We start from the raw sequence: 115,343 nt of genomic DNA, 5'->3' as shown, positions 1-115,343 counted from the left end.
GGCGCAGCAGCACCGGCTTCTGGAATACCATCGCCTGGGTCGAACGCGTGGCTTCGCCAGAGGCCACCTCACCCCAGCTGATCCATCCGCGTGTCGGCGCGATCAGCCCGTGCACCAACCGCAGCAAGAGACTTTTTCCGGCCCCGTTGGGGCCCATGATGACGGTTACCGAATGCGGATCGAGGGTAAGTTTTTCGACATTGACGAGGGTTTTTCCTGCAGCCTCAAGCACCAGCCGTTCGATCCTGAGCGCGCCCGGCAAAATCCTGTCGCGGGGCGTCCTTGGCCCCGCTTCGCCGGGTTTTGGCGGGATCACGGAAGCAGCATCAGGCATAGGCCTGCCTCTCCGCGACCGCCCGCAGGGCGCTCGCAGCCAGATTGACCGATATCGCGATACTCATCAGGATGATGCCGAGCGCCAGCGCCATTCCGAGATCGCCCTTGGAGGTTTCCAGTGCAATGGCCGTGGTCATGACCCGGGTCAGATGGTCGATATTGCCGCCAACAATGATCACCGCTCCAACTTCGGCCACCGCGCGACCAAAACCGGCCAACGCGACAGTGAGCAACCCGTAACGCCCGTCGACGATAAGCGCCAACACGGCGCTCCAGCGCGAGATTCCGAGCGAGCGAAACTGCTCTTCATACTCTGCCTGCAGCGCCTCAAGGACCTGCCGCGACAGCGCCGCGACAATCGGCGCGATCAGCAAGGTCTGGGCAATGATCATTGCTGTCGGGGTGTAAAGCAGGCCGAGCCAACCCATCGGCCCGGCACGCGACAGGGTCAGATAGACCAGCAGTCCGATCACCACCGGGGGAAACCCCATCATCGAATTGACCAAGGCAATGACAATCCCGCGGCCGAAAAACCGTCGCACCACCAGAAGCGCACCAAAAGGAAAACCGATAAGGCACGAAAGCAGCAGCGCTGTCAGGCTGACGCGCATCGAAAGGCCGACGATTTCGAACAGATCCGCATCACCCGACGCGATCAGTCCAAAAGCCAGCCCGAATGCCCCCGCGAAATCCTGCATGCCTAGCCCCGACCTCCCGCCAACATTCGTTCTTCGCTCAGGCGGGTCCACATCCCCTGTGCAATGTTCTGGTAGATTCGCGCCTGCTCGCCATCGGGATCCGCAACGACGATCGGTTTGCCGCCGTCCGATGTTTCCCGGATTGCCATGACCAACGGCACTTCGCCCAGGAACAGAACGCCGATGCGCTCGGCTTCGCTGCGTGCTCCACCATGGCCGAAGACGGCCTGTTGGCCACCGCAATCGGGGCAGAGGAAATAGCTCATGTTCTCGACTATGCCCAAAATCGGCACATCGACCTTGCGGAACATCTTCAATCCCTTGCGGGCATCGATCAACGCCAGATCCTGCGGCGTGGAGACGATGACAGCACCGGCCAGCGGCACATTCTGGGACAGGGTCAATTGCGCGTCACCGGTTCCCGGCGGCATGTCGACGATCAGGACATCGAGTTCGCCCCATGCCACTTGGCGCAGCATCTGCGTCAGGGCCTGCATCACCATCGGCCCGCGCCAGGCGGTGGCGGTTTCCTCGTCGACAATCGATCCCATCGACATCACCTTGAGGCCGTAGGCTTCATGCGGGATCAGCATGCGGTCGTCGCCGCTCTGGGTTCGGCCCGACAGGCCAAGCAGGCGCGGCATCGATGGGCCGTATATATCCGCATCGAGTATGCCGACCCGCAGCCCGCTGGCCTGAAGAGCGAGCGCGATGTTGACCGATGTCGTGGATTTGCCGACGCCGCCCTTGCCGGAGGCAACCGCGATGATGGCGTCGATTCCGGGCACGGGCGCCTTGGCTCCGGGCACCGGCGCTGCGGGTGCCGTGCGCTTTTGCATGGGTGGCGGAAGAGCATCAGCCTGGGAGGCTGTCGGAGCCGATCGTACCGGCTGTGGCGCTGGGTCGGCGACCGCCTGATCGGTTGTTAGTGTCACCTGCGCCCTGGCAACGCCGGGCGTCGCCAAGGCTGCCCTCTCCGCCGCGGCACGCAACGGTTCCAGTTGACCGACAAGCTGAGGCGGCACGCTGATTGAAAAACTGATCTGATCGCCTTGGGCCACGATCTCGGAAACCAGACCGAGATCCACGATATTGCCGGTCAATTCGGGCCCCTTGACGCGTTTCAGCTGATCCAGAATCTGGGCGATGGCGATTGTCACAGCGAACTCCATGATCGATAGTGCACCCAGGTTGTCGCAGTTCTCGTCATGGTTCCGGTGAATGCGCGCCGGCCCCATTCGAGCGACGAGGAGACCCCTTTATGGACAACAACAAACCCCGCAAGGCACGCGCTAACGAAAGCTCCGAAACGGAAAAATTTGTCCGGCTGGCCGACCGGTTCATCCGGGTAGCCAACACCGCCAATTCCAAGCTTCTCGCCACCGACATCCATATGGCATTCCTGTATGGCGCCGCGCGCTACAATGCCTTCGTTGCCAAGAATGTGTTGGACGTTCCCAATCACGAGGCCTTCGTCACCGAAATGACCGCCGCCTATACAGAGATGTTGCGCAATCATCTGGCCGATCCCTCCGTCTGACACGCGCTTCACCCGTTCAGCCGTTGCCGGATTGAAATCCGCTTTTGTTGCGGCGGCTCCGGATCCGACGTGCCATCGACATCTGGCTCGTGGCCGGCGACATCAACCTCCTCCTGCAGTTCGAGCCCCGGATCGCCGGTCTGCTCTTCGGCGGTCAGTTCCGCCGCGTCTTCCGGGGGGTCCATCCCATCGTCGGGCAGCTCTGCAGCGTCGCCTGCCGATTCTGCAGTTTCGTCCGGCGTGTCTTCCAAGGGTTCTTCGTCGAGTGGCTCATCGATCGTCAGCCGACCGGTTGTCTGCTGCAAGAGCTGCTCGCTTTGGGTCAAAAACCCGCGCGCGACGTCCCAAGTCGATTTGTAGACCATGTGAAGCGGGTTATTGAAGTCCTCATCGTAATCGTTCAACCCGTCGAGATTGGCCAGCACCGGGTTTGAATTGAAGAATTTCTGCAGTGCCTTCTTGCGCAACGGATCTGGCACGCCGCGCTTGAGGAAGATTGAAAAATCAAACCCATATTCGACCTGATCCAGATCGACGGCTTCGGCAGCACTCCGATTGACCTCGGCCTCCTCGATCTCGGCTGCCAGCCTGGCTTGTTCAGCCTCGAGTTCCGCGACATCAACGGCCTCAATCCCGGCCTCTTGCTCACTCTCGACAACTGCCTGAGACGCTTGTTTTCGTCTCGACCAGCGGGACAAAAATCCGTCTTTGTTTTCGTCGTCAACCATCGAGATCCCCATTATCGGACCGCTTCCGGGACAGAAAGATCGGTTGCTTGCCGAATTTCTGTTCCTCGAGATCGAGCTTGTCGCGCCGACGTTTTATAAACGGCGTTTCGACATGGTAGGCATCCAGAAACTCGAGAATGGATTCGGCAATCTCGGGCGGCATAGGCAAGCGTTCGATAATGTCTTCGCTGCCTACTTCGTAATCTTGCGCTGCGTGCGGTGATGCCGTGACGCTCTGGACGTACCAGTCAAGCGGATGCTTGTTTTCGCTGTCGCGCCGCAACACCACGTAGAGCGCCGGCGTGCCACTGTTGAAGTTCTCGACATAAGCCTCCGTATCGGCGGCATAACAGGTTAAATCGACCCGGCCCATATAGTAACGCGTCATCCGGTCATCGCTAACCAGGACGTCGCCAGCACTGAGCTCCGCCGGCGCCAGCATCACGCCGACAGGTATCCAGTAATCCTTGGCCCACCGCGAAATTGACTGCCGTTTTTCTGCAATCACTCCGAGCATAATGGTCAGTTCCCGCGACACTCCAGCCGAACCCTCCACGGTGGTGAGGCAATCATGGTTGCCTCTTGTCGTTGAAAGTATAAGGTGTTTGCAGACGACAACAAGGGCAGTCCGATGGTTTTAGATACAACCCGACTTTTTGTATGCGACTGCGAGAAGACGATGTCGCTGGATCCCGAAAAACTGGCGAACGGGCATGCGATAGTCTCCGCACATCATCACCTTTGCCGCAGCGAAATGCATGTGATTGAAGCTGCCCTGGCGACGGAAGGCTCGATCTGTATTGCCTGCACCCAGGAACGCCCGCTGTTTGAAGAGATTGCCGCCGAAGCCGGGCACGAGGCCGTTTCATTCGTCAATATTCGCGAAATGGCCGGTTGGACCGCCGACAAGACATCGACGGCGCCGAAAATGGCGGCGCTGCTGGCCGCAGCGAAACTACCGGTCACGCCGGCCCGCTTGAGAACCTTTGAAAGTGACGGGCTTTGCCTCGTAATCGGCAGCGGTCAGGCAGCGTTCGATACCGCACAACGGCTCAACCGGACATTGTCGGTGACGCTGCTGTTGACCCAGACCGATGATCTGGTCTTGCCGTCAGAATTCCAGTTTCCGATCTTTGCCGGTCGTGTGGCTTCGGCCACCGGCTCGCTGGGCGCTTTCGAACTGGTTGTCGACGGCTATGCGGCGATGCTGCCATCTTCGCGCGCACGGCCGGAATTCACGATGCCCCGCGACGGCGCAAAAACCAGTTGCAGTGTTGTCTTCGACATGTCCGGCGGCACCGCGCTGTTCACACGCTCGCATGGCCGTGATGGGTATTTCCGCGCTGACCCCGGCAACCCGGTGGCGGTATTGGAAGCGGTACTTGAGGCAGCCGATTACGCAGGCAGTTTCGAAAAACCGCTCTATGTCACCTATGACGCGTCGATCTGCGCCCATGAGCGCTCGAGAAAGACTGGTTGCACAAAGTGCATCGACCAGTGCCCGGCCGGCGCGATCACCGGACAGGGCGATGTGATTGTCGTCGACCCCGGTATTTGCGGCGGCTGTGGCAATTGCGCTGCCCACTGCCCGACCGGGGCTGTCGCCTATGCCTATCCGCCGCGGGCGGACCAGATCTCCCGACTTCAAACGCTTGCCCGCACATTCCTGGCCGCAGGCGGTCAGGCGCCGGTTCTGTTGCTGCATGACGCCAGCCACGGCACCCCGTTGATCGGGGCGATGGCACGCTTTGGCCGCGGCCTGCCGGCACGCGTCATCCCGATGGAAATGTATGCAACGAGCGGTGTCGGCCACGACCTGATGAGCGCGGCGCTGGCCGCTGGTTTTCGCCAGATTGTCGTGCTGGGTGACCCTAGAAAAGCTGATGAATTCGGTGCGGTTGCAGAGGAAACCAGGTTGACGGACGCCCTGCTCAATGGCTTCGGCCACGCGACTGGCCGGGTCCTGACCTTGCTCGAATCCGATCCTGACCAGGTGGAAGCAGCACTTTATGCGCTGCCCGATCTGCCGGAAATCTCGCGTGCAGCCCCGGTTCCCCTGGGCGGGAAACGGGAAGTGGCCCGCGCCGCGCTGCTGGTTCTGGCGGATAACGGTAAACCTGCATCGCCTCTCGTCGCGCTGCCGGAAAGTGCGCCCTATGGAACGGTGCTGGTTGATACGACCGCGTGCACATTGTGCATGGCTTGCGTGTCGTGCTGCCCTGCCGATGCGCTGCGGGACACACCCGACACGCCGCAATTGCGGTTCGTGGAATCGGCCTGCGTGCAATGCGGGATTTGCGAGGCAACATGCCCTGAATCAGCGATCTCCCTGCAGCGCCGCTTCAACCTCGCTCCCGGTGTCATGCAACCGGTGACATTGCATGAGGAAGAACCCGCTTGCTGCACCTCTTGCGGAAAGGCCTTTGCTGCCGGTGGAATGCTGCGCGCAGTGGAGCAACGCCTCCAGGGCAACTGGATGTTCAGCACCGACGAGCGCCGAGCCTTGATCCACATGTGCGAGAGTTGCCGGCTTGAAGAATTGTCGCGCGATGGTGCCGATCCATTCGCCATTGCCCATCAGCGCCGCACCCGCACCACAGACGATTATCTGGAGGCTGACCGCCAAGGTTTGACGGTCGATGACTTCCTCTCCAGGGAGTAGAAATTCGCGGCAGCCGCAGCGGCGAAGGGCTTTGGCAATACCGCATCTTCCCGCTTGCGGGAATGACAGGACAGGCGCACATTCATCGTTGGTCAAGCCGTGCGGAGGATGTCATGCGCTTATTTCCTGCAGCCTTAATTCTTGGATCAATGCTGGCAACGCCTGCCCTGGCTGATTCGACCAGCGGCGTCGTAGTTGCCTTCGACCGGGTCGATCACGTTCTCATTCTCGATGACAAGACGGTGTGGGATATGACACCCGCCGGTGATCTGGTTCCGGAAGGGTTGAGGGCTGGCGATCATGTCACCATCGAATATGATTCCGCGGGTGACAACGGCGTTGGCAAGATCACGGCAATCTCTATCGACGCCAAATAGTTCGTCGCCGGCTACTGATGAGCAGGCTTCAGAGGCAGGTTGATCAGCAGGTTTTGCGGTTTCATCCGGATGCGGTCATGCGCATCGATGGCCAGCCCGAGAAAGGCCGGCTTGCGGCGCATCTTGTCCAGCACCCGATCATAATCGAGAAACTCCATCCGGAACAGCGCGGCAATGCTCCCCTGGCCCTCCTCGGGCAAATATTCACCTTTATAAAGCGCGTTCAGGATGCGGTTGGCTTCGGCATCCAGCCCGACATGCCAGGACCAGCGTTCGTTCTTGAACGATTGCAACGGCTGCACACGAACACGCAAGTCAAGGAAGTGTTTGGTCCAGCGCTCGATCAACCGGGCAAAGGCATCCTGTCCCGGTTCGGAGAAACGGAAATCCAGAGCCAGATCGAAATGATCGGCGCGCGCCCAATACTCATCCGCATTATCGGTGTCGAGTATGTCGAGGGCAACTTCAGTGCGGCTGGGGTCCGACAGGGCAAGAAGAGCTGTCTGCTGGGCGCGCGTTTCGACCACTTCGGTATCGGCCAACATCATTCGCTCGTTTGACGTAGTTGCGGTCTGCTCGCGGAAAAACAACTCGGCAGCGCGTGCGACTTTCGCGTCGCGTTCGCCCATCAATATGTTGCCCATGATCAGGTGCGCCATCTGGCTTATGAACACGGGCGGGATCTGCGGTGCACCGGGCGCGAACAAGGAAGCATAGGCCGCTTCGATCGATCCCCTGGCGACCAGGTGATTGCGAAACCGCAACACCAACGCATAATTGGCTGCAGCATCTGGATCGGCAATCGCGGCAAGTTCGTCAGCGCCAATCGCCGCAAACGGGTCCTGCATCAACCGCTCGAACAGAGCGTGCTCGACAGCACAGCTTTCCTCGACAGGATGAATTTCCGGACGAGTGTAATAGGCACGCAGAAAATCACCGCTGACGGCAAGCCATCCATTGTCCAGCCTGTGCGTCAAATGTTGGCCGGCGGATTTCCAGATCACACCCTGCGCCCTGTCTTTTACCTGCATCACCCAGCCATCCCCAATCCCTGAGCCAGCGACAAGCCGCTAACACCGTCGGCACCATCGAGCAGCAAGCCGCCATCTTCATCTATGCCGACCATCCGGCCTTCGTGTGCCACTGTGCCAATTTGCACCGTGAGCATGTCCGCCGGTTGCATGCGGCCCAGAAAATGCGTGTGGACGGGCGCAAAACCGTCGTGCTCCCAGGTATCGACCCATGACAGGAAATGGCGCGCTACCGCCTCGATGACCTGCGTCCGGTCGAGATCACCGCACCCTTCCTCGAACAGTGCGGTTGTATTGCGAACAAGTCCCGGCGCGTCAAAGATCTCGGCCGGCACACTCATCGTCACAGAGAACCCGAGCACGATAAATTCAGGAATGTCTGCAAGCCCGGCTGCTTCAGGACCGCGCAAGAAAACCTCGCCGACTTCGCCGCCATTAACCAGCAATGTGGTTGGCCAATGGTACATCAAGGCCAGATTTGGCGGCCCGATCGCACCCAGCGCATCGCCAATGGCAACCATCATCAGCGGCGCCATCGGCAAGGCTTTGGCGAGGCAACATTCGGGTTCCAGTATGATCGCGGCACGCGCATGCGTTTCTGCCAGCGACCAGCAGAGATCACCGGCACTGAAGCGGCCAAGCCTTGCCCCTTCAAATGCAACCTGTAACGGGTCTTCATGAGTGGGCACCGCATGCCCGGTCAACAGCGGCGGGAATTCCGGTGTGGGCAGCATGCTGACGATCAGGGCAACTCGACTTCGCCGGTGACAACATGCTTCAGGTCGGTACCTTCGGCTGTCAACACGACCTTGAGTTTCAACGAACCGGCACCGACAGCCCCGGAGCGCACCAGTTCTTCGATCTGCTGCTGTGAAGTTACGCCGACTTGCTTGAGGAATTTCCGCATCGACAGGTTAAAGGCTTCGTCACTCATCGTATCACTCTCATTTTCCGTGCCTGCTTCAATTCAAGCGCACATTCCCAGTCGAATAAATCGCGGCCGACGGCGTGTCCCACAGCGGCTTGAGCCCGTACCGGGCACCGATCACGACCAGCAACAATACCGCGATGCTGAGAAGAAATGCTTTCATATCCGGTTCCTTCCCATCATCACTCGGCCGGTGCGGCAGCCGCCACCTCGGCCTTGCCGGTCTTGTCGGTATTCTCCGACATGACCTCATCAACCCATATCGAATGGTGTTCTTTGGCCCAGTTCAAGTCAACTTCGCCCGAGCCCATTGCGTCAAAGGCGCCCTCCATACCGATGGTACCGATATAGATATGGGCAAAGATCAGGCAGATCATCACCACCGCGATGATGCCATGCCAGGCGCTGTTGAGCTGCTGCTCCTGAATGGCGCTGTAAGGCGCCTCAGGCAGACCCAGAATATGGGCCACATCGATACCGACATAACTGAAAAGCGCAAACGTATCGGAAAACAGACTGTGTTCGAACGGAAACAGCAACGCCCAGCCCGAGACCGACAATGACAGACCGAGCAACATCACCCCCCAGAAGATGACCTTCTGGCCGGCGTTGAATTTTTTCGCCGGGGGTGGCTCGATTTGCTCAAAAGCCCACCTCCCTTTGCCAGCCAGTTGAGATCGGTGCGATCGGGAATGTTGTGCACGACCCAAAGCACGAAGGCGATGGCCAACCCAAGCATGAAGGCGAAGGCGGTGTAATTGTGAGCGGCTTTGAGATAGCCCGACATCGGACCAAAAATATCCTTGCCAACGAGCGGCAGGATCAGCGAGCGTCCGAAGGTAACGTTGAGGCCGCTGATCCCCAAAATGATGAATGATAGCGCCATCAGCCAGTGGCTCATCCGCTCCAGGGTGGAAAAGCGCTTGATCCTGATGCCGGACATACCATGTTCGACCTTGATGCGACCACGTATCGCCAAAAACAGCGCCAGCAGGATCAGCGTTCCAAGCATCGCATAGCCGAGGTAATCGTGGGTCGGACCCTGGCGATACAGCCGCCAGTCCTCACCTTGAGACTGAATCATCTGGCCACCGGACGGATTCGGAGTCGACGACCCGCCGATCTCACCTAGCCGGATGTCATGCCAGATTTCCGCATCTGATTGATTTGCCTGCACGTTGCCCTGCATGCCAGGGCCGGGCGGCGCAATGGCCGTCGTTGCATTTTCCGGCGGGCGGACTGTGCTCTGGGCGTGGGCCTGGAGCGGTAGCCACAGACCGACAAGGGCGACAACGGCAAACACGACTGCAACCGTCATTGGCTGCATGGACGCGAATCGGGTCTTCAGACTATTCATCGGTGAACTCCCGGTATCCGGATACTGTCTAACGGAAATTGGCAGGCGGACCTGTGCCCGCCTGCCAATCCGTCTGGGATCAACACATGTCGGTCAACCGCCACTCTTCTGATCGTAGGCCGTACCCCAGCCCCAGGCGCCTGCGCCGAAGCCACGGGCGACGATGCGCTCGCGATAAATGGACGACACCGTATCACCGTCGCCGGCCAGCAGCGCCTTGGTCGAGCACATCTCGGCGCAAAGCGGCAGCTTGCCTTCGGCAATGCGGTTGCGTCCATATTTCTGGAACTCGGCAGCGGAGTTGTCGAGCTCTGGACCGCCGGCACAGAACGTACACTTGTCCATCTTGCCGCGTGATCCGAAGTTGGAGGCTTGCGGATATTGCGGCGCACCGAACGGGCACGCATAGAAGCAATACCCACAGCCGATGCACAGATCCTTGTCGTGCAAGACGATGCCATCTGCCGTCTGGTAGAAGCAATCGACAGGGCAGACCGCCATGCACGGCGCATCCGAACAGTGCATGCAGGCCACCGAAATCGACCGTTCCCCGGGCTTGCCGTCATTGATGGTGACGACCCGACGCCGGTTGACGCCCCAGGGAACTTCGTTCTCGTTCTTGCAAGCCGTGACACAGGCATTGCATTCAATACAGCGCTCGGCGTCGCAGAGGAATTTCATTCTAGCCATAGTGTGTCCTCCCTATGCCCGCTCGACGCGGCAAAGTGTGGTTTTTGTTTCCTGCATCTGTGTGACCATGTCGTAGCCATAGGTCTGGGCAGTGTTGGAGGCCTCCCCAAGCACGATCGGATCGGCGCCTTCAGGATATTTGTCCCTCAGATCGACGCCCTGGAACTGGCCGCCAAAATGGAAGGGACAGAAGACGACGCCCCGACCCACCCGTTCGGTGACCATGGCCATGATCTTGATCTTGGCCCCCGACGGGCTATGTAGCCAGACCGTCTCACGATCCCTGATGCCCAGATTGTTGGCATCAAAAGTATTGATCTCGACAAACATGTCCTGCTGCAACTCGGCCAGCCACGGATTGGAGCGGGTTTCGTCGCCGCCGCCTTCGTATTCAACCAGGCGACCCGATGTCATGATCATCGGATAGTCCTTGGCAAAATCGACATCCTGGATCGATTTGAAGGCCGTTGGCAGGCGCCAGAAGGTCTTGTCCTCGATGGTCGGATAGTCGGCCACAATCTCGCGGTCGGGCGCATAAAGCGGTTCACGATGCAGCGGCACCGGATCGGGGAAGGTCCAGACCACGGCGCGCGCCTTGGCGTTGCCGTAGGGGGCGCAGCCGTGCTTGATCGCGACGCGCTGGATACCTCCGGAAAGATCGATTTTCCAGTTCACGCCTTCGATCTTCTGGTCATAGTCGGAGGGAATGTCACCCTGATCGGATGTCTCCCCGACCTCCTCCTCCGAAGGCCGCTTATCAAGGATGCCTGCGACATACTCGATCATGCGTCGTTCATAGGGGGTCAGATCCTTGTCCCATCCAAGACCCTTGAGCATGGCCATCGTGAATTCGGGATAGCCGTCCTCGATCTCGGAGCCAACCGGCCAGCTGTTTTCCGCCAGCAGATTGTCGCCGTTGCGTTCAACGCCGAAGCGAGCACGGAAACCCATCCCGCCCTTGGCCACCGGTGTCGACACATCGTACAGCACTGCCGAGCCGGGATGCTTCAGCTCGGGCGTGCCCCAGCAAGGCCATGGCATGCCGTAGAATTCGCCATCATGCGGTCCGCCAACACCACGCAAGCTGGTCTTGTCGAACGTGTACTGATGTTGCATGTGCGACTTCATGCGCTCGGGCGATTGCCCGGTCATGCCGATGGTCCACATGCCACGGTTCCACTCGCGGGTGATATCCTCGACCAGCGGTTCCTCACCATTGACCTCAATGTTGCGGAACATCCTGTCCTCGAAGCCAAATTTCTTGGCGAACTTGTACATGATGGTGTGGTCGGGCAGTGATTCAAACAACGGGTCAATCACTGTCTCGCGCCACTGGATCGAGCGGTTGGATGCCGTCACCGAGCCGGAGGTCTCGAACTGCGTCGATGCCGGCAACAGGTAGACGCCATCCTGACGGTCCTGAAGCACCGCGGTCATCGTCGGATAGGGATCGACGACTACCAGAAGTTCCAGCATCCCCATCGCCTTCTGCATCTCCGGCAGACGGGTTTGCGAGTTCGGCGCATGGCCCCAAAACACCATGACCTTGGTGTTGTCGGGTTGCTCAATGTTTTCCTTGGCTTCCAGAACACCATCAATCCAGCGCGACACCGGAATGCCGGTCTCGTACATCATTAACTTGTTCTTGCCGTCCTTGCCTTTCATCGTGGCAAAACGTCCCTTGAGCCAGTCAAGGTCTTCGTCCCAGACGCGCGCCCAATGGGCGTAGGCGCCCGCTGTCAGTCCGTAATATCCCGGCAACGTGTCGGCCAGCACACCCAAATCGGTGGCGCCCTGCACGTTGTCATGGCCGCGGAAAATGTTGGCGCCGCCGCCAGACTTTCCAACATTGCCCAGCGCCAACTGCAAGATCGAATAGGCGCGGGTATTGGAAGACCCGTTCGAGTGCTGCGTGCCACCCATGCACCAGATCAACGTGCCTGGCTTGTTGTTGGCCAGCGTGCGGGCGACCCGCTCCATTTGCGATCCGGGCACTCCGGTCACACGCTCAACCTCGGCCGGGTTCCACTTCTTGACCTCGTCACGGATCTGATCCATGCCCCAGACGCGGGTCCGGATATATTCCTTGTCTTCCCAACCGTTTTCGAAAATGTGGTAGAGAATCCCCCAGATCAGCGCCACATCGGTGCCCGGACGGAACCGCACAAATTCATCGGCATGGGCTGCCGTGCGCGTAAAGCGCGGATCGCAAACGATCAGCGGCGCGTTGTTTTCTTCCTTGCACTTGAGAAGGTGCAACAACGACACGGGGTGCGCTTCCGCCGGATTGGATCCGATCAGGATCATCGACTGCGACTTGTGGATGTCGTTGTAGGAATTGGTCATCGCGCCATAGCCCCAGGTGTTGGCAACACCAGACACCGTGGTCGAATGGCAAATGCGCGCCTGGTGGTCGATGTTATTCGTCCCCCAGTAGGCCGCAAACTTGCGGATCAGATAGGCCTGCTCATTGGAATGCTTGGCCGAGCCGAGCCAATAGACCGAATCCGGTCCGGAGGTCTCGCGCACCTCGAGCATCTTGTCGCCGATCTCGTTGATGGCCTCGTCCCAGGAGACGCGTTGCCATTTGCCACCGACCAGCTTCATCGGATATTTCAGGCGGCGATCGCCGTGGGCATGCTCGCGGACGGCCGCTCCCTTGGCACAATGGGCGCCCAGGTTGAACGGAGAATCATAGCCGGGCGCTTGACGCGTCCAGACACCGTTTTCGATCTCGGCAATCACCGTGCAACCCACGGCGCAATGCGTGCAGACCGATTTCTTGGTTTCGACTTTCCGGGTGCCTGCGGCTGTCTGAGCTTCGGCTCGCTTCACCATTCCGCCCGAAAGCGAGGTAATGGCTGCCGCCCCACCAATGGTGAGGCCCGAGCGCTTGAGGAATGTACGGCGGTCAATTGCCGTAGCCCCGAGCTCTGCTATCGTCGAGGACATCCGGGGGCCTCTCGCAACCCCATTTGTCTTCTTCCTGAGCATGCTAACTCTCCTTGTGTTTGTCCCGTCTAATACGGTGACCAGAGCCGATCCTTAGAACCGAGTGCTGGCATAGTAGGCCTTGACGTGATCGGTCTCCTTGTACCCGGCGGCAGTCTGCGGTCCGGCGATTTCGACTGCCTCAGCTGCCGTGCCTGTGACCAGAGCCGCTCCGCTGGCAATCGTGCCAAGCCCAGCGAACTTCAGAAACCCGCGACGGTCTGTCGCGGCATCTTCTACCTTTGCTTTCATGATGGTCTCCACTCCTCGACACCTGGAACCAACTGCAGCAGTCTGGCCGGGTGTCTCATCCGGACTGCAATACGCGCTGAAAAAAACTCCCGCAAAAATGCGGCTTACATTTCGAAAGCTTCCTGCTCGATCGCCATGAACAGGCGTCCGATACGGCCGACAGGCTTGTAAAAACCGGCCGAGGCACAGCTCTCGAGATCCTTGAAAAAATGAGGCGTCCAACTGGCAATATGGGCGTCAAAAAAGGCCCGTTGCGCTGATCCCGGTTGAACGGCGCCGAAGCTGCCATCGATCAATCCGGCCATCATCTCCATCAGCGCGGCAACATGGTCTTCAGGGTCTTTGACGTCATCGCTGCGGGCAATACCCAGTGGCCGCATGTCGTTACGCAGGCGCGCCAGCGGCTTTTCGTGCAAAAATCCGGTGAGGTAATAGGAACCAAACGGGGTCAGGACACCCCTGCCCAGGCCGATGAAAAGCACATTGTATTCATCGCGGCTGGCAGCCAGATCTGTCACGGCGGCGGAATGGGCGAGATCGGAGATGGCGCGACCGAGTTCGGAATCGTCAGCGGTCATCTGGGAGAGAATAGCGAGAAGGGGAGCGTCGGGCGGCTCGCGCAACAACCGCGCCAGAAGCCGGTAGACATGGACCCGCGATTGATCGGCTTCATCAATTGCGCTCATCGAAAAAGATTGCTGATTCAACACGTACCTTCTCCCGAAACGGAGGAGATCATGTTTCAGACTGTAAATCAATCCAAATACAGCCTCAGAGCGAGTCTGGTTGTCGCACCACCCTCTCAATCAGGAATTGCATTACACCTTCACACCCCAAAAATGCTTGGTACCCGATACCTGAAAGGGCTGACAGCATGATAACGCCCGTTCGTGAGACACCTCATGTGTCCATCAAATGGTCTCGATGAGGCCATTCACGGGCCTGACAACAGGGAAGTTGATCGACAGTTCAATATTAGGGCATTTGTCTATTTTGCTTAATTTTTCATCTTTTTTGCCAATCATCAACCGCGGCCAGACGTGCTCGCGCGGATCGGTGCCCCAGCCAATCCAAGCGGATTCGGTGAACAATTACATAAGCCTATACTGCGTGATGGCAGCCTGAAAGGAATCTGGCACACACATTGCGTTGCTTTCGTCGGTGCAACTGCAACTGACGGAGACTTTCATGACGAAATTTACTCGCCGGGCCATGCTGCTCGCTTCGGCCGCAACTTTGGCAACTGCAATCAGCCTGCCCGCCGCATTCGCGGCCGATGAGACGATCAAGGTCGGCATCCTGCATTCGCTGTCTGGCACGATGGCGATTTCAGAATCGACCCTCAAGGACGCCATGCTGATGCTGATCGAGGAGCAGAACGCCAAGGGCGGTCTGCTCGGCAAGCAACTGGAAGCCGTCGTCGTCGACCCGGCCTCCGACTGGCCGCTGTTTGCGGAAAAAGCCCGCGAGCTGATCTCGGCCGACAAGGTATCGGCCGTGTTCGGTTGCTGGACCTCGGTGTCGCGCAAATCGGTGCTGCCGGTATTCAAGGAACTCAACAACGTCCTGTTCTACCCGGTTCAGTATGAGGGCGAGGAGAGCGAGCGCAACGTGTTCTACACCGGCGCCGCACCGAACCAGCAGGCCATTCCCGCCGTCGATTACCTGATGGAAGAAGAAGAGGTCGAGCGCTGGGTGCTGGCGGGAACCGACTATGTGTATCCGCGCACGACCAACAAGATCCTCGAAGCCTACCTCAAATCCAAGGGCGTGGCTGAAGAGGACATCATGATCAACTACACGCCGTTCGGCCATTCCGACTGGCAGACGATCGCCTCCGACATCAAGAGCTTCGGCTCGGCCGGCAAGAAGACCGCCGTTGTTTCCACCGTCAATGGCGACGCCAATGTGCCGTTCTACAAGGAACTCGGCAATCAGGGCGTAAAGGCCTCCGACATTCCGGTCGTCGCATTCTCGGTCGGCGAGGAAGAACTGGCCGGCTTCGATACCGCACCGCTGGTCGGCCACCTGGCCGCCTGGAACTATTTCCAGTCGGTCGATACGCCGGAAAATGCGGCGTTCATCGAAAAGTGGAAAGCCTTCACCAGCGCAGAGCGCGTTACCAATGACCCGATGGAAGCCCATTACATCGGCTTCAACATGTGGATCAAGGCGGTCGAGAAGGCCGGCTCCACCGATCCTGATGCGGTCATTGACGCCATCGTCGGCGTCGAGGTTCCCAACCTGACCGGCGGCATGTCGAAGATGCTGGCCAACCACCACATCACCAAGCCGGTGCTGATCGGTGAAATCCAGGCCGACGGCCAGTTCGAGGTGGTCTCGCGGACCGACGATCTGGTGCCGGGCGACGCATGGTCCGACTACCTGCCGGAATCGGCCGTGCTGAAGGCCGACTGGGTCGACCTGAAATGCGGAAACTACAACACCGAAACCGAGACCTGCGTCGGCACGGTCAGCAACTAAGAACGACTGCGGCCGCCTGCCCCCCGCGGGCGGCCGTACCCCTTGGACGCGGCAACGGACATCACCGGTCCAACCCTGTCGCCACCCCATTCCCGGAAAATCATCACACCATGCTGCGCACCCTTTTTCTGATCACCACCATGTTGCTGACGCTTGTGACCAAGGCCGGCGCGCAAGCCCCCTCGCTTGAGCACATCATCGCCGATTTTGCCAGGGCCAAGAAATTCAGCCAGGTCGAAGCCGTCATCGAGCGCCTTGCAGCGACCGGCGATCCGCGCGCCGCTCTGGCATTGCGCAGCCTTTCAGATGGCACCTTGATGGCGCGCGCCACCGATGGCCGGGTACTGGTGGTCGAGGGCGAGGCGCCGAACCTTGTGCTGCGCGATGCCGTAAGCGGCGAAGCGCTCACGGACGGCCCCGTGGAGGCGTCCGGTTTGAAGAAAATCAAGATCAAGAATTCGCTCCGGCGCAAGATTGCCGCGGCACTTTCGGGGCTGACACTAAAGGCCAAATCCGCCGACGTTCGTCTGACTGCCGCCCGGACGATCTTCGAGCAATCGGATGCCTCCGCGCTTGAAGCGCTCGATGAAGCGCTGCAAACCGAAACCGATGCCAATGTGCGCTCAGCCTTCATTGAAGCACGCGCCTCGGCATTGCTCGCCACCGATGCGCCGCTTGCTGAAAAATCCCAAGCCATCGACATCATTGCAGCCCGGGGTGACCGCGCGGCACTGGCGCTGCTGTCGGCCTATGCCAATGCTGCCGATGGCGAATTGAAGACAAAACTCGATGCCGGCATTGCCAAGGTCGAGGAAAGCCTCGCCGCCTGGTCGGCAGCGCAAAACATCTGGTACGGGATTTCGCTCGGATCGGTGCTGCTCCTGGCCGCCATCGGTCTTGCCATCACCTTCGGCGTCATGGGGGTGATCAACATGGCCCATGGCGAGATGGTGATGCTGGGCGCTTACACCACCTTCGCGGTGCAGGAAGTGTTCCGCACCACCGCGCCGGGGCTGTTTGACTATTCGCTGCTGGTTGCCGTTCCGCTGGCCTTTCTTGTCAGCGGCACCATCGGCGTGATCATGGAACGCGGGCTGATCCGGTTTCTCTACGGCCGGCCGCTGGAGACATTGCTCGCCACCTGGGGCGTGTCGCTGATCCTGCAGCAGAGCGTGCGCACCCTGTTCGGGCCCACCAACCGCGAAGTCGGCAATCCCTCGTGGATGTCCGGTGCCTTCGAGATCGGCCAGATGTCGATCACCTGGAACCGGTTGTGGATCGTGGTGTTCGCGGCGGTGGTGTTTGCTGCGCTCTATCTGATCATCAACCGCTCGGCACTGGGGCTGGAAATGCGGGCCGTGACCCAGAACCGGCGAATGGCTGGCGCGATGGGGATCAAGACTTCGTGGGTCGACGCCATGACCTTCGGGCTCGGCTCCGGCATTGCCGGTATTGCTGGCGTGGCGCTGTCGCAGATCGATAACGTCTCGCCCAACCTGGGCCAGAGCTACATCATCGATTCCTTCCTGGTCGTGGTCTTTGGCGGCGTCGGCAATCTTTGGGGGACCCTGGTCGGCGCCATGACGCTCGGCATCGCCAACAAGTTTCTCGAACCCTATACCGGCGCCGTGCTCGGCAAGATCCTGGTTCTCGTCCTCATCATCCTGTTCATCCAGAAACGACCGCGCGGATTGTTCGCGCTCAAGGGAAGGGCGGTGGAGACATGAGCACGCAGATACACCCCGCCCTGATCGGCCGCGGTACATGGATCGCGGTGACCCTGATCGCCCTTGCCGCCGTACTGATCGTGCTTGCCAACCTTGCGACCGCGCCGGGCTCGCCGCTGCACGTGCCAAATCATATCGTCGCGCTCCTGGGCAAATTCCTGTGTTACGCGATGCTTGCGGTCTCGCTCAATCTGGTCTGGGGCTATTGCGGCATCCTCTCGCTCGGTCATGGCGCGTTTTTCGCACTCGGCGGCTACGCCATGGGCATGTATCTGATGCGCCAGATCGGCACCCGTGGCGTCTATGGTCACCCGGTGCTGCCCGATTTCATGGTGTTTCTGGACTACCAGCAACTGCCCTGGTTCTGGACCGGCTTCGACCAGTTCTGGTTTGCCGCGCTGATGGTGATGGCTGTGCCCGGCCTGCTCGCCTTCATCTTCGGCTGGTTTGCCTTCCGGTCACGGGTTTCCGGGGTCTATCTGTCTATCATCACCCAGGCCATGACCTATGCGCTGCTGCTGGCGTTTTTCCGCAACGACATGGGGTTTGGTGGCAATAACGGGCTGACCGACTTCAAGGACATTCTGGGCTTCGACATCCAGGCGCGCGAGACCCGTGCTGCTTTGTTTGGCCTCAGCGCGCTGTTCCTGTGCCTGTTCCTGATGCTGGTGGCAGCGATCTCGGCATCGCGTTTTGGCAAGGTGCTGGTGGCGATCCGTGATGCGGAAAGCCGGACCAGGTTTTTGGGGTTTCGGCCGGAAAACATCAAGCTGTTCGTCTGGACGCTGTCGGCGATGATGGCCGGCATCGCCGGTGCGCTTTACGTGCCGCAGGTCGGCATCATCAACCCGGGCGAGTTCGCTCCGGCCAACTCGATCGAGATCGTCATCTGGACCGCGGTCGGCGGGCGCGGCACCATCGTCGGCCCGGCCATCGGCGCGTTCCTGGTCAATGGCGGCAAGAGCTGGTTCACCGGCTTGCTGCCGGAATACTGGTTGTTCGTGCTCGGCGCGCTGTTCGTGCTGACCACCTTGTTCCTGCCCAAGGGGCTGGTCGGTACGCTGTCTCAATGGGCGCGGCAGCGGCAGCAAAGCAGACCAAGCCAGGGCGCTGCCCCCTTGCCCGCCCCCCAACCCCAAGCAGCGGAGTAGGCCATGAGCGCGCGGCTGACGTCCTCGATGCTTTATCTCGACAATGTCTCGGTCAGTTTTGACGGATTCCGGGCGATCAACGAATTGTCGCTGGCCGTCGGCCCCGGCGAAATGCGGGCGATCATCGGTCCCAATGGCGCAGGCAAGACCACCATGATGGACATCATCACCGGCAAGACCCGTCCCGATGAAGGCACCGTCTTTTTCGACGGCAAGATCGATCTGACCAAGCATGATGAATCGTCGATCGCCACCATGGGCATCGGCCGCAAATTCCAGAAACCGACGGTGTTCGAGAACCACTCGGTGGAAACCAACCTGCTTTTGGCCATGTCCGGCGGGCTCAGGATCAAGGGTCTGCTGTTTGGCTCCCGGAAGACTGACGAAAGCGATCGCATCGACAACATTCTCGTGACCATCCGGCTGGAAGCCCGCCGGCACGATCTGGCCGAAAACCTGTCGCACGGACAGAAGCAATGGCTGGAAATAGGCATGCTGCTGGCCCAGGATCCCAAACTGCTGCTGGTCGACGAGCCGGTTGCCGGCATGACCGATGCGGAAACAGCCGAAACCGCGCGGCTGTTGCGGGAAATCGCCCAAACCCACACGGTGATCGTCGTCGAGCACGACATGGATTTCATTCGCGACCTCGGCGTCAAGGTTACCTGCCTGCACGAGGGCTCGGTGCTGGCCGAAGGCTCGCTCGATCACGTCAGCGCCGACCAGCGCGTCGTCGATGTCTATCTGGGGAGGTGAACGACAGATGTTGCAGATCGAAAATGCCGGACTTCATTATGGCGCCGCCGAAGCGCTGAGGGGTGTCAGCCTGGAGATTGCCAGCGACAGGATCACCTGCATTCTGGGACGCAACGGGGTCGGCAAGACCAGCCTGCTGAGATCGCTGATCGGGCACCATCCGCTGAGCTTCGGTGACATAAGGTTTGATGGCGAGACCTTCACCGCCAGGAAAGTCTACGACCGCGCCCGCGCCGGGATCGGCTTCGTGCCGCAGGGCCGCGAGATCTTTCCACTCTTGACGGTCAAGGAGAACCTGCAGACCGGGTTTTCAGCGCTGCCGCGCGGCAAGAGAACCATACCCGACGAGGTTTTCGAGCTGTTTCCGGTGCTCAAGGAAATGCTCGGGCGGCGTGGTGGTGACCTTTCCGGCGGCCAGCAGCAGCAACTGGCCATCGGCCGGGCGCTGGTGATCCGTCCCAAGCTTTTGGTGCTTGACGAACCCACCGAGGGCATTCAGCCCTCGGTGATCAAGGATATCGGCCGGGCGCTCACGGTGCTGCGCAACAAGGGCATCGCCATTTTGCTGGTCGAGCAATATCTCGATTTCTGCCGCGAGATCGGCGATCACATCTACATCATGGATCGCGGCAAGGTGGTCCATTCAGGGGCCCCCGAGACCCTTGATGACCCGGAAATCCGCAAGCATCTGACCGTATGAGCGCTCTTGGCGCATCAGCCGCCGGTGCTGTTGCGAACCTGCTGCCTTACCTGCGCAATCAGCGCCCGCGCTCTGGTTTCACTCGTCGCCTCGCTGTAGATCCGCATTTCCGGTGCGTTGCCGGAGGGGCGCAGGTGGACGATATCTCCGTTTTGGAGCGTGATCCTGAGACCATCGGTACGGTCGATATCCGCGACCGGTCCGAGTGCTGCGAAAAACGCCGCACAGGCTTGTTCATCGCCTGATAGTCGAGCCACCAGCGCCTGGCTAACATCGGTGGGAAAATTCTCGATCCTGTCGCTGATGGCAACCGGCAGTTCGAACTGAGCCACGTGGGCCGAGACGCTCTGGCCGGCAGCGCGCGCGGCGGCCAGAGCGCAAAGCAATGGCAGGACGCTGTCGCGGGTCGGCAGCGGTGCCAGATCGGCTGCGCCCGTGCGGATGCGGTTGCCGGTGAGCACGCCGCCATTGGCTTCAAAGCCGATCACCCGGGCCTTGCCGCCGCGCTGAGCTTCAGCCATTGCGGCGATGACATAGGGCGAGCCCACTTTTGTGCGGTGAACCTCGGCCCGGCAGCGCTGCTCGATGCCGGAATTGGAGGTGACCGGCGTGATAACGGCGTCGGCATCGAGATAACGGGCAACAATCAGCCCCAGCGCGTCGCCACGCAGCACCGTTCCGGTCTCGTCGACCAGCAAGGGCCGGTCGCCATCGCCATCGGCAGACACCAGCGCATCGAGCCTTTCGGACTTGACCCAGCTCGCTGCCAGCCTGTGGGTTTCTTCCGACACCGCCTCGGTATCGACCGGGATGAAGGTCTCGGACCGGCCAAGCCTGACCACCGTGGCGCCGGCCTGTTCGAGCACCGTCGCAAGGACCTCGCGAGCGGCAGAACTTTGTTCATAGACCCCGACGCGCAGCCCCTCGAAGGCCCCCTCTGGTATAAAACCGCGATAGCGCGCGATAAAGCCGTGGGTGGCGGCTCCGGAATCCGTATCGAGCGCGCCGGCCGCCGGCAATGGCCCGGCCAGCTCGGACGCAAGCCGCGAGATCGCCGCCTCGTCATCCTTGTCGATCTCGCCATCGGGCCGGTAGAACTTGACGCCATTGCGATCATCGGGAATGTGTGAGCCGGTGACCATCAGCGCCGCAGCGCCCTGGCTCATGGCGTGAAGCGCCAGCGCGGGCGTCGGGGTGACGCCGCAATCAACCGGGTGGAGATCTTCGGCAAGCAGGGCCGCGGCGCATTGCGCGGCAATTTCGGGACTCGAGGCGCGCATGTCCTGACCGAGGAATATCGGGGCGCCCGAAGCCGCCATCCCGGTCTGCCGCAAGTGCCGTGCAAAGGCCCGCGCATGGGCTGCGGCGGTTCCGTCGGTGAGGTCGCCGACAAGGCCGCGCAGACCGCTGGTGCCAAATTTCGCCGCCATTTGCTACTCCCTGGATGTCGCGTTGATGCTGGCCGTCTTGCGGACGATTCAGCCCAGCATTTCTTCGTGCCGGAGATACTCAACCAGCGCACAGAACACATGATAGAAGGTGCTGGTCGGCATATCCTTGGATATCACCCGCCCGTTGGGGTCGATCTGATCGTACCAGCCACCGGCCACAGGTGTGATCAGGTAGCGGTTGAAGATCACATCGAGCATCCGGATGAACAGCGTCTCGTCGCCGGGCAAGCCTTCGGCGCGGCTTAAAAGCCCGGCCTTCAGCGCCTCGGTCTGGCACCACAGCCGCGCGGTGCCTACCATCGCGGAACCGTCCGGCGCCATCGAATCGCACACCGCGTCAGTCCCTCGGGCATGGCCGAAGGCGTGGCTGGTGGCATAAAGCTTGCGGCAATATTCCTTGAGTTGCGGCTGATCGGCAAACCGCGCCTGACGCAGCAGCAGCCACACCCATTCGTAATGATGTCCCGGCTCGATGCGGGCCGGCTTGTCAGTACGCACCGACCAGTCGCGCTCGAAATGCTCGGTGACGCTCCAGCTCTCGGCATTGAAGAACACCGAGGTGAACAGGTCGACCGCCGTCTGGGCGCGATCGAGAAACGCGCGTTCGCCGGTGACTTCATACCACGCCTGCATCGCCTCGAGATAATGCATGTGCGGGTTGGCGCGGCGGTAATCCAGTCGCAGGCTCGATTCATAAAACCCGCCATGGGCATGGTCGATCAGGTGATCGTCCATATAGGCGATGGTGCGTTCGGCCCAAACCCGCGCTTCGGGCCATTTCGTCGCCTTCCACAACCAGGCCAGCGCCAGCAGCACGAAACACTGGTCATAGGTGTCGCGCTGCGGATCCTTGACCGTGCCGTCGGCGTTCCAGAGATGGATCCAGCCGCCATCGGCATGCCAGCCGGTCTCCACCAGCGTGTCAAAACAATGGCGCAGCACCTCGTGCGCGCCGCCATCCCAGCCGAGCAATTCGGCATTGGCGAAACAATAGATCTGTCGTGCCAGCACCCGAAACCGCTTGTAATCCAGATCGGCGGGGGTGCCGTCATGGTTGAGCGCTTCATGTACGCCCCCATGCACCCGGTCGACGCCGACACCGGCCCATAGCGGCAGGGCTGTGTCGAACAGCCATTTGCGGATTACCCGCGGCGAGGGTACCGGCCGGCCGGAATGGGCCACAGCCAGCGGCGGCCATTCGCCAGATTGCTTGACCTGGGTGGCGATGTCCTTGACCAGATGCGCCTTGTCGCGATGGACGATCAGCAGCGCGTCGGGCTGGGAGACGACGATGATGTTGTCGAGCCCCGCCACCGCCAGCAGCCGGTCTTCAGAGCGCAGGTAGCTGTCGTGAACATCGATCGCCAGCACATCGCCGAAACGGGCATTGCCGGCCTCGTCGAGCGGCGAGCCATCGTGCAATTGGTTCCATGATCCGAGATCGTTCCAGTCAAACGACGCGGCAACGACGCTGATGCGGCTGGCGTTTTCCATCACCGCATAATCGATCGAGATTTTTGGGCTGGCGGCAAAGGCGTCGCTGTCGAGCCGGTAGCATTTGCCGGCAATTTCGGCGCGTTCGACGGCCTGTCGGGCCTGGGACCAGACCTCGGGCTGCTGGCGGCCGAGTTCGGCGCCCATTTCGCCGGCGCGGAACATGAAGATGCCGGCATTCCAGAAGAACCGTCCGGAGCGCAGAAAGGTCTCTGCCGTTTCCAGATCCGGCTTTTCGCGAAACCGCGAGACATCAAAGACCGGGCCATCGCCGTCGCCGCGCTCGATATAGCCATATTGTGTTTCGGGTCGAGTAGGCGCGATGCCGATGGTCATGATGCCGCCGCGCGCGGCCAACGCCTCGGCGCCGGTGCGGACGACATCGAAAAACGCCGCCACATCGGAAATCTGGTGATCGGAGGGCAGCACCAGCACCATCCGCTCCGGGTCGGTTTCAGCCAGATCGGCAATCGCGGCAGCAATCGCCGGTGCGGTGTCGCGGATCAGCGGCTCGAGCACATAACGCTCGACCTCGACGCTGCTGGTTTCACCCTGTTCGACCAGCAGCGATTCAAAGCCGACGCCGCCGACAACCCGGGTCGGCAGGTAGCGCAGACCCTCGCCCTTGTGGTCGACACGCTCGAGCGTATTGGTCAGCAGGGTCTTGTCGTTGACGAGACGATGGAACTGTTTGGGCTTAGAATCGCGCGACATCGGCCAAAGCCGGGATCCGGCGCCGCCGCACAGAATGACGGGCGTAATGGTGTGGTTTGAGCCCATGGAATGCTCCGCTTGGCGCGGCCTTTCGGCGGTTGACCTCTAGCGCCGCGCATCCATCCGGATGCGCCAAAGACGCTGAAACAGCTTGAACAGCGCATGTAAATCATCGTTCACATGGAATCAGATGAGCGCGACATGCACTGGTTTGCGTCAGTTGACGCGAAAAATATGAAAATTCCTCTCATGCCCGAGCGGAACCAATGAAATATTTCATGCCTCCCCGCTGACCGCAGCACTGAAGGCGACGAGAGCAAGCTGCGGTATCAGCGCTGTTGCTGGGCGCTTTCAGTCTTGATCGGGCGCGCCATCAATGTGGTGCGTGCCTCGGCCGCCGACATCTTCCCCGACAAAACCAGACCTGCGGTCTGCATGACCGGGCAGGCAATGCCGTGATCTTCGGCGATCCGGTTGGCAATCGAGACGGTGTACACCCCCTCGGCAAGCTTCAGGCCGGAGACATCGCGGCCGCTGCCGACGGCGATGCCATAGGCAAAATTGCGCGACAGTTCCGACGAGCAGGTGAGCACCAGATCGCCCAGTCCCGAGAGCCCCATCAGCGTGTCCGCACGCGCGCCCATGGCCACGCCAAGCCGTACCAGTTCGGCATAGCCGCGTGTGATCAGCGCTGCTTCTGCGCTGGCACCCATGCCGCCGCCGCGGCAGATGCCGACGGCGATCGCCATCACGTTCTTGAGCGATCCGCCGATTTGCACACCGGTAACATCGTCGGAGGCGTAGATCCGCACCGCGCCCCCTGACAGCGACCGCGCCAATTGCTGCGCGGATTCAAGATCGGGCATGGCAAGGGTTACCGCCGTGGGCAGGCCACGCACTACATCGGCAGCAAAACTCGGACCAGAGAGAACGCCAACCGGGTGATGCGGCAGTTGCGCGGCAATCAATTCGCTCTGCATCTGGCCGGTGCGATTGTCGATGCCCTTGGCGCAGGCAATCAGCACCGCTTTGTCGGGAACCAGTGCCGAAATTCGGGCGGCCAGATCCCCGGTAGACTGGGCGGGGGCAACCACAAGCACGATTTCGGCGTCGGCCAGCACCGCGCCCAGGTCCGTACTGGCCTTGAGGGCCGCAGGCAGGCGCGCCTCGCCGAGATAGGCGCGGTTGGTGTGGTGGCTGGATATTTCCTGGCAGATTGCGCTGTTGCGGCCCCAAAGGCGAACCGGGTGACCCTGGCCGACAAATGCGGCGGCCAGCGCAGTTCCCCAGGCACCGGTGCCGAGAATGGAGATGCGGGGCATGATTGGCAGACCTTTGGTTCGCTCCTGCGCCCACGCCAGTTCCGGCATCGGGCCTTTGTCACCCTTCAGATACTGAGCGGCGGTGAGGGTTGCAAGCCTGATGGCGAGCGTCCACACCTTGGCTCAGAGCCGGGCGGCCGTGGACATGCTTCTGGTTGCCGGCTGATCGCGGTCCAGCACCATCGCGGTGCGGCGCCACAGGTCAGACATCAGGGCCGGATCACGCATGGCTTCCAGTTCCCGCCAGTTCGGAAACGAGGCGGCAAACATTTCCGGCCCCATACGCTGATCCTTGTAGGGATTGAGCGCCCCGCCCGCTTTCAACACGATCGCATCAAGCGCATTGAGCATTTTCAGCGTGCGTTCGCCGCTGTTGGCGAAATCAAGTGTCAGCGTAAATCCCGGCCGTGGAAACGAGAGCAGCCCCGGGGATGGAACATCGCCAAAGCGCTTGAGCACCGTCAGGAACGAAGCAGCACCATGAGCCTGGGCACATTCGATCAGCGCGATGGTGGTCTCACGACCGGTCTCAAAGGGATAGACGCTCTGATGCTGGAACAGACCGCGCGGCCCGTAAAGCTGGTTCCAACCGGTAATCGCGTCAAGCGGATGGAAATAGGAAGCCCAGGGGACAATTACTGTCTCCGGTGTTTTCGGGGCGCGGGCGTAATAGAGCGCGTTGAAGGCTTTCAGCGTCAGCCGGTTGAGCAGATTGACCGGCGGCGAAAACGGCACCGCCAGCCGCGGCGCGGAGGGTGCACGAGCCGGACCACCGTGCTCGGCGTGATCGCCGGCCATCAGCGCGCCGCGTCCCAGACTGCCGCCGCGCGCCAGTTGGTCAATCCAGGCGACAGAATATTCATGACGCGCATCAATCTCGTCGATCGCGTCGAAATAGCCGTCAATCGAGGTAAACCGAAACGCGGTCTGCCGGACATTGGCCGAGGGCACCGGCATCAGCCGGATTGTGGCGGCCTCGATGACGCCGGTCAGCCCCATGCCGCCGATGGTCGCGGCAAACAAGGACTGGTTGTCGGAAGTCGAGCAGAGCGTGCGGCTACCGTCGCTTGAAAGCAGGGTGAAGGACAGCACCGAGCGGCCGAATGTGCCGCGGCGGTGATGGTTCTTGCCATGCACATCATTGGCGATGGCGCCGCCGAGCGTCACCTGCGCGGTTCCCGGCGTGACTTCCAGAAAATAGCCCTGCGGCATGACCAGCGCCAGAATATCCGACAACAGCACGCCGGCATCCGCCGTCAGTACACCGGTCTCGGGATCGAACGCGCGAATGGCCGCGCCCGGACGCATGGCGATCAACCGGCCCCGATCATTGTGGCAACTGTCGCCATAGGAGCGGCCATTGCCGAACGGCAACAGACCATCAGCCGCACTGTCGGCAAGGTCCTCGAGCCTGGCCGTACCGCGTTGCCGCCGCGTGACCCGGCCCCAACTGTTGTGCTGCGCGCTCATTTCGATCCCATCGCGCGATCAGACTTGCACGGTGGCGAGGATGACCAGCGCCGCGCCCGATAACGTCGCCAGCTGGCTGCGCCAATCGCGCATGATGAACACCACCGGATCTTCGTGCATTTGCGAGCGGCGAGCGAGGATCCAGATCCTGAGCAGCATGTAGAGGATCAGCGGGCACAAAGGCCACAGCAGCCAGGGTTGCGCATACATCGAGGCCACTTCCTTGCTGTCAACATAGAGCGCCAGAACCATCGCCGCCGAAAACGCCGAGGCGACCCCTGCCTGGGCAATCATGTCCTTGTCGCCGCCAACATAGGAACGCCCCATCAGTTGGGTAGCATCGTCATCGGCAAGTTCGTCGAGTTCGACAAAACGCTTGACCAGCGCCAGGCTCAGGAAAAAGAAAATCGAGAACGCCAGCAGCCAGAATGACAATTCGGTTCCGGTTGCTGCGGCGCCGGCGATGATCCGCACGGTGTAAAGCGCCGCCAAGGTGAAAACATCGACCAGCAGTTTGCGCTTGAGCACGAAAGTGTAGGTGGTGGTGATTGCCGCATAGACGGCGAGGACCGCCCAGAACAGCGGCGGCAGCAGACTTGCGAGCCCGACCGAAGCCAAAAGCAGGAGCACCGCGCAAACGCTGATCACCGGCAGCGAGACGGCGCCGCTTGCCAGCGGCCGCAGGCGCTTGCGCGGATGCTGCCGGTCATTGGTAAGATCGGAAATGTCGTTGACGATATAGACCGCCGAGGCGAGGAAACTGAAGGAGAAGAAGGCGGCGACAGCTGCCAGGATCAGGCCGGTATCGGCCAATTCATGATTGAGCACCACCGGCACCGCGATCAACACGTTCTTGAGCCATTGATGGACGCGGATCGACTTGAGGATCGCCAATGGCGAGACTTTTGCCAGCGGCAGCAGTTCGGACTCGTGCCGGGCAGCCCAGCGTTTGGCTGCCGCATCCGGAGCGACGATGATCGCGCGCCGGGCGGCGTCGAACACGGCCAGGTCATCACGGCTGTTGCCGACATAATCAAAACCGCCATCACCGCACAGCGCCAGCAAACGGTCACGCTTGCGAAGCGCGGTCAGGTTTTCCTGATCGGTGGAATGCAGCACGCGGTCAAACAGACCCAAATGATCGGCGATCGCGGTGGCGGTGGACTGGGCCGCCCCGGTTACCAGCCAGACTGGTTGGCCGGACTTGCGAGCCAAATTGATCCGCTCGATGACTTCGGTACGGTAGGGCCAGTCGCTGCCCTGATGCCCGAGGCGCGCAGCCACCTGGCGCTTGAGCACAGCCTTGCCGGCAATCGCCCAGGCGATGGCGGAGAAAATCAGCCACGGACGCCTGAGCAACACGGAAATCAACCCTTCCCAGAGCGTATCCGTGGCGATCAGTGTTCCATCAAGATCTATGCACAGCGGCACTTGGCGGTTGTCGCTCATAGCATCCATGGTTGTATCCCTGCCTTTCCCGAAACCGAGCTTTGGCAGAGAAACTGTTCAGATCAGGTAAAAGGAGGTCGAATTGCACGCAGTTGAAGCGCGCCGGCTCGGGATTTTGAATCGCTTGGTTATCAAAAACTTGCCGATTGCTGCCCGCAAAGCGAGCACTGCAGCTTTAATTGGGGCTCGGGACGATCTCTGAAAGACGCGTTTGCGGTGCGGCCATCGGCCTACTGGTTTAATGTAGGTCACGTTCAAATGGATTAATTTGAGCGAAAACGCAGATTCATCATTTCATGCGTCTGCGACGTCCTTTGCACATCCATTTGGATGCGCGGTGCTGCGGGCCATCGCTGGTTCCCGGCGCCGCCGACCCACATGCCGTGGCCCATCCGGGTCAGCGGCACCGCCGTCATTACCGGATGGGTTACACTTGAGCATGTCGCGCACAAATGGGTAGATTCAGGCGGTAATCTCTATGCGCCAGATTCCAGCCTTCAAAGCGTGTTGAATGGCAGCCCGGTAATGCACCGGGCGCCGTTGTCAATCCACGCTGCCACTGGTGCCAACGCCGGCTCCGGTACCAACCGAACCGCCGTCGCCTTCACCGGTGCTGGATTCAGCACTCGAGTCCGAGTCAGCAGATTCGCTCATGCTGTCACCCGATCCCTCGCCGCTGCCGGATGCGGTTGAATCACCAACCGAGCCTGCAGAACTCATGCCGTATCCCGCGCCGAAGCCGGATGCAGCGTTAGGCGCGGTCGTTGCGCCCACATGGACTTTGCCATCAACAGACACCGAGCGGTTGACGCTGATGGAACGTCCACCGGCCGAAACACTGCCGCTCAGCGACACCGAACCGGACAGGCTGACGCTGCTGCCGGGAATACCGGATGATGATCCACCGGAACCACCGCCACTGCCGCCACCGCCGCCACTGCTGCCGCCGCCGCCTCCACCGCTGCCGCCACCACTGCTGGCACCACCGCCAGAATTGGAGGTCCCATGGGACTCCCCGCCCGGCAGCCATATGCAATCAGTGCGCAGGCTCTGACCTAAGCGTCCGCAGGTAGGCCCCGCCTGGGCAGCTGAGACGACCAGGATTTCAGGAACAACCAGGCTGACCGACATCGCGAACGCCGCAAGGGATACTGCCATGGCATTCTTACCCATCATCTTTGCGTATCGTGGGTATTTGTTGCTCATGTCGAACTCCTTCCCAAGGCCAAGCTCGAAAGATCAGCCCCTACAAGATTGTATCGTATCCGGTCGCCTCGAGAGGCAACCGGAAGTTCGATAGGCGCACCTTGTTTAGTAGGTAGCGGCCGCTCCGCCGCCGATACCGCCTCCAGCGGAAGCAGCTGCACCGCCGGGACCTGCGGCAGCCGAAGCTGTGCCGCCACCCGAACCACCGGCAACCGACGTGCCTGCACCACCGGTATTGGCAGCGCCTGCCACACCCGTGGACGTGCCTGAGGCTACGCCTGCGGCGTTACCGGCGGAAATGCTGCCAGCGCCGGAAAGACCGCCGGCCACAGCACCCGACCGGGCCGTCCCTGCAGCGCTACCCCAGCCGAGGCCGACCGAACCACCGGCAGCCGCGGCAACGGCGTTACCGGCGGTACCGGCCTGCGAGTTGTTGTTGGACGTCGCTGTTGCAGCCGACGACGGTACGCCAACTGTTGACGCGGCGCCTGCACCGGTGGCCAGGTTTGACGTGTCAGCGACGGCAACACCGGCACCAGCAGCAACGAATGCGAGACCGCCGCCAACACCACCACCGAGCGATACGGTTTGTGCGCTGGCCATCCCTGCTCCCAGAAGCAAGGCACTGATTGTGATTGCAGTTGTTCTTATTTTCATTTCACTCTCCCTGATTACCCCGAACTCATGTTCGGGAACTTAGTGTCAACACTTCCTTCTTCTTTCAGGACACAGCTATCCACCAAGGTAACAGATAGATTACCATGCACTGGAAGTCTTAAATCAGATATATTCTATTTTATCTTGAGCGTTCTACGGAATTTGAAAGTTGTATTTTTCACATTCCCGGAACTTACCTGGTACGTAACCAGCGTCGTTCCCTTGGCGTTCTTGTCCGCCTTGAACACAACCTTGTATCCCCTGACCTTCCGCCCGGCACATTTCTGGCTCAGGCTTGCAGGTACAGCAAATTTTGATTTAACAAGGTATACTTTGCCCTTTTTGGGCTTGTGTGCCGCCACCCTGACGCGGACAGTTCGGCATTTTGCATCCCAGGCGAAGACGTTTTGGAGTCCGGCTCTATTGCCAGCCTTCATGGTGATCGTCGGATGCCTGACAGATTTGGTCGCTGCGCTTGCTTGGACGACAGCGACTGACAGTAGAACGCCAATCGTGACCGCTATTACTCTGAACATACCCAACTCCTTACGCTTAACACGTTATTAATGTTATGCTAATTTAGCGCGATGTCAAGCAAAGGTTAGCGAGTGGTTAACGGCGGTAGATTCCTTGTCTCAGAAACTATAGGCAAACTTGGAAGTGATCTCGAATTCTTGGATTCCGTGTTGCCGGATGGCCAGCAGTGAATCAATCTGCAGACGGGCTGAAATATTGGTGAAGTTAATATCAAGACCAGCCCCAATCACGCCGCCTACTTCGGCAGAGTTTTTGGAGAATACCGCACTGGCGCCGTCGTTCATGAACACGGCGCCGGCAGTGTCAGATCCCGAAACCGAGAGTGCAGCCGAGTAGGAAAAGCCAACCGAGCCGAAGTCGGTTTCCCGGGGATCGAGATGCACGCTGATGCCGGCATCCACCTCGTAGGCCAGGCTGTTGCGCAGATCGAACAGCAGCGGATTGGTGATCCCGGATTCCTGCATCTGGTAGCCGCCGCTATAACCGAGCGCCGAGCGGATGAAGGGCCTGTACTCGAAAGTGTCTGCCTGCATCGGCCGTGAGATCATCAGCGAGGCGAATGTGAGCCACTCGGTATAGTCGCCGACCGCATGCTCAACCCCGCCAACAACCCGGTTGTTGAGAACACGCCTGGTGCTGTCACCGGCCATGACGCCGATGCCTCCGAGAAAATCGATGGCCAGGCCGCTTTCCGTGCTGGTGGAATACCGGCCGCCGCCAAACAGGGTCTGGTTCTGCGATTGCGAACCCGCGCCGGCTTCCTTGTTCAAGGCAACGAGCCCCGCAAAAAACGTCAACCCGCCGTCCGCACATGCTTCGGGGTCAACCCCGGCCAACAGCCCGCTGCCACGCGATGTGGTTTCCGCCCGGTCACCCGCGTCGCCGGTCCGGCTGTAGCGGGCGCTGGCCTGCGCCGAGATTTCTACCCCACAATGGTCGGCCGGCGCGGCGACGCCGAGGGCTGAGGATTGCCGCGCCGCCATTCTTGCGGCGAACAGGCCGGACTGGGCCGCAACATTGGTCAAATGAGCGGGGTCGGTGATCACAACATGACGCGGATCGGGTCGGGGCAATTGCACACCGCTTCGCGCTTCCACCGTTTCCGGAGCTGTTTCGAACCAGAAATCCAGATTCGTGCCCGGCAGCGCCACGAACCGATCGTTGCCGCCACCCAGTTCAATCGTCCCCTCGATGATACCGGTAGGAGAAACCGCAAGCTCATCGTCGTAGGCGCCACCCAATTCGATGCCAACGCCGCCAGGTCCGGCGTTGGCACGAACCGGGCCACGGTTTTCGATGACGACCGGACCGCTGGCGGCCACATCGCGGACGATGCCACGCAGACCTGTCACAAGCCCGGAATTGAAGATTTGGCCAGAAGCCAGATTTACCGCGTCCGATGAAGCTGACCTGATGGCGCCAGTGTTTGCCAGAACGAGCGTTCCCGCCGAGGCGATACCGGTCCCGCCGGTCGTTATCTGGCCGTTGTTGACAACCCTGTTGCGGCTTGCCGGGTTGCTGAAGACCAGCCCGGACGCATCCGCAGCATTGGTCGTAACGCTCCCGCCGGTGCTGATGTCGACTGTGGCCTGATCGGCGAGGAACAGACCCGCATGCGAGAGCGCGCCGGTCGTCGCCAACCGTCCGTCGGGGCCGACTGTCAGGCCGGCGCTTCCCCCAAGCAAGCTTGCGCCGACCGAGTTATCACCGAAAGTCTCGATAGCGCTGCCGGGACCGGTAATGCCCAGCGCAACGCCTTGCACGCTGTCCGGATCGGTGGCGATTGCCATCAGCGCCACACCCACCGAGTTGTCGCCATAGGTGCGGATTGCCGATCCGGCGCCGCTCAAATCAGCGGTGGATACCGCCGCTGCAGCGCCGAGCGCGCTGCCGATATGTCCTGCCGAGCCCAAACCGCGGGTTTCGATGCTGGCGCCATCACCCGACAGCGAGAGTGTGGTGGTGGCGTTGCGCGCATCAGCGGTGACCATCGATCCGGAAGCGTTGGTAGAAAACGTGCGGACCCGGCTGCTGGCGCCCGAGAGATCCAGTGCTGCGGTGGCGCTGTCCTGGCCATGTGCCAGGGCCACCACGGCTGTTGCGTCCTGGCCTGCAGTCTCAATTCCGCTGGCCGCACCGGTTACACTGATCGCGGCTCTGGCGGCAGCACCCGAGGAAGAAACCAGAACCCCGGTCGAACGATCTCCAGCGGTGCTGATCGATGCCCGGGCACCGGACAGGTCAATCTCGGCAGCGCCCTCACCTTGGCTCCGGGCTATCACGCTGGCACCGAGCGCATCGGCGCCGCCGGTGGCAACGGACGTATCAGCACCTGCAAGCGCCAATCCCGCGCGAGCGGCGGTGATGCCATCGGCTGTGACGACGACGCCGCCCGATCCGGCGCCACCCGTGGTAACACGGCTCGCATTTCCGGTCAGATCGACATCAGTGGCAGCATCACCGAGCTGGCTTGAGGCAAAATTGACGATGCCCCAGCTGTTGGCGCCGCCGGTAATGACGGCGGCACCGGCTCCGGCCAGCGTCATTCGTTGGCGCACAGTATTGCGGCCCACCAGCCCGGCGACCATGCCTGGCGACGAGATCCCCGCCGTTTGCAGCACAGCGTTGTGGGTACCGATCAGGATCGAGGTCAGCGCATCGGCGTTGGAAGATCCAAGGCTCAGCAACGCGCCGGCGTTGCTTGCATTGGTCGTGACCGACAGGGACGAGCCCGAAAAATCAACTGTCGTGTCGATACCCTCTGCGGTCGACAGCGCGAAGGCGCCGATCGCGGCGCGACCATCAAACAGGCTTGTGGCCGAAACCGGAGCAGTGCCGGGCGAAATTCGAAGCATCACCGGACCGGTGTCGGACACATCGGCCTGGATGGCGGAAAGATTGGCATCGGCAGCAAAAACCGAGGCACCGGCTGGTGGTCCAAAGACGTGAACCCCGGTTGCGGTGCCGGGCGCCTCAACAAAACCGTTGCTGGTGGGAAGCGCATTGGCCGGAACCGTGACCGTCAGCTGGTCGGAAACCGATGTGGAAAGATCGACTGCGGGCACACCGTCAACCAGAAACTTGATTTGGCTGTTGCCGTCATATTGCGCTGCCGAAAGGCTCGGCGCCGAGCCAGTGGCGCTTGCCGAAGCGGTGCCGCCATTGACCGCGTTGGCCGCCGTTGGCCTGTTTGACAGGAAGCCGGCAATGCCATGTGCATCGGTGAGCGAAAACGCAGCGCCCCACTGACCATTGCCACTGGTCGCAGCCGCGCCTGACGAAATCGAGTAGGCCGCGCCAGCGATCAGGTTGGTGGTGTCGATAACCAGATTGTCGCTGGTAGCCAACATGTCCGGGGCTGCAGGGGCACTATCGAGGTTTACCGTTGCACGCGACGTCGTTTGATATGTCAGAACGCCGCCATCGACCGGAACCACGGCGACCGAGCGGGTCACGGCAGTATTGCTCAGAGAAATTTCGCCGGATACTGCAGGTGATGCAGAAACGGCGACTGCAATAAAACACAGCTTCGCATTAACGATACGTTTGAGTACCACGGCAAGTAAACTCCCATATTGTACTCAAAAACGCATACACAGCGCCGGATTTGATCCCAACCGGCTCATTACTGGCGCGCGCTGAAAGGGCCAAAATCGCCCAACTGCCGACACAGGCACGCTTTTTGCTTTTAGGTGATTCGACCACATCAGATCAACTGCCGCATCGGCTTATCCCAAGGCAACGGCATTACCGGCAGGTTGATAATTAGCGAAGCTTACGCGAAACTGACCACACGGCCCTTTCGGGCACGCGCGGCAGTGGCCTGCAGGCCGGGTCATGCAGTCGGAAACCGGCGCAAACACCCTGAAAAAATGGTGCTGAGCAAATGCAACGGGCCGCTTTGATGCAATCGAAAAATCAGACGTCCTGGCAGGAGCGGAATACTGCCCGTCGGCGGCAACCATTCCACCCGTTCACCTGCATGCCGCACAATCGCGAGACGACCGGCAACGACACTTGCGGACAGGCCTGAGGGTGCGGTGATATCGCGGCTTCAATTTCGTCATAGGCGATGTCACTGTCATCACAAGATTACAGAAAACATTGCCCTCGGTTACCCGCGCCTGTGTAGCCGCTCCGGCGCCTCGTCTCTTGCCTCGGCCTCAATGCCCTGCTCGAAAGCGGCCAATGCCACCGGCTTGCCATAGAGATAGCCCTGAAACTCGACGCAGCCGAAACGAGCCAACAGAGCATGCTGCTCCATCGTTTCCACCCCTTCGGCCAGAACGGTGTGTCCAAGATCGCGGCTCATGAGGACAACATTCTTGACGAGCGAGGCGCTGGCTGGGCTGTTGACCGCATCCTGCACGAAGCTACGGTCGATCTTTATCTGCTGAATAGGCAACCGACGCAGATAAGACAGAGAGGAATAACCGGTTCCGAAATCATCGAGCGCGATGGTGATGCCAAGTTTGCGCAGCGCATCAAGCTTGGCGACCACCAACTCGATGTCAGCCACCAATACGCTTTCGGTCAATTCGAGGATCAGCCGGTGCGGATCCGCGCGGGTTTTGACCAGCGTGTCGTGCACGAATGTCTCGAAGTCCTTGTGCATAAGCTGGCTGGCGCTGACATTGATGGACAGGCTCAAATGCCGATAACAGGGCTTCTTGCCCCATTCGGCCAATGTACGGCAGCCGCTTTCGAGCACCCAGCCGCCGATGGCCACCATCAGGCCAAGCTCTTCCGCCTGCGGAATGAAGTCGGCAGGAGAGACCGCCCCGCGTTTCGGGCTGTTCCAGCGCAGAAGCGCTTCGGCGCCGATTGTGTTTTGCGACAGATCGACCTGCGGCTGATAGGCGAGCTGGAACTCATCGTTCCACAAGGCGGTCATCAGATCGCGGCTGAACTTGTCCTTGCGGTTGAACTCGGCCTGCATTGCATGGATGCAAGCTGCGAGAATGGTGGTGGCCATGATGGTATTGACCCAGGTGCCGGCGCTTCGCAGCACGTCAGGCATCGTCACGACGAAGGAGGATTCCAGCGGCGCACTCGCAAGCACGATGAACGCCAGCAGACACAGGCCGATCAGCACTAATTGTGTACGCGACTTTTCCCGCTGATAATTGAGATAGCCCAGAGCCGCCACAACCAGCAGGAAAAGATGACTGACCCGTGGCGCTTCCGCCGTCGGCACATCAAGAAGCAACCCCATGATGATGACGATCATCATCAGGGCGGCCTGGGCTGCCAGAAGTCCGAAAGTGAAATGGCCGCGCCGGATCAACAGATAAATCGCGAGTCCGCTGGCGACGATGGCGAAATCCAACGCCACCACTCCCCACCAGCCGATGGCGGCAAAAACCACCGCCCAGCCCAGACCGATGGCGGTAATTACCAGCGATCCGTATTTGTAGGCCACGACCATTCGCGTCGAATATTCGTTTGCCAGCGCCGGGTGGAGCTCCAGCTTTAATTTTCCCACAAATATTCCCAGCTTTGGATGATGTGATCTACATTTTCACCGCAATTATGTAATGCGGACACTGCAAAAGTATTAACCGATGCATTCAGACACACACTGCACACTCATTTTTTGACTGCTGCTTGTGGCGGCAAAGCATGCATTTCGTTGGCCCTCCGGCATCAGAGCTTCACCGCTGGCAAACTGAAGATTTTTCGGCATCCGGGAACAGCTGTGCGAAATTCGCCCGTCCGGGTTCGCTCCATCGTTCATTTTCTGAAGGAACGACGCCCTGAATGATTGCGGTCAGGCGCCGCTTCCATGCTTCCCGTGAGTCACACGGAAAACATCCAGGGCGCTGATGTCGCCTGGGTCTCAACGAGATCGCGGATTTGGAAAGAAAATGGTGGAGCTCGACGGAGCTACTTCGAACTCACTTTTACATGTTTTGGAAGACTGGTCTACGATTTTAGAAGGAGAAAAGATTGATCAGCACCCGTTGTTTCGGGGGCCACGACCATGAGCGGCTCCAGAAAATCAAAGGCAACGGGTGGGTCTTCAAAGACGACGCCATTTGCGTTGCGCCTCACCGATGGCGAGCGGCAGGAGTTGTCCCGCCGCGCTGGCGAGATGGCTCTGGGCAGCTATATCCGCGCGGTTCTGTTCGCGGAAAGTGAGGGAGGAAAGCGCCATCGTGGAAGCCGCGCGCCGGTGAAGGATCATGTTGCGTTGGCGGAAGTACTGGCTTGCCTCGGTCAATCTCGGATTGGCGAGAGTCTGAAAAAGCTCTCCGAAGCCGCCGAGACGGGACTGCTCAGCTTTGATCCTGATGCACCTGTGGAAATCAGACGCGCGACGCAGGACATTCTTGCCATGCGCCTTTTGCTGATGCGGGCGCTGGGGTTTCAGGTGAGCGATGAGGAATTCGTCGAATCCGTCTCCCAGAGCTTTACCCGCGCCTCACGGAATGAGGATTGATCTATGATCCTCAAAGGCTCCCAACGCGGCGCGGCTTCAAACCTATCCGCCCATCTGATGAATGACCGTGACAATGATCACGTGACGGTGCTGGAAGTGCGCGGCTTTGTTGCCCGTGATCTGCACGGCGCGTTTGCTGAAGCGCACGCGATCTCCAAAGGAACCAAGTGCGAGCAGTTCCTGTTCTCGCTGTCCCTCAGCCCACCCAAGGACCACACCGGATCGGAGCAGGATTTTGTCGATGCGATAAACCGTGCCGAAGAAAAGCTGAAGTTGAGCGGCCAGCCGCGCGCCATTGTCCTGCACGAGAAAGAAGGGCGACGACACGCCCATGTGGTGTGGTCTCGGATTGACGCCAAAACAATGAAGGCGATCAATCTTCCCCATTACAAACTCAAGCTCAATGATCTGGCGCGCCAGATCTATCTTGATCATGGCTGGAGCCTGCCAGATGGTTTGCGCCGTGATGGTGGCAAATCCCCTCTGAACTTCACACTTGCCGAATGGCAACAAGCCAAGCGCGTCAATCTCGATCCCCGCGAAATCAAACAGAGTTTTATCGATGCTTGGAATCTCTCGGACAGCGCCAAGGGGCTCCAGAACGCGCTGGAAGAGCGCGGCTATTTCCTGTGTCGTGGTGATCGGCGCGGCTTTGTCGCCGTGGATACAAAGGGCGAAGTGTTCTCAGTGGCGCGAATGTTGGGCATCAAGACTAAAGAGGTGAACGCAAGACTCGGTGATCCACAGGACTTGTACAGCGTTGATCAGACCCGCGACATCATCCAATCCAAACTCAGTGATACGCTGCATTGCTATATCGATGAGGTAGATCGCAAACACGAAAAAGACTTTGAACCGCTGAAAACCAAGCGCTCCGCGATGGTCGCAAACCATCGCATAGAGCGAGCCCAGCTCAAGCGTGGGCAAGCGCAAAGATGGCAAGCCGAAACGGAGGAGCGATCAGCCCGCATTGACGGCGGCATTAAAGGTGTATGGCAAAAACTCTCTGGGTCGGCAGCGAAGATCAAATCCCAGAATGAATTGGAGGCATGGGACGCCCTCAAGCGCGACCAAAGCCAACGCGATGGGCTAGTCAAGGTGCAGATGAAAGAGCGGCAATCTCTGCAAAGGCAAATCGACACGCTGCGTCGCAAGCATGCCCAGGATCGGCGCATCCTTGCTCGCGACATTGCGCAGTCAATGCGAACAGCGGATCAAATGGAGCGGATGCGGGACGTGGAGCGGAGCAAAACGCGGACGCGAGAGACTGGATTGAGGCTTTAGGGTCTGCGTTGGATTTACGGCGCTGTTAAGCTTTGTAACTGAGCGTTAGAAACCGCGATCGGATGATATTCTGTTTTCTGAATATAGCCATTCCATAAACCATTTGGGGAAGTTTCTGGAAATTGCCCTATACCAAATCGCAGATAATCATCCGCAAATCCGGCACCAAATACGCCGCCAGTATTAATATCTCCATTGACTGAAAATGAACGAGGCATGCCCTCTTTATAGTTACCCGCGACCTTATTTAAAACATTGAGAGAAATTCCTGTGTTCCCAGTGTCAAAAGCTGGGCTGCCACTCTCCCGTCCCATAAAATAAAGGCTCGCACCACTCGTTTGACGGATGGACATTGAATTAAATGAACCGTCACCCAAACCCAACAAGATCTGACTTCCTCCTCCGTTTGCCACAGAAATACCTTCAGCCAAAACCGTTCCCTCAACAGTATTAAACCAAGCCCCCAGATCAACAAGAACACCATCTGCATCACGCGTGACGGGCGCACCTGCAGTAGGAATATAAGACGAGGCGAAGGAGGCTTCTTCCAGTTGAGCACCCCAGATGTAAAGACCGGATGTTTCATCACCAGCCCCTGTTCCAGTTCCATTAGGCCACACTAACGGAACCGTTGTAGTATTGTTTGCCAGCCCCGTTGATGTTACACGATACCATCCATTTCCATGATTTTGTATGGTTGCTGTTCCTGAGGTGATTGTACCGTTTGATAGATCCACTGTTACGTAGTTATTGGTGGGAAGCATGTTTGTAAAAAACACCATAGCTGTTGTCATCTCGGCCGCCTTTAACCAAACCGAATAAACATAAGTTCTTCCATTCGTTACTGACACTGGGTTGTTCGCCCTGTTAACAGAGTGTTGCGCACCTGATGCCGAGCTCCAAACAACTTTGTCTGCTGTGGTTGTTCCGTCAGGGGCTACTGCAGAATTTGCAAATATAAGCGTATTACTTTTTAACCATACCCCATCGTCAAACTCCTCACTTCTTGCAAGTAAATTCGTTCTGCTCCCCTCAACAAGCAATCCTTTATCAGTGATGCGTGGTTCGTTGGCAGCGAAGGCGACAAGGTTACCCGATGAATCTTCAGCATAGGTTGTTGCGGGATTGGCACGAGTAAAGGACGCGCCGGGGATGGCGGCGAAGGAGCCGTAGGACGTGCCGTTCAACGCATAGGCCCCATTCACAAAATCAAGCGCAAGCGCGACGGCGTTTTTCGTGACCGTATCGGTGACCGCCGCCCCGATATTGCTGTTGGTATCAGTGAGCGTCAGGGAAACGGTGAGTGTGCCATCACCCAATCCAACAAGATCAATGCCTGTGATGTCCTGCGTTGCCGTTGTAATCGTGCCCGTGCCTGTCACATTTGTTCCGCCGCCAGATGAGCTGATGGTGTAATTATAGGTCGCGCCTACCTCTGCTCCTGTGATTTGGAACGCCGCCGCTGATACATTCGCCGCCGTCACGGGGTCCGTGGTGAACGCCACCACATATCCTATTGGTGCCGCTATATCGCTGCCGCCCGCCATGTTGAGAACTTTATCGGCGATAGTGATCACGGCATTTTTGCCGTTGCCTGTAATCGTGCCGCCATTCAGATCAAGGCTTTGCACCGTTAACAGATTGGTGCCTGCATCGCCTCCTTGCAGAACGTAAGTAAAGCTGAGCTCATCTGTGCCCGTTCCTACATTATAGGTCGCCTGACGCGTATTGCCGTTGATGTTCAATACCAGCTGCGGCGTGCCGCCACCCGTGCCAACGGTCACAGGGCTGTTAAATTTAAGCGCAAGACCGATGGTCTGCCCCGTCGTGGTCGTGGTGGTAGTCATGCGCGGCGCTTCGCTGGCGTACGGCGCGACCTTGCCCCCTGTGAGTGGGGCCGCTACGCGATCGATTTGTGCGCTGATGTTATCGGTGTGCGTAATATAGGTCGCATTGTTGGTCGCCAATGACGCGCCCACAACGCCAGACACCGCCGCCGCCGCCTCACCAGGGTTCAGTGTTGTACTGCCTGCATTCGTGCCCGCAATCACAGCGCCGCCATCACGGACGCGTAAAGTTGAAGTCGTGCCGTTAGTTGAAAGGTCAACATCTGTTCCGAGCAAAGTCACTGTTGATCCTGGTGCCGCCAGATTGACGGTCCCTGCGCCAGACACATATTGCAGCGTGCCAGAGAGAAGCGTGATGAGGGTTGATTCAACCCGCACGGTCGATCCCGCCCCAATCGTCAACACCGCGCCATCGCGAAAGACCAGACGCGCAACAGACCCGCCCGCAGCGGAGACTTGCACCGTAAACGGACGCGGCAGTTGCTGCCCTGTCTGCAGGGATTGAACGGCGCCACTGGCCAGCGTTGCCGTGTTTGCGCCGATGGTTTGTTGTACGGTCACATAAGCGGATTCTTTGGTGCGCTGCGTTACGCGCACGGCGTTTTCGCGGCGGACCTTGTCATAGACGCGCTCGCTCACATCGGTGAGTTGAACGCGGCGATTCCACATCGTCTCAATCGGTTCATTAAACTTATAAACCAACCGGAACTGCGTGTGGAACTGCGGCGATGCGTCTTGCTCGTTTCGAACCCCTGCGTCCCAGACGAACGCATTCACGGGCTGCCATTGCACGCCCACATCATAGCCGTAGGTTTTTTTATCTTCCATTTTCTGGTTCGATGACCATTGGAACCCCGTTACATTCGCCTGCCATGACGGCAGCGAGGGGACGCGTCCTTGGAGTTGTAGATCCCAGCCCCATGACGCGCGCTCTTCGGTGTAATCGTCGATGCCCTTCCATGAGGAGAGAGGGATATAGCGATTGACCGATGCGCCGAGTTCTGATGTTTGCACATCCGCGCCGATACTCATGCGGTTGTGGTTTCTCTCGAAGGTATGATCCCAAAAAGCATTGAGACCATAGACCGTCGAACGATCATCAGAGAGATGGCGATAAGCCAAGCCTGCGTTCAGCGTGTCGCCTTCGGCATAGCCCTCCCGTCCTTCAGTGTGATTGAGCGAGAGCTGGGTAAAAATATGGTCTTGTCCTGTCGGGTCCTGCCACAATGGCTGGACGGTCAGGACTTCCCATCCCGAGGCACCGCGACTCATCAGATCGCCGCTAATCTCTAAACGACCCGTAAAGGGCAGGCCTGAGCTTTTGAGCAATCCGACCCCTTCATTAAAGGCGAGACCAAGAGCCATGTCTTTAAGCCGGAGTGGGTCAATGCCCGATGTGATGTCGCCGCTGCCCATCCCCGTCAATGCCGCGCATGTTGAGGAGAGTGATCCTGCAAGCGCGGATTGCCCTTGGGCCAAAGCCAGTGATTCTATGCGGGTGCCTGCATAGCCAGAGAGGAGAGAGCTGTTTTTAAAACGATCATTCATGATCCCTTGCAGGGCAAGCGTGCTTTGTTGCTCTAAAAAGCCACAGGCTTGGCGCAGCGATTCCTCATCGGCATTGCCGCTATTGGCCGCGTTGCCGACGGCTTGGAGGGCGTCAAAGGTTCTCTGCAGGGTTTGGGTATTCTGATCGGTGGCGGCAGTGTCAAACGAAGGTTCGTTCTGCATGGGATATGGCTCAGAATGAGCCAATGCGCCAAGGGTCACAGACGACAGGACTAAGAATGCAAAAATCGCACGAAAGAGATTTCGTGCGTACCAATTTTTGCAATATAAAATTCCTTTTAACATCTCAATTTAACATCAAAAAACCATACAAATGTGTGAATCGCCAATAATCATAGATCAATACACGATATATTTGTTTGCAAATCAATGTTTTGTTGTTTTTTACTAACAAATAAGGGGGATTATTTCTATGAAATTGGCTTCTTTGCAGTCAGACCTGCTTGAGGACTACTCGCCATTATCGACCATGCCTCGCAGTCCATAGCGCGCATAGTGGCGGATTCCGATCATTCTTGATGTCCCAGATTCCACGCCCTGAGTTATAGAAAGCGTTTCTATAACTCACGACCAGTTTTGGTTTTTCAGGCGATTACCCGAATTACCCTTTTGGCTGCCGGAGTGTTGGCGGTGGATGGTGTGTAGTTGGGACGGGTCTACAACCCCGTTTCGAGAGGAATCATCCATGAAACGCTCTTACCACTTGGCGCTACTCAGCGTCGCAGCCTTCGGGCTTATTTCCTTTGGCATTGATCATGATGCCATAGCGCAGACTGCCCGTGATTTTTGGGGCAATCCGGTGCGCCGCAGTTATAATGCTCCCAATCTCGCGCCTGTTCGCTTCTTTTTGATCGCCTTGTCGGGCGGCGTGGGATTTGGCATTGGCTGGTTCATGTCGCCGCAAGCCGCGCCGTTTCGCCAGTTTATTACTTTCTCCGTCATGGCGCTTCTGGTGCTGACAGCCGTTCTTGATAACGGATGGCTCGGCTGGGGTCTCACTCCCTTTCTCTGCCTTGCCGCCTTTATGATCGGTCTTGGCTATTGGGCGCGCTCTGCGATGCAGCGCTTCATGACCCCGCCCAAAACCTTCGGGGATAGTAAATGGGCCTCGGACGCCGAAATCGATGAAGCAGGTCTGTTCGATCCCGAAGGTGTCCGCATCGGTTATCGTGACCACCTGGGGACCAGCACTGCTCTTCACTACGGCGGAACGATGCACGGGTTTCTGTGCGCTCCCAGCCGCACGCACAAGGGCACAAGCGTGATTATCCCCACTCTGCTGACCTATCCTGGATCAATCGTCGTCATCGATCCGAAGGGCGAGAATGCGATGATCACGGCGGAGCATCGCCGTGCCATGGGTCACGAGATTCATATCGTCGATCCTGACGGGATCACGGGCATGGAGACTTCTTGCTACAATCCGCTCGACGAGATGGATGCAGGCGATGTGTCTTTGGTCGATGACTGCATGGTTCTGGCTGAAGCCAAGATTGTATCGTCCGAGAGAGAGCCGTTCTTTACCGATTCCGCCAAAGGGCTCACGCAAGGACTGATCGGCGAGATCGCCACCAATCCCGATGAGCGCGGCGAACGGGATTTGGGACGGTTTCGTGACCTTATCATGATGGATGGCGAGAATACGAATACGCTGTTCAAGCGCATGTCCAAAAGCACGCGTCCGTTTGTCGCCAATATCGGTCGGCAGTACTTGCAAATGGATGAGAAGACACGCTCGAACGTGCTGGCAACGGTGCAATCCCAGACGCAGTTTCTGGAGAGCCCTGGCATTCGTGAAAGTCTGTCACGGTCGGATTTCTCGTTCGCGGATCTGAAGACCAAACGCATGACGATCTATGTGGTCTTGCCGCCTGAGAAGCTCAATAGCCATGGGCGGTTTCCGCGACTGCTGATCGAGCAGGCTTTGAACCTCAATGCCCGCAATATTGAGGAGCAGCCGAAAGAACCGGTGCTGTTCATCCTTGACGAGATGCCGGCGCTCGGGCGGCTGCCAATGGTCGAAAAAGGCTTCGGTCTGCTGGCAGGCTATGGTCTTCGTATTCACGTCGTGTGCCAGAATCTGAGCCAGCTCAAAAGCATCTATGGGGACGGCTGGGAGAGCTTCGTCGCCAATGCCGGTGTGATCCAGTATTTCGGGTCGCGTGACAAGTTCACGGCGGACTACTTCTCAAGCCTGTGCGGGGTGCAAACCGTGTGGTCTCTTTCCAACGCGATCGGCAGGTCGGTGAGCAAGAGTTTCGGTGCAAGTGGGTCGGATTCTTCATCAACCTCCAGCACGGACACCACGAGCGCAGTGCAACGCCAGCTCGCGTACCCCGATCAGCTGATGCGCATGGATCAGACAAAGCAGCTTGTTTTTGTCGGCAATATGAACCCGATCATCGCGGACAAGAAGCCGTGGTTTGAAGACCCTGACCTCAAGCACCTCGGCGTCAATTTGCATGCCAAGGACCCAGCGCAGCGCGCGGATGACGGCTCCGGCGAAGCCTGACCGATGACACTTGCGGCGGGGCGCAGCCCCGCCGCTCCTCACCCCATCATTCGATATTCGAACCCATGGAGATGATCATGTCTGATCACCCGAATGACGCCGTGACTGTTCTGGTCACACTCGACCTACCCGCGCTGTGCCGCGCTGCACGCCTTGGTGGCCTGCCGATTGCCCTAGATGAGCAGCCGCTCGACGACCCGAACGGTCCATTGGAGCTGCTACGCCTGTTTGCCAGGCGCGGCATTCTTGCCGCCATTGATGACAGTTTTGACCGGCACTACCCGCCGCATTATCCCGAGGATGTCTCGGGTGAATTCTGGCAGACAAGCGGCTCCGCCACAGGCGGCTTTGCACATATTTGGCGCGGGAGGGCGAAATGGTAAAGCGCCCTACAGGTCCGTTTCATGATGCCAGCCACCATACGCCCGCCAGGGAAAGCCAGATCAAAGACCCGCTTGAACTGAACCCTGAACGGGATAAGGACAATGTGGACCGTACGCCCAAACCACCCACCCATATCCCAGACGGCAGCGCAGCCAATCTCGCACCGCGCGGCGCACTTGGCACAAAGCGAGGTTTGGCTGCACCCATTGTGCCGACCAAACCAATGAGCCTTGGGGTGAAGAAAGATGACTTCGACAAGGATTTATCCGTTGACGGAAAAATCCTGTCTATGGACGGATATCGCTTTGCGGCCAAGGTGAATGATCTGCCGTCACAACGAGGGATCGGCGGCGGCAAGATTGCGAAACTTGAGATCATGGACGGTGATCGGATTGCCGCCCGATATGATCGTGGGTGGGACATCGCACCGCAAACGGCCCGAGATCGCGAGGCTTTGGAGAAAGTCCACACCGTGCTTGATCCTCCAGAGCGGGAGTTCAAGCCGATTGCCCCACGAACGCCCGATAAAGATCACGGGCGCGATCGCTAGGAATATGTTCGGATAGCAGAGCGAGTCATCGGTCTGCTATCCTTGCTTATGGATCAGTATGAATTTGAAAAATATCTTGCAAGTCAGCCCCAGACACCGAGTGCGCAGCCCGTAGGACGGTTTGTCAAAAATGCCTTTGATATGGATGAGCGCGTTGTTCTTCCCGCGATCTATTGGCGCTATGTCGATTGGGTGATTGAGACCCATGACGAGAACATGGAAGCGTGGATCAAGCGATGCGACGAATATCGCGAGGACAAAACCCTTTCCGAAAACCTGATGGATTGGCTTTACTGGGATATGTGTGACCGCGTGAAGAGGGATGATCCATTTCCTGATTTCATGCACAACCCGCTCGACGAGAACGAGGTTTAAAGCCCGAAAAGATCAGCCTGAACGCTGAGCAGCGCATCAATGGTGATCAGGTGCGCGAAATCATTGACCAGATGATTATGCTTGAGGCTGATATTGGTATGAATATCAGCGCAGCATGTTGGGCGCTCTGGCAGCGGGTTCGCGGTGCGATAACGGTGCAGGTCAAGCGCGCGGCGGCGATAGCCACTGATATCGCGTTTCAACTCATCCACAGCGCGGGCGCGCAAACTCCGCAAAGTCTGTGATCGCTGCGGCTCTGGTTTTCTGTCTGCAGCTGCAATCTCTTCGCCCAGATAGCCCTTGTAGCCGCTGCGCCTGACCTTCTCTTTGATCTGTTTGGGCGTGAGCACCGCGCCATCCAAAAGATAATACCAAGGATGTCCGGCGCCATAGCCGCAATGCGTGGTTTGAGAATGCTGCTGCATGACCATCACCCGCACCGATAGACGCAGGTTTCGCCTGCAATGGTGATTTCGGTGTAATCCATGCCCAGATCGCGGGCGATGGCATCGTAATCGATATAGTTAGCGATGCTGGCGGGGATGTCACCGAATAGCCCTTCATCGACAAACTGGTAAGCCAGATCGGAAAGCGTCATCTCGGTATAAAGATCAACGTCCAGATCGTCGGGGTCGTCTGTCTCAAAGTTAAAGCTGTAGCCGCATTCACCGACGGCGACGATCACATCCTTTTTCTGCCAGTCCTCCCATGTCTCCAGCCGATCCATAAATGGGATGATTGTCGCCTGATTGGCGGAAAGCGCATCAAAAAGCTGCTCGTCCAGACCATCGCCATCAATGAACTGAATTTCGAATTCCTCGACCACCTGCCCGTGGGCATTGCGGCAGGTATCCCGCTTGGCGGTGTAGTCCTCCGCACTTTCGAAAAAGAACCCGCACGCCATGATGTCGTAGGGCTGAGCATAGAACCGCGTTCCATGCGTGAATGTTTCTGTCTTGGCTTGTGTTTCCATCTGTTTGTCCTCCTTGGGAATAGGTTGCGCCATGCAACCTTGCCCTTCGGCGAGAACGGAGATGGGAGGGGAAAAGGACAATCAATGCCGAGTGGTGCGGGCGCAGCGTAGTGAGCCACGGTCGGTGTTTATTGTCCTTTTGGGGAGAGAAGAGGCGGCGCCTCTCGGCTTCCCCATCATAGGAAATAACCAGCGAAATCTGCAGCGTAGAACAAGACGGTAAATTTCATCGTATGGTGCCAGTAGTCCAACTTAACATCCACTGATGCTGCTAAGTAATCCCCCTCAATGCGACACCAGTTTCCAAATTTTCATGCGGGAGATCGTCATCCGAACTGCCATCGGGGCATTATGTTCTGTCAGTTCGTAATTTTTACCTAATAGGAACGCGTTCTTATCTCAGGCTATACAAAGCCAACCTGGTGAGTTACGCTCTTTGGTTGCCGAACATAAAGTCAATCCCGATAGTCACGAATTGCTTTTTGATCCAGCTCCTGAACAGGGACCAGACGATAATGGCGCTCTTCAACGACTTTAATTTCTTCATTCTGCAAAGTGAGCTCAAACAGGGCTATGATGTTATCTGTCATAAATTGAGCAGCAATGGCGCGGCAGCGCATTCCCTGAAATTTTTCTTCAACAAAACGGATGTCTTGAGTCGTTTGAACAATGCCGATCTGATCTTTGCCGCCTTTGGCCTGGACGGGAATCACATAGTGACAACCGCGCCTGTCTATACCAACGTAAAGCTCATCGATTTCTATTTGACCGATTCCAGTGACAGTAGTACGCAAATGATTTTGGAGGCTATAGGTGGTTAGGCCCAAGAAAGTGTCGATCAATCGATTGTAGCGAACGATCGCCAGAAGCGCCTGCTCGTCGTCGAGCGCATATGCTCTTATAATCTCCGGCGTCGCATCAGGAATATCCGTTACTACAAGCGACGAATTTGGTCCCACGCGGGTCGCGGTTACCAATTTGAACCGGTATTTTGCCCGACCAGCGCCCTCGATGATCCATTCGCGCCCCTCGGGTTGAGTATCAGTGATGCCGCTAGGCAGTGCAGCCCGATAGCGAAATGAATATACAACATCTCCGAGATTTTTCGGCAGTTCTATGTTTAGTTCTGTAGCAGTGTCTTCGATGTCGGTTCGAGCAAATTCTATTTCTGTCGAGCCACTGCGATACCTATCAAGAAATATCTTCTCGATGAGCGCCTGATAGCGGTTAAGGGTCTGCTTAGCCATATGCCTCCTGACCGAGACGTTCCCGCTCGATATCAATTTGTTTTCGTTTTTTCGCACCGCTTTTCCGGTCACGACGGCTGGACGGAACTGAAACGCCGAAATGCGCGGATGCTCTCGATAAGTCCATTGAAAGAAGCGTTTCGTCACCTAATGCTAAAGGCTGTTCTGGTCGAATGGGTTTGAACCCGAGGCTTTTCAAAACCTCCGCAGCCACAGCTCTCGCCATTGGTGGCGGCACCGCATTACCTATTTGACGTGCGCCGTGCCATTTGGTGACGTTGAAACGAAACCAGTCGGGAAACCCATGCAGGCGGGCCATTTCGCGTACTGTCACGCATCGATCATAGCGATAGTGGATCGGGCGGGGACTTGTGAACGCACCACGCGCGCCATCAGTTCCTGCTCGCAGTGTGTTCGATACGCCATCGTCTGGAAGTTTAAAGAAGCGGCTAATCGGTTCGACGTCACCTGGGGCAGTACCTGCGAAACGCCTTCGCGAGATCTCGGTGTGTTGGGTTTGCGCGCTCGATGTTAATACTGAACGATCCCACACACGTGAATATCCATAGTGCCACGCCTCGTTCTTTAAACATCGCATTTCAGCGGCATATGCCGATGGCACTCCATAGTCCGGCTCGTCGACGGAATCTGACTCGGTCAAAGCTGGGAATTCGTCTGCATCTGGCAGATCGCTTAAAGCGTCTCTGCAATTAGGGCCATCTTTCAGCCCTTCGATCCGTCGCTTACGCCCGGCCAGATTAGTGATGGGCTCTGGGTATATGGGCAAGTTTTCTCCTTTACGAGCCCCGATCAAAATTAAACGTTCTCTGAATTGAGGTGCCCCGTAATTGCCCGCGTTGAGCACTTTCCATGGCAAGCGGACCTGATAACCAATATCCTCGAATGCCGCGACGAGCTCTTTCAGAAACGACTTGTGTGGTCCGACCGTAAGTCCTTTGACGTTTTCAAACACAAAGGTCCGCGCGTTGAGTTCGGAAACGAGACGCACAAACTCCAAAACGAGCTTGTTCCTCGGATCATCGAGGACACGCTGTCCGATCAATGAAAAGCCCTGACAGGGCGCGCCGCCGAAAACGCAATCAACGTCTTTGTTTCCGATCCCTGCCAAAGATCGAATGAAGGCAGCGCTCATGCCTTCAACGGAATGCGGAAGAACGAATGTTTGAGGAAAATTGAATTTATGGATGGCGCAGTGAACTGGATCGATCTCCACCGCTGCGGCTACATCGAACCCTGCCTGCTCAAACCCCAGGCTCAAGCCACCTGCGCCGGCAAATAAATCGATGCCTATCGGTCTCATAAGTATCCCATCTTTACTCTTGATTATTGATTCTTATCGCTATTTTAGCGCGCAATGCCCGACTTGTCGATCGAAAAATGAGATTTGTCCACAAAGCCTCGCAATCGGCTTTTTAGCGCCTCTTGATCGTTCAACTCACACTGCCACACGACCATAACTTGCCAGCCTTTGCCGTAAAGCTGCTCCTCTTTCAATCGATCTCGCTCCACATTCATCGCAAGCTTATTAAGCCAATAGTCTTGACGGGTTTTTGGAGGACGGCCCTTCGGACAGTTATGGGCGTGCCAGAAGCATCCATGGACAAAAATCACCGAGCGGTACTTGGGGAGAATGATGTCTGGCGTACCTGGTAGGTCCTTGCCATGAAGTCGAAATCGATATCCCATGCGGTGTAGCAGGCTCCGGACACGGATTTCCGGGGCAGTGTTTTTGTTTCTGACGGCTTGCATTATGCGTCGTCGTTGAACGGCGTCTCGGGTGTCCATGCCCTCACAATATAGGTAGGACAATGAAGGGTCCAGCGTACGCGAGGTGTTCGAAGTGTGGTTGAGTGACGGGACGTTGATCTCTCGGAAGCGCTGGAGATTCAAAGCTCGGAGCGCCTTCTAGAGCAGGAAAGCCCTACCTGTTGGGTCACGGGGTAGCGTTGATGACGATTGGAAAAGTAGGATGGCAGGAATCGGTGTATGAAGATCAAATAATGTGAGTAAGTGTTTGTAGAAGCTTTTGATTATCTAATGTGTCGGGTAAGCTTGGAAGAAGAGAGTTAGGATCACTTATGGCTTACTGGGACGGCAAGAAAGCAACTGCGGATAACATAAGGTTATATGTTCGTTCTCAAGGCTGGACGCAGAGCGCTGATACGAAGCACGGGAACGAAGACATCGACATCGAGCGTGGCAGTGCGCGAATGATAGAGGAAGCGTTGACCTCAGCACTCAACGCCTCGCATCTTGTCCTTTTAACAGGTGCTGGCTCATCATTCTGTGCACGAAACTCAGGTGAAGAAGATAAACAAGCACCTGGCATGCGAACACTATGGGACAAGGTCATTTCTGCCGTACCAAGCAAATCATTTGATGCCATCAAAAGAATGATTCCCAAGGTGGAAGAAATCGAAAAAGATAAGAATATCGAAAAAATCCTAACTCAGTGCAAGATGTATGCTGAATTGTTTAACTCTGATGAGAAGTCCGATATTGGCATATTTATATCGACTGCAGAACAGACAATAGCGGACTGTGTTGATTTTGTCTCTCAGGCAACAGATCTAGATGCGCATCGTGAAATAATCAGGAAAATCGCCCGGCGAGGTGCAAGAAAGGCACGGGCTAGAATTTTTACGACAAACTACGATCTTTGTTTTGAATACGCAGCGCGCGCGCTGCGTTTCACTGTGATCGACGGTTTCTCTCACACAATGCCCCAGGTGTATGATCGTGGTCATTTTGCGCATGATATTGTTCGCCGTGAAGTCGGCACCGACGGACCCGATTACATCGAGAATGTCTTCCATCTACATAAGCTGCATGGCTCCATTGATTGGCGTCGCAATGGCATGGATCTGATCCGCTCAAAAGACCCTATGGATGGGAGAGCTACACTAATTTATCCTCGAGATAGCAAATATCAGGAAGCCTTTGAATCTCCATATCTCGATATGATGTCCGCTTTGCAAAATGAAATGCGCGCCCCGGACACTACGCTAATAATATCTGGTTTTGGCTTCAATGATGATCATATTACGAGGCCCATATTTGCGGCAATTGAAGCTAACATGTCGCTTCGTTTGGTTGTGTGCGACGTGGCTTTCCTTGCAGATGAAGAGCTAGAAAAGGCTGAACATTCGCTGTCAACAGAGGCTGCTGCGCAACCGAAATCCAGCACTTATTTCAGTAAATTGAAACGCTTGTGTGATATTGGCGATCAACGGATTACGCTGATGAACGGTCGTTTCGACGATCTTGCGCAGGCGCTTCCTGATCTTGTCGCGCAGACAGAGCGCGAGCGGCACGCCGACCGAATAAGGGTACTTCATGAGCCTTCCGGTGGAGGGCACTGATGTCTGCTCCTAGTTTGGTCGATTCACTCCGCTATGTGGGTACCATCACCGCTGTCACGGCGTCATCTGCACAAGCTAATCTTCCTCATGCCACTGCACGACCTGAAACACGGTCCATGGCGCGCGGAGCAGTCGGGGATTTCGTATTTGTTGATTGCGAGAGCGTGAAGCTTCTGGGGAGAATAACTGAAGTAAAGTTACCTGACGCGGAGAGATTAACAGTGGAGCCCGCGATGGGGGCTTCCCCAGAACCGCACCCTATCGGCCGCATTCAGTTACTTGCCTCCGTCGACCAGCGCAAGAGGAAGCTTGTCCGCGGTCTTCGCGCTCATCCTCGTGTGGGAGATTCGGTGTATCTCGCGCAACCTGACGTTTTCGGAGAGCTCGCATCTAACGCATTGGCAAAAGACGATCAGATCACAATTGATCTAGGGACGCTCAGTATGGGGAATGGAGTGCATCTCAAGTTGCCTCCGGAAACTCTCTTCGGGCGACATTGTGGTGTTTTCGGCGCGACAGGAGGGGGAAAGAGTTGGACAATTTCACATTTACTGGATGAGATTAAGAAGGTCGGTGGAAAATGCATACTTTTTGATCCGACTGGCGAATTTTCAGAATTGTCATCCGTTAGCCGCCATTATGCGTTCCAATCGGGTGAAGAGAAAACGCAGCGGGTCCATTTTCCCTACACGCAGATGACGGAAGACGACCTCTTCACGCTCTTCCGTCCCTCAGGGCAGTCTCAAGGTCCAAAGCTCCGAGAAGCCATAAGGTCGTTGAAATTGGTACGCATTTATCGCGGCAAAATGCCTGCGGGTATCAGTCGCACACCGGGCGGGGCGGTGTTGAAGGCTGGACAACCACGCGCGCCTTTTTTTGCAGCACTGGAGGAGCAGAAAGAGCTGATAAACTCGCCTTTATGCGATTTTAACATTGGAGCACTTGCCGAACAGGTTTCCAACGAATGCGTTTGGTCAAACGGTCCAGGGGCGAATTTCCAGAACTGGGGTGGCTCAGATGCATCGTTGGCTCATTGCGAGACTCTTATCGCTCGAATTCGAACACATGTCAGCTCCCCACAACTATCTTGCCTTTTTGATAAAGAGGGACAGTCTCTCGTTGATGTACTTACAGATTTTTTCGAAAAAGAGGATGATGACATCATCCGGTTATCATTTAAGGGTGTGCATTTTGAGCACAATACGAGAGAGATACTTCTCAATGTTATTGGTCGGTATTTGCTTGGCGAAGCTAGGAGCGGTGTCTTTCGCTCAAAGCCTGTGATAGCGGCTCTTGATGAGGCGCATCAGTTCTTAGGACGAACCATCGGCGATGAGTACGCGAGTGTCAGGCTTGAAGCGTTCGGAGTAATTGCCAAAGAAGGGCGGAAATACGGCTTAACATCACTGATGGCGACCCAGCGACCCAGGGACATTCCTCCTGACGTGTTAAGTCAGCTTGGAACTCTCATCGTCCATCGGCTGACTAACGACGAAGACCGAAATGCTGTGGAACGTGCCTGCGGTGATCTGGATAAGAATGCAGCGATGTTTATCCCAACCCTGGCACCAGGAGAGGCAATCATAGTAGGACCAGATTTGCCTGCGCCAATGCCAATCAACATACATGAACCCAGCAGTCCTCCAGATTCTCGGGGTCCAGACTACAACGACTACTGGCGGAATCGGAAAGCGGGTGACGGCATTAAATTGGCAGAAATTGATCCGCCGGAGGGGTCGGGTTCCAAAGGGCGGAACGACCTTGGTCTGGGTGTCGGGGACACTGCCCTGACCAGTGATGAAACGGCGGAACGTTTCGATGGCGGATGAAGGCTCAATGCCGGAAATGCGTCACGGCTCGGGGGATGCAACGGGGGTGCGCAGCGACCCCCTTGCCATGATGGTGCTGTTATACAGCACACATCTTGCGTATCTTTTTTATCAAGGACTGATTCTTTGTTGTTTCCATCAAGAGATCCATCTTGAAACTCATTGCAGACGATCACCAAAACCACTTCGAACGATATTCACGCCAGTCACTTGGATTCGAGTGTCTCGCCTGGGACAAAAAATATGATGGGATCGAAAACCTGTCTATGCGAAGCTTCATTGGGCTACATGAAAAGTTTCCGATTTTAAGAAGCGAGAGGTACCCGGGCGGCCTTTCAATAGCTCCGGGAATCACGGTCGACGACGAACCCAACGCATTTGCTGCACGGAACGGCGAGCACCACTTCGTTGGCGTATCGAACTCGCTTGCCAAGAAAATTGTTCATTACGCCGATCTGTGCTTTTGCCAGCCTTTCATTTACCAAGGTAAGTACGGCAGTGGTCAATTCCTTGTGACGATTTTGGAACAAGTACAGCACCGTGATGAGCTCGAAGAGTTTCGGATGATATCGGAGGATTTACCTGAGCTTCCTGAAGACCCGGAACGTCGTCGCCTGTCACTTTATGTCTCATGCGTCATGTTCCGGTTTGTCCTTTTGCATGAGTTTGCACACTGTTTTCTTGGGCACATCGATTACCTGACAGAAAATAAGAAACTCCGGAACTCGCGCATCTATGAATTAGACCTGACGCAACGCTCTTCTGGGCAAGGTAAGATAGAACCGTCTTTGCTGCATTACCTGGAGCAGGAAGCCGATATTTCGGCACTAGACTCGTGCCTAAGAATTGAATTATCCGGAGAGTGTGACTTCGGATTTTTTTCCAAAGGCATACCTGAAGATCAACGCGTGGAATTGATCTTGTTTGCCGCATATTTAATGCTCTGGCTTCTCGCGTCCACAAGGCCAAAAAACGCTGGCGCAGGGTTCAAGAGCCACCCCGTCCCCAGTATGCGCCTACGATATTTGTATCAGTGGGCCTCTGCGACTCTTGGTCGGTCGAGGTCGGAATATGTCTTGATGAACCACTCAGCGATGAGCCAATTGAAATCAATAGACACCCGACTTCGTTCTGGTTGGATGGACGAAGATCGGCTGGAACAGTTTCAATTAGATGAGCGTCGTCGCCAGAGTGTAACTGATGAACTTAAGGGGCTTCGATATATGAGGACCACTAAGCCGTGAATACCACATTGAGCCGGTGTAACTCGAAGCTGCCAGGTTTCGCCTCGTTGAAGGCGAGGGCGATCTGGTCAAGCTTCTCAGCGGAAATAGGGTGCCCCTCACTCAAACCTTTGGAACATTCTTCGATGAGTTCGGGCGTCGCAATCAGGATGTAGTAGCAACGCAATCCTTGGTCGTCGGTGTCTGACAATAGGTCGGGCGCATTATCTGTGCCCGGTAGGCGAGGCACGAACTGCGATCCCACCTTAACCGGCAGAGTAAGCGAAACCTGGTTCTCATGAAGCGAGAACGGATAAATTTGCCCGTTGGATTGTTCAAGCGCGATCGCCATTCCATCCAGGTTACTCACTAGTTCGAAATAAAATTGATCTGTTGACCGGATTGGGAGTTCGGCGATGGGCTGTTTGCTGCTGCGCTCGGTCAATCCTAGCGCGCCGACAATGCGGTGTGTGAAACACCCATAAATCGCTTTTGTGCGAACCAAATCGGACCATCGTGTCAACAAGGACGGGTCAAAGACTTCTGGTGCGATCTGACAGCCGAGCGCTAAATGGTTCTCGACAATCCAGCGGTAGAATTTTGCGGCTTTCCATTGAGCTATTGAGCCTTTTCCAAGGTTGCTCTTATCTTCAAGTCCATAGCCTTCCATTGACCCCACAGCCGCAGCATATATCTTCTCAAAGCTCATCACACGCGCCGCCATAATTGCGGACACGACGCGGCTGATCGCCTTGATCTCTTCCTTTGTCGCTTTTGGAAGTTCTAAAACCCGCCCCTTGCTTGGCTCAATCCCCATTACCCCAATTACCCTTGTCGTTGCCGGTCCAGTCTCTGCGCTGTTGTTCTAAGAACAAACTCGAAAAACGCAACAATGTTACAGAGATTCTTCTTGGTGAAATAGGATTTATATCCTAGTATGTTCGCTATATGTTCTTTCATGGTGAAAGACAGAAAAGGAGAATTGCAGCAAACCCGCCACCCATTTGTGGTTCGGGAGAAGGAGACAAAAAATGGCTGACAAGACCAATACTTATTCTGATGAGGGCTTGCAGCCTGACGGTGCGCCGACTGATTGCGCACCGGCTCTGTCCATCGATTGGGAGTTTTACGGCACCTATCTGGATGAGTCTGACCTCAGCGATGATCAAAAGCGCGAGTTTATCGAAACCCTTTGGTCGATTGCCGTGTCATTCGTTGATCTGGGTTTTGGCATTGCGCCGGTCCAGACAGGGTGTGAGCAAAATGCAAATTCTGCTCTCCGGCTTCCTGATGATCTGCTATCCTTGGATAAAGATATTCCACAAACAAATTTAGAACCCCGCGCCGACGAGACGCCCTCTCATCCGGCAGAAAGAGAGGAGTCATGAATCGTCAATCCGTCAAAGCCATTCAACCGCAAAAGGCAGTGATCTACTGCCGCGTCTCATCCAAGAGGCAGGTTGCGGATGGAAGCGGCTTGGAAAGCCAGGAGCACCGCTGCCGCGAATTCGCAGCGCAGCGCGGCTACGTTGTGGATGCGGTGTTTCCCGATGATGTGTCGGGCGGCGGTGATTTTATCAATCGTCCGGGCATGGTGGCGTTGCTGGCGTATCTCGATGCCAAGCCGCATGAAAATTACATCGTCATCTTCGACGACCTCAAGCGCTATGCGCGCGATACCGAGTTCCATCTGAAACTCCGCCGCATTATGGCGGCGCGCGGTGCAACCCGTGAATGCCTGAACTTCCGCTTTGAAGACACGCCGGAAGGCAAGTTCATCGAAACCATGCTGGCGGCGCAAGGCGAGCTGGAACGGGAACAAAACGGACGGCAGGTTGTCCAGAAAATGAAAGCCCGCGTAGAGCAGGGCTTATGGGTCTTCAAAGCGCCCATAGGCTACCGATACGCGAAATCATCCTATGGCGGCAAGCAACTGGTTCCGGACGAACCACACGCCTCCATCATCAAAGAGGCGCTGGAAGGCTTTGCTGCGGGACGGTTCCAGTCCCAGGTTGAGCTGCAACGGTTCCTTGAAGCACACCCGCTCTATCCGAAGGATCATAAAGGCGAGGTGCATAGCTCAAGGGTCAAGGAGCTGCTGGAACGCCCCGTCTATGCCGGATATGTCGAAGCGCCGAACTGGAATGTCAGCCTTCGCAAAGGGCGGCATGAAGGGCTGATCAGCTACCAGACCTATCTCAAGAACCAGGAGCGATTAAAGGTCGGTGCCTATGCACCGGCACGTAAAGATAACGCCATCGATTTCCCGCTGCGCGGCTTTGTCGCTTGTGCAGGATGCGGTCAACCGCTGACCGCTTGCTGGTCAAAGGGCAAGAAGCAGCACCATCCCTATTATCTGTGCCACCACAAAGGCTGTGGGCACTACGGCAAATCGATCCGCCGTTCAGCCATCGAAGGAGACTTCGAATCACTGCTGAAAACCCTCCAGCCAATTCCGTCACTGGTCGAGCTGCTAAAAGTCATGATTGAGCGAGCTTGGGCGCAACGGCTGTCGCAGGCTAAATCGTGGCGGCAGGTGCTGCAAAAGGATATCAGCGCCATTGAAGCGCAGATTGATGGCTTTCTGGATCGCTTGGTGGAAAGCGACTCTCCGGCAGCGATCAAAGCCTATGAGAGAAAGATCGCGACACTGGAGCAGCAGAAGCTTGCGGCGCAAGATAAGCTCGAAAATGGCACCATGCCAAAGACCACTATCGGGCATGTGTTAGAACACGCCCTGAACTTCATCTCAAACCCTTGGAAACTCTGGCAAACCGGCGATCCCGCTCTTCAAAAATTAGTGCTGAGATTGACGTTTTCTGAGCGTTTGGCGTATTGCCGAAATAATGGACTTAGAACACCAAAAACCACCTTACCATTCAAGGTGTTAGCATCGATTGCAGGTGGTGAAAGAAGGATGGTGGAGCCAAGCGGGATCGAACCGCTGACCTCCTGCATGCCATGCAGGCGCTCTCCCAGCTGAGCTATGGCCCCGGGACGCAAGGGAACGGCTATACCACCGGGCCCCTTACGAACAACCAGCCGCATTCGCGTGGCTGGCAGGTGCGGCTTCTTACGTCTGCCGCCGCACAAGATCAAGACGAAAAATCACTCTAGGTGACAGTTTCCGCAATCAACCGGCTTTTGGAGCCGAAAGACGCCAGCTTACTGATCGTCGTCGTCATCGCTGACGCCAATAATGTCGGCGACATCGTCGTCGTCATCATCATCGTCGTCGGCGAGGAAGGTGTCATCATCATCGTCGTCGAGGTCAACGTCGTCGTCGTCATCGGCGTCGATATCGGGAAGATCGCTGGATTTGCTGGACTTGCTGGTTTTTGCAGTGCCCTCATCGGCCTCTTCAAGAGACACGATTTCCACGTCAGCCGTTTCCTCTTCGACTTCCGCGACTTCTTCCTCTTTGTCGTCCTCAACCTCTTTCGCCGCGGCTACGGTTTTGGCCGTTTCCTCGAAAAACGAGATCGGATATGTCTTGCCCGTATAGGGCGATACGATGGGATCTCGATTGAGATCATAGAATTTGCGCCCAGTCTCGGGGCAAACGCGTTTTGTTCCAAGTTCCGGTTTTGCCACTGTCGAAGCCTCATGAACTAGCCGGAAGCGTACGCTGGTGCGCACGTCTTCCCGTTTCGGCGAGTCCGGACCCCATAATGATGTTGAACGCGCCTGTCAAAGCCATTCTCACTGTTATTTTCAAGCAAGCCGGATGACGCAGCCCCTGAGGCTGTGGTAGTCAGCCCCTCGTAGTGGCCGGGCCTCCGGCTCAACCCCCAAAATCAGCATGGAAACAGACCATGGGCCACACAGAAACGCCTCTCCGCCCCGCCAGCGCCCGCAGAAGCCGGTCGCTCAAGGGCGATATCCGCATTCCCGGCGACAAATCGATTTCCCACAGATCATTCATGTTTGGCGGCCTAGCAAGCGGCGAAACCCGCATCACCGGCCTACTCGAAGGCGAGGATGTGATCAATACCGGCCGGGCGATGCAGGCGATGGGCGCCTCGATTCGCAAGGATGATGACACCTGGATCATCCGCGGCGTCGGCAATGGTTGCCTGCTGGCGCCGGAAGCGCCGCTGGATTTCGGCAATGCTGGCACCGGCTGCCGGCTGACCATGGGGCTGGTTGGCGTATATGATTTCGACAGCACCTTCATCGGCGACGCATCGCTGTCGCGACGGCCGATGGGCCGGGTGCTGGATCCGCTGCGGCTGATGGGCGTGCAGGTGCAAGCGGGGCCAGGCGACACCTTGCCGACGACGTTGCACGGGCCGCGCGCGCCGGCGCCGATCAGCTACCGGGTGCCGATGGCTTCAGCCCAGGTCAAATCGGCAGTATTGCTGGCCGGGCTCAACGTTCCCGGGGTGACCACGGTGATAGAACCGGTGATGACCCGCGATCACACCGAAAAGATGCTCAAGGGTTTTGGCGCGACACTTGACGTTGAAACTGCCGCCGATGGCGTGCGCACCATCCGGCTTGAAGGCCGCGGCACGCTTTCCGGGCAATCGATCGATGTGCCAGGGGATCCGTCGTCGACCGCGTTTCCGCTGGTGGCAGCGCTGCTGGTGCCGGATTCGGACGTGCTGATCCGCAACGTCTTGATGAACGAAACCCGCACCGGGCTGATCCTGACCCTGCAGGAAATGGGCGCCAGTATCGAGATCCTCGATCCGCGCCAGGCCGGCGGCGAGGATGTGGCCGATCTGCGGGTGCGGACGTCGGAACTCAAGGGTGTGACGGTACCGCCCGAACGCGCGCCGTCGATGATTGACGAATACCCGGTGCTGGCCGTTGCCGCCAGTTTTGCCAACGGCGAAACCATGATGGCAGGGCTTGAGGAATTGCGGGTCAAGGAAAGCGACCGGCTGGCCGCCGTGGCGCGCGGGCTGGAAATCAACGGCGTCGACTGCACCGAAGGCGAAGACTGGCTGTCGGTGCGCGGCCGACCCGACGGCAAGGGGCTCGGCGGGCGCACCAAGGAGGCCGTGGTCAACACCTGGCTCGATCACCGCATCGCCATGAGCTTTCTGGTGATGGGGCTCGCCAGCGAATATCCGGTCTATGTCGACGATTGCGGGATCATCGCCACCAGCTTCCCGGAATTCATGGACATGATGACCGGCCTCGGCGCCGAGATCAGCCAGTCATGAGCACCCGGCAGATTGATTTCTGCTTTGACCTGATTTCGCCCTATGCGCATGTGGCGCTGGCGCGACTGGGCGAACTGCCCGCTGATGTCACGGTCAGGCCGGTTCCGGTGCTGCTTGGCGCGATTCTATCGCATTGGGGCCAGCGTGGCCCGGCGGAAATTTCCGCCAAGCGGCTGCATACCTACCGGCAATCGGTTTTTCTGGGGCTGCAACATGGCGTCGAGATGCGGTTTCCGCCGCGCCATCCGTTCAATCCGCTCAAGGCGCTGCGGCTTTTGGCTGGCGCGGATGCCGATCTGGCGATGGTGCGCACGGCGTTCGGCTTCGTTTTCGAGCAGGGCCGCGCACCCGACACCGACGATGAACTCGCGGCCTTCGCCGAACTGATCGGCGTGCCGCTGTCGCTGGCCCAGGATGATGCCGCCAAGGCGGCGCTCAGAGCCAACACCGATCAGGCGATCGGACGCGGCGTTTTCGGCGTGCCGACCTTCGTGTGCCCGACCGGTGCCGGCCACGAGGTATTCTGGGGCGTGGACGGCTTCGACATGCTGCTGGCCTGGCTTTCAGACCCGGCACTGTTTGCGCGCGCGCCCTATGCCCATCTTGGCGATGTAACGATCGGCATCGAGCGGAAGTAGACCTTCGGGAGGAGACGCCATGTACCAGCCGCCGCATTTTGCCGAACCCGATGAGGACGTGATGCGGGCGCTGATTACCGCGCATCCGCTGGGGCTGCTGATTTCATCGTCCGCGGATGACCTTCAAGCCAATCCGCTGCCGTTTCTGGTTTCCGTCGATGACGGCATCACCCGGCTGCGCACGCATATGTCCCGCGCCAACGGGCAATGGCGCCATATTGAGGACGGGGCCAGCGTGCTGGTGGTGTTCCAGGGCGTCGACAGCTACATCACGCCGTCGTGGTACCGCGCGAAATCCGAGCACGGCAAGGTGGTTCCGACCTGGAACTACGCCATGGTGCAGGCCCGTGGATCGGCGCGGATCGAGGCCGGCAGCGACAGGCTGCGCCAACAGGTGGGCGAATTGACCGACCGGCACGAGGCAAACCGGGCCGAGCCCTGGAAGGTCGATGATGCACCGGAAGCTTACGTGGCGGCGCAATTGCGCGGGATTGTCGGCATCGACATCACGGTCGACACATTGACCGGCAAATGGAAGATGAGCCAGAACCGCTCGGAGGCCGACCGCAAGGGCGTTCATGCCGGCCTGACCGAAGATGGTGATGCGGCAATGGCCGAACTGGTGCGGCTCTATAGCCAGATCTAGACTGACGATTATATAATCGCCAATAGCCGATGCCGAAGTATCCTTCAAAATCTATTCTATTAAATCTAGTAGAGACAAGTTTAATAATTTTTCCCCATACGAATTAACATACAAATATATATTGTTATCACAACGATATTCATCAGTAATAATAACTATATAAAACTAAATATTTATTGTGTTTATATTTTCTGTTATTTTATTAATAATAATATCTACGGCATCGTTTTTTCTAAAATCTATATCGCTCGTTCTTAATTTTATTATATTTTTGTATGGCCTTGTTTCCATCCATTGCTCATACAGTCTGTTGAGAGATTCTATATAATTTATATCTATTCCTTTCTCATATACATTGTCTCTCTCTATTACTTTATTCATAATATATTCAGGTTCATCATACAAATAAACACATAGATCCACATCACTCTCTATATCTTTTATGTTATCATAACACTCTTGAACTAATTTAAATTCCCTGGGTGACATTAACCCCCTATTCAATAGATTTTGACTAAATACAAAAAAATCCTCTGATATTGATCTATCCAGAATTACCTTTCTTGTATTATTATTTTTATTCTTTAACATTCGAGCTCTTGAATACAAAAAATACAATTGAGAATGCATTGCCCAACGACTCATATCTTCATAAAAATCTGAAATAAATTCATTTCCGCTTACATCTTCATATAATACATCATAGTTCATACTATTTGATAATATTCTAGATAAAGTTGATTTTCCTGTTGCAATATTACCTGAAACAATTATCATTTTTCATAATCCTCCTGAGCAGCCACGCTGTATTTGTTGTAATCATGTTTTACTATAGAATCTATTTTGCTATCTAAGTGCATATAAAATGGCATAAATACCGCAACGATGGCGATTAAAAATGTCGCAACAAGACCCATCAGTGGAACCCAAAACGATCGAACGCTATCATGAAGCTGAATAGCTTGTTTTGTATGTGTCTTTACCATTTCAACCACTCTATTTTCTATATCCAGAAAATCCCTACTTAAAACCTTTGCGTGCCCTTCCATTTTATCTGGATCGTGTTTTGAAATGACACTCCAGTCTGGGTCTGCCTTTGAATTCATCCGGTATAACGTTAAAGACGTTATTCTTTGACCTATTTCAATTCGATAGGGATCCGCACCAAAATTAATAATCGTGTACTTTAAATGCCCTTTATATCCGGGATCTACATGTCCAAAATTAGTCACCATTATCCCTCGAAGCGCAAACTGCCCATTTTTCGGAAACATCAAGCCACCTATGTCGGCGGGAATATTTAGTTTTTCACTTGTTTGAACCATGGCGGTTGCTCCATGTTCGAGCAGATAATGGTCGTTGATTTCCTTCACGCCATCGCCTGTAGTCCGATCCGGAGGAATGAATATTTTACCAACAGTTAGGTCAATCGATGCCGGCTGAACTAGCTCTTCTAAACGTTCTTGAGCATTACCATCCGCCGCTTCAATTAGAGGGGTGCCATTTTGTAAAAGCTCCGTTATGTCCTTGTTGTTAAGCATTGCTACCGTTTCCCCTATGCGAGCGTCTAAAATGAAAATTGCGATTGATGGCCCGGCTGGTTCCGGAAAAGGAACTTTAGCCAAGCTACTAGGATCATTCTATAATTTTCCGATCTTGGATAGCGGGAAAATTTTCCGGAAGGCGGGACTAATTCTCAGCAATGGGGAAGTAGTAATCTCCGACTACAGCGATCTTGAAGACGCTTTGCGTAACATTGATGAAATCAAATTTGACGAAGAGATTTTGTCTAGCGAAAAAACAGCAAAGATTGCAGCAAAATACGCCTCGAACAAGCTATTACGTAGATATATAAATACTTATATTGAGAATTTTGCTAAGAATAAGAGTGACATAATCATAGATGGTCGGGACATTGGAACGGTTATTATGCCGAATGCAGATTTAAAGATTTTCGTCACAGCAAATCCGGAATCCCGAGCTGCCCGGAGACATCACGAGGCGATTCGGCACGGGGTCAACGTGTCTTATGAAGAAATTTTGAGGGACATCATTAGCAGGGATTTATCAGATTCCCAGCGCGAAGACTCGCCATTGCGTCCTGCCGACGATGCGCACTTGCTAGATACTACCGAAATGGGTATAGAAGCCGCGTTCGAAGCTGCCCGTGTCCTCGTGGACGCTGCGCTCGATCACTGAACTAACGCCAGCGAGCCTGTCCCGCGCCGTACTTGCCCTGCCTCTTTGATGATGGCTCAGGGCAGACAGGCATCGCCGGTCCGATCAACACGAACCAGGCGCATCCGACCGCTCAACCATCTATTCTTGCGGTCGCCAGGAGAATTCATGTCACAAACCGAAACCATGACAGAGGATTTCGCATCCCTGTTTGCTGAATCGCTTGCCACGCAGGACCTCGCCGAAGGCTATGTCGCCAAGGGCATCGTGATGGCCATCGAGAAAGACGTCGCCATCATCGACGTCGGTCTCAAGGTCGAAGGCCGCGTGCCGCTGAAGGAATTCGGCGCCAAGGCGAAAGACGGCACGCTGAATGTCGGCGATGAAGTCGAAGTCTATGTCGAGCGTATCGAAAACGCGCTGGGCGAAGCCATGCTGTCGCGCGAGAAGGCTCGCCGCGAGGAAAGCTGGGTCCGTCTGGAAGAGAAGTTCAATGCCCAGGAACGCGTCGAAGGCGTGATCTTCAACCAGGTCAAGGGCGGCTTCACCGTCGATCTGGATGGCGCCGTGGCCTTCCTGCCGCGCAGCCAGGTGGACATCCGTCCGATCCGCGACGTTTCCCCGCTGATGCACATCCCGCAGCCGTTTGAAATCCTCAAGATGGACAAGCGTCGCGGCAACATCGTGGTCTCGCGCCGTACCGTGCTCGAAGAGAGCCGTGCCGAACAGCGTTCGGAAATCGTGCAGAACCTCGAAGAAGGCCAGACCGTTGAAGGCATGGTCAAGAACATCACCGATTACGGTGCGTTCGTTGATCTTGGCGGCATCGATGGCCTGCTGCACGTGACCGACATGGCATGGCGCCGCGTCAACCACCCGTCGGAAATCCTGTCGATCGGCCAGACCGTCAAGGTCCAGATCATCCGCATCAACCAGGAAACACACCGCATCTCGCTGGGCATGAAGCAGCTGGAAAGCGACCCGTGGGATGGTATCGGCGTCAAGTATCCGGCCGGCAAGCGTATCACCGGTACCGTGACCAACATCACCGACTACGGCGCATTCGTCGAACTGGAGCCGGGCATCGAAGGCCTGATCCACGTTTCGGAAATGTCCTGGACCAAGAAGAACGTGCATCCCGGCAAGATCCTGTCGACAACGCAGGAAGTTGACGTGGTCGTTCTCGAAGTCGACCCGAACAAGCGCCGCATTTCGCTTGGCCTCAAGCAGACGCTTGAAAATCCCTGGGAAGTGTTCGCACAGAGCCACCCTGCCGGCACCGAAGTCGAAGGCGAAGTCAAGAACAAGACCGAATTTGGCCTGTTCATCGGCCTCGAAGGCGATGTCGACGGCATGGTTCACCTCTCCGACCTCGACTGGAACCGTCCGGGCGAACAGGTCATCGAGGAGTTCAACAAGGGCGACATGGTCAAGGCCGTCGTGCTTGACGTCGATGTCGACAAGGAACGCATCTCGCTGGGCATCAAGCAGCTTGGCAAGGACTCGATCGGCGACGCCGCCGCTTCGGGCGACCTGCGCAAGAACGCTGTTGTCTCTGCCAAGGTGACCGCGGTTACCGATGGCGGTCTTGAAGTGATCCTGGTTGATCACGAAGACCTGTCCTCGTTCATCCGCCGCTCGGATCTGTCACGTGACCGCGACGAGCAGCGCCCTGAGCGTTTCTCGGTTGGCCAGACGCTCGACGCTCGCGTCACCAACTTCTCGCGCAAGGACCGCAAGGTCACGCTGTCGATCAAGGCGCTTGAAATCGCCGAAGAGAAGCAGGCTGTCGCACAGTTCGGTTCGTCCGACTCGGGCGCCTCGCTCGGCGACATTCTGGGCGCAGCCCTGAAGAAGCAGAACAGCGAAGACTGATCCTTCCCGGATCTGACTTCTGACAAATAAAACCCGCCGGAGCGATCCGGCGGGTTTTTTGATGGGCGCGCTCCTCCGCCTTAAGGCGAGGCCGGAGAGGCAAGCGCTAGCGCGGCCGATCCGGGTGGGGCTCTGTCGAAGGCAAATAGGCAGGTTGAACGGATACTGGATGCGGCGATTTTCCGGCTCACCCACCCCCACCGGCGTCATCCTATGGCTCCGACCATAGGATCCATTCCGCAATCTCTCCGATTACCGCCATGCGCTGATGGAACACGGTATGGATCCCCGGCTCGGGGGCCGAGGAAGACGAAGCATAAAAATGCCACCCTCTCCCCACCGTCATCCCGGACTTGATCCGGGATCCAGCAGCGCCCGCTTCTGCGGGCGCGAGAAGCCTTTTGTCAAAAAACCAAGATATGGCAATGGTTTCCCGGCTCGCCGACGCTCGCCTGCTGGATCCCGGATCAAGTCCGGTATGACGATGCCGCAGGGCAGTGACGAACAAACACCCCACCATTTCATCCACACCCCCGCATTCCCATGCCAGACTCATGCCACTCCCGCTGCCGGATGGATCGCGAACGCTTCGAGCCAGGCGGGAGGAATGCCTTTCGGGTTTGGCGGTAACGTGCCGGAAAACTCTTGAGGAGGCGGCGACCAATCGCGGCTCCGCTGGCAGCCCGGCCTCCCTTGCGGGATCAACGGGCCAAGCCAGCCACCGGGCCGGCCTCGCATCGCTGTCTTGCCTTCGGGCGGGATCAGGGATGGGACACCGGTCCGGGCCTGTGGCGGATTTCTGGTTGATTGACCGGAAAGACGTGCCGGACAGCGATTTTTGGGTCCTTGCCCTCGGCCTTCGTCCAGGCCATCTGGCAAGGGCAGGAAACCGTCTGTCGGATGCGGACATCATCCGGCTAAATTCGGGCCGCGCGCGGGTTGCGCCACCCTTCACTTACTTTCCGTAAGGCAAAGCCCGCGTGCGGCCCTCCGGAATGCCATGCTCACACCCCGGCGAATTTTTCGCGCGGCGCTGCTTTCGCATGCCTCAGCGTTCCCCGTCAGCTATGGGCAAAAATGTCGGTTTCGTCCCAGCCCAACAGATCGAGCTTGGCGCGGGTCGGCAGAAATTCGAAACAGGCCCTGGCATGGGCTTCGCGCCCATCACGCACCAGCCGTTCGGTGAGTTTTTCGGTCAGCGCATGCAGATGCAGCACATCCGACGCCGCATAATCGAGTTGTGCTTGTGTCAACGTCTCAGCGGCCCAGTCAGAGGATTGCTGCTGTTTGGACAGATCGATGCCGAGCAACTCCTTGGTCGCGTCCTTGAGGCCGTGGCGGTCGGTATAGGTGCGTGTCAGCCGAGAGGCTATCTTGGTGCAGAACACCGGCTCGGCGGTCACCCCGAAGGTGTTGAACAGCACGGCGATGTCAAACCGGCCGTAATGAAACAGCTTGCGCCGTGTCGGATCGGCCAGAAGAGCTTGCAGATTGGGCGCGCTGGTCTGGCCGCGGGAAATCTGGACCACGTCAGCCGATCCGTCGCCGGGCGAGAGTTGCACCACGCATAGTCGGTCGCGGCGCGGCACCAGCCCCAGCGTTTCGGTGTCGATGGCGATGTCGCCGGTATAGCGCGCCATTGCATCAGCGGAGAGATCGCCCTTGTGGGTGCGGATTTCGGCCATTGGTGAAGATCCCTGTTGTTTTTTACCGCGCCGGGCATCCCATTTGGACGCGTGAGAGACGCAGTATCAGCATTCAATCAACGCATGTCCGTTATCGATCGGATACGCCAATACGGCGCGACATGCATCTGGCGGGCTATAGCCCGGGCGGGTGCGACCGCGCAACAAAACGGCCGGGCAAAGGCCCGGCCGGATCAATTTTCACAACCCGGCGCGGACGCCGGGGCCTTGCCTCAATAAGGGCAGGCGTTGTCGTCATTGTAGTTGTGGACTTCGATCTTGCCGGAGATGATGTCGGCCTTGGCGGATTCAACCGCTGCCTTCATCTCGTCATCGACCAGCGGCGCATTGTTGTCGTCCATGGCGTAATCGACACCACCTTCGGCCAGGCCGAGGAATTCCATCCCGGTGGTGAACTTGTCGTTCTTGACGTCAGCAAAGCCATTGTAGACGGCAACATCGACGCGCTTGAGCATCGAGGTGAGGATCTTGCCGGGCTGCAGGCCGTTCTGGTTGGAATCAACCCCGATGCCGAGCTTGCCCGCATCAGCAGCAGCCTGCATGACACCGATGCCGGTGCCGCCGGCAGCCGCGTAGATCACGTCAGAGCCCTGGTCCATCTGCGACTTGGCGATCTCGCCACCCTTGACCGGATCATTCCAGGCATCCGGGGTCGTACCGGTCATGGCTTCAAGCACCTTGGCGTCGGGATTGGTGGCCATAACGCCGCCCTTGTAGCCGCAGGCAAAATTGCGGATCAACGGGATATCCATGCCGCCGACGAAACTCACCGTGCCGGTCTCGGACGCCTTGGCGGCCATCACACCGACCAGATAGGAGCCTTCGTGCTCCTTGTAGAGAACCGAGCGGACATTGGGCAGATCGACCACCGAATCGATGATGATGAAGCTGGTGTCAGGATATTCCGCGGCAACCTTTTCCAGCGTTGCCGACCAAGAAAATCCGGGAACGACGATCGGGTTGTTGCCGTCGCGCGCAAAGCGGCGCAAGGCCTGCTCACGCTGGGCGTCGTTGGAAATCTCGAAATCCCGGTATTCGACACCGGTTTCTTCCTTGAATTTCTCGGCGCCATTATAGGCGGCCTCATTGAAGGATTTGTCGAACTTGCCGCCAAGGTCGTAGATGATGGCCGGCTTGATGTCGGCGGCCAAGGCGGAAGCCGACATGGCGGCCAGTGCGACGAGGCTCAAAAGCGTGCGTTTCATGATATGCAGCCCTGTAGGTTACTTGTTGATCTTTGTGGGTCCTCCCGCATGCCTCAACCTGAGACAGACCTGCGGAATTGCCGGCCACGTTGGGCCGGAAGCCCTCACCTTGCATGGCTTCTGGGAGAAATACAACGCCGATTTTCCGCCTTAAAGACAAGAATGCGGCTGACTTTACGTCACTTTTGCGGCTATCGCCGGCTTACGGCGTCAACCGGTAGGAAAGCGCACACCGGTCGGCTTGAGACCACTCTGGCCGCCGGGATTCTTGGCCAGATATTGCTGGTGATGGGCTTCGGCATAGTAGAATTCCGGCGCCGGTTCGATCCCCGTGGTGATCTTGCCGCCATGCCCTGCCGCCACAAGCGCTGCCTGGTAATTCGTGCGTGCAACTTCGGCCTCCGCCACCTGGGCCGCGTCAACCGTATGGATCACCGAGCGAAAGAAGGTTCCCACATCGCTGCCCTGGCGCATGCCCTGGGTGGGATCATGGTTTTCGAAGAATACCATGAGCAAGTCCCGGTAGCCGATGATATCCGGATCAAAGACTACCAGCACGGTCTGGGCGTGGCCGGTCAGGCCGGTGACGACTTCCTGGTAGGTCGGGTTTGGCGTATAACCGCCGGCATAGCCGGCCGCGGTAACGAATACGCCGGGAAGCTTCCAGAACAACCGCTCGGCGCCCCAGAACTTGCCCATGCCGAACCGCGCGATCTGCAGGCCATCGGCAAACGGGCCCTTGAGCGCAGCGCCGCCAACAGCATGGGTGGGCGCAGTCTCAATAGCTTCGGGCCGGCCCGGAAGCGCCTGCGCTGGCTCGGGCAGAACGGTCTTGCGGTTGAACATGTCGATTAAAAACATGGCGTCACCCTTGATGAAACAGTGGGGCGGGTCCTGCCCCACTGGTGCGCCGGAGCTGTGAGCTGGCCGTGGCAGATCACGCCCGGCGCCCGCGCAGATACGGCAAGAACCTCACACCGCAAATCGCCCGGCGGCCTTGGGCCTGCGGTAACCGATGAGATAGAAAATCAGCGACAGGGCCAGAAACACGGCGAATGCCGGCTGCCCCAGAACCCAGAGCGCTGCCGGATCCCAGGCCCAGCCCGGAAGCCGGTCGGCAAACAGATCGCTCAACAGCGCCAGCGTATCCGGGCTGGTTGCGGTCCAGGCCTCCAGCAACGGGGTAAGCACCGGGCGATTGGCGGCCACCGACTGGATCGCGTCGACCAAACCGGCGATCACCGCGACCACCAGGAGCAACAAGCTCAAAACCCGGGCGACAAACCGCATCTCTTCCTCCGCTCCCAAACAATCTCAAGCGCTGGATTCAACCAGCGCATCCCTGACATAGAGGCGCAAAAACAATCATGCAATGGCCGCGTTTGCGCCGCTCGCGGGCGGCGCGTCGACAATGTATTGCCAATCGCGCAAATAGCGGTTGCCAAGCAAGGCGTCTTGACTATAGTGCCGCCCGATCCGGACCGGATATTTGCAGTGCGTCGCAGCACTGTTTCCGGGCTGCGGCGACCGCCCCAAAAGCGGCCGGCATGGCCGGGTTTTCGTCCGATACCGGATATGCGGAGAGGTGGCCGAGTGGTCGAAGGCGCACGCCTGGAAAGTGTGTAGGCGGGTGACCGTCTCGAGGGTTCGAATCCCTCTCTCTCCGCCAGCCCCTCCGGGCACCAAAAGCGGACATTCCCAAGTTTTTGATAGATAAGGTTTTTTTGAGACTGGCCGCCCAGAACAAGGGCTTTTGCCAATGTCAGAAAGTCAATTTGTATCGTTGCCTGTATCGTCGGGGGTATCATCCCAAAACGCGGAAATTATTTCCGCAAATCAGCCCAAGACACGTCGCCCTCGCTCCTCACCCGGTCTTTACCTGATCAAAACGGGTTCGGCCTATATGTTTCAGATGCGACTGCCCAAAGCGATCGCCGGTGAGGTCAAGCGGCCTATCCGGGTTGGCCTCGGTGTCATCCCGAAACCTCAGGCCCGCAAGATTGCCGACAAGCTGGCCGCGATCGCACGTGAAAAGTTTGAACGGATCGAGATTGCCATGTCCAAGGCGAACAACGATGAGAACGATTTCTGGCCATTGATGGAAGACATGTTGGGCGGCGATGTTGATGGCCTCGATGAGGAAGCCAAAGGCAAGCGCGCTTGGCAAGCTGTGACCATGAGCCTCAAGTCGGCACTTTACGACATCACCAGTCCTCCTCCTCCGTCAACAGCCGAAGAGGAAGGCAATTTTGCAATGATGCGCGGGCTTGTGCAGATTGCACAGGAAAAGGCGCGCAAGGATGCGGGTGAAGATTACAACAAGGCACTTGGCGATAACGCCGAATTGCTCGCAAGGCGTTTGGTCGAGAGAGCAAAGGACGATCCAGTGTCGCTTCTCATGCCCCCACTTGGAGGCGGCTCAATAGGCAAGGGCAAGATCAGCGCACGGGCCGGACTCGTCAATGCGAAGGTAAAAACGGAGGTCGACAAGGATCGGCGATTTGTTGAACGTGAGCCATCCGACAAACCGTTGTTCAGCATTGCTGCTAGCGAATATCTTGCGCAACGGGTCACGGCCATGGGAGAGGCCAGCGGCGACATCAAGACTGCCGAGATGCGTCTGAACATATTCGTGGAGCTGATTGGCGATCACCCGATCGATCGCTACACGCCGACCGATCTTCAGGCTTTCATCAATTTGATGCAGTTCTGGCCGAGCAAACATAATGATAAACCGTCTCACCTGTCAGCTAGAGAGATCATCGACAGCAATCGGGATTTCAGCAAGAAATCGATTGCGAAGAACACGCTGCAGAATGGTTTCATGGGTGTCATCAAGCCGGTCTTCAGCAATGCAGCCACGCAACATGATTTCGACAACCCAGTGAAAAATGTTGCGCTTAAATACCCCAAGGCTGCCCGGGATGCGGTTTCCGCAGAGCCGTTGTCAGCGAAGAAGCTGACGCAGCTTTTCCGCACGGGCGTTCAATCGCCGTATATCGACGATGTCATGATGCCTCTGCTTGGTTTGCTGACCAGCCGCCGTCTGGGTCTGCTCACGCATCTAGTGGGGACCGACATCACGGAGAAGTTCGACGGAATCTGGGTAGCAGAAGTGGAAGGGATTGCGATGGTCGGAGGTAAGTGGGTCCGACGACCAATCAAGACGACAGAAAGCGGCCGGTATTTTGTACTTCACAATTTTCTGGTCGAGATCGGCTATGTCGAGTGGGCCCGAAAGCAGGGCGACAACTTCCTGTTTCCACAGCTTATGCAACTTGCTAATCCCGCGAAAAATGCGTCGAAATACATGAGACGTCTTTTTGACAAGGCAGGCATCAAAGATTCGCCAGGCGAACGCTTTCATTCTCTGCGCGGTGACTACATTAGCCAGGCACGTGAGGACAAGAAGATCGGCGAGCGTGAACGGCGAATGCAGGCAGGGCATGCGCTCGGCGGCGACGATCACAACAAGTACGGATGGAAAACCCTGACTGAGTCCGAAGCCGAGATGTTCGCTACTTTGCCGCTCAATCCAAAGATTGATTTTTCGATGTTCCGAGACCTGGATTTTGATCAGCTAGCAAAAACGCGGCGGCGGCCCGAAGACCTATAGCAGATGCCTGATCGGAAAGGCCAAAGCCCCGCTGGGGAATTCAGCGGGGCTTTGGTAGGTGTTTGGGGCAGGAATTGAGCGGCGTAACCGCCGAACTCGTGCCCCCTGTTATCGCGACATGCGTACTTCAGCGGGTGCCTTGTTGACCGCCATAAGGTTGTCGAGTGTTGCATCCAATTCGGCATATGAAATGCTTGGTGTGGTCTCATCAGCGTCGGTTTCCTTATCGACCACAATTTGATCATTTTTCGTGACGTCGTTGTCAGCTTTTGCGACATCCAAGACGGGAGCAGTGGCCGGTTTTGGGCTGACAACATATGGTTCGCCATGGACTGCGAAACGTAGCGCCGGGTGTGCCACTTCGATCACCCATTTTTCCATTTCATCGCGGTGAGGCCACGAGCCAGCGCCACCCAAACGGTATAGGCTGTGCTGGACTGCACCCCAACCTGTCTCAACGACCAATCTTTCATGTTCAAGATTGGCTTTCGGCATACGCTCAACCGGCACCAAAGGAGCCACAACGTCTTTGAAAAGATCGGATGCATGGCGTGCATTGATTTCGAGATCAGCTGCCAGCGTCCTCATGACGATCCGCTTTCCGCTTTCGTGATGCGCAACAGCTTCTTCCAGCCCAGCCAAGACAGCGGCGGTCAATCGATGAAACTCCGCGATGCTCGATTTGAGCTTGGCAGCGGCCATTTTCTGTAGCCCTGCTCTACCGCCCACTTGCGTTAGGTCGATATCCTCTGCAGCCTCATCCTTTTTGCCGCCAATCAACGCCTTGATTTCCGCAGGCTTGAGGCTCTTGCCTTCATCATACAGATCGAGAACGGATTCAATCTGATCCGGCTCTGCTTTTGCAAGCTCGATAAGTGCGGTCGACGCGACGGCGTGCTTCTCAAGCCGTTTACGGTGATCAGCAAGCCGTTCATGCACGGAAATGAAATTCCAGGCTGAACGTACGGTATAGCCGCAATGTTCCTTCAGCCAGCGACCGAAGCGTTTTTCCGGTTGCACGGATTTTGCTTCAGCCAGGCACTCGCCCAGTTCAAATACCTGGCCGGTCGACTTGCGATGCAGCGAGACGACCCGTTCTACGATTTCAGCCAAGCGTGCTTGGACGTCAGGTGAAAGTGGTTCTTCATTTTCCCTGGGTGCCCGCGCAGCGGCCACCTTCTCCTTCGTGACACGGTTGTTTTCCGCCCGAGTTTTTTTGGTCTGCTTTACAGCGGCTGCGCGCTGTATTTTCCTGTCTATAGATGCCATCTTTATCTCCCTGTATTGTTAATCTACGCATAAGCAGGCTTTACTATTATATAGTATATCTTTCAATATTACAAGTTTATTATTCTATTGATAAATACATCTTCATAATTGAAATAGAATTCAAGGCTATATTTATGCATTCTTAGATTGATTCTATATTTACATCTCCGCGTTATATGACTTCCCCCACGAGGCTCGAAAGGCATACTGAATGCGCGTCCCAAAAAGGGGCAATCTACATTTCGAGGCAATTCTCAATTGCGGCACGAGCCTGCATCACATGGTTGCCAATGATAGGTTTGACGAAATTGAGCGTGGTGGACGGCCCTCTGGGAGCTTACGGCCCAGAGCGATCGGGTAGCCCAATATTAGATGCGGCGCTGCAGCTATGCGCCTGGGGCGGGACTCTCCGGCATTGATGCAGCGACCCAATCGGTCATGATTGGGGCCGCTTCGGAGGTCTTGAGTGATTTTTATTTCAGAGGGCAAATGACCGGAACAGGGCCGCGACCTGTCAGGCAATTTGTTGGAGCGAAGTCGGGAAAGCAGTCGTTCCGCGTTCACTGGCGCGGTGTCACTCACGGCCCTTAGCTGCCCTTCGATTGGTCCCCAACTAACGGCTGCATTGCGCCCCCACTTCAGCCGTTTAAGTAGCCTTGGCAAATGCCTGTAAGCGGACCTTCTCGTCTGCTCGCTACCAGGTCCAATAGAGGTGGAGAACGCCGCCGGAAAGCTAGAGCGGCTGCAACCTTGACTCACCAGCGCTTAACGATTGCAGGCCCTCAGCGGTAGTCGTCCATAGATTCCTCAAACTGCTCCCCGGCCAGCGCGCTAAAGTGCCTTAATGCGCCTTGGAGGGGGTAGAAGGTTGCCCCACTGCGGTGGAGGAAGTGGCCCTCAAGGACCGAGATGCGGACACCACCCAATCCTTGATAGCCTCGTCGGCAATGCGCGTGAGCACGATTAAATCGTCCTCTAGAAGACGGCGCTCCACCACTAGGCTTGTGAAAAGTTCACTCAGAGCAAAAATCGTACAGAACGACAATCTCGAGGCGCGGAGCATTTGGCCGTCGTCCGTGAACTCATCTGGGCAGGACGGGAATTCGGTCCGAACCTTCCATCGTGCTTGAACGGTTGGCCTGTAGCTGGTGTTCTGACAAGTTTTGCGGATCCATAGTTTCCACCAGGATGCAGGATCACATCACTGATCGTAAGTTTTTCTTTAGCGTCGGTTAATTATTATTAACTTGCGTAAGATATTTTTTTCTCGTCTAGTTGTGTTTAGTGCAAATTCATACAAGAGATTAATCTTAGAATATAGCTATAGAACAGTAGTAAAATAATAATAATAGCTACAAAATAAGATTTATATTCTCTTTACAATTAAGGGAGGAAAAATATGAGCCGGATCAAATTGGGAATCGTCATCTCAACTGTTGCTGCCATTGCACTCGGGTCAACACATGCGATAGCTGAAGAGCAGAAAGTCGTTCAGATACATGAGTACCCGGGCAGTATCATACACATTGTCGACTGGGTCATGCGTGACAAGGGGTTCTGCGCTAAGGAGGGGCTCGATTGCCAACCCGTCTACCTAGCAAGCGCTATATTGGCAATGCAAGCGGCGGCAACAGAGGGGGTGGATATCATCATCAGCTCTTTGGACGTGATGATGCAAGCGGTGGACAAGGGGTATGACCTCAAGATTATTGGTCCGGATCTCACCAACAACGTCTATTCACTGTCCGCTTCTGCCGAGGTCGCGGAGACGGTCGCGGGGAAATCCTACCCGGAGAACATGAAGTCGCTTGCCGGCAAACGTATCGGTGTCGTGGCACGCGGTGGTTCGCCTGAGATGATTGCGAGGGCTCTGTTGGCCGGGGCCGACATGCAGCCTGACGAAGCATTTTTCGTAGCGGTCGGCGGTCCGGCTACTGCGTATGCAGCTCTGGCTGCGAAGCAGGTCGATGCAATCGTGAGTTGGGATCCCGTTCCTGCACTTTGCGACGCGACCAAATCATGCGTTGTCTTTGCTGATCTCTCGCAGGGTGAGGGTCCTGCCGGTCTGCAGGCTATGAACGGCGGCTATGCTGCTTACTATGCCCCTGGCGAGTATGTGCAGGAAAACGCTGCTACCGTGGATGCCTTCGTCCGCGCGCATGAGCAAGCTGTCCAGTGGCTTCAGGACCCGAAGAACCTCAATGAAGTTAAGGAGATCGCCAGCCAACGGTTCAAACTCGGCGACGTCCCCAATCCCGAAGTCGTGTTCGACCAACTTGTCCGGCGCACCATTCAGGGGTACGGCAGTCACTTTGATCGAAAGGCCGTCGATGGCTTTAACGACTTCCTGCTCGCCAACAAGTTGATCAGCGAGCCGTTGTCCGTAGACCGTATTGTATACGATAAGGCACCGTGACGCTTCGGGCGAGTTGTCTTGAGCCGCAGTGCGCAATGGCCTCGTCCCATATGGTGCATGGATATCGATCAATGATGTAGGCTGTTGCCTCTTTGCACTCACCATCGACTGGCTTGTCAGTCGATGGTCGAACGCGGCAAGCTTGATCCTCAGTCGCCAGTCAATGCAATTCCATCTATGGCTTTCTCGACAACGCAGCGAATTACTGCCTAACGCCGTTTTGACACGAGAAACCAATCTGGAGAAGCATCTAGCGCGGTCGCCTTTTTATATGAATTCCTATTCGGAAGTGAGTGGGGATGAGGCTTGGAGATCGACTAGATCAATCCGCAGCAAGAGAACGCATAAGTCCAAGCCTTCGTGACTAGTTTAGAATGGAGAAGACCGATGAGCAGAGAGAACTTGACAGATCGCTTTGATATGTTCCTGGGCACAGCAGCATATCCGGATCCGTTGAATCCATATTCCTCGAATGACTATCGTGGTATAGTTGCTGTATGTCGCACAGATGCTGATGTCGTGAAGCGAATTTTAAAAACAACTCCATTTGAATATGTTGACAATATATTTAATATTACATTTGGAGATTCTAGTAATTCTGTATTTCCTAATAGTCATCAAGTAGACATAGCAGGATACATGCATTGTAGGTTTACGGTGCCGGTTAGATATAAAGATATAGTAGGCGGATACACTTTTACATGGTTCGAAAATCACTTCGCTGCGGTGTGTGCAGGACGCGAGGTTTGGGGGTATCCAAAGAAGTTGATGTCCTCCACCTATGAAGAGACGGATGAGTCAGCCGTTGCTACTTGTGTTGTAGGGGGCAATGAACTCATCACATTAGCTTTTGATTTTAAGAGCAAACCGATTGAGAATCTTCCGGAAGTTAAGCTAAACCCGCATTTGATGATTCATACCGTCGCAAATCCAGAAGGACCAGGTATTCTGGAGAAGCGGATTCTATCGCGTGACCCATCTCCAGATAATAAACCGAAATTCAAGCGCACCGGCAATGTTACTGTCGCCCTGCGTGGCAATCGGTCCAACCCGCTCGATGCGCTGTTACCGATTGAGGTGCTAGGTGGCTTTTACAGTCAAGGCATGCATGTAAGTAGTGATGAGCATGGTTGGGCAAAGATCATAGATCAGCTCAAGTAAACGCTGCCGATGAAGCGACAGCTCAGTTCGCACCGGTTGTGTCGTGGCTGGGCGACGCCTCCTTGGCATTCAAACCAGGCGCCGCCGACTTTTACCCCAAATACCGACGAATTTTCTTCAGGAGAACGCGATGAATAAGTTTGACGGACAGGTGGCTGTGATCACCGGCGGCGCTTCCGGTATCGGCCTAGCTGTAGCTGAGGCGCTAGCCAAGGAAGGTGCGGCGATCGCGATTCTTGATGTCAACGCTGCATCGATTTCTGATGCGCTGGCCACGCTTTCGTTACCCGTCGAGCGTGCCCGCGGATACACGGTTGACGTCACGTGCGAAGACGAAGTGCTAGATGCATTTAGCCAAATCGATGCAACGTTCGGGCGCCTCGATATACTGGTTGGTGCGGCAGGGATCATCGGGCGCGGCTCGCTGGAGGAGACTGAGAGCGAACAGTGGAGGCGAGTTCTCGACGTCGACCTCAGCGGGATCTACATGACCGCCCGCGCAGCGCTTCCGGCGCTCAAGCGCGCGGGAGGTGGAGCGATTGTGAACATTGCGTCGATCGCGGGCATTCGGGCTGTTTCCCCACAGGTCAACGTTGCATACGCCGCCGCGAAAGGCGGCGTCATCAGCTTGACGGAGCAGATGGCCGCTGAGCTTGCTGCATACGGCATCCGAGTCAATGCGGTCTCGCCTGGTTTCGTCGAGACTCCGATGAGCCGTGAGCAGCGCTCGATCGGTGCCCACCACGGCTGGACCAGACGCATACCGCTGCGTCGTTATGCGCAGCCGTCGGAAATCGCTGAGGTCTGCTTGTTCCTCGCGTCCTCGCAGGCCAGTTATGTCACGGGTACCAATCTCGTCGTCGACGGCGGTCTGACTGTTGTGTTGACGTCTGATACGATACCCGCACTGGCTGTTGAGGCGAATCCTTAGGGAGCAACCGCATGACCTCGGTTGTTGTCACCGGCACCACGAACACGTAGCGCCTGAAGATGTTATATTACTATACGGATATTGAACTTAACCATCATTTTAATATTGTTAGGCGATGATGTCCGCTGCAATTGCCTTGGCTGACCTGATGGCGAGCGCAATGGTTGTAGCGGGTATGGATTCCGCCAGTCTTTGAGTTTTCCAAAGATGTTCTCGATCTTGTGGTGGCTAGTGCCCATAGTTAGTTAACATGCATGTAATTACCCACCCCCGAATTCGTGATTTCCGGTTCTTCTACCGGCCTATGCCAGGACGGATGCGATGACCTGGAAGGGGTTTGCGCCTTTGAGGCGGGCGGTGTCGATGGTCGTGCGTACATCCGCCTCGGCTTGGGCGGCCCACATGGCGCGATATCCGTTTGTCACCTTTCGCTGAATGACCCATGGACGGAGCTTTCGCTCAGATGTGTTGTTGGTGACATCGACTTCTCCGGGATAGTCGCAAAACGTCAGCAGCTGATCGCGGGCCCGCCCGATCTTGGCCTGGAGCTTTTGGGCCAGGTCGCACGAAGTCGGGGCGCATAGAAGCCCGGCAAGCTGTTTATCGAATTTGCGCTTCTTGCTTGCGACGGTAGACGCAGCGAATGTGCTTATGGCTCTGGCGAAATCAAACACACGGCCAAACCAAAGCTGGAAGCGAAGAGGGAGATCATCCTCGCCATGTTCCAGCGCAAAGGCTGTATCACGCGCCAAATGTGCAAGGCAGGTTTGATGTCGATGGCCGTGAGATTGCTGGGCTGAATACCGATCAGATATCCATACCTCGGGGACATGGCCGCCCATGGTCTCGTGAACGACCCGTGCTGCACGGGAGTAATCGGGCTGGTGGACAACAGCATCCTTGCAATGAAAAACCCAGTGTTGGGCATTTGTGCCCTCGATACGCACACCGGTTTCGTCGCTGGCGACAACGCGGGCGGCTCGAAGGCTGGCCTTGGCGGCCTGTGCTGTGGCCTGGAAGCTCGGACGGGAGCGGGAAAACATGTTCATGATCGCGCCCTCGCTCACATTAAGGCCGAAGATATCCATGAACACACCGCTCAGGCGTTCGTAAGACAATGCATGGAAACTCTTGAGGTAGATCGCCAGCGCGTGAATGCCTGGCCCGAACGGCGTTGCGGTTGCCACGGCAGGTGCGGTGGCTTTTGTTGTCGTGCCGCATTGCGGGCAATGACAGGAAAAACGCCGATGCCGGGTGACATGAGGACGGATCGCAGGAATATCGATCTCGTCATAGGCCCCGGCCAGCACCATCGTATCATCACCGGAAAACGCATGGCCGCATCTCTTGCAGGCGGTCGGTTCATGATCGCGAAACATGTCGGCAAAATCCGCCAGCACCCTATTGTGGGGTTCATGCCCGGGCTTGGCTCCACCCGGTCGTGAGTTGACGCGTTTCTCTTTCTTGTCCGTCGAGGGCGGCTTGGAAGACGTCCGAGAATCCTTGGAAGGCCGTTGGAGCCGAAGCACCATCTCGATCAATTCGTCCTTGCTCAGCTGCTGCAAATCAGTCCGATCCATATCATCATGGATTCAGACATTGTGGTGCATGGCAAGGGGGTGGGTAATTACACATGCATCTAGGCCCCACCTGCATTGAAACAGGAACGAATGAATGTCCGCTTAGGTCAACTGTCGTCAGTTAGCGGCCAGTTCCCTCCCTACCCCATTTAGGCCATTCGTTCCCAGCGTAGTGAACGGCAGCTTCCCGCCCTCTTAGGACCTCGGTGCAGAGTGCAGCGAATGACTGCTTGCAGGAGCTGGGACCAAGAAAGCGAACGGCCGCGCTGAGGGCGCAAAACTGTCACCCAATAAGTGGGTGGAGGACGTCAGTTGATCACTACGCGACTTATTTCCTGAACGGGACCACGTTTGATCCACCGTTAGCGAAAACCATGGCACCTTCGTTTCGAATCGTGGTGACAGCCTCTTCGAAAGCGGCTCTGTCGTCGTCAAACAAATCATCCCAGACGATTGATGTTCCGTCGTCGATCACAACTTCCAGCGTCCACCCAATTCCACCTTCAAGCTTGTAGATGTCTATCTTAAAGGGAACGCCGTCTTCGACAATCCGCCGCGACATGCCTGAAATGATCAGGTTTGGTTCCCGGTCCATGATGGCACCTCTGTTGTATCGACGTTCAGATAGTATGCGCTCTGACGACCATTGCCAATGTCTGTAACAGGTCGGTCCGCAGCTGGACGAGGCACCGCCGCCGTGGGGTCGAAATCGGCTATTCAGCGATTGCGACTATCAGTTTCTCAGGAGCGCAGTCAGGAAGAGGTCAGCCTGATCACAGACACAATTACCAACCGCCGATCGGAAAGGCAGCTGCAAGAAAATCCTGTCCGTCTTGGAACTACTTTAAGCGTTTCAGCCGACAAGAGAGCCGCATAACATGCTAGTTGCGTAGTTGTTCTTTGGCTGGTCTTTCAAGACGCCCGCGTCATCTGTTAACCACTCCGGAGCTCTGTTCCGGATACGTTCTTTTTTGTCTTGCCGGACAAGCAACTCCGGACTATTTATCGTTTGTCGCCAGAAACTGAATTTCTGCAGTGACTTAACGGCCCCCGCCGATGCGTCAACATCGAACGAGGGCCTGACCCGCAACCTTGGTAAGAAGGCATAAGGCTATGTTGACCTTTATCGTTATCTCCCCCGATGGGGAAGACCGATCCCACCCCTCTCCTGTTGAAGCCCGATCACGGCAACGCATTACGCGGGCTGGCGACCTATGGCGGTCACCTATCTCGTTCTCTCGTCGCTGATCGTTTCACTTCACTGCGATAGCGCCAGTTCCTCGCCGACATTAAAGCTCAGGCTTCCCCATCTTGGACAGCCAATGCGGAAATTATTTCCGCATACGAGCCTCTGAGGCTGCCTGGCTGCCGTCATCGCTCCCCACAGGAGATTTCCATGACCAAACTCAAGAAAACCACTGCACCCGTGTATGCGCATTCCGCCAATTCTCTGGAACTGAAGCAGCAGTTCGATGCGTTCATCAACGAACTCGTCGATCCCTCGCTGTCGGTAGACGCCATTGCACAAGCACTATCTGGCGGTATTGATGCCCTTGCCGCTGTGCTTCGTCCACTGCCTGCAATTGAAGGCAGGCTCATCGAACTCGGCATCGCTGCAGTTGCCAGGTGCAATACGGACCTGAAGGTCCTCACGCAGAACCTGCGGTTACCAGTTTCGCCAACTGCGCTGCAAATCGTCGAGATGAATCACGCCGAGAATTTCAGGGCGTTAACGTTCGATTCCGACATGGGCGGCCGCAAGACATATACGCCGGACTTTGTCATTCTCAATCAACGCACGAATACGGCGCACGTGGTCGATGCGAAACGCAGTGTCTACACATATGACCGCGTTCGGCTTGTTGATCTACAGAACCGCATGAAAGCGGCGGGTCTTTCGTTGCCAGACTTCCTCTACAAGGAACATCAACGCCTGAACGTCAAGGAAGTCAGGATCGTTATCCTGACTGCTGACAGTCGGAAGACGGACCTGAACGGCGGTATCTGGCATCTCTCGCAGCTGGACCACCTGGTTCAAGTTGAAGGTGCTGGCGCAGCGATCGCATCTTTGCAGGCAGAGTTTCGCTCTCGTGTTGACGAACACTGGAAACAGGCATGCGCGGCTTTCGCCCAGGCCTGTCATTCGCCGATAGCACCCCCGGGCAAGTCCGAGGGCACGTTCTATGAGGTGGAGACTGATGACGAGGATAATCAGTCTTCTGACGAAGCCGACGTCATGGACGTCAGCGGCAATGCGCAGCTGATCAAACTGGGCTTTGCTCAAGCGCCTACCCGTCACTGACGGACGCCTGCCTCCACTCACTCATCAACTTTTTTGTTCACGACACCCGCCGATCCCAACGATCCGGCGCAGGAGAAATCTGTCATGCGTAAATCCGATCCCACCACCAAAAGCAATGTCATCGCGTTTCCAAAGCAGCAGCGGAAGCATCCTTCCGCTACCTCGGTCCACCCTCAAAGACCTCTTACGCGCAAGCCTAAGCGGCGGCAGAGCAAACCCTCACCCGAGTTCCGACCTCCGCTTCACGCAAGTACGGGAGATGACGTACTGCATCGACATCGCCAGCGAATTGAAATCCTGACGATGAAGGGCAACCCGACGCCTGAGCTGATCGATGAGATGGCTCCAGGTCTTGTCCGCAACATCCTTCGCCGCGCCGGACCAGATTATACCGGCAAGGCCGAGCTAACCAAACATCTAAAGCGGCGGCTTGATCTGATGTGCCGCTTCAAGCATCCCGCGGCCCTCATCCTGAAAGACTGGCTTGATGGAAACAGACGGTTCCTGCCAGCCAACATCCAGACAATCGCGGAGTATTCCACATGCGCCGAGGAGCAAAAGTGATGAGCAAGATCAACAAACGCGTCTCCAAATATCTCATTGCTCGACTGAAGCGCGCCGCTCGGCTTAAATCCTTTGGGCAGGCCATGGACGCTGGCATTCTCGAAAGTCAGCCGCTCGCCGAAACTGAGCACGGCGGGGTGGTCTGGAACCTCGCCGCGGAAATGGCAGTGCTGATTTCCGGTGATGTCGATCAGGACCGGAAACTGGTCCAATCGCTTTTGGAGGCATCCTCACGAAACAGGAAGCAAATCGAGAGACGGATCGAATCTGGCGAGTTCGATGCATTCAATTTGGATGAAGAAAACGGCGCTGATGAAACTGTTGGCGCATCCGCCAAGTCTGCTGGAAACGCTTCGGGACATTCCGACACGCTGCCTGAAGCTGGCGGTGAAAGTGAGCCGCCCGCAAACCTGACGTCCAAATCAGGTGGCCCAGTTCCTGGAGAGGGTAAGGCGGCCAATTTGTCCTCTCAGAAAATGGCGGCACTTAGGGGTTATGTTCTTTCGATTGTTGCAGGCTTTGCGCCGGCACCCAAGGTTCCGGAAGTTGCTGCAGCACTACTTCTAGCAAGGGCAATCGAGCGGGATGAGCACGGCCTTGACCGACTGCTCTCGATCATGAAACGAAGGAAATCGATTGTTGCTGTCCAGGTCCCAGTCAGGGATTTCGAACGACACTTCGGCTGTCTTCTCGAAGACGGCTTGCCGTTGCCGTTTCATGTGTCGCTTGAACCGATAGCAGAAGGCCCAACGTTGACTGGCCGCTTCAAAGCACTTGCGGATACAACGCCACGGAAATCCTTCAGCTGTTTCGGGAGCGCTTCGCTAAAGCGGTATGATGATGATGACGAACTTCGCACGATCGTATCGAAGCGGGTTCTCACGGCGTTCAAACCGCTCATCATTTGCGACGAGCGTGATCAGCCCCTACCGGCTCGGCTTGTCGCTGTCGCGGACATGGTGATCTCGGGAAGCGGAATTGATGCCAGCCTGATCGCAGATGTGCTTGCAATCTGCCACAACATCCCGATCACTCGGACTTGGTTCCTCATGACGGAACTCGATTTCGAGCCCGGTCATCTCGGCATTGATGATCTCGCGATTGCAATTCGCCCTGGACGGTCACCGACCAAAATCATGGCAATCCTGACGACGCTTGAAGCCGAAAACCGCGCCATGGCAGAAGCAAAGGAGGACGAAGAAAAGGAGGGCCGATTAGGCGCTTTGCTAAAACGCTCTGATGCAAAGAAGCGCGAGAAATATTCGGGCTGCTTCGACATCATCGAGCCAGACAAAGAACTGACTGCGCCAGAATCAGGCAAGGGGCAGACGGCGAAACAATCTGCCAAACCGACGTCCGGAAAGGATCACCTCTTCGTTGAAAGATTGGCCGGTTATGGTGATGCACAGCAATGGGCGCTTGATCTCAAGCTCGACCTTGAAGCATTCGGTAACAAGGAAGTCGGCTGGCCCGATCTCAGCTCACGGCTGCTGTTATCCGGGCCGCCCGGCACGGGCAAGACAACATTCGCAAAGGCACTCTGCAACACGCTTCAGGTTCCGCTGATCGCGACGTCGGTTGCGAGATGGCTGGAAGCGTCGAATCTTGGCGATGTTCTGGCAGCGATGAATGCAACATTCAAACATGCCACTCGCAGTGCACCTTGCATCCTGTTCATCGATGAAGTCGACAACATCGGAAACCGCGGCAGCAGTGACCGACCATATGATGATTACTGGTCGAGCCTCGTAAACCGCGTGTTGGAATTGCTGGATGGAGCGGCAAAAACGGAAGGCGTCATTGTCGTTGGAGCAACCAACCGGCCAGACAAGATTGATCCTGCACTTTTGCGTTCAGGCCGTCTTGAAAAGCACATCATCATCCCACAACCCGATACCGCTGCCTTGGTAAAAATCATTGCGCATCACTTAGGAAGTGACCTCGACTCGGTCTTGAACAGCAGTGAGATGGGCAGGTCGACCGGTCGCAACAGTTCGGCGGAGACTTTGCTTGCACAGACCAACACCACCATTGCCGGCAACGGCAGTGATCAACTCCACGACAGCAAGGAAGGAGTGCTCATCAATGGATAATTCTCATCTCTTGGCTGCAGCGCCCGATGTGAACCCGGTACTCCTGCCTTTGGCGCTGGCTGCTGCTGGTAGCACAGGTGCAGACATCGAGCGTCTGATCCGTGAGGCTCGTCAGAAAGCTCGCCGTGAAAAAAGGCAGCTCACTTACAGCGACATCCACGCAGCGCTTACCGCGGGCCAGGCAGCTATGCCACCAGACCTCGTCTGGCGCATCGCTGTCCACGAAGCAGGCCACGCGCTGGCGTGGACTGCGTTCGACATCGCAACCGTCTTTACTGTGACCGTTGGAAATGGGTCTGGCGGCTATGTCGAAAGCGAAATGCGACAGGGTGTTGTCCAAACTCAATCTTGGTTCAATCAGATGATTGCTTGTGTACTCGCTGGACAAGCAGCAGAAAAGCTCATCTTTGGCGAAGCTGGTGTTGGCGCTGGCGGTAGTGAAAGGTCTGACCTTGCACGAGCGACCAAGTTTGCGACTGACTCTGAAACGAACATCGGGTTCGGCAGGGTTCAGCCATTGCTCTATCGATCATTGGAAGAACAGCCCTCCATGCTTTCCCTTGATCGACAGCTTGCGCAGCATGTTCATGACCGGCTTGAGGCCGCAGAGAGGATGGCTCTCGAACTGCTGTCCCAGCATCAGGATGCATTGTTGGCACTGGCAACCCGCCTTGCAGAAGCAAAGACGTTGGATGGCGGCGAAGTGAGAGCACTGCTTGTTCAAGAAATGAATGCCGCCGCAACCGGCTCCAAAAAAGCGGCGCCCTGAAACTGCGATTCAGAATTCGGCTTCCGCGTTACCAAACCCGGCGCCCGCGATTCCCAGGTCGGCCTTTGCGATTCTCAATACTGAAACGGCGATTCCGACCCAGGATTCGCCGTTTCGGAAATCAGTCCCTGCGTTGCCAAATTCAGCCTTGGCGGATCCGATCTCAGCGCAGCCGTTTCCAACCCAGGAATCTGCGATTCACGTCAGACGATCAGCGGCCTTCACGGTCATGATTTGCGTTAAGGCGTGAATCAGCTAACCAAGAGCCAGGGCGGGCCCTCTTTCAGGAAGGCTCATTATGACAAAAAGACATAAGCGGAAACCGGAACTCACTTCGGCACAGATTGATGACCTCGTCGCCTGGACGACAGACATGCATAAAGACTTGGTCCCTCTGCTTTGCGACCTCAAGCCCCAGAGCGCACACTACAATGCTGTCGTTGACCTGAGCGATGCGCTGGCACGGACAATCCGAAAGGTCTCGGGCGATGAACCCAAATGGATGCAGCCCCGCATCAGCCGTTGACGCCAACGGTAATTCAGGCCCGTGGATTCTGGTAACGGCAAGTTGCGGCGGCGTGCTTGGAGATTGTTGGCGCTTCCAACGCTCCATGCACTCAAAGGCGGCTGCAGGGAATTCAGCAAACAGCGCGCCGCAATTTGATATCCATTGAAGCAACGTGCAGGTGACCCGATTCAAGTCATCGCGACGCCAGCTCAATCCGCAATGACGTGCGGGCAACTCGAAACAAGTCAGCTCAATTTATCCTGCCGCGATTCTGGACTCGGTCTTGCCGATTCGAAGCCGGGAAACCGCGATTCCTCTTTGCACGCCGTTTGTGGCAGTGGGGTTGGTGACCTCGAAACCAAGCCGCGGCCCCCCCTTCCAGATTGTCAACATTGGGAGGCAAACGGCGTTTGTTCCTTGCATCGCCGGCCATCAGACTGGGTTTCCACGATGAACAGGGAGATCAGGATGACAAGAAAAACAAATGGGGACAGAAATGCCAAGCAGCGTGCCCGCCAGCAGAGAGTGAGAGATGAGGCCCGTTTTCGCTGTCGGCCGTCGCGAGATGATCTGGCCCGCATGCTGCTGTGGAAAATGATCATGAGTGCCGAGAAGCACCATCTAGGACAACGCCAGGCGCTGGACCGGTTGCGCGATGAGATAGTTGATGGCCTTGAGCTTCAGGGGTTTGATGTTCGTGAAAGCGAAGATGTCTTCGAAGAACTTGCTGCACGTTACGCCGATGGTCTCTTTCCATTCCGTCCTAAGCGGCATCTGAAGCCTGCCTGAACCGCCATGTTCAGTGCCGTTTTTCAAACGCCGTTTAATCAATCATATTCGCTTTCCCCCCATTACTTCCGATCACGGCGTTTGCGGAGGAATCGCAGCAGCATTGCTCAACTTTCCTGAAACAAGCTTGCTGGCAATACATATTGAATGATGGCAATGGTAGTTGACGATCTCCTCTCGTAGGCGACATCAGATAACATGAATGTGGACACAACATTCAGTGGTGAGGAACGCCAGTTAGACGTCTGATCGCTGGATAATCGAATGTTTATGGCCCGCGTTTTCTGGGCAGGACATATATTTAGCTGTGGTCTTGGCGCTTGTGCCAAGGTTTTATGGACATACGCCTTCTTCCGGGCAGGCATTGCCACCGCAGCAAGTATCTACGCCGTGAACACAAGCCATTTTGGCATCGTTGCAGATATTAATCACATCAGTTTTTTCTTCTCCTGTTTCAAGATTGATGAGTGCAGGAGACATCATTGCAATCTCCACAATCTTCGAATTTGAACCAGCCAGAGCAATATTTGGTCCAGCAATGAAAGCTATTGAAAAAATGGCGGCAAGAATCACTTTTTGCATTTGATTTCCCTTTTCTAGATTGGGCGCAATCATGGAAATTTGCATGCACCTATTTCCAGTATGCGCTCTCCTCACTCCATTAAGCCGTGCCGATGAAACCAAAAAATGTCAGACGCTACAACTAGGACACATGTACTAGCAAAAAATTTGGTGACCTTCCCTCGCTCGGTTGCTCAACCATTTTTCGACAATGCGTAAATCCGGCCACCAAAATATACAAAGACACAACATCGTTCTCACCAAAAACGCCAAGCGGCATCCTTGGTTTGAACTCGACCTAGACCTCCGGTCCATTGAAAGACGGTTCCGTCCATATTTCTGACATTTGTCGGATTTTATTGCGCGGCGGCCCAGACATTTGTCCACAACTCCGTTCACGTCTTTATGGCAGGTCTCGATTGAAACCCAGGCATTAATGAAACAGAGGTTTTGAGGCAGAAGCTGCCGATCGGTTCTCTAAATGAGATGGAAGGAAAATTGTTGACAAAGCCGATTAATAGCTCTCGCAGTGACTTGCCATTGCCCTTTTTGCTTCAGAGGTGCCGCGAGCAGAAAAACTGGCAATTTCCTGGCCCGATTGATTGGTGATCATCATATGCCCGGCAGCGGCAAAGCCCTTTAGAAAAGCCGCGCTTGGTTGGAATTGACCGGTCCACGCTCTGTCGGGGCCAAAATACCACATTCTGACGGGGTAGTTGGGAGACACTCTGTCACTCGACACGAAAACAATATTGAGCACCATTTCAGTGTCGTCTTCTCTGCTCAACAGCTGGATATTCTCCCCAATGAGCAATGCATGCGTTTGGTCAGAGTCCTGCGAACATCTCAGGGAAAAGCTATTGTCGTCCTGTGTTATCTTTGAATATGCATATTTTTTCCCCCGGCTGTCTTTACCGGCATTCGTTTTCCATGAAATCTGGTTTTGCGACAAATCTGCAGATGCGCCATCACCTTCTTCCGGCATGCTCCAGGGCATGAACTCAACATAAACGGGAACGCCGGGGGAAAATGTGACGTCCTGCTTGTTCCAATCGAACCGCATGGCATTTGCCATCCGGCCATTCAGATCATTGCAATAGTGTTGATAAATTGCAGGTTCGGGGACGACGATCATGTCGGAGCCGCTGCAAACCGCGTTGATCATTTCCGTTTTCAGTGCCAGATAGGCGCCAATTGTCGTTCCCGTTTTAGGGAGCTCGTAATAGACGCGGGCTCCAATCGTGGTCAGGGACATCCGGTCCTCAGGCGTCTGAGCTACCCTGATGAAATCACGAGGCCTGACGGGTTCGAAGACAGAATCCGTTACGTTCAACCAACTTTCTTTTCGCTTGCGAAAAAACAGGAGTGCATGGGTGGCCGGAACTCCCTCATCAAATATCGACTGGGATATTCCAACTAGTGGATCGCCATTTTCCAGCCGCCACAGAACCACCTGAATTTCTTCGGCACCGCCGCCGGTCCCTTCGTCCACAATCCTGATGTAACCATTACGTTTATCAACTTCGATCGGCAAATACTCGTCCCAAGCCGAAGCCTTGACGACCCATTTTCCGCTTCTTTTCTCGATCCTGTACTCCAATTGCGAACTGGCCATTTCCCGCAGCTCGGAATAAAATTGAAGGATATCATCCTTCGCTTCCACAGCACCGACATTGGTACTGCAGACAGAGAACAGAGCAATCAAGCAAAGCACAAGTTGCCTTGCTGAGCTACGAGACGATGAGAAGAACCTGAATTGCATTTGAAGAGAAAACCTGTCCGAAAATTGAATTTGCCATTCCCGGCAACACCAGATGCACTTGGAAATTTTGATGTCGTATCGCGGGACCTGGTATCCGGCTTCAGAAACTCGCTTCTGCGTGCCTTGCTGCCGATCAGGAATCCCTATTAGTCAGGAACCGAACTGCATTGAATTTTCATCGGAGGTTTGTGACATCCACGCGGCCACCAGTAGTTGATTTGTCCGGAGTAAAACGTGCCACACAAGTCCTGGCCGTTGCAGTTGCATTGAGCGCTTGAGTAGCAAACCGGCTGTGAATTGTTTGGCACCCAGCCTGTCGTAAAGCTGCCGCCGACCTGATCCCAACGTGATTTGTACGTTTGCGCCGAAATCTCGATGTCCGGTTGATGTGGATTGGGCTCTGCGGCGATCACTGAGATCGACGGAAAATCTGTGTGTATGGTTCGCTGATTTTCAGCCTGGTCAAGCAAGGAACCCGATCCATTGGTTTCAGCCAGACCGGCTCCCGAAGTGAGGCACAACAGTGCTCCTGCAAGAAAAGTGACTATTTGTAGAGAGCTTCTTTTGTCAGTCATAGATCAATCCTGAAAAATGTTCGGTTGTCATGCGTCAACATTGGAGCCGAAAGCAGATCACAGGCAATTGGTACAGATGTACCATGTCGCAAGCTCGCGAACGGGATTTTCATCTATGCTTCGCCGCACTTAACCGTCTCGATCGGAGACGCCGGATGAGCGGCTACGGTCTGGCTGGCGATTGTCGGAGGCTGTCGAAATCCGGGTATTCAAGGGGTCGGCGTAACTGTCGCCCCAACGCGGAGCAGTTTGAGCCATCCGCTGATTGAACCAAAGGAGATCGGTTTCCACCTCCCCAAAAAGCTCTTTCCGCGATCAGAGCCTGGTTCCTGTGGTTGCAAAGCAGACAAAGTCCGCGGCGCATGAAGACGACATTCATGCCTCGGCTGCTTTGCTAGCCTGTACATCTGTACATGTAGACACCCAAGCCCGAATTTCGCTAGTTTCCAGTAATTACCCACCCCCTTGCCATGCACCACAATGTCTGAATCCATGATGATATGGATCGGACTGATTTGCAGCAGCTGAGCAAGGACGAATTGATCGAGATGGTGCTTCGGCTCCAACGGCCTTCCAAGGATTCTCGGACGTCTTCCAAGCCGCCCTCGACGGACAAGAAAGAGAAACGCGTCAACTCACGACCGGGTGGAGCCAAGCCCGGGCATGAACCCCACAATAGGGTGCTGGCGGATTTTGCCGACATGTTTCGCGATCATGAACCGACCGCCTGCAAGAGATGCGGCCATGCGTTTTCCGGTGATGATACGATGGTGCTGGCCGGGGCCTATGACGAGATCGATATTCCTGCGATCCGTCCTCATGTCACCCGGCATCGGCGTTTTTCCTGTCATTGCCCGCAATGCGGCACGACAACAAAAGCCACCGCACCTGCCGTGGCAACCGCAACGCCGTTCGGGCCAGGCATTCACGCGCTGGCGATCTACCTCAAGAGTTTCCATGCATTGTCTTACGAACGCCTGAGCGGTGTGTTCATGGATATCTTCGGCCTTAATGTGAGCGAGGGCGCGATCATGAACATGTTTTCCCGCTCCCGTCCGAGCTTCCAGGCCACAGCACAGGCCGCCAAGGCCAGCCTTCGAGCCGCCCGCGTTGTCGCCAGCGACGAAACCGGTGTGCGTATCGAGGGCACAAATGCCCAACACTGGGTTTTTCATTGCAAGGATGCTGTTGTCCACCAGCCCGATTACTCCCGTGCAGCACGGGTCGTTCACGAGACCATGGGCGGCCATGTCCCCGAGGTATGGATATCTGATCGGTATTCAGCCCAGCAATCTCACGGCCATCGACATCAAACCTGCCTTGCACATTTGGCGCGTGATACAGCCTTTGCGCTGGAACATGGCGAGGATGATCTCCCTCTTCGCTTCCAGCTTTGGTTTGGCCGTGTGTTTGATTTCGCCAGAGCCATAAGCACATTCGCTGCGTCTACCGTCGCAAGCAAGAAGCGCAAATTCGATAAACAGCTTGCCGGGCTTCTATGCGCCCCGACTTCGTGCGACCTGGCCCAAAAGCTCCAGGCCAAGATCGGGCGGGCCCGCGATCAGCTGCTGACGTTTTGCGACTATCCCGGAGAAGTCGATGTCACCAACAACACATCTGAGCGAAAGCTCCGTCCATGGGTCATTCAGCGAAAGGTGACAAACGGATATCGCGCCATGTGGGCCGCCCAAGCAGAGGCGGATGTACGCACGACCATCGACACCGCCCGCCTCAAAGGCGCAAACCCCTTCCAGGTCATCGCATCCGTCCTGGCATAGGCCGGTAGAAGAACCGGAAATCACGAATTCGGGGGTGGGTAATTACAGTTTCCATTTTGAAAACGCAACAAGTCTGTTTGCAATATGCAGAAATCTTGTAGGTATTTCAGAATGTTATTCGTTTATTGGAGGCTTTCATAATGCGTTTTTGGCTCGCTGCGTTTATATTTCTGTGTGTGAACAATAGTGCCGCGTTTGCTCAGGGCTGTGTCGATTATGACATCTATGATGCCGGCAAGACATATCCAGGCGCCCGGTTCATTGTGAACTATTTGGCCGACATCCAGGAGCAGGATCTTTACAACTCCAAAGGGGTGGGGTTGTCGAATGCGGAACAGATCCTGCGTCAGGATCGCGCCAATGTTCACAAATTCAAAACCGGCAGCGAGATGGATAGTCATGACAGTTTTTTCGGTAAACCAGCAAACCGCGCGCTGCTGGAGACCGGTCAGCTCGTAACTTATTGCAACATTAATCTCACCGCACTCAAACGCCAGATTTCGCAGGGCCGAGTTCCCGGCTTGCTTGACGTGATGGTGTTCAAGATGCTTGGCACGGGACGCTATACGGTGTTCATCAATGTTGTTGGCTAACAGGGATTTTGCCTGCGTAGAAATCCATTAAAGCGGCGCGGGAACCTGTTTTGGCCAAGCCGCTTCTTTCCCGACATAAAGCGATTGGGCACTGACGCCCAATGACTTCAAGACCATTCGCAACCTGGCAGTCGCGCTCAGCTAGGCTGTCGTGATTGAAATTGTTACCAAAATGACTGTGCTCATGATGGCTCTCATGCCTCTGAATCGAGGGAGAACGTGCCTGCGAATCCAAGGGCTATTCATTCACTGTCTGTCGCAGGCTGGTTGCGCTCTCGGTTGGCCCGCTGGTTCTCCTTGAAAGGAAACAGCCAAAACCCAAATGCCGATACGAGACACAATACTGATGGAAAAACCAATACGATTATTGCAACGAAGAATATGGATGTAGCAATTATTGCAAATGTAACGGGCATTACAGCGAAGAATATATCAAGTCCAAGGTATTTGGAAACAAGAATGGATGTGACTAGTTGAGCGGACACGAGCAAAAGAAAGACACAAAATTCCCCGTCACAAATAGCCATATCCATTTTGCTTATGAAAATGCTCGCAGTCACGGCTACCATGGACGCGACTAGAAAATGGAATGCCGCACGGCCGGAAGCATTGCGCAGAAAGAGCGCGCCGCAATACAGCGCGAGATAGGCAACAATTATTGCTGAGGTAAACATGAGTTCAGAAGGCATGGTGATGTTCCCTTGGTGGAGCCCGTCTCTGAGAAAACTGCGCAAATCATCGGCGCCGGCGGAGCGGCAAACGCCAAGGGACGTCTTTGATGGCGCAGCCTGGAACGCCCGCTTTTGCCTTGCGCCAGATTGCTCGGCCTGCCCCATAAGGTGATCCGGGATTGATGTGGTCGGAATGAGTTTCGCTATTGAGTAGGCGGAAAGATGCGCTCACCCTGTCTGCCTCTATCCGCGCACACCCCCGGTCGACGTTGCCCCCTTGAGTTCGAAATTCTCCCCCTCAAGCAGTTTCTTGATCTTGATCCACGCCTTTGATGCCATGCCGGGCGGCGGCGCGGCTTTTGGGGCATCTGGTATTTGATAAGACATCTTCTCGGTGATCTTGATGAGCCCGCCACGAATGATTATGTTCGCTCTCGAGTCCTCTTCCACATTGACCTTGTCGCCAACGTACAACGGGGAGCCTGGTCTGGCCGGCAATGTCCTGATTCCCCGCTCAATAAACACCCTTCCGATGACGGAGCTGATATTGCCTTCGGATTTGACCACTGAGCCTCTGTATTCGTTGATAACTTTCACAAGCGAATATTTTGCGATTTCAGCGCTGGCTTTTGCCGCCGGTACTTGCCTGATCTTGACCTTCGAGGTGTAGATTGAATCCGGACCATGCTTCAAATAATAGGTGCGGCCGGCATCGGCGTTCAGCTCAAATTGCTCCACCCCTTCGGAATAGATACCGAGATGGGATTCCGGCGTGAGCGTTTTTATCCCGGCATTTGTCTTGATGGCTATAAACGATCCGTTTTTCAGTGCGCCAATTTTGGTTCCATTGTACTGAACTGGCCATGCTGTCGCGGAGCCGACAAATCCGCCTTCGCGGTAAATCAGCAGGAACACCTCGTCGCCATTGAGGCTTTCAGCCCGTTGAGTGCTAGCCGCAACAATCGTTCTCTGTTCACCGCTTCCTCGTGTCGAGACAGCGCTGGAGGATTCCCACGTTGACGAACACCCAGATGCAATGAACAGAAGAATTAGAAACAGGTATTTCATGAAATTTGCTATTTCTTCAGTTCACATACCACGGAATTATTTCCTGAGTTTTGGCGAATGCCAATGTATCCTCGATATTGCCAGGTCTCTTTTGCCTTTTTAAGTGCATATGAATTCGAATAGAAATCCGTGTTGCAGTACCGTCCAAATCCAACGCAACCGCTCTGTATTCCATTGCAACGGGTATCTGTGTACAGGCCTTGCACATTTCCGGCATGATCACTGAAGTAAAAGGGTGCGCTTGTGCCTGCCAGGCTGGCGGTCGACAAAGCGCACAACAATGCTCCGCCCAGGAAAGTCAGTTTTTTAATTGAGTTTTGATTTCCAACCATTTTCGCTTCCAATCATTGCTTATTGCCAAGGTGGCTGAAAGCTAGATGCGAGAGACGGGCTGTTGCAATTGGGACAGATGTACTAGTGCGCCAGCTCTTCTGCCGGGCTAGGTTAGGGCGTGTTTATTAGGATAGACGTCGTATGAAAACGCTGTTTCCCGGTGACGTTGACTTCCAGGCGGACCGCGCCCGCTTGTTTGCGCGTGCGCCCGCCAAGATTTTTTTGGCCACATTGCTTCAGCAAGCGTACTCATCTATCTCGCCTGGGATGTGCTGGCGCTGCACTGGCTTGCACTGTGGGGCGTTTGGGAAATTCTGGTGACGCCAACTCTGCTCTACGTTCTCGGCAAACAAGCTGAAAACCCGACGAGCCGGGAGCTCAATCTGGATCGTTGGCAGAACAAACTGCACGCGCTTTTTGCCCTTGTTGGCACCAGTTGGGGTACGTTTCTCTTTTTCGGGCTGGACGTTCAAAACCCGGCGCATTTTTCCATCCAGATGGCAATCGTGGCGGGGGCTTCAGCCGCTGCCGCTCGCTCCCTGGGCATATTCAAGTTCTCGTTCTTTTTCTACGAAATCCCCTTTACCGGGCTACTCGCCATCCGGATTTTCATGATCGGCGGCGATTTTGTTCTGCTGGGGGTTCTCGTCCTCATCTTCGCTGTCATGATGTGTGGATTGGCCAACGACACCAGCGAGGAGTTGTCCGAGTATCTGGCGACCAAACTCGAAAATCTCGATCTGGCAGATAAATATCTCGCTGCTGCAAAGAAGGCGGATATAGCCAATGCCGCCAAGACCCAGTTTCTGGCGCAGGCAAATCACGACTTGCGTCAGCCAATACATGCCATCGGGCTTCTTACCGAGTGCTTGCGGGATCAAAAACTCGATGCCGACGGGGAAGATGTTCTGGATACAATTGATCTGTCCATCGACAATCTTTCCAATTTGTTCAAATCCCTTCTCAATGTCACTTCACTGGATTCCGGCGGCCTGAAACCCGACCTGACAACTTTTTCTCTGGATGAAGTGCTGCGCCAAACCGTGCGGCAAGCGCTGCCTGAAGCAGAAGAGCATGGTGGTACCATAAAGCTGGTCGGCACTTCGATCAGTGTGAAAACCGACAAGGCCCTTCTGTCTTCGATACTCCAGAACCTGGTTTTCAATGCTGTCAAATACGCCCCGGGAGCCAAGATACTTCTCGGTGCAAGGGTCAGAAATGGCGCGGCGAGTGTTCATGTTCTCGATCAGGGAATTGGCGTGCCGGATCATCTCCAGGAAGCGATTTTTAACGAGTTTGTTCGCGGCAATCCGCACGGTCCGGGCCGCAGGGATGGGCTGGGTTTGGGGTTGTCGATTGTATCGCGGACGGCGCGCCTTCTGGGTCTGGATGTGGATTTCAGGTCGACAGAGGGTGTCGGTACCCATGTCGCCATTGAGGGACTTCGCGTTTCGTCCCGACCAATTCAAGAACAAGCTGTTGCCGTTTCCAGTGAGGTTTTCAAAAAGCCCAACAAGACTGTGCTGATCATCGACGACAATCCTCAGGTGATGAAGGCAATGAAGAACCTTCTCCAGAATTGGGGCTATGACGTGGAGACCAGGACTCCCATGTCGGAATTTCCAGCACGCTTTGACGTGCTGCTTATGGACTATCACCTCAATACCCCGAAAAACGGCATCGAGCTTGCAAGAGAAATTAATCAGAGAGCCCCGGTGCCTACCGCAATTATCAGCGGCACCATCACCGACCAGATCGAGGGATTTGCAAAACAGGAGGGATTCTGGACACTCCACAAGCCTGTGTCGCCAATGCAACTGCGATCTGTCCTATTGGCAATGACAGCCAACTACGCCGACGCAAGCTGATGAGTTATATCAAGCCATACAAAACGGCCAATGCCGATGCGGCCGAGCGAGTGGATACACCCAGTGACTTGAACACTGCGGAAATATGTGCGCGCACGGTAAAGGGAGAAATCCCCAATTCGCGCGCAATTTCCTTGTTTGTTTTTCCCTGGCCCAATCCGACGAGCACATCGATGTGCCGTTGCGGGAGGTTCGGGATAATGCTTTGTCCGATCGAATCATCGCCATCCAGACAGACAACAATTTCACCCTCGACGACTTTGTTGATGGAAAGCATAATTTCGTCGGCGGAGACGGATTTCGAGATGAAACCGTTTGCCCCCGCCGCGATCATTTCGTCCGCAACCGTCTTGTCGTCAGTCATTGAAATAACAACCAAAGCTGACCCAGGATATGCCTTGCGCAAATCAGCAACAGTTTCCGCACCCTTGAAGCCGGGGAACACCAGATCAAGCAGCATCATGATCGGAGCTTCGTCTTTCTGCGCCTCTAACAACAAGGATTCCGTGTCCGTCACCTCGACAAGAGACGCCGTAATTACGCGCTGAATGATACGTCGCAAACCTTCACGGAATAGCGGGTGATCGTCAGCAATAATAATCCTGCCGACCAATGCTTTACCCCCGAATTCCCAAACCATCATGAATCAGCAGTACGTTATAAATGAGTGGCGCTCAAGAGACCGAAAACCGGATGCGCTGGACACACCGTCTTAAGTGATCAGAGAAATTCGCTTCAACCTGGATACCATTAAAACCAGAAAATCTCAGAGGGCTCACACATGCTTCAAATCCTGTGCAATTTGGTCGTACCGGGTCTCGGCACCCTGTTTATGCGGAAGCCGGTTGTCGGGACCATTCAGTTGCTGCTGCTGGCTTGCGCGTTGGTGCTCGCGGCAACCGTTTTTCTTGTATTTTTCGGAATTGTCGTTTGGTTTATTGATTTGATCTGGGCGCTTGGAGTTGGCATTTTTTGGTATAGGCAGGCGCGCAAGAAATAGGCAAGACCGCAACAGTCTCCCGGACTCTCCAAAACAATGGCGGATCGTGACGGCGGTGAAGTCAGCACCCATCGTCAAATTTTGTAGGGGATCCTGAGTGCTTGGAACTTTGAGTTTGGCTCAGAAATAGGTGAAATTGATATAACCAATCAGCGCTGCACCACCCAAGACGCAAATTATGAAGATGAGTGGTGCGATCAAGCCGGCAAAATACCCAAGGCTCTCTATCCAGAGAATTGGTCTTCTGGCGATGTGGGCATTTGCAGGGTCAACAGGCGTCTGAACCGGTTCACCATGCTTGAGCAACGGATTCCGGAAATGCTTCATGAGTGGAGTAAGCGTAAACCAGAAATAGATGAGGCCGACTACGCCATATAGCGATAAAGCGATAAATCCGGGAGAGCCGCTGCCTCTGAAGAGAACCCACCCCCAAAACCCAAGTGCCAGAATTCCAACCGTTGTCGCGACACCTATGCTGGCAGCAGGCGTGATGTCGACTTCAGCATCACAATTTCCGCACTTGTAATGAACAATCGAATTGTAAATCTGCATCTTGCGCGAAACCGGCATCAGATTGGGTTGGTGGCATTGTGCACATCGTCTGATTTTGGATATTTCCACTCACTTCGCTCCAAGTTTGCAGTGTTTGCGGATCGCGGCAACTCCAATAGCCCTGCCCTTAGTCCCAAAAGTGTAGGCAAGCTCACCATCCTGATTCAAGATGTCCAGACGATGCGACGCCGCTAAAGCATCAAGCTCGGATTTGCCGGCATTGATCGAACCAAACCAGGCCTGATCTCCCTGACCGCCGTCAAAATAGTTGGCGCCCAGACGCTCTCGATAAGAGGTGCCTCCGGACAAGATGAAGCGGAGGGATAAACTGGCGTCCGCGTCATCTTGCGCATATAATCTTGGGAGCGAGATTGCGAAAAGCTTTATACCAAGACGATTGTCTTCCCAATCATTTCCATCGCAGTAAAATTCGAATGCGAATTCATGCATCTCAGTCCGCATATTTGCGAATGCCAGACCATTTGCGTTTTTGCCGGAGATAGTTGTCCATTCATTGGCATCGACTTTCCTAGTGGCTGACGTCGCCATAACAATTGATACCAATATCACCACAATTTTTCGCATATGGCTTCGCCGCATTTGATCCTGTGCGCATTCCGGAGTATCCGGCCGGCCATTCCGATAACATCCGGCCACCTAAACCGGGGTATCCGGCCACCCTTATATAGCGGCTGCGAGGCCTGATGATTTGGTTATCAGGATTGGATGCTTTCGTCACCTGTTCCGAGTTTGGTTTTCCTCATGCTCTGGCCGTCGAGTTCGACGCGATAGGCGTTGTGTACGAGGCGATCGAGAATGGCATCGGCGAAGGTGGGTTCCCCGATCACGTCATGCCAGGTGTCGATGGGCAATTGGCTTGTGATCAAGGTTGATCCAACCTCGTATCTGTCCTCGACTATTTCCATAAGGTCACGACGCTGACTGGCATTGAGGCGATCCGGTCCCCAGTCGTCCAGGATTAGCAGTTGAGTTTTGGTAAGGGCCTTGAACAGACGCGGAAAGCGTCCGTCACCATGGGCCAGTTCCAATTCATCAAAGAGACGTGGCATGCGCTTGTACAGCACAGTGATACCGTCTCGGCAGGCGGCTTGCGCCAGAGCGCAGGCCAACCATGTTTTGCCAACGCCGCAGGGGCCAGTGATCATCAGGTTGCGCTTGTCCTTGATCCAGCGCCCGGTCAGCATCTGCTGGAACATGGCTTTGTCGAGGCCGCGCCGCGACTTGTAATCCACGTCCTCCGGCGAGGCACCGACGTGGCGCAGTTTTGCTGTACGCATGCGGCTTTCAAATCGCCTCGTCTCACGACTGGCGGTCTCTCGATCAATGAGCAGCCCAAGCCATTCAGCGTGGCTAAGCCCGGCTGTGCCGTCCTGTTTTTGCATCTCGGCAAAGGCTTCTGCCATGCCGTCGAGCCTGAGTGTTTTGAGCTGATCCAGCGTTGGGTGATCAAGCATTCTCTATCCTCTTCAATGGAAGTAATCCGCACCACGGATATTGGGGTGAGTGATCGCAGGGCCGTCCGTGGTGGGTTCGCGGCGCTGACGGTCCAAACCATTCTTCAGAATGGAATGCAGGGATGTGTAGGAGTGGGCGTTGATCTCAAGCGCACGCAAACAGGCGGCATCCAGGCGCTCCCGCCCGAAGGTCTTGGCCAGCCGTAAAACACCGAGGCACGTTCTGTATCCTTGTTCGGGATGTTTGCGCTGGCGCATGATCACATCGACAAAGACCTCAACATTTGGGCCGATGCGCACAGCTTGCCCGCGGATACGCTGTGGCGTCCAATCCTCGCGGAAGCGATGATGGGCGGGCATGTGATCGCGGATCGTGGAGTGCTGGCGATTGCCCGAGGTTCTGGCGTGAGAGGCAACGCGTTGCCCATTAAAGTATACCTCTACGGTGCGTGCGGTGATCCTTGCCCATAGTTTTTGCTTCAGCAACTGATGCGGCACCGAGTAATAATGGCGGCCAATATCGACATGGTAATCGAGGCCCGCGCGGCACTGCTTCCATTCGGCATAAACATAGGCCTCCATAGACAAGGGCTTCAGAGCGGGCCGATCCAGGCGTTCAAACAGATCGCGGCGGCTTGCACCAAGATGGCGACTGACTTTGCCGTTGAGCTGATCCAGCAATGGCCGGATGGCAGCGTTCACCTCATCAAGGCCAAAAAAGTGCTGGTTGCGCAGCCGCGCCAAAATCCAGCGCTCGGCCAGCAAAACAGCGCCTTCCACCTTTGCCTTGTCTTTCGGCTTTCCAGGCCGCGCCGGAACGATGGCGGTATCGTAATGTGCCGCCATATCACCATAGGTGCGATTGATCTCAGGATCATAAAAACAGGCCTTGGTGACGCCTGCCTTGAGATTGTCTGGAACCAGCTGCGCAGGCACGCCACCGAAGAACTCAAAGGCACGCACATGGCTGGATACCCAGTCCGGCAGGCCCTGTGTCCAGCTGGCTTCGACATAGGTGTAATTGGACGCTCCCAGCGTCGCGACAAAGATTTGTGCGGTGCGCACCTCTCCCGTTTTGGGGCAGACAACATCAACTGTCGGGCCCGCGTAATCGACAAACAGCCGCTCGCCTGCAGGATGACGCTGACGCATCACCGGAGACAGCTTGCCTTCCCAGCGGGTGTAGAGCTCACAGTATCGGCTATAGCCGTATCCATCGTGATGAACCCCGCGATACTCCTCCCACAGCAGCGACAGCGTCACGCCCTTGCGCCGCAACTCGGCATGCACATGCGCCCAGACAGGCTGAGGAACCGCGCGACGGACATCGCCGGGGCAAACGGGAAACAGGCGGTTCTCAAGGTCGGCGTCCGACAGATCAGCAGACAGAGGCCAGCTCAAACCTTCCAGATCAGCGCGCCGAAAATATTCCGAAATCGTCGCACGGGCCACGCACAGGCTTTGCGCCACCTGGCGGCCTGAAAATCCATCCGCCCGAAGCCGCAGGGCTTCCCTTATCTTCCGCATAGGCAATCTCTTCATAAAGGGCTCTCTCCATCCAAAGGAACGGAACAGTAGCCCTGTTACAGATCGCCTCGCAGCAGCCTAAACTGGGTTGAAATGGGGGTGGCCGGATGCCCCGGAATCCCCGGCCGGATCAAATCGGAATGGGTGGCCGGATGCTATCGGAATCAGTGGCCGGATCGTCCCGGAATACGCAATCCTGCCCAAGTTCAAAATATCAAAGTAAAAATGCGCCCGACAAGTGAAGGCCTCATGTGCTCCATCTGATTTGGTTTTATCGACATCCAAGTGCAGTCCTTATGCAAACATACCCAATCCAAGAGAGACCCATGAATTGGGTATGTTGATTGCCCGGCGTTAGTGAATCTCTGTCTCTGACAATGACCAAAGCTACTCCGTTCTCCTGCAAGGTAAATTGGTACATGTGTCCTAGTGCCCCAGCCATGCTCCGCCAATATCAAATGGAAAAACTGGAGTTCGGAACATCTTATTGCTCTGGGCAGGTGTTGGAATATTATTCAGGTTTCTGGAGCGCGCCGGGATGGCTGGATAACGCGTGGACATTGTGCCTCTGGCACCAGAATCTGCACCGACTGTAAGCGTCGTCGCATTCTGATGCGCTAGCATCAATGTCATTACATGCGATGCGAAAAACAAATTTTCGTACAACATAAATAAGATTAGTTTTCGCCCAATTGGCATTTTTGTTGACTTGAGATGCTAATCTTGTGGCTTCGGTTTCTTGCAATATTGGCCGCTGCCCAATTCTTCCGAAATACAAACCGGTAGGGAGCGCCCATTTATCCATAATCGGCGGAATCCGGAAATTATTTCCGCGTTTCGAGGCCCATAGATCCATTTCTGTTCTTGCGGTAGAATGTTGACCAAGGTATCGTTCAATGTATCGCTGAAAGCGCGGCAAAACTCAATTAGGCCTATTTTGTCAATGTAATGGGGGCTTTGGGGGAGAATCCCTCTCTCTCCGCCATCAACCACCCTATTGATTTTACATGGTTTCCAGCGGTTTTGACCGCTATCACTGGAACAGGGAGAGTATGCTCTTTGGTGTGGCATTAGCGATCTGCAGCGCCTGAATGGCAAGCTTCTCTTGCGTCTGCAACGCTTTGAGCCGCACCGACTCCTCGTTCATATCCGCGTCAACAAGGCGGCCAATGCCTTTGTCGATCGTATCCATCAGTTTCATGGTGAAGTTGGATTGAATTTCGATCCTCTTCTGCAATGCACCTAGCGTGGCAGCGGAATCGACGATTTTGCTGGTCACAATATCCATGTAGCCAATGTACGCATCGATCATGTCGGGGTGTTGATCGACATCAATGTCTCGGAAATTGCGAGTACCTATAGGCTCGATGCTGACATTGACACCAGTAAAAGCTATCCCGCTCTTTGAGCCGGCTTTCTTATGCAGGTTAGGATCAGGCTCAACGGTTATAGTCCCTGGACCTGCAGCCGTGATTGTCACATCGCTACGATTGATCAACGAATTGAGAAGAAGCGCCATTTCGGCCGATGTGGAAATCTCGCCTGACGTGATCCCCAAAAGGCCGTTCACGTAGTCCTTGTCAAAGGAGTAGTGCAGCGGCGTTTCATTTTCGACCGCAAGATTGAAGCTAACCACCGTATCGGAATAGACAGTAAATGGCTCGAAATTCAGCGTCATGTCAGAATTGCGCGGGCCGTAGCTGATTGCCGTTGCTGCCAGACCGGGCATGCCGATGGTGCTGGAAACGTTGGTTATTTGAATTGATGAGCCGTTGAGGCCGCTGTTTTCAGACGTATTGAAGCCTATCACGTCCGGGACGTCGACGTATTTCTTGAGATCATTATCCCATGTCGTGAACGTGGTGACAAAAGCATTGGTGCTTGCGCCGCCGTTCTGCATCGCACGGGCGATCACTGCCGTATACTGCTTGTAGTCTGCAATCACGCCGTCGCTGGTGCCGAGGGCGGCGTCGACCGTTGAACGGTCGATCACCACTGTCTTCGAAACGCCAGGATTGTGCGGCGGGGGAACATCGGCAGGGTCGTCAGCATCTACGGTGATATCGAATGAGATCGTATCAGCGGCACCGAAGGTGAAAGCGCCCGAAAAGGCGAACGTCTGATAACCGGGCCTAGAACCTCGCTGGTTGAACGGGTGGGTACTCATTGCTTGCGTGCCATCGCTGTAGGTCGCATAGGGATACCGCAGACCACCAACAGTCTTGAAATCGCGCGGGTCGGCTTGCAACAACCCTCCCCCGTTCAAGTTGAAAAGTGACGTTTCTGACAACGCGACCTCTAGTGATTTGACGGTGATATTGCCGCCAGCATCGCGAACAAAAGAAGATACCACGGACGAACGGTTGAGGGTCTCGTCGAAAATGTCAGGTATGTCGGTGGAGAGCCAGTTCTGTCCGTTAAAACTTGCGGACGTCGCGATGCTGACCACCTGGTTCTTGAGCTCGGCAAGCTCCTTCTGGATTTTCGCCTTGTCGACACCTGGCTCCCTCGCAGCCACGAGCTTGGCCTTGAAATCGCCAAGTATGTCGATGACAGCTTCCATACCCGTATACGCAACATCGACCTTCGCCGCGCCTAATCCGAGCGCATCAGTCACAGCCGATAGCGCCAGATTGTCTGACCGCATCGTCGTGGAAATTGACCAATAGGCAGAATTGTCTGATGCAGTCTTCACGCGCAATCCTGAACTGACACGATGTTGCGTCTCAGATAACTCGGACGTAATCGAGCGCAGTGTGTGAAGCGCTGTGATCGCTGATATGTTTGTGTGGATACTCGTCATACGAACACGCAAGGTATGAAAATCTGGACGCAAAAAACTTCAGTCGAGCCTTAGCTCTCCCCGATCAATATGGTTCACAAAAGGTTAACAGACAAAGCAGTATGGGAGGGTAAAAATACGGCGGTTCAGATAATTGGCTCCGCTCCTCCCTTGTTCCCGGTCAAAGCGCGGTTGAGTTTATGAGGGAACAAAAACCACCCGACCAAATGTGTGTCTTCTGTTCAATTTGATGCTTGATATTACGGCGCGATCTTGCACATGTAGCGCAACTATCGATTGATTCCGACCAGAGATGGATTTTAGGGGGGCGGGTAAAAATGTAAGCGGTGTTCCGCTCACACCTTGGCAGGATAATTCCAAGGAAGCAGCTCATCGATCCGGCTCTGTTTATGACCGTTGACGATGGCGGTAAGTGTCCTGGTCAGATAGGCCTGCGGATCAACGGCGTTGAGTTTGCAGGTCTCAACGAGCGAGGCGATGATGGCCCAGTTTTCGGCTCCAGCGTCATGGCCGGCGAAGAGTGCGTTCTTCCGATTGAGGGCTATCGGCCGGATGGTTCGCTCCACGCTGTTGTTGTCGATTTCGATGCGGCCGTCGGCGAGGAAGAGAAGCAGACCCTCCCAGTATTTGGCGATGTATTTCAAGGCTTCGCCAAGCGGCGATTTGGCCGCAACACGGGCACGGTGATGAACGAGCCATGTTTCCAATTCGGTTACCAGCGAGGCTGATCGTTCCTGTCGCCCGGCGAGGCGAGCCTGCGGATGAAGGCCGCGCAATTCGGCTTCGATCCGGTAGAGTTCGCCGATCCGTTTGACGCCGTCCTCGGCAATCGGTGCTGCTCCGTTGCGGGTGATCTCCACCAGCTTGCGACGAGCGTGGGCCCAACAATAGGCAAGCCGAATGTCCGGGCCAATCCGGTCTGGCGCGATCAGCCTGTTGTATCCGGCATAGCCATCGACCTGCAGAATGCCCGAGAAGCCCTGCAATATCCGTTCGGCATGAATGCCCCCGCGACCGGGAGTGTAGGTGAAGGCGACGCCTGGTGGCGCACCACCGCCCCATGGACGATCATCACGAGCCAAGGCCCAGAAGTATCCTGTCTTGGTTTTACGGGAGCCGGGATCAAGCACGGGGGCACGGGTCTCGTCCATGAAGAGCTTGCTCGAACGCTTCAGGTCGGAGATCAGCGCATCAAAGACGGGACACAATTCGAAGGCTGCGCGACCGACCCAATCGGCAAGTGTGGACCTGTCGAGATCAATATCTTGGCGGCTCATGATCTGAGCCTGCCGATACAAAGGAAGGTGATCGGCATATTTGGAGACCAGCACATGGGCGACCGTCGCTTCCGTCGGCAACCCAGCCTGGATCAGACGTGCAGGAGCTGGGGCCTGAACGACGCCGTCGGTGCAGGCGCGGCAGGCATATTTGGGGCGGCGTGTGACGATGACGCGGAACTGGGCCGGGATCACGTCCAGCCTCTCGGACACATCGTCGCCGATGCAATGCAGGCATCCGCCGCAGGCGCAGATCAGGCTTTCCGGCTCGATCACCTCTTCGACACGAGGAAGATGCTTTGGAAGAGAGCCGCGATTGGTCGCTCGTGGCTTGATGAACCGCTTGCCCAAGGGGGCGTCCGCCTCATCCTCGGCATGGATCGCGGCCATTGCCGTTTCCAGGTCTTCAAGTGCCAGATCGAATTGGTCGGGATCGGTCTTCTCGGACTTGCGCCCGAAGGCCGCTTGCTTGAAGGCGGCAACCAGTTTCTCCAGCCGTTCGATCCGCTCATCTTTGCGGACAATCTGGGCGTCCTTGCCTGCCTCGCGTGCCTGCGCCGCAATCAGCATCGCCTTCAGGGCGGCAACATCATCGGGAAGATCGGCGGCGTTCAGCATGGCCGGAATCTACTAAATCCCGCTTCGAATTGCCTTTGGTATTTGCCACCCGAGTCATCGTGCCGCAGCTATTCGATGGCCTCCGGTGCTCTCGTTTCCACGGAACGAACGCGTCGCCAGTCGAGGCCCGCAAACAGCGCTTCGAACTGAGCATGGCCCAATGTCATTAGGCCATCTCTGATACCCGGCCAAGTGAAGGTGTGATCTTCCAGTCGCTTGTAGGCCATCACAAGACCGCTGCCATCCCAGTAGATCAGCTTCAACCGATCCGCCTTGCGTGACCGGAACACGAACACCGTTCCAGTGAACGGGTCTTTGCGCAACTCGTTCTTCACCAGCGCAGCCAAGCCGTCATGGCCCTTGCGGAAGTCCACAGGCTTCGTCGCCACCATGATCCGCACGCGGTTTGATGGAAAGATCATGCCGAGGTCGCAAGCGCACGTGCAACAGCCACGACCCGAGCGGTCGATGCACCTTCCTCCAGGCGGATCGTGACAGGGCCGACAATGATCTCGGGACGGCTGACTTCTTTGGCCGGCGGTTCGGCAGATGGCGTCTCGACGACCATCGCTGCGAATTCCATCGCATCTTCGGGCGCAGGCAAAACCAATTTGCCCTGCCGTGCCATCGCGCGCCAAGCAGACAAATGGTTGGGCTTCAACCCGTAGCGCTCTGCCACCTGATTCACCGTCACGTCCGGGCGCAGACTTTCCGAAACGATCTTGGCCTTGACCGCATCAGGCCAACGGCGATGTCGCTCACGACCGGTCTTCCCAGTCGTGAGTATCTCCAGTGTAGTGTCCATGGAGAAACTCCCTTCGCTCATCCATGGAAAGCCGATCACAGATCAGCGATGACAGGGCAATGTGGGGACAGAACACCGCTTACGTAAAAATGGCTTCATTTAATTCACTGTGTAATCGGCTTATCGATAAGTGGGTTCAATCCGATTCGCTTGAAACGCCCAAAGACCTCTACGCACCGATTATTAAGGATGTTAGTATAAAAATGGGTGTATCGGTTATAGAAACAATTTCAAGCAACCCTTATGAGTGGAAATTCACGCGAGTAAAGCAATTTACTTACAAGAGCGATGTTTTAAATTCCATTTTGTCCAGATACCCGGATTCATTGTTGGGTGATCTTGACAGATCATTTATTGACAGAGATGTTATTCCTGCATTCCGGATAGTGTTAAATTCCAAAAGGCCTTCTATTGATTTCGTGAAGACTAGAATAATTGGAATTAGAGTCGGATATGAGCGGCTTATTATCCCGCAAAAGACTGATGGCATTCCCAGATGGTGCCTTAGTCTTAAGGAGGGGCGATTCGCCATTCCCTATCACCAGGGGAGGAAAATCGACTTGACAGACGAGGGTATCGTTCAGCTCTTGATAGAGGGTCATACAGCGAAAGAAATCGCCGAAATGCTCAACCTCTCACAAAGATCCATCGAGCACCGTATCGAGAAATTGAAAATCCAGTTTGAAGCTAGGAATCTCGTCCATCTGGTCGCGAAGATAGTTGCTACAAAGCTGGATCAGTGAGTACCAACTCAGCATACAAGTAAAACGCTGCACCTTTTGGAGGTGCACCTCTGGAGACAATATCCAGCAATCTAAGCATTTGCCAATTGCTGACACACTACCACTCTCGAACATAAGGAAGGTAATTACCCACCCCCGAATTCGTGATTTCCGGTTCTTCTACCGGCCTATGCCAGGACGGATGCGATGACCTGGAAGGGGTTTGCGCCTTTGAGGCGGGCGGTGTCGATGGTCGTGCGTACATCCGCCTCGGCTTGGGCGGCCCACATGGCGCGATATCCGTTTGTCACCTTTCGCTGAATGACCCATGGACGGAGCTTTCGCTCAGATGTGTTGTTGGTGACATCGACTTCTCCGGGATAGTCGCAAAACGTCAGCAGCTGATCGCGGGCCCGCCCGATCTTGGCCTGGAGCTTTTGGGCCAGGTCGCACGAAGTCGGGGCGCATAGAAGCCCGGCAAGCTGTTTATCGAATTTGCGCTTCTTGCTTGCGACGGTAGACGCAGCGAATGTGCTTATGGCTCTGGCGAAATCAAACACACGGCCAAACCAAAGCTGGAAGCGAAGAGGGAGATCATCCTCGCCATGTTCCAGCGCAAAGGCTGTATCACGCGCCAAATGTGCAAGGCAGGTTTGATGTCGATGGCCGTGAGATTGCTGGGCTGAATACCGATCAGATATCCATACCTCGGGGACATGGCCGCCCATGGTCTCGTGAACGACCCGTGCTGCACGGGAGTAATCGGGCTGGTGGACAACAGCATCCTTGCAATGAAAAACCCAGTGTTGGGCATTTGTGCCCTCGATACGCACACCGGTTTCGTCGCTGGCGACAACGCGGGCGGCTCGAAGGCTGGCCTTGGCGGCCTGTGCTGTGGCCTGGAAGCTCGGACGGGAGCGGGAAAACATGTTCATGATCGCGCCCTCGCTCACATTAAGGCCGAAGATATCCATGAACACACCGCTCAGGCGTTCGTAAGACAATGCATGGAAACTCTTGAGGTAGATCGCCAGCGCGTGAATGCCTGGCCCGAACGGCGTTGCGGTTGCCACGGCAGGTGCGGTGGCTTTTGTTGTCGTGCCGCATTGCGGGCAATGACAGGAAAAACGCCGATGCCGGGTGACATGAGGACGGATCGCAGGAATATCGATCTCGTCATAGGCCCCGGCCAGCACCATCGTATCATCACCGGAAAACGCATGGCCGCATCTCTTGCAGGCGGTCGGTTCATGATCGCGAAACATGTCGGCAAAATCCGCCAGCACCCTATTGTGGGGTTCATGCCCGGGCTTGGCTCCACCCGGTCGTGAGTTGACGCGTTTCTCTTTCTTGTCCGTCGAGGGCGGCTTGGAAGACGTCCGAGAATCCTTGGAAGGCCGTTGGAGCCGAAGCACCATCTCGATCAATTCGTCCTTGCTCAGCTGCTGCAAATCAGTCCGATCCATATCATCATGGATTCAGACATTGTGGTGCATGGCAAGGGGGTGGGTAATTACTAAGGAAGTAATGATTGACGATGTACTTTTCAGTAAATACTTTTTCCGCGCACCCATTCACGCACCCAAGCTGAGATTTGATTCCATTTGAACCAATAGATTACGGGCAGCTTGGTAGAGACCCCCACCCTATCCGCCATAATTGTATATAAATTACTGAAATAGTAAATAATATCAAAATGATTACTGACGAACCCCATGTACAATCCCACATCTTAACTAATATTGTCCGCGCGCTGTCACGAGACATATTGAGAGATCGTGCGATCGTACTTGATCGATTGAGCGCTTCTTAAAGGCGGCACCAAACGGTGTCTCACGTCAATACCAGATAAACCGTAACAGCAAGGTTGCGACATAGCCCGAATAGAAACGCGGCCCGGCGAGAGACCGCGTTTCGTTCCTCAACTCATGTAAATGGCTCAAGTCCATCCACTGAACACTGACCGTAAAAACGCCGGCGTCAGACCCGTCTTATACGTCTCATAGGCTCGTTCCGTCAGTGTTGGTTGTGCTTATGACCTCCTCCAGAGCGTGGGCGATAGTGTCGGCTTCGGAGCGGCCCAGGATCAACGGCGGTGCGATGATGATGTTCGCGCCGATGCTGCGAACAACGACCGCATGCTCATTTCGGATGCGGTCGGCAAGCAGTTGTCGCTTGAACTGCAATGGCTCACGCGTCGCCTTGTCGGAGACCAGCTCAACCGCCAGAAGCATGCCATAGCCACGAATGTCGCCGACGATCGGAGAATCCCTGAGCTTCTCTTTCAGAGTACCCAGCAGATAGCCGCCGACTTCCTTGGAGTTCTCAAGCAGCTTGTTTTCCTGAAGCACCTCGATGTTACGGCTCGCCACCGCGCAGCCCACCGGATGGCCGCAATACGTGAAGCCATGCATCAGCCCGTCGGGAGCCGACTTTATCACTTCGGCAATCGTGTCGGACATGATCACGCCGCTGAGTGGAAAATGACCACTGCTAACACCCTTTCCGAAGACGATAGCGTCTGGCAACATGCCGAGTTCTGGTCCGGCGAACCAAGCCCCCGTACGACCAAATCCGGTGACGACTTCATCCGCGACGAGGAGGATACCATGCTGGCGGCAAATTTCAGACACTGCCGGCCAATATTCGGCAGGTGGTACGATTACACCACCGACGGTCAGAACAGGTTCAGCCATTATTGCAGCGATCGTATCGCCGCCCTCGTCAGCGATCACCTGCTTCAACTGTCGGATGCAGAATTCGACTGGATCTTCGCCGCCGAACAACTCACTACGGTAGACATGCGGCGGAGTGAGGAACTTGATACCGCCAGGAAGCGGCCCGAAACCCTGCTGGAGATTCTCGAAACCCGTAGCAGCGGTCGCGAGGATCGTCGCGCCATGATAACCCTGCTTCAGGCAGAGAATGGTCGCGCGTTTAGTATCGCCCCGCAGGTAATGATAACGCCGCATCAGCTTGACCGCACTTTCGGTCGCTTCTGAACCGCTACTGACGAAATAGGTCTGGTTCAGGTCAGCTGGTGCCAGTTCCGCGATTGTCCGGGCGAGCCGAACCGCTGGCTCGTTGGTGAAGTTCCAATGCATGGGTACATATTCCAGGCGCTCCATCTGCGCCTTGGCAGCTTCAATCAACTCGGGGCGGCTATGGCCGACGGAGCAGTTCTGGATACCGCCTAGTGCGTCCAAATATTCCTTGCCATCAACATCCCAGTACCTCGTCCCCTTCGCCTTTGCGATCATCAGCGACGGACCAGCATAGCTCCAAGGGTGGACGACATGGGCCAGATCCCAACGGTGTAGTTCTTCAGTGTTCATTCGATAAATCTTCCCAATTTCAAAGTAATATCATTTCTTACATTCGCTTCTTGCAAAATCATCACTCCTTCTTGGTTGCAACTGATCACCGCTTTATTGGTGTCTGCTGTAAAAGCGCACTTTCTCGTCGTCCAGCTCCACGCCAAACCCCGGCATGTTACTAACGATGACAGAATTGCGACCTGTCTTCAGGCGGCTCTCGGGCGTCATGATCGCCTCGAAATTGTAGATGTCCTTCTCCAGGATGAAATGCTCCACCGCGATGCAGTTGGGCGCTGCAGCCGCCAGCGGCGCGTGGGCGTTGGCGTGCCAGTGAGGAGCTATGCTGAGGCCGAAGCTTTCAGCCGTCTTGACGACGCGCAGCCATTCGCTGACACCGCCCAGAACGCAGATGTCGGGCTGCAGCAGGTCCGTCGAACGTTCCTCCAGCAGGTGTCGGAACTCGTAGCGCGTTTGATGGATTTCGCCGGTCGCCACTCGGGTATCGAGGACCCGGCTCAGCTTGGCATGACCTTCATAGTCCTCCGGTGACAAGGGCTCCTCGAACCACCACAGGCCATGGTGACCCGCTGCCCGCTCGAATGCGCGAGCTGCCTCTAGGGCGTGGCTGAAATCTCGGTAGGCGTTGTTGGCGTCGAGCCCCAGCCTGCCCTCTCCGCCCATCGCGTCGATGGCCGCGCGTACCCGGTCGGCATCCTCGGCGATCGCCAAGCCACCGACCTTGATCTTGTGATCGGTGAAACCGTTGGCTATGTTGAAGCGGATTTCGGCGCTGACGTTATCAGTCCACGAACCTTCGCTCGGGCGATAGTAACCGCCTGATGCGTATGCCGGAATGGGCCTTGCGGTGCTGCCCAGCATCACCGCAATCGGCATTCCCCGCCGCTTGGCGGCGAGGTCCCACAGCGCCATATCGACGGCGGACAGGGCGCGAACCACCACGCCGCGCCGACCGGTCAGCAGTGTCTCCTGATACATCCTGTCCCACAGGCCGAGGATATCGTCGGTGTCAGCTCCGATAAGCACTGGCGCCAGAAGGTCTTCGACCGCCGCCACCGCAACGCGGCCGCCCGCGGTTCCCAAGTAGCTATAACCCTGGCCGACGAGATCGCTCTCGTCGCAGGTCACGGTGACGATGACAAAGTCGCGCTTGTCGAGGATACGCGTGGAAATGCGCGTCGGCGTCTTCAACGGAATATGGACAGCTTGCGCTTTGACGTTGGTAATCGGCATGGAAGGCTCCTGTGGACGCGCTTTACGAAATCCGGTAGGTGGCGGGACGGCGGTCCTTGAAGGGAGAAACCTCGAATTCTCCCGCCTTGATGGTGATTGTCTTGTTGCGGGCGCGCGCGACATCGACGCTGGCAACAAGAAGACCTTCCGAACGACCGGAATTGGCGATCACGCCTCCGAGCGGATCGACTATCTGGCTCTGGCCGAGAAAGGTGGCATCGCCTTCCGTATCGGCTCGGTTGGCAACAAGCAGGTAGATGAAGTTCTCGGCGGCGCGCACGCGCGTGAACTGCTCAGCCAGTAGCACCGATTGGACAGGCCAGTTGGTCGGCAGAGCAATGAAGTCCGCTCCAGCCAGGGCCAGCGAACGCATGATTTCGGGGAAGCGGATCTCGTAACAGATGGCCACGCCGACCTTGCCTACGCACGTCTCAAACAGCGACAATTCGGTGCCCGGCGGCTCGTCGACGAAGCGGTCGGCGCCGAGATGCGGAAGATGGCGCTTGCGATGGATGCCAATCACGCCAGCCGCACCCAGGACGGCCGCCGAATTGTAGAGCTTGCCCCCGTTTGTCTCAAGGAAGCCGACGACCACCTCTACGTCGTGCTTGGCGCACAAGGCGACAATCTCACCAATCTCGGAACCGTTGGCGGAGATGGCCGCGGCGACAGCAGCGGCGCGATCATCGAACATATAACCCGACAGATAGCATTCAGGTAGGATAAGCAGCTTCGCCTTCTTGGCGGCGGCTTCGCGCAGATAGCCGTCCATGGCGTTGAGATTGGCACGGACATCGCCAAGCTTGGCAGGAACTTGGGCAACGGCAACGGTTACGGTGTTGGTCAATTGGGCCTCCGGAATTGTGTTTTAAGGAAATCGCGCTTGGCGCCAGAAGAGGTCACTATTGAGTGATCATTTGCGCGCAAAAAGGATGAAGAACAGGCCGCCCATCAAGGGCAAGGTTACGGCCAGAATGAGGGTCGAGAGGGAGAATACGATCGGCACCTGCGACTGCTGCGCCGACGCCATCGCCCAATTGTAGACCGGCATTGTCGTCTCGCTGCCCCGCAGGAAGGTAGAGCGCAGCAACTCGTTGAACGACAACAGGAAGCCGAAGATGCCGGCTCCCGATATGCCGGGCATGAGCAACGGCAACTCGATATCGAGGAAGCACCGCAGCGGCTTTGCGCCGAGATCCTCGGCCGCCTGGATCAGCTTCACGTCGAAGCGGATGGTGACGATCAAAATCAAAAGCAACGCGAACGGGAAGGCCCAGACCATGTGCCCGATGAACAGCGACCACATACCCAAGCGAAGATCGAGCGTCGTGCGCAGGAAGATAAACAGGGCAGCCCCGATCGTCAGACCCGGAACGAACAACGGCAATAGGGCGACAAACAAAACGCCTCCCGGCCTTTTCAGCCGCACAAGCGCGCGGGCCAGGAAAGTGCCGATGATCATGCACGCCAGAGCCACGACAAGGCCCAGAACGACGCTCTTGACAAAGGGAACGTGCCACTTGTCGTTCGAAAACAACATGCCGTAATGGGCGAACGTCAAGGGATAGGGTTTTCCGGACAACGGTTCGGCGCTGAACGACATCACACCAAGCCAGATCAACGGCCCATAGATTAGCGCGAGCGCGATCGTTCCGAGCGCAATGGCCACCACATTCCAAGCCGACGCTTCGGCGATCCGGTCGAGCAACGAACGCTGCGTCTTGCGCCGACGCGATATCGTTCCGTTTGATTGTTGTGCAACATGAGTCATTACGGGCCTCCTAGCCATCAACGCTCTGGAACAGGGACGACATTTTGAAGCGACCACGCAGGCTGACGACCAGCACCGCGAGCATCAGGACGAGCACCGCAATGACAATGGTCGAGAGTGCCGCCGCAACGGGATAGTTGAGGTTGTTCAGCGCGCTCTGGATGGACTGACCGAGCAGGTTCACCTGACCTCCGCCGAGCAATTGCGGTTCGATCCAAGCCGCCATCAGGGGCACGAAGGTGAAGACGATGCCGCCCACAATCCCAGGCATGGCCAAAGGCAGGATGACGTGGCGCAAGGTCTGCAGACGGCTGGCGCCCAGATCGAAACTGGCCTTGATGAGATCGTCGTCGATCAGGCTAAGTGTCAGGAAGATCGGAAAAACGGCGGTCGGGAAATAGCTGCCGAACATGCCGAAGCTGACGGAGAAGTCCGAATAGAGAAGCCAAGCCAGCGGCTTGTCGATGAGGCCGCTGCCGACGAGGAGGTTGTTGACGACTCCGTTGGTGCCCAGGATCGAACGCCAGACGATGATGCGCGACGAGGCGTCGATGAAAAACGGGATAGTCAAAAGCGTGATGACGCCAGCGCGGACCGCAGCGGAGCGGCAACCCTTGGCCAACCAGAGTGCAAACGGGAATGCCACCAGGATTTCAAGCAACGTCACCGACACGGCGAAGCGGATCGTCCGCAGCACGACCACCCAGCGTCCCGTGTCGACAAGGCTGGTCCACGTGGCGAGGGTCGGATCGTAAACGATCTGATACTGGTGCATGCTGAAGAAGCTGAACGTCGATATGATTAGCAGAGGCAGCACGACCACGCCGATCCACATCAAAAGGAACCAGCCCGTGAACCAGCCTGTCGCGGTGCCTGGTAGCCGCCAGCGGCGACGGGGCGGTGATGAGAGAGCGAGTGCGGTCATACCTCAACCTTTCCCCGCCGAGGATCATCTCGGCGGGTTCGATCTGGATTTTTGACGATAGGGTGATCAGGCGCTCAGGAAGCGCTGCCACTCCTGTTCCATAACGCCGGCATGGGGTGCCGTCGGCTTGGCCCAGAAGGCGTTCGGGTTCGACATTTTGCGGGAGATCTTCTTATCGGTTGCGCGCAGTTCTTCGACCTGCTCACTGCTCCACCCGGATTTTTCGGCATATTCCACACCCAGGTCCATGTTCGGTCCGGCATAGGAGCGATCGCGTGCTTGGTAGGCCCTGAACTCACCGCCGAGGAAGTAGTTGAGGACCTCGTAGATGGCCTCGCCATTGCCGCGCTCCAGCGCCTGCTTCGGAATGTAAGCGCCATGGCCCCACTTCTTGCCGCCCTCAACCGCGTAGGCATAGATCGGAGCCTCGTCCTTCATGGTCTTTTCCGCTTCCTTCACCGCAGGCTCCCAGCATTCGAGAACATCGACTTCGCGGCTTTGAATGAGCTGTACCTGCTCCTCAAAGCTGTTGTGCAGCGTGCGGAATGTGCCGGCCTTCTTGCGCTCGACCGCATAGTCGACGACGGCCTTGGCCTGCTCGGGCGTCAGGTTCGCCGGGTCTTCGATCTGCAGGCGTCCATTGACCTTGAGGAAGTTAGCCATGCAGGCGAGCGACTGGGAGAAAACTCTATCCAGCGCGACGCGGCCGCGCGTGCGGTCGTCTTCGTATAGAACTGAATAAGGGATTTCGTCCTGACCGTTCGGGTTGGCGCCGATGGCGTCGGCGAAATAGGCAAAAGCATCGCAGTTGCCGAGGATCGGCACGCCATAGGTCTTGCCGTCATAGACGCTAATGTCGGATTTCTTCCAGAAATCCGGCGTCCGCTCCCAAAGGTCGAGTGCCGGATTCGTCTCGTCGATCTCGGCATAGAAGCCCTGCGGCCCCAGGATATCCTGCGTGCCGCCGTCAAAGATCATGATGTCGTGTGTTTCGCCAATATCGTTGGCGAGTGCATCACGCATAAAGACGCCAATGTCGGCATCCGTCGGCGTAAATTCCAGCTTGATACCGGTAGCCTTGCTGATCAGGCTGGGGTCATCCATCTGCGCAGTGGTGACGCCATAGGCCCGCAGCACGGTTTCCTGCGCAATTCCCGAGCTGACGAAGCCGAGGCTGGAGCCGGCAAAGGCGACACTGACGCCGGCAGATTTCAGAAAAGAACGCCGGTTCATACCGAAGTCCTTGGTCTCTACTGTAGACATTTGTTTACTCCCTTTACTTCCGGTTGCTTCCTCGCCGTTTGTTGACGGTCGCGGAATCGTGGATGGACCCGTTCAGGGATCCATGACGGTGCACGTATCGTGCGACCAGTGGATGAAGGTGGGTTCGGTTGGCGCGGCGTCGACATCCCAGAGGCGGGTCCGGATCGGACCGATTTCCGTATCCAGTGTCAGATCAAGGTATTTGCCCTTGTAAACCGAGGCCCTGCGGCGGCAAGAAATCCCGTTGGCCGACAAAGGAGCTTCGTTGGCATTCGAAAGACGCACACGCTCGGCACGAACACCTGTCACAACCTTTGCCCCCACGCGAGGCATGGATTTGCCACACCATAAGCCAGTAATAAAATGGCCGCCCGTATTGAGCGTTACGTAAGGCAAGCCGACCTTTTCGATGACGCCTTCGAGAATATTCTCTACGCCCATGAACCTGGCCGCGAAAGCACTGTTCGGACGGTCAAAAAGTTCGGTCGGATGCCCCTCCTGGGCGATCTCGCCTGACTTCATGAGAAGCACGCGATCACTCATGGTCAAAGCTTCTTCCTGACTGTGGGTGATGTAGACGAAAGTAATGCCTAGGTTGCGCTGAATGGCGATAAGCTCTTCCTGCATATCGAGGCGCAACTTCTCGTCGAGCGCCCCCAGCGGCTCATCGAGCAGCAGGATGGAAGGCCGTGTCACAAAGGCACGTGCCAGCGCTACTCGCTGACGTTCTCCACCACTCAATTGATGGATTCGCCGCTCCGACGTATGGATGAGACGAACCAGCTCAAGTGCTTCCATGGCCCGCTTGCGGCGCTCATCAGTCGCAACGCCGCGCACTTTCAGACCATATTCCACGTTCTCACGCACAGACATGTGGGGGAACAGGGCATAATGCTGGAACACCGTTGTGCAATCGCGATCGCTGGCGCCAAGCTCCGACACGTCGGCGCCACCGATACGCACCGCCCTGGCCGCGGTTGGGCGCTCCAGCCCGGAAATGATGCGAAGCAGAGTCGTCTTGCCGGAGCCGCTTTCACCAAGGATGGTGAGGAATTCACCCTGTCGGGCAACCACGGTCACGC

At 56.2% G+C, this 115,343-nt stretch carries 103 protein-coding genes, 2 tRNA genes and 1 pseudogene (2 of these 106 cut by a window edge); 39 read left to right on the top strand and 67 right to left on the bottom strand.

The annotated features are described in order from the left end of the window. The 3 genes in view from OEG84_RS17120 to OEG84_RS17110 are tightly spaced (at most 2 nt apart) and all read right to left on the bottom strand, a layout consistent with a single transcriptional unit that may run on beyond the window. A protein-coding gene (locus OEG84_RS17120) for an ATP-binding cassette domain-containing protein (protein ID WP_267654871.1) crosses the window boundary here: on the bottom strand, positions 1-334 show its beginning. 452 nt of this gene lie to the left of the window's left edge; only the first 334 of its 786 coding nucleotides appear in the window; its start codon is at positions 332-334; its stop codon lies beyond the left edge, outside the window. Then, positions 327-1,034 (bottom strand): ABC transporter permease, encoded by a 708-nt coding sequence (locus OEG84_RS17115; RefSeq protein ID WP_267654870.1) that lies wholly within the window; start codon positions 1,032-1,034, stop codon positions 327-329. Before OEG84_RS17115 ends, OEG84_RS17120 begins: the two co-directional genes overlap by 8 nt. A 2-nt stretch (positions 1,035-1,036) precedes the next feature. Continuing rightward, positions 1,037-2,194: an Mrp/NBP35 family ATP-binding protein gene (locus tag OEG84_RS17110; RefSeq protein WP_267654869.1), complete on the bottom strand. Its 1,158-nt coding sequence runs from the start codon at positions 2,192-2,194 to the stop codon at positions 1,037-1,039. A gap of 101 nt (positions 2,195-2,295) precedes the next feature. Here OEG84_RS17110 and OEG84_RS17105 point away from each other — a divergent pair, with 101 nt between their 5' ends. Beyond that, positions 2,296-2,574: a DUF3144 domain-containing protein gene (locus tag OEG84_RS17105; protein WP_267654868.1), complete on the top strand. Its 279-nt coding sequence runs from the start codon at positions 2,296-2,298 to the stop codon at positions 2,572-2,574. An 8-nt stretch (positions 2,575-2,582) separates the two neighbouring features. Here OEG84_RS17105 and OEG84_RS17100 read toward each other — a convergent pair whose 3' ends face one another. Beyond that, positions 2,583-3,302: a DUF3306 domain-containing protein gene (locus tag OEG84_RS17100; protein ID WP_267654867.1), complete on the bottom strand. Its 720-nt coding sequence runs from the start codon at positions 3,300-3,302 to the stop codon at positions 2,583-2,585. Next, positions 3,295-3,840, bottom strand: a complete 546-nt coding sequence (locus OEG84_RS17095) for a DUF3305 domain-containing protein (protein WP_267654866.1) — start codon at positions 3,838-3,840, stop codon at positions 3,295-3,297. The genes OEG84_RS17100 and OEG84_RS17095 overlap by 8 nt, the downstream gene beginning before the upstream one ends. 216 nt (positions 3,841-4,056) lie before the next feature. On the opposite strand from OEG84_RS17095, the gene OEG84_RS17090 reads away from it, so the two are divergent. After that, positions 4,057-5,964: a 4Fe-4S dicluster domain-containing protein gene (locus OEG84_RS17090; RefSeq protein ID WP_267656227.1), complete on the top strand. Its 1,908-nt coding sequence runs from the start codon at positions 4,057-4,059 to the stop codon at positions 5,962-5,964. A gap of 113 nt (positions 5,965-6,077) precedes the next feature. Beyond that, positions 6,078-6,341, top strand: a complete 264-nt coding sequence (locus OEG84_RS17085; RefSeq protein ID WP_267654865.1) for a hypothetical protein — start codon at positions 6,078-6,080, stop codon at positions 6,339-6,341. 11 nt (positions 6,342-6,352) lie between these two features. Here the strand turns inward: OEG84_RS17085 and OEG84_RS17080 are convergent, their stop codons facing one another. From OEG84_RS17080 to OEG84_RS17030, 11 genes are all read right to left on the bottom strand, one after another. Further along, the gene (locus OEG84_RS17080; RefSeq protein WP_267656226.1) at positions 6,353-7,372 is read right to left on the bottom strand and encodes a DUF6352 family protein; all 1,020 of its coding nucleotides are present in this window, start codon (positions 7,370-7,372) and stop codon (positions 6,353-6,355) included. Beyond that, on the bottom strand, positions 7,372-8,106 hold the full coding sequence (locus OEG84_RS17075; protein WP_267654864.1) for a biotin/lipoate--protein ligase family protein: 735 nt from the start codon (positions 8,104-8,106) through the stop codon (positions 7,372-7,374). The genes OEG84_RS17080 and OEG84_RS17075 overlap by 1 nt, the downstream gene beginning before the upstream one ends. An 8-nt stretch (positions 8,107-8,114) precedes the next feature. Beyond that, positions 8,115-8,306, bottom strand: a complete 192-nt coding sequence (locus OEG84_RS17070; RefSeq protein WP_267654863.1) for a DUF6494 family protein — start codon at positions 8,304-8,306, stop codon at positions 8,115-8,117. 28 nt (positions 8,307-8,334) lie between these two features. Continuing rightward, positions 8,335-8,463, bottom strand: a complete 129-nt coding sequence (locus OEG84_RS17065) for a hypothetical protein (RefSeq protein ID WP_267654862.1) — start codon at positions 8,461-8,463, stop codon at positions 8,335-8,337. A 19-nt stretch (positions 8,464-8,482) separates the two neighbouring features. Further along, on the bottom strand, positions 8,483-8,893 hold the full coding sequence (locus OEG84_RS17060; RefSeq protein WP_324288263.1) for a hypothetical protein: 411 nt from the start codon (positions 8,891-8,893) through the stop codon (positions 8,483-8,485). Beyond that, the gene (locus OEG84_RS17055) at positions 8,878-9,657 is read right to left on the bottom strand and encodes a cytochrome b/b6 domain-containing protein (protein WP_267654860.1); all 780 of its coding nucleotides are present in this window, start codon (positions 9,655-9,657) and stop codon (positions 8,878-8,880) included. The genes OEG84_RS17060 and OEG84_RS17055 overlap by 16 nt, the downstream gene beginning before the upstream one ends. A gap of 93 nt (positions 9,658-9,750) precedes the next feature. Next, positions 9,751-10,347 (bottom strand): formate dehydrogenase FDH3 subunit beta, encoded by a 597-nt coding sequence (gene fdh3B / locus OEG84_RS17050; RefSeq protein WP_267654859.1) that lies wholly within the window; start codon positions 10,345-10,347, stop codon positions 9,751-9,753. 12 nt (positions 10,348-10,359) lie between these two features. Next, positions 10,360-13,341, bottom strand: coding sequence for a molybdopterin-dependent oxidoreductase (locus OEG84_RS17045; RefSeq protein ID WP_267654858.1), 2,982 nt, complete (start codon positions 13,339-13,341; stop codon positions 10,360-10,362). Between the two features lie 51 nt (positions 13,342-13,392). Beyond that, complete coding sequence (locus OEG84_RS17040) at positions 13,393-13,590, bottom strand: twin-arginine translocation signal domain-containing protein (protein WP_267654857.1); 198 nt, start codon at positions 13,588-13,590, stop codon at positions 13,393-13,395. A gap of 104 nt (positions 13,591-13,694) precedes the next feature. Then, complete coding sequence (locus tag OEG84_RS17035) at positions 13,695-14,276, bottom strand: TorD/DmsD family molecular chaperone (protein WP_267654856.1); 582 nt, start codon at positions 14,274-14,276, stop codon at positions 13,695-13,697. Between the two features lie 225 nt (positions 14,277-14,501). After that, on the bottom strand, positions 14,502-14,681 hold the full coding sequence (locus tag OEG84_RS17030; protein ID WP_267654855.1) for a hypothetical protein: 180 nt from the start codon (positions 14,679-14,681) through the stop codon (positions 14,502-14,504). Between the two features lie 97 nt (positions 14,682-14,778). On the opposite strand from OEG84_RS17030, the gene urtA reads away from it, so the two are divergent. The 5 genes from urtA (at position 14,779) to urtE (ending at position 20,408) form a co-directional block, all read left to right on the top strand. Then, positions 14,779-16,074, top strand: coding sequence for an urea ABC transporter substrate-binding protein (urtA, locus tag OEG84_RS17025; protein ID WP_425602863.1), 1,296 nt, complete (start codon positions 14,779-14,781; stop codon positions 16,072-16,074). Positions 16,075-16,184: 110 nt separating this feature from the next. Next, positions 16,185-17,801 (top strand): urea ABC transporter permease subunit UrtB, encoded by a 1,617-nt coding sequence (urtB, locus tag OEG84_RS17020; RefSeq protein ID WP_425602862.1) that lies wholly within the window; start codon positions 16,185-16,187, stop codon positions 17,799-17,801. Continuing rightward, positions 17,798-18,952 carry an urea ABC transporter permease subunit UrtC gene (urtC, locus tag OEG84_RS17015; protein WP_267654854.1) on the top strand — a complete coding sequence of 385 codons (1,155 nt, stop codon included), beginning with the start codon at positions 17,798-17,800 and terminating at the stop codon, positions 18,950-18,952. The genes urtB and urtC overlap by 4 nt, the downstream gene beginning before the upstream one ends. A gap of 3 nt (positions 18,953-18,955) precedes the next feature. Continuing rightward, positions 18,956-19,708 (top strand): urea ABC transporter ATP-binding protein UrtD, encoded by a 753-nt coding sequence (urtD, locus tag OEG84_RS17010; RefSeq protein WP_267654853.1) that lies wholly within the window; start codon positions 18,956-18,958, stop codon positions 19,706-19,708. Between the two features lie 7 nt (positions 19,709-19,715). Then, the gene (gene urtE / locus OEG84_RS17005) at positions 19,716-20,408 is read left to right on the top strand and encodes an urea ABC transporter ATP-binding subunit UrtE (RefSeq protein WP_267654852.1); all 693 of its coding nucleotides are present in this window, start codon (positions 19,716-19,718) and stop codon (positions 20,406-20,408) included. 14 nt (positions 20,409-20,422) lie between these two features. On the opposite strand, the gene OEG84_RS17000 is transcribed toward urtE, so the two are convergent. The 10 genes from OEG84_RS17000 to OEG84_RS16955 form a co-directional block, all read right to left on the bottom strand. After that, complete coding sequence (locus tag OEG84_RS17000) at positions 20,423-21,838, bottom strand: phosphomannomutase (RefSeq protein ID WP_267654851.1); 1,416 nt, start codon at positions 21,836-21,838, stop codon at positions 20,423-20,425. 48 nt (positions 21,839-21,886) lie between these two features. Continuing rightward, positions 21,887-24,133 carry an AGE family epimerase/isomerase gene (locus OEG84_RS16995; protein ID WP_267654850.1) on the bottom strand — a complete coding sequence of 749 codons (2,247 nt, stop codon included), beginning with the start codon at positions 24,131-24,133 and terminating at the stop codon, positions 21,887-21,889. A gap of 263 nt (positions 24,134-24,396) precedes the next feature. Then, complete coding sequence (locus OEG84_RS16990; protein WP_267656223.1) at positions 24,397-25,389, bottom strand: NAD(P)H-dependent glycerol-3-phosphate dehydrogenase; 993 nt, start codon at positions 25,387-25,389, stop codon at positions 24,397-24,399. A 123-nt stretch (positions 25,390-25,512) separates the two neighbouring features. Then, positions 25,513-26,859 (bottom strand): FAD-binding protein, encoded by a 1,347-nt coding sequence (locus tag OEG84_RS16985; RefSeq protein WP_267654849.1) that lies wholly within the window; start codon positions 26,857-26,859, stop codon positions 25,513-25,515. 18 nt (positions 26,860-26,877) lie between these two features. Beyond that, a complete protein-coding gene (locus OEG84_RS16980; RefSeq protein ID WP_267654848.1) occupies positions 26,878-28,317 on the bottom strand; it encodes a UbiA family prenyltransferase in 1,440 nt (479 codons plus the stop codon). Between the two features lie 534 nt (positions 28,318-28,851). Beyond that, positions 28,852-29,514 carry a hypothetical protein gene (locus tag OEG84_RS16975; RefSeq protein ID WP_267654847.1) on the bottom strand — a complete coding sequence of 221 codons (663 nt, stop codon included), beginning with the start codon at positions 29,512-29,514 and terminating at the stop codon, positions 28,852-28,854. Between the two features lie 105 nt (positions 29,515-29,619). Next, positions 29,620-30,117, bottom strand: coding sequence for a hypothetical protein (locus OEG84_RS16970; protein ID WP_267654846.1), 498 nt, complete (start codon positions 30,115-30,117; stop codon positions 29,620-29,622). Positions 30,118-30,305: 188 nt separating this feature from the next. Further along, positions 30,306-30,707 (bottom strand): hypothetical protein, encoded by a 402-nt coding sequence (locus OEG84_RS16965; protein ID WP_267654845.1) that lies wholly within the window; start codon positions 30,705-30,707, stop codon positions 30,306-30,308. 99 nt (positions 30,708-30,806) lie between these two features. After that, positions 30,807-34,163 carry a beta strand repeat-containing protein gene (locus OEG84_RS16960; protein WP_267654844.1) on the bottom strand — a complete coding sequence of 1,119 codons (3,357 nt, stop codon included), beginning with the start codon at positions 34,161-34,163 and terminating at the stop codon, positions 30,807-30,809. 659 nt (positions 34,164-34,822) lie between these two features. Continuing rightward, positions 34,823-36,193, bottom strand: coding sequence for a putative bifunctional diguanylate cyclase/phosphodiesterase (locus tag OEG84_RS16955; RefSeq protein WP_267654843.1), 1,371 nt, complete (start codon positions 36,191-36,193; stop codon positions 34,823-34,825). A gap of 498 nt (positions 36,194-36,691) precedes the next feature. Between OEG84_RS16955 and OEG84_RS16950 the strand changes: the two genes are divergently transcribed. Continuing rightward, positions 36,692-37,150, top strand: a complete 459-nt coding sequence (locus OEG84_RS16950) for a hypothetical protein (RefSeq protein WP_267654842.1) — start codon at positions 36,692-36,694, stop codon at positions 37,148-37,150. Between the two features lie 3 nt (positions 37,151-37,153). After that, positions 37,154-38,434 carry a relaxase/mobilization nuclease domain-containing protein gene (locus OEG84_RS16945; protein ID WP_267654841.1) on the top strand — a complete coding sequence of 427 codons (1,281 nt, stop codon included), beginning with the start codon at positions 37,154-37,156 and terminating at the stop codon, positions 38,432-38,434. 14 nt (positions 38,435-38,448) lie between these two features. On the opposite strand, the gene OEG84_RS16940 is transcribed toward OEG84_RS16945, so the two are convergent. Further along, the gene (locus OEG84_RS16940) at positions 38,449-42,012 is read right to left on the bottom strand and encodes a phage head spike fiber domain-containing protein (RefSeq protein ID WP_267654840.1); all 3,564 of its coding nucleotides are present in this window, start codon (positions 42,010-42,012) and stop codon (positions 38,449-38,451) included. 523 nt (positions 42,013-42,535) lie between these two features. On the opposite strand from OEG84_RS16940, the gene OEG84_RS16935 reads away from it, so the two are divergent. The 4 genes from OEG84_RS16935 (at position 42,536) to OEG84_RS16920 (ending at position 45,671) form a co-directional block, all read left to right on the top strand. Then, on the top strand, positions 42,536-44,362 hold the full coding sequence (locus OEG84_RS16935; protein ID WP_267654839.1) for a type IV secretory system conjugative DNA transfer family protein: 1,827 nt from the start codon (positions 42,536-42,538) through the stop codon (positions 44,360-44,362). A gap of 77 nt (positions 44,363-44,439) precedes the next feature. Continuing rightward, positions 44,440-44,745 (top strand): hypothetical protein, encoded by a 306-nt coding sequence (locus OEG84_RS16930; RefSeq protein ID WP_267654838.1) that lies wholly within the window; start codon positions 44,440-44,442, stop codon positions 44,743-44,745. After that, a complete protein-coding gene (locus OEG84_RS16925) occupies positions 44,739-45,296 on the top strand; it encodes a DUF7678 domain-containing protein (protein ID WP_267654837.1) in 558 nt (185 codons plus the stop codon). Before OEG84_RS16930 ends, OEG84_RS16925 begins: the two co-directional genes overlap by 7 nt. A 48-nt stretch (positions 45,297-45,344) precedes the next feature. Beyond that, positions 45,345-45,671: a hypothetical protein gene (locus OEG84_RS16920; RefSeq protein ID WP_267654836.1), complete on the top strand. Its 327-nt coding sequence runs from the start codon at positions 45,345-45,347 to the stop codon at positions 45,669-45,671. Here OEG84_RS16920 and OEG84_RS16915 read toward each other — a convergent pair. The 5 genes from OEG84_RS16915 to OEG84_RS16895 form a co-directional block, all read right to left on the bottom strand. Further along, positions 45,668-46,096, bottom strand: coding sequence for a hypothetical protein (locus OEG84_RS16915; RefSeq protein ID WP_267654835.1), 429 nt, complete (start codon positions 46,094-46,096; stop codon positions 45,668-45,670). The two genes, OEG84_RS16920 and OEG84_RS16915, sit on opposite strands and share 4 nt — an antisense overlap. 5 nt (positions 46,097-46,101) lie before the next feature. Beyond that, positions 46,102-46,644, bottom strand: coding sequence for an antirestriction protein ArdA (locus tag OEG84_RS16910; protein WP_267654834.1), 543 nt, complete (start codon positions 46,642-46,644; stop codon positions 46,102-46,104). A 455-nt stretch (positions 46,645-47,099) separates the two neighbouring features. Continuing rightward, complete coding sequence (locus tag OEG84_RS16905) at positions 47,100-47,891, bottom strand: endonuclease (RefSeq protein WP_267654833.1); 792 nt, start codon at positions 47,889-47,891, stop codon at positions 47,100-47,102. Next, complete coding sequence (locus tag OEG84_RS16900) at positions 47,884-49,212, bottom strand: DNA cytosine methyltransferase (RefSeq protein ID WP_267654832.1); 1,329 nt, start codon at positions 49,210-49,212, stop codon at positions 47,884-47,886. Before OEG84_RS16900 ends, OEG84_RS16905 begins: the two co-directional genes overlap by 8 nt. 44 nt (positions 49,213-49,256) lie before the next feature. After that, the gene (locus OEG84_RS16895; protein WP_267654831.1) at positions 49,257-49,697 is read right to left on the bottom strand and encodes a very short patch repair endonuclease; all 441 of its coding nucleotides are present in this window, start codon (positions 49,695-49,697) and stop codon (positions 49,257-49,259) included. A 293-nt stretch (positions 49,698-49,990) separates the two neighbouring features. Here OEG84_RS16895 and OEG84_RS16890 point away from each other — a divergent pair, with 293 nt between their 5' ends. The 3 genes from OEG84_RS16890 to OEG84_RS16880 all read left to right on the top strand — a co-directional run bounded on the left by OEG84_RS16890 (position 49,991) and on the right by OEG84_RS16880 (position 54,347). Beyond that, complete coding sequence (locus OEG84_RS16890; RefSeq protein WP_267654830.1) at positions 49,991-51,274, top strand: SIR2 family protein; 1,284 nt, start codon at positions 49,991-49,993, stop codon at positions 51,272-51,274. Next, positions 51,274-53,103, top strand: coding sequence for an ATP-binding protein (locus tag OEG84_RS16885; RefSeq protein ID WP_267654829.1), 1,830 nt, complete (start codon positions 51,274-51,276; stop codon positions 53,101-53,103). Before OEG84_RS16890 ends, OEG84_RS16885 begins: the two co-directional genes overlap by 1 nt. 152 nt (positions 53,104-53,255) lie before the next feature. Further along, positions 53,256-54,347 carry a hypothetical protein gene (locus OEG84_RS16880; protein WP_267654828.1) on the top strand — a complete coding sequence of 364 codons (1,092 nt, stop codon included), beginning with the start codon at positions 53,256-53,258 and terminating at the stop codon, positions 54,345-54,347. Here the strand turns inward: OEG84_RS16880 and OEG84_RS16875 are convergent. After that, complete coding sequence (locus OEG84_RS16875) at positions 54,337-55,143, bottom strand: hypothetical protein (RefSeq protein ID WP_267654827.1); 807 nt, start codon at positions 55,141-55,143, stop codon at positions 54,337-54,339. The two genes, OEG84_RS16880 and OEG84_RS16875, sit on opposite strands and share 11 nt — an antisense overlap. Before the next feature lie 214 nt (positions 55,144-55,357). Between OEG84_RS16875 and OEG84_RS16870 the strand changes: the two genes are divergently transcribed. Next, positions 55,358-55,714: a hypothetical protein gene (locus OEG84_RS16870; RefSeq protein WP_267654826.1), complete on the top strand. Its 357-nt coding sequence runs from the start codon at positions 55,358-55,360 to the stop codon at positions 55,712-55,714. Continuing rightward, a pseudogene (locus OEG84_RS16865) lies at positions 55,711-56,745 on the top strand (recombinase family protein); the annotation flags it as partial. The gene OEG84_RS16870 and the pseudogene OEG84_RS16865, both read left to right, overlap by 4 nt. Before the next feature lie 499 nt (positions 56,746-57,244). On the opposite strand, the gene OEG84_RS16860 reads toward OEG84_RS16865, so the two are convergent. Together OEG84_RS16860 and OEG84_RS16855 are read right to left on the bottom strand one after the other, a co-directional pair. Next, positions 57,245-57,320 (bottom strand) — tRNA-Ala (locus tag OEG84_RS16860). Positions 57,321-57,491: 171 nt separating this feature from the next. Next, positions 57,492-57,920 (bottom strand): TIGR02300 family protein, encoded by a 429-nt coding sequence (locus OEG84_RS16855; RefSeq protein ID WP_267656222.1) that lies wholly within the window; start codon positions 57,918-57,920, stop codon positions 57,492-57,494. Positions 57,921-58,141: 221 nt separating this feature from the next. Between OEG84_RS16855 and aroA the strand changes: the two genes are divergently transcribed. Genes aroA through OEG84_RS16840 form a run of 3 tightly spaced genes read left to right on the top strand, consistent with a single transcriptional unit; the run spans position 58,142 to position 60,784 of the window. Then, a complete protein-coding gene (aroA, locus tag OEG84_RS16850; RefSeq protein ID WP_267654825.1) occupies positions 58,142-59,500 on the top strand; it encodes a 3-phosphoshikimate 1-carboxyvinyltransferase in 1,359 nt (452 codons plus the stop codon). Next, complete coding sequence (locus tag OEG84_RS16845; RefSeq protein WP_267654824.1) at positions 59,497-60,138, top strand: 2-hydroxychromene-2-carboxylate isomerase; 642 nt, start codon at positions 59,497-59,499, stop codon at positions 60,136-60,138. The genes aroA and OEG84_RS16845 overlap by 4 nt, the downstream gene beginning before the upstream one ends. Before the next feature lie 19 nt (positions 60,139-60,157). Then, on the top strand, positions 60,158-60,784 hold the full coding sequence (locus OEG84_RS16840) for an FMN-binding negative transcriptional regulator (protein ID WP_267654823.1): 627 nt from the start codon (positions 60,158-60,160) through the stop codon (positions 60,782-60,784). Between the two features lie 165 nt (positions 60,785-60,949). Here OEG84_RS16840 and OEG84_RS16835 read toward each other — a convergent pair whose 3' ends face one another. Continuing rightward, entirely contained in the window at positions 60,950-61,561 is a 612-nt protein-coding gene (locus OEG84_RS16835) for a deoxynucleoside kinase (protein ID WP_267654822.1), read from the bottom strand. Further along, a complete protein-coding gene (locus OEG84_RS16830; protein WP_267654821.1) occupies positions 61,558-62,325 on the bottom strand; it encodes a dCTP deaminase in 768 nt (255 codons plus the stop codon). The genes OEG84_RS16835 and OEG84_RS16830 overlap by 4 nt, the downstream gene beginning before the upstream one ends. A 31-nt stretch (positions 62,326-62,356) precedes the next feature. Here OEG84_RS16830 and cmk point away from each other — a divergent pair, with 31 nt between their 5' ends. Continuing rightward, positions 62,357-62,983 (top strand): (d)CMP kinase, encoded by a 627-nt coding sequence (gene cmk / locus OEG84_RS16825; RefSeq protein ID WP_267654820.1) that lies wholly within the window; start codon positions 62,357-62,359, stop codon positions 62,981-62,983. A 147-nt stretch (positions 62,984-63,130) separates the two neighbouring features. Next, positions 63,131-64,837 carry a 30S ribosomal protein S1 gene (rpsA, locus tag OEG84_RS16820; protein ID WP_267654819.1) on the top strand — a complete coding sequence of 569 codons (1,707 nt, stop codon included), beginning with the start codon at positions 63,131-63,133 and terminating at the stop codon, positions 64,835-64,837. 1,061 nt (positions 64,838-65,898) lie between these two features. On the opposite strand, the gene OEG84_RS16815 is transcribed toward rpsA, so the two are convergent. The 4 genes from OEG84_RS16815 to OEG84_RS16800 form a co-directional block, all read right to left on the bottom strand. Continuing rightward, positions 65,899-66,522, bottom strand: a complete 624-nt coding sequence (locus OEG84_RS16815) for a ribonuclease D (RefSeq protein ID WP_267654818.1) — start codon at positions 66,520-66,522, stop codon at positions 65,899-65,901. A gap of 233 nt (positions 66,523-66,755) precedes the next feature. Beyond that, complete coding sequence (locus OEG84_RS16810; protein ID WP_267654817.1) at positions 66,756-67,748, bottom strand: BMP family lipoprotein; 993 nt, start codon at positions 67,746-67,748, stop codon at positions 66,756-66,758. A 210-nt stretch (positions 67,749-67,958) separates the two neighbouring features. Further along, positions 67,959-68,609, bottom strand: coding sequence for a peptide-methionine (S)-S-oxide reductase MsrA (gene msrA, locus OEG84_RS16805; protein WP_267654816.1), 651 nt, complete (start codon positions 68,607-68,609; stop codon positions 67,959-67,961). A 111-nt stretch (positions 68,610-68,720) separates the two neighbouring features. Further along, positions 68,721-69,038, bottom strand: a complete 318-nt coding sequence (locus OEG84_RS16800) for a hypothetical protein (protein WP_267654815.1) — start codon at positions 69,036-69,038, stop codon at positions 68,721-68,723. Between the two features lie 289 nt (positions 69,039-69,327). On the opposite strand from OEG84_RS16800, the gene OEG84_RS16795 reads away from it, so the two are divergent. Together OEG84_RS16795 and OEG84_RS16790 are read left to right on the top strand one after the other, a co-directional pair. Next, positions 69,328-69,417, top strand: a tRNA-Ser gene (locus OEG84_RS16795). Between the two features lie 90 nt (positions 69,418-69,507). After that, positions 69,508-71,364: a site-specific integrase gene (locus tag OEG84_RS16790; RefSeq protein ID WP_267654814.1), complete on the top strand. Its 1,857-nt coding sequence runs from the start codon at positions 69,508-69,510 to the stop codon at positions 71,362-71,364. A gap of 108 nt (positions 71,365-71,472) precedes the next feature. Here OEG84_RS16790 and OEG84_RS16785 read toward each other — a convergent pair whose 3' ends face one another. Beyond that, on the bottom strand, positions 71,473-72,633 hold the full coding sequence (locus OEG84_RS16785) for a hypothetical protein (RefSeq protein ID WP_267654813.1): 1,161 nt from the start codon (positions 72,631-72,633) through the stop codon (positions 71,473-71,475). Positions 72,634-74,032: 1,399 nt separating this feature from the next. Here OEG84_RS16785 and OEG84_RS16780 point away from each other — a divergent pair. The 3 genes from OEG84_RS16780 (at position 74,033) to OEG84_RS16770 (ending at position 77,141) form a co-directional block, all read left to right on the top strand. Further along, on the top strand, positions 74,033-75,049 hold the full coding sequence (locus tag OEG84_RS16780) for an ABC transporter substrate-binding protein (protein WP_267654812.1): 1,017 nt from the start codon (positions 74,033-74,035) through the stop codon (positions 75,047-75,049). 387 nt (positions 75,050-75,436) lie between these two features. Continuing rightward, the gene (locus OEG84_RS16775) at positions 75,437-76,210 is read left to right on the top strand and encodes an acetoacetate decarboxylase family protein (RefSeq protein ID WP_267654811.1); all 774 of its coding nucleotides are present in this window, start codon (positions 75,437-75,439) and stop codon (positions 76,208-76,210) included. 130 nt (positions 76,211-76,340) lie between these two features. After that, positions 76,341-77,141 carry an SDR family NAD(P)-dependent oxidoreductase gene (locus OEG84_RS16770; protein WP_267654810.1) on the top strand — a complete coding sequence of 267 codons (801 nt, stop codon included), beginning with the start codon at positions 76,341-76,343 and terminating at the stop codon, positions 77,139-77,141. 302 nt (positions 77,142-77,443) lie between these two features. Here OEG84_RS16770 and tnpC (OEG84_RS16765) read toward each other — a convergent pair whose 3' ends face one another. Further along, positions 77,444-78,721 (bottom strand): IS66 family transposase, encoded by a 1,278-nt coding sequence (tnpC, locus tag OEG84_RS16765; RefSeq protein ID WP_267651873.1) that lies wholly within the window; start codon positions 78,719-78,721, stop codon positions 77,444-77,446. 328 nt (positions 78,722-79,049) lie between these two features. Beyond that, a complete protein-coding gene (locus OEG84_RS16760; RefSeq protein WP_267654809.1) occupies positions 79,050-79,316 on the bottom strand; it encodes a hypothetical protein in 267 nt (88 codons plus the stop codon). Positions 79,317-80,117: 801 nt separating this feature from the next. On the opposite strand from OEG84_RS16760, the gene OEG84_RS16755 reads away from it, so the two are divergent. The 6 genes from OEG84_RS16755 (at position 80,118) to OEG84_RS16730 (ending at position 85,746) form a co-directional block, all read left to right on the top strand. Beyond that, positions 80,118-81,023 carry a hypothetical protein gene (locus OEG84_RS16755; RefSeq protein WP_267654808.1) on the top strand — a complete coding sequence of 302 codons (906 nt, stop codon included), beginning with the start codon at positions 80,118-80,120 and terminating at the stop codon, positions 81,021-81,023. 84 nt (positions 81,024-81,107) lie between these two features. Next, complete coding sequence (locus OEG84_RS16750) at positions 81,108-81,587, top strand: hypothetical protein (protein WP_267654807.1); 480 nt, start codon at positions 81,108-81,110, stop codon at positions 81,585-81,587. Next, positions 81,587-83,680 (top strand): AAA family ATPase, encoded by a 2,094-nt coding sequence (locus tag OEG84_RS16745; protein WP_267656221.1) that lies wholly within the window; start codon positions 81,587-81,589, stop codon positions 83,678-83,680. The genes OEG84_RS16750 and OEG84_RS16745 overlap by 1 nt, the downstream gene beginning before the upstream one ends. Next, positions 83,673-84,449: an FtsH/Yme1/Tma family ATP-dependent metallopeptidase gene (locus OEG84_RS16740; RefSeq protein ID WP_267654806.1), complete on the top strand. Its 777-nt coding sequence runs from the start codon at positions 83,673-83,675 to the stop codon at positions 84,447-84,449. The genes OEG84_RS16745 and OEG84_RS16740 overlap by 8 nt, the downstream gene beginning before the upstream one ends. 298 nt (positions 84,450-84,747) lie before the next feature. Further along, positions 84,748-84,975, top strand: coding sequence for a hypothetical protein (locus OEG84_RS16735; protein WP_267654805.1), 228 nt, complete (start codon positions 84,748-84,750; stop codon positions 84,973-84,975). Positions 84,976-85,407: 432 nt separating this feature from the next. Continuing rightward, entirely contained in the window at positions 85,408-85,746 is a 339-nt protein-coding gene (locus OEG84_RS16730; protein WP_267654804.1) for a hypothetical protein, read from the top strand. A 333-nt stretch (positions 85,747-86,079) separates the two neighbouring features. Here the strand turns inward: OEG84_RS16730 and OEG84_RS16725 are convergent, their stop codons facing one another. From OEG84_RS16725 to OEG84_RS16715, 3 genes are all read right to left on the bottom strand, one after another. After that, positions 86,080-86,373, bottom strand: coding sequence for a hypothetical protein (locus tag OEG84_RS16725; protein WP_267654803.1), 294 nt, complete (start codon positions 86,371-86,373; stop codon positions 86,080-86,082). A 448-nt stretch (positions 86,374-86,821) separates the two neighbouring features. Continuing rightward, positions 86,822-88,069 (bottom strand): hypothetical protein, encoded by a 1,248-nt coding sequence (locus tag OEG84_RS16720; protein WP_267654802.1) that lies wholly within the window; start codon positions 88,067-88,069, stop codon positions 86,822-86,824. Positions 88,070-88,215: 146 nt separating this feature from the next. Beyond that, entirely contained in the window at positions 88,216-88,644 is a 429-nt protein-coding gene (locus OEG84_RS16715; RefSeq protein ID WP_267654801.1) for a hypothetical protein, read from the bottom strand. Between the two features lie 500 nt (positions 88,645-89,144). Between OEG84_RS16715 and tnpC (OEG84_RS16710) the strand changes: the two genes are divergently transcribed. Beyond that, entirely contained in the window at positions 89,145-90,422 is a 1,278-nt protein-coding gene (gene tnpC / locus OEG84_RS16710) for an IS66 family transposase (protein WP_267651873.1), read from the top strand. A gap of 140 nt (positions 90,423-90,562) precedes the next feature. Further along, positions 90,563-91,015, top strand: coding sequence for a hypothetical protein (locus OEG84_RS16705; protein ID WP_267654800.1), 453 nt, complete (start codon positions 90,563-90,565; stop codon positions 91,013-91,015). 242 nt (positions 91,016-91,257) lie between these two features. Here the strand turns inward: OEG84_RS16705 and OEG84_RS16700 are convergent, their stop codons facing one another. Then, positions 91,258-91,851, bottom strand: coding sequence for a hypothetical protein (locus tag OEG84_RS16700; RefSeq protein WP_267654799.1), 594 nt, complete (start codon positions 91,849-91,851; stop codon positions 91,258-91,260). Positions 91,852-91,929: 78 nt separating this feature from the next. Continuing rightward, on the bottom strand, positions 91,930-92,754 hold the full coding sequence (locus OEG84_RS16695) for a DUF2846 domain-containing protein (protein ID WP_267654798.1): 825 nt from the start codon (positions 92,752-92,754) through the stop codon (positions 91,930-91,932). 602 nt (positions 92,755-93,356) lie between these two features. On the opposite strand from OEG84_RS16695, the gene OEG84_RS16690 reads away from it, so the two are divergent. Next, positions 93,357-94,955, top strand: a complete 1,599-nt coding sequence (locus tag OEG84_RS16690; protein ID WP_267654797.1) for an ATP-binding response regulator — start codon at positions 93,357-93,359, stop codon at positions 94,953-94,955. A 4-nt stretch (positions 94,956-94,959) separates the two neighbouring features. Here the strand turns inward: OEG84_RS16690 and OEG84_RS16685 are convergent, their stop codons facing one another. From OEG84_RS16685 to OEG84_RS16640, 10 genes are all read right to left on the bottom strand, one after another. Further along, complete coding sequence (locus OEG84_RS16685; protein WP_267654796.1) at positions 94,960-95,598, bottom strand: response regulator; 639 nt, start codon at positions 95,596-95,598, stop codon at positions 94,960-94,962. A gap of 132 nt (positions 95,599-95,730) precedes the next feature. Next, positions 95,731-96,027, bottom strand: a complete 297-nt coding sequence (locus OEG84_RS16680; protein ID WP_267654795.1) for a hypothetical protein — start codon at positions 96,025-96,027, stop codon at positions 95,731-95,733. A 48-nt stretch (positions 96,028-96,075) separates the two neighbouring features. Beyond that, complete coding sequence (locus OEG84_RS16675) at positions 96,076-96,525, bottom strand: hypothetical protein (protein WP_267654794.1); 450 nt, start codon at positions 96,523-96,525, stop codon at positions 96,076-96,078. 51 nt (positions 96,526-96,576) lie between these two features. After that, entirely contained in the window at positions 96,577-97,092 is a 516-nt protein-coding gene (locus tag OEG84_RS16670; protein WP_267654793.1) for a hypothetical protein, read from the bottom strand. Between the two features lie 131 nt (positions 97,093-97,223). Beyond that, entirely contained in the window at positions 97,224-97,982 is a 759-nt protein-coding gene (gene istB / locus OEG84_RS16665) for an IS21-like element helper ATPase IstB (protein WP_267652424.1), read from the bottom strand. A gap of 12 nt (positions 97,983-97,994) precedes the next feature. Beyond that, on the bottom strand, positions 97,995-99,524 hold the full coding sequence (gene istA / locus OEG84_RS16660; protein ID WP_267652423.1) for an IS21 family transposase: 1,530 nt from the start codon (positions 99,522-99,524) through the stop codon (positions 97,995-97,997). A gap of 1,018 nt (positions 99,525-100,542) precedes the next feature. After that, positions 100,543-102,312 carry a flagellin N-terminal helical domain-containing protein gene (locus OEG84_RS16655; protein WP_267654792.1) on the bottom strand — a complete coding sequence of 590 codons (1,770 nt, stop codon included), beginning with the start codon at positions 102,310-102,312 and terminating at the stop codon, positions 100,543-100,545. Between the two features lie 335 nt (positions 102,313-102,647). Continuing rightward, on the bottom strand, positions 102,648-104,207 hold the full coding sequence (gene tnpC / locus OEG84_RS16650; protein WP_267653393.1) for an IS66 family transposase: 1,560 nt from the start codon (positions 104,205-104,207) through the stop codon (positions 102,648-102,650). A 68-nt stretch (positions 104,208-104,275) separates the two neighbouring features. Continuing rightward, the gene (gene tnpB, locus OEG84_RS16645) at positions 104,276-104,629 is read right to left on the bottom strand and encodes an IS66 family insertion sequence element accessory protein TnpB (RefSeq protein ID WP_267653392.1); all 354 of its coding nucleotides are present in this window, start codon (positions 104,627-104,629) and stop codon (positions 104,276-104,278) included. Beyond that, a complete protein-coding gene (locus tag OEG84_RS16640) occupies positions 104,626-105,012 on the bottom strand; it encodes a transposase (protein ID WP_267653391.1) in 387 nt (128 codons plus the stop codon). Before OEG84_RS16640 ends, tnpB begins: the two co-directional genes overlap by 4 nt. Before the next feature lie 23 nt (positions 105,013-105,035). On the opposite strand from OEG84_RS16640, the gene OEG84_RS16635 reads away from it, so the two are divergent. Then, the gene (locus OEG84_RS16635) at positions 105,036-105,755 is read left to right on the top strand and encodes a LuxR C-terminal-related transcriptional regulator (protein ID WP_267654791.1); all 720 of its coding nucleotides are present in this window, start codon (positions 105,036-105,038) and stop codon (positions 105,753-105,755) included. A 167-nt stretch (positions 105,756-105,922) separates the two neighbouring features. Here OEG84_RS16635 and tnpC (OEG84_RS16630) read toward each other — a convergent pair whose 3' ends face one another. The 8 genes from tnpC (OEG84_RS16630) to OEG84_RS16595 form a co-directional block, all read right to left on the bottom strand. Beyond that, positions 105,923-107,200, bottom strand: coding sequence for an IS66 family transposase (gene tnpC, locus OEG84_RS16630; RefSeq protein WP_267651873.1), 1,278 nt, complete (start codon positions 107,198-107,200; stop codon positions 105,923-105,925). 534 nt (positions 107,201-107,734) lie between these two features. Beyond that, the gene (locus OEG84_RS16625) at positions 107,735-109,069 is read right to left on the bottom strand and encodes an aminotransferase family protein (RefSeq protein ID WP_267654790.1); all 1,335 of its coding nucleotides are present in this window, start codon (positions 109,067-109,069) and stop codon (positions 107,735-107,737) included. Positions 109,070-109,162: 93 nt separating this feature from the next. After that, on the bottom strand, positions 109,163-110,302 hold the full coding sequence (locus OEG84_RS16620; protein ID WP_267654789.1) for a mandelate racemase/muconate lactonizing enzyme family protein: 1,140 nt from the start codon (positions 110,300-110,302) through the stop codon (positions 109,163-109,165). Positions 110,303-110,324: 22 nt separating this feature from the next. Then, positions 110,325-111,149, bottom strand: coding sequence for a carbon-nitrogen hydrolase family protein (locus OEG84_RS16615; RefSeq protein ID WP_267654788.1), 825 nt, complete (start codon positions 111,147-111,149; stop codon positions 110,325-110,327). A gap of 66 nt (positions 111,150-111,215) precedes the next feature. Continuing rightward, positions 111,216-112,010, bottom strand: coding sequence for an ABC transporter permease (locus OEG84_RS16610; protein ID WP_267654787.1), 795 nt, complete (start codon positions 112,008-112,010; stop codon positions 111,216-111,218). 73 nt (positions 112,011-112,083) lie between these two features. Further along, positions 112,084-112,998 carry an ABC transporter permease gene (locus OEG84_RS16605; RefSeq protein WP_267654786.1) on the bottom strand — a complete coding sequence of 305 codons (915 nt, stop codon included), beginning with the start codon at positions 112,996-112,998 and terminating at the stop codon, positions 112,084-112,086. 66 nt (positions 112,999-113,064) lie between these two features. Then, complete coding sequence (locus OEG84_RS16600; protein ID WP_267654785.1) at positions 113,065-114,261, bottom strand: type 2 periplasmic-binding domain-containing protein; 1,197 nt, start codon at positions 114,259-114,261, stop codon at positions 113,065-113,067. A gap of 72 nt (positions 114,262-114,333) precedes the next feature. Further along, positions 114,334-115,343, bottom strand: the 3' portion of a protein-coding gene (locus OEG84_RS16595) for an ABC transporter ATP-binding protein (RefSeq protein WP_267654784.1). 115 nt of this gene lie beyond the right edge of the window; 1,010 of the gene's 1,125 nt are visible here — the last part of the coding sequence; its start codon lies off the right edge, out of view — the gene reads right to left on this strand; it ends in the stop codon at positions 114,334-114,336.

The organism is Hoeflea algicola, assembly GCF_026619415.1.
GTDB lineage: Bacteria > Pseudomonadota > Alphaproteobacteria > Rhizobiales > Rhizobiaceae > Hoeflea > Hoeflea algicola.
Note: the sequence above shows the minus strand (reverse complement) of the source record. Positions and strands in the feature narration are given on the sequence as shown.

Coding starts and splice junctions, on each gene's coding strand:
- tnpC (WP_267651873.1), bottom strand. CDS start 78,721: ATGGATCGGACTGATTTGCAGCAGCTGAGCAAGGACGAATTGATCGAG.
- OEG84_RS16980 (WP_267654848.1), bottom strand. CDS start 28,317: ATGGATGCTATGAGCGACAACCGCCAAGTGCCGCTGTGCATAGATCTT.
- OEG84_RS16755 (WP_267654808.1), top strand. CDS start 80,118: ATGACCAAACTCAAGAAAACCACTGCACCCGTGTATGCGCATTCCGCC.
- tnpC (WP_267653393.1), bottom strand. CDS start 104,207: ATGCTGAACGCCGCCGATCTTCCCGATGATGTTGCCGCCCTGAAGGCG.
- OEG84_RS16775 (WP_267654811.1), top strand. CDS start 75,437: ATGAGCAGAGAGAACTTGACAGATCGCTTTGATATGTTCCTGGGCACA.
- OEG84_RS17075 (WP_267654864.1), bottom strand. CDS start 8,106: ATGCTGCCCACACCGGAATTCCCGCCGCTGTTGACCGGGCATGCGGTG.
- OEG84_RS16830 (WP_267654821.1), bottom strand. CDS start 62,325: ATGCTTAACAACAAGGACATAACGGAGCTTTTACAAAATGGCACCCCT.
- OEG84_RS16845 (WP_267654824.1), top strand. CDS start 59,497: ATGAGCACCCGGCAGATTGATTTCTGCTTTGACCTGATTTCGCCCTAT.
- OEG84_RS17070 (WP_267654863.1), bottom strand. CDS start 8,306: ATGAGTGACGAAGCCTTTAACCTGTCGATGCGGAAATTCCTCAAGCAA.
- OEG84_RS17090 (WP_267656227.1), top strand. CDS start 4,057: ATGCATGTGATTGAAGCTGCCCTGGCGACGGAAGGCTCGATCTGTATT.
- OEG84_RS16760 (WP_267654809.1), bottom strand. CDS start 79,316: ATGGACCGGGAACCAAACCTGATCATTTCAGGCATGTCGCGGCGGATT.
- OEG84_RS16735 (WP_267654805.1), top strand. CDS start 84,748: ATGACAAAAAGACATAAGCGGAAACCGGAACTCACTTCGGCACAGATT.
- OEG84_RS16780 (WP_267654812.1), top strand. CDS start 74,033: ATGAGCCGGATCAAATTGGGAATCGTCATCTCAACTGTTGCTGCCATT.
- OEG84_RS16895 (WP_267654831.1), bottom strand. CDS start 49,697: ATGGACACCCGAGACGCCGTTCAACGACGACGCATAATGCAAGCCGTC.
- OEG84_RS17040 (WP_267654857.1), bottom strand. CDS start 13,590: ATGAAAGCAAAGGTAGAAGATGCCGCGACAGACCGTCGCGGGTTTCTG.
- OEG84_RS16705 (WP_267654800.1), top strand. CDS start 90,563: ATGCGTTTTTGGCTCGCTGCGTTTATATTTCTGTGTGTGAACAATAGT.
- OEG84_RS16920 (WP_267654836.1), top strand. CDS start 45,345: ATGGATCAGTATGAATTTGAAAAATATCTTGCAAGTCAGCCCCAGACA.
- tnpC (WP_267651873.1), top strand. CDS start 89,145: ATGGATCGGACTGATTTGCAGCAGCTGAGCAAGGACGAATTGATCGAG.
- OEG84_RS17080 (WP_267656226.1), bottom strand. CDS start 7,372: ATGCAGGTAAAAGACAGGGCGCAGGGTGTGATCTGGAAATCCGCCGGC.
- OEG84_RS16935 (WP_267654839.1), top strand. CDS start 42,536: ATGAAACGCTCTTACCACTTGGCGCTACTCAGCGTCGCAGCCTTCGGG.
- OEG84_RS16655 (WP_267654792.1), bottom strand. CDS start 102,312: ATGACGAGTATCCACACAAACATATCAGCGATCACAGCGCTTCACACA.
- OEG84_RS17115 (WP_267654870.1), bottom strand. CDS start 1,034: ATGCAGGATTTCGCGGGGGCATTCGGGCTGGCTTTTGGACTGATCGCG.
- tnpB (WP_267653392.1), bottom strand. CDS start 104,629: ATGATCTTTCCATCAAACCGCGTGCGGATCATGGTGGCGACGAAGCCT.
- urtB (WP_425602862.1), top strand. CDS start 16,185: ATGCTGCGCACCCTTTTTCTGATCACCACCATGTTGCTGACGCTTGTG.
- OEG84_RS16835 (WP_267654822.1), bottom strand. CDS start 61,561: ATGATAATTGTTTCAGGTAATATTGCAACAGGAAAATCAACTTTATCT.
- OEG84_RS16750 (WP_267654807.1), top strand. CDS start 81,108: ATGCGTAAATCCGATCCCACCACCAAAAGCAATGTCATCGCGTTTCCA.
- OEG84_RS16700 (WP_267654799.1), bottom strand. CDS start 91,851: ATGGGGCAGGCCGAGCAATCTGGCGCAAGGCAAAAGCGGGCGTTCCAG.
- OEG84_RS16785 (WP_267654813.1), bottom strand. CDS start 72,633: ATGGCATCTATAGACAGGAAAATACAGCGCGCAGCCGCTGTAAAGCAG.
- OEG84_RS16870 (WP_267654826.1), top strand. CDS start 55,358: ATGGCTGACAAGACCAATACTTATTCTGATGAGGGCTTGCAGCCTGAC.
- OEG84_RS16625 (WP_267654790.1), bottom strand. CDS start 109,069: ATGAACACTGAAGAACTACACCGTTGGGATCTGGCCCATGTCGTCCAC.
- OEG84_RS16600 (WP_267654785.1), bottom strand. CDS start 114,261: ATGTCTACAGTAGAGACCAAGGACTTCGGTATGAACCGGCGTTCTTTT.
- OEG84_RS16985 (WP_267654849.1), bottom strand. CDS start 26,859: ATGAGCGCGCAGCACAACAGTTGGGGCCGGGTCACGCGGCGGCAACGC.
- OEG84_RS16745 (WP_267656221.1), top strand. CDS start 81,587: ATGAGCAAGATCAACAAACGCGTCTCCAAATATCTCATTGCTCGACTG.
- OEG84_RS17065 (WP_267654862.1), bottom strand. CDS start 8,463: ATGAAAGCATTTCTTCTCAGCATCGCGGTATTGTTGCTGGTCGTGATC.
- OEG84_RS16720 (WP_267654802.1), bottom strand. CDS start 88,069: ATGCAATTCAGGTTCTTCTCATCGTCTCGTAGCTCAGCAAGGCAACTT.
- OEG84_RS16910 (WP_267654834.1), bottom strand. CDS start 46,644: ATGGAAACACAAGCCAAGACAGAAACATTCACGCATGGAACGCGGTTC.
- msrA (WP_267654816.1), bottom strand. CDS start 68,609: ATGTTTTTAATCGACATGTTCAACCGCAAGACCGTTCTGCCCGAGCCA.
- rpsA (WP_267654819.1), top strand. CDS start 63,131: ATGTCACAAACCGAAACCATGACAGAGGATTTCGCATCCCTGTTTGCT.
- cmk (WP_267654820.1), top strand. CDS start 62,357: ATGAAAATTGCGATTGATGGCCCGGCTGGTTCCGGAAAAGGAACTTTA.
- OEG84_RS16915 (WP_267654835.1), bottom strand. CDS start 46,096: ATGCAGCAGCATTCTCAAACCACGCATTGCGGCTATGGCGCCGGACAT.
- OEG84_RS16885 (WP_267654829.1), top strand. CDS start 51,274: ATGTCTGCTCCTAGTTTGGTCGATTCACTCCGCTATGTGGGTACCATC.
- OEG84_RS16715 (WP_267654801.1), bottom strand. CDS start 88,644: ATGACTGACAAAAGAAGCTCTCTACAAATAGTCACTTTTCTTGCAGGA.
- OEG84_RS16635 (WP_267654791.1), top strand. CDS start 105,036: ATGGAAAGCCGATCACAGATCAGCGATGACAGGGCAATGTGGGGACAG.
- urtC (WP_267654854.1), top strand. CDS start 17,798: ATGAGCACGCAGATACACCCCGCCCTGATCGGCCGCGGTACATGGATC.
- urtE (WP_267654852.1), top strand. CDS start 19,716: ATGTTGCAGATCGAAAATGCCGGACTTCATTATGGCGCCGCCGAAGCG.
- OEG84_RS16945 (WP_267654841.1), top strand. CDS start 37,154: ATGATCCTCAAAGGCTCCCAACGCGGCGCGGCTTCAAACCTATCCGCC.
- OEG84_RS16675 (WP_267654794.1), bottom strand. CDS start 96,525: ATGCCGGTTTCGCGCAAGATGCAGATTTACAATTCGATTGTTCATTAC.
- OEG84_RS17045 (WP_267654858.1), bottom strand. CDS start 13,341: ATGCTCAGGAAGAAGACAAATGGGGTTGCGAGAGGCCCCCGGATGTCC.
- OEG84_RS16640 (WP_267653391.1), bottom strand. CDS start 105,012: ATGGACACTACACTGGAGATACTCACGACTGGGAAGACCGGTCGTGAG.
- OEG84_RS16770 (WP_267654810.1), top strand. CDS start 76,341: ATGAATAAGTTTGACGGACAGGTGGCTGTGATCACCGGCGGCGCTTCC.
- urtA (WP_425602863.1), top strand. CDS start 14,779: ATGACGAAATTTACTCGCCGGGCCATGCTGCTCGCTTCGGCCGCAACT.
- OEG84_RS16965 (WP_267654845.1), bottom strand. CDS start 30,707: ATGTTCAGAGTAATAGCGGTCACGATTGGCGTTCTACTGTCAGTCGCT.
- OEG84_RS16815 (WP_267654818.1), bottom strand. CDS start 66,522: ATGGCCGAAATCCGCACCCACAAGGGCGATCTCTCCGCTGATGCAATG.
- fdh3B (WP_267654859.1), bottom strand. CDS start 10,347: ATGGCTAGAATGAAATTCCTCTGCGACGCCGAGCGCTGTATTGAATGC.
- urtD (WP_267654853.1), top strand. CDS start 18,956: ATGAGCGCGCGGCTGACGTCCTCGATGCTTTATCTCGACAATGTCTCG.
- OEG84_RS16890 (WP_267654830.1), top strand. CDS start 49,991: ATGGCTTACTGGGACGGCAAGAAAGCAACTGCGGATAACATAAGGTTA.
- OEG84_RS16740 (WP_267654806.1), top strand. CDS start 83,673: ATGGATAATTCTCATCTCTTGGCTGCAGCGCCCGATGTGAACCCGGTA.
- OEG84_RS16940 (WP_267654840.1), bottom strand. CDS start 42,012: ATGCAGAACGAACCTTCGTTTGACACTGCCGCCACCGATCAGAATACC.
- OEG84_RS16970 (WP_267654846.1), bottom strand. CDS start 30,117: ATGGCCAGCGCACAAACCGTATCGCTCGGTGGTGGTGTTGGCGGCGGT.
- OEG84_RS16680 (WP_267654795.1), bottom strand. CDS start 96,027: ATGGGTGCTGACTTCACCGCCGTCACGATCCGCCATTGTTTTGGAGAG.
- OEG84_RS17105 (WP_267654868.1), top strand. CDS start 2,296: ATGGACAACAACAAACCCCGCAAGGCACGCGCTAACGAAAGCTCCGAA.
- OEG84_RS16685 (WP_267654796.1), bottom strand. CDS start 95,598: ATGATGGTTTGGGAATTCGGGGGTAAAGCATTGGTCGGCAGGATTATT.
- OEG84_RS16930 (WP_267654838.1), top strand. CDS start 44,440: ATGTCTGATCACCCGAATGACGCCGTGACTGTTCTGGTCACACTCGAC.
- OEG84_RS16620 (WP_267654789.1), bottom strand. CDS start 110,302: ATGCCGATTACCAACGTCAAAGCGCAAGCTGTCCATATTCCGTTGAAG.
- OEG84_RS16670 (WP_267654793.1), bottom strand. CDS start 97,092: ATGCGAAAAATTGTGGTGATATTGGTATCAATTGTTATGGCGACGTCA.
- OEG84_RS17055 (WP_267654860.1), bottom strand. CDS start 9,657: ATGAATAGTCTGAAGACCCGATTCGCGTCCATGCAGCCAATGACGGTT.
- OEG84_RS16810 (WP_267654817.1), bottom strand. CDS start 67,748: ATGAAACGCACGCTTTTGAGCCTCGTCGCACTGGCCGCCATGTCGGCT.
- OEG84_RS16605 (WP_267654786.1), bottom strand. CDS start 112,998: ATGACCGCACTCGCTCTCTCATCACCGCCCCGTCGCCGCTGGCGGCTA.
- OEG84_RS16905 (WP_267654833.1), bottom strand. CDS start 47,891: ATGGCTAAGCAGACCCTTAACCGCTATCAGGCGCTCATCGAGAAGATA.
- OEG84_RS16990 (WP_267656223.1), bottom strand. CDS start 25,389: ATGCCCCGCATCTCCATTCTCGGCACCGGTGCCTGGGGAACTGCGCTG.
- OEG84_RS16995 (WP_267654850.1), bottom strand. CDS start 24,133: ATGGGCTCAAACCACACCATTACGCCCGTCATTCTGTGCGGCGGCGCC.
- istA (WP_267652423.1), bottom strand. CDS start 99,524: ATGAAGAGATTGCCTATGCGGAAGATAAGGGAAGCCCTGCGGCTTCGG.
- OEG84_RS17035 (WP_267654856.1), bottom strand. CDS start 14,276: ATGAGCGCAATTGATGAAGCCGATCAATCGCGGGTCCATGTCTACCGG.
- OEG84_RS16975 (WP_267654847.1), bottom strand. CDS start 29,514: ATGAGCAACAAATACCCACGATACGCAAAGATGATGGGTAAGAATGCC.
- OEG84_RS16925 (WP_267654837.1), top strand. CDS start 44,739: ATGGTAAAGCGCCCTACAGGTCCGTTTCATGATGCCAGCCACCATACG.
- OEG84_RS16695 (WP_267654798.1), bottom strand. CDS start 92,754: ATGAAATACCTGTTTCTAATTCTTCTGTTCATTGCATCTGGGTGTTCG.
- OEG84_RS16875 (WP_267654827.1), bottom strand. CDS start 55,143: ATGGGGATTGAGCCAAGCAAGGGGCGGGTTTTAGAACTTCCAAAAGCG.
- OEG84_RS16725 (WP_267654803.1), bottom strand. CDS start 86,373: ATGCAAATTTCCATGATTGCGCCCAATCTAGAAAAGGGAAATCAAATG.
- tnpC (WP_267651873.1), bottom strand. CDS start 107,200: ATGGATCGGACTGATTTGCAGCAGCTGAGCAAGGACGAATTGATCGAG.
- OEG84_RS16840 (WP_267654823.1), top strand. CDS start 60,158: ATGTACCAGCCGCCGCATTTTGCCGAACCCGATGAGGACGTGATGCGG.
- OEG84_RS16790 (WP_267654814.1), top strand. CDS start 69,508: ATGTCAGAAAGTCAATTTGTATCGTTGCCTGTATCGTCGGGGGTATCA.
- OEG84_RS16950 (WP_267654842.1), top strand. CDS start 36,692: ATGAGCGGCTCCAGAAAATCAAAGGCAACGGGTGGGTCTTCAAAGACG.
- istB (WP_267652424.1), bottom strand. CDS start 97,982: ATGCTTGATCACCCAACGCTGGATCAGCTCAAAACACTCAGGCTCGAC.
- OEG84_RS17100 (WP_267654867.1), bottom strand. CDS start 3,302: ATGGTTGACGACGAAAACAAAGACGGATTTTTGTCCCGCTGGTCGAGA.
- OEG84_RS16900 (WP_267654832.1), bottom strand. CDS start 49,212: ATGAGACCGATAGGCATCGATTTATTTGCCGGCGCAGGTGGCTTGAGC.
- OEG84_RS17085 (WP_267654865.1), top strand. CDS start 6,078: ATGCGCTTATTTCCTGCAGCCTTAATTCTTGGATCAATGCTGGCAACG.
- OEG84_RS17000 (WP_267654851.1), bottom strand. CDS start 21,838: ATGGCGGCGAAATTTGGCACCAGCGGTCTGCGCGGCCTTGTCGGCGAC.
- OEG84_RS16800 (WP_267654815.1), bottom strand. CDS start 69,038: ATGCGGTTTGTCGCCCGGGTTTTGAGCTTGTTGCTCCTGGTGGTCGCG.
- OEG84_RS16730 (WP_267654804.1), top strand. CDS start 85,408: ATGAACAGGGAGATCAGGATGACAAGAAAAACAAATGGGGACAGAAAT.
- aroA (WP_267654825.1), top strand. CDS start 58,142: ATGGGCCACACAGAAACGCCTCTCCGCCCCGCCAGCGCCCGCAGAAGC.